This is a genomic window from Vogesella sp. AC12, from assembly GCF_024437575.1.
GTDB lineage: Bacteria > Pseudomonadota > Gammaproteobacteria > Burkholderiales > Chromobacteriaceae > Vogesella > Vogesella indigofera.
The window spans coordinates 1-107,678 of the sequence record NZ_JANFNU010000001.1 but is presented as its reverse complement, the minus strand read 5'-3'; the positions used below and the strand labels follow the sequence as shown (position 1 = coordinate 107,678).

At 63.3% G+C, this 107,678-nt stretch carries 129 protein-coding genes and 1 other RNA gene (1 of these 130 running past the window's edge); 30 read left to right on the top strand and 100 right to left on the bottom strand.

Going from position 1 to position 107,678, the window contains the following annotated elements:
- Positions 1-168 carry the start of a TRAP transporter small permease gene (locus tag NOM55_RS00655; protein ID WP_047966449.1) on the bottom strand. The gene continues 351 nt to the left of window position 1, outside the view, so only the first 168 of its 519 coding nucleotides appear in the window; the start codon lies at positions 166-168; the stop codon falls past the left edge of the window.
- 9 nt (positions 169-177) lie between these two features.
- Positions 178-690 carry a gluconokinase gene (locus NOM55_RS00650; protein ID WP_255906989.1) on the bottom strand — a complete coding sequence of 171 codons (513 nt, stop codon included), beginning with the start codon at positions 688-690 and terminating at the stop codon, positions 178-180.
- Positions 691-888: 198 nt separating this feature from the next.
- Here NOM55_RS00650 and NOM55_RS00645 point away from each other — a divergent pair, with 198 nt between their 5' ends.
- On the top strand, positions 889-1,911 hold the full coding sequence (locus NOM55_RS00645; RefSeq protein ID WP_255906988.1) for a LacI family DNA-binding transcriptional regulator: 1,023 nt from the start codon (positions 889-891) through the stop codon (positions 1,909-1,911).
- Positions 1,912-2,105: 194 nt separating this feature from the next.
- Here the strand turns inward: NOM55_RS00645 and NOM55_RS00640 are convergent, their stop codons facing one another.
- The 3 genes from NOM55_RS00640 to NOM55_RS00630 form a co-directional block, all read right to left on the bottom strand.
- Positions 2,106-2,456 (bottom strand): VanZ family protein, encoded by a 351-nt coding sequence (locus NOM55_RS00640; protein WP_255906987.1) that lies wholly within the window; start codon positions 2,454-2,456, stop codon positions 2,106-2,108.
- A gap of 245 nt (positions 2,457-2,701) precedes the next feature.
- Entirely contained in the window at positions 2,702-3,652 is a 951-nt protein-coding gene (locus NOM55_RS00635) for a GMP reductase (protein WP_255906986.1), read from the bottom strand.
- A 206-nt stretch (positions 3,653-3,858) separates the two neighbouring features.
- On the bottom strand, positions 3,859-4,482 hold the full coding sequence (locus tag NOM55_RS00630; RefSeq protein ID WP_120809572.1) for a ParA family protein: 624 nt from the start codon (positions 4,480-4,482) through the stop codon (positions 3,859-3,861).
- Positions 4,483-4,606: 124 nt separating this feature from the next.
- Here NOM55_RS00630 and NOM55_RS00625 point away from each other — a divergent pair, with 124 nt between their 5' ends.
- A complete protein-coding gene (locus tag NOM55_RS00625; RefSeq protein WP_255906983.1) occupies positions 4,607-5,269 on the top strand; it encodes an HAD family phosphatase in 663 nt (220 codons plus the stop codon).
- Positions 5,270-5,409: 140 nt separating this feature from the next.
- Here the strand turns inward: NOM55_RS00625 and NOM55_RS00620 are convergent, their stop codons facing one another.
- Entirely contained in the window at positions 5,410-6,345 is a 936-nt protein-coding gene (locus tag NOM55_RS00620; RefSeq protein WP_255906982.1) for an exopolyphosphatase, read from the bottom strand.
- 324 nt (positions 6,346-6,669) lie between these two features.
- Here NOM55_RS00620 and NOM55_RS00615 point away from each other — a divergent pair, with 324 nt between their 5' ends.
- The 4 genes from NOM55_RS00615 to NOM55_RS00600 are packed head-to-tail and all read left to right on the top strand — an operon-like array spanning position 6,670 to position 8,826.
- Positions 6,670-6,972, top strand: coding sequence for a YciI family protein (locus tag NOM55_RS00615; RefSeq protein ID WP_120809569.1), 303 nt, complete (start codon positions 6,670-6,672; stop codon positions 6,970-6,972).
- Positions 6,969-7,232: a BolA family transcriptional regulator gene (locus tag NOM55_RS00610; RefSeq protein ID WP_189352417.1), complete on the top strand. Its 264-nt coding sequence runs from the start codon at positions 6,969-6,971 to the stop codon at positions 7,230-7,232. Before NOM55_RS00615 ends, NOM55_RS00610 begins: the two co-directional genes overlap by 4 nt.
- A gap of 10 nt (positions 7,233-7,242) precedes the next feature.
- The gene (locus NOM55_RS00605; protein ID WP_255906981.1) at positions 7,243-8,034 is read left to right on the top strand and encodes a peptidyl-prolyl cis-trans isomerase; all 792 of its coding nucleotides are present in this window, start codon (positions 7,243-7,245) and stop codon (positions 8,032-8,034) included.
- Between the two features lie 15 nt (positions 8,035-8,049).
- Positions 8,050-8,826, top strand: coding sequence for a peptidylprolyl isomerase (locus NOM55_RS00600; protein WP_238377268.1), 777 nt, complete (start codon positions 8,050-8,052; stop codon positions 8,824-8,826).
- Positions 8,827-8,911: 85 nt separating this feature from the next.
- Here NOM55_RS00600 and NOM55_RS00595 read toward each other — a convergent pair whose 3' ends face one another.
- Positions 8,912-9,697, bottom strand: a complete 786-nt coding sequence (locus NOM55_RS00595; protein ID WP_047966460.1) for an enoyl-CoA hydratase — start codon at positions 9,695-9,697, stop codon at positions 8,912-8,914.
- A gap of 299 nt (positions 9,698-9,996) precedes the next feature.
- On the opposite strand from NOM55_RS00595, the gene NOM55_RS00590 reads away from it, so the two are divergent.
- Entirely contained in the window at positions 9,997-10,668 is a 672-nt protein-coding gene (locus NOM55_RS00590) for a sulfite exporter TauE/SafE family protein (RefSeq protein ID WP_047966461.1), read from the top strand.
- Here NOM55_RS00590 and NOM55_RS00585 read toward each other — a convergent pair.
- The 6 genes from NOM55_RS00585 to NOM55_RS00560 are packed head-to-tail and all read right to left on the bottom strand — an operon-like array spanning position 10,652 to position 14,764.
- Positions 10,652-11,524 (bottom strand): metal ABC transporter solute-binding protein, Zn/Mn family, encoded by an 873-nt coding sequence (locus tag NOM55_RS00585; protein ID WP_255906980.1) that lies wholly within the window; start codon positions 11,522-11,524, stop codon positions 10,652-10,654. The genes NOM55_RS00590 and NOM55_RS00585 overlap by 17 nt on opposite strands.
- A 25-nt stretch (positions 11,525-11,549) precedes the next feature.
- Positions 11,550-12,374 carry a metal ABC transporter permease gene (locus NOM55_RS00580; protein WP_255907565.1) on the bottom strand — a complete coding sequence of 275 codons (825 nt, stop codon included), beginning with the start codon at positions 12,372-12,374 and terminating at the stop codon, positions 11,550-11,552.
- Between the two features lie 50 nt (positions 12,375-12,424).
- Entirely contained in the window at positions 12,425-13,165 is a 741-nt protein-coding gene (locus NOM55_RS00575; protein WP_255906979.1) for a metal ABC transporter ATP-binding protein, read from the bottom strand.
- Positions 13,162-13,386: a hypothetical protein gene (locus NOM55_RS00570; RefSeq protein ID WP_255906977.1), complete on the bottom strand. Its 225-nt coding sequence runs from the start codon at positions 13,384-13,386 to the stop codon at positions 13,162-13,164. Before NOM55_RS00570 ends, NOM55_RS00575 begins: the two co-directional genes overlap by 4 nt.
- A gap of 5 nt (positions 13,387-13,391) precedes the next feature.
- Positions 13,392-14,342 carry a GTP-binding protein gene (locus tag NOM55_RS00565; protein WP_255906976.1) on the bottom strand — a complete coding sequence of 317 codons (951 nt, stop codon included), beginning with the start codon at positions 14,340-14,342 and terminating at the stop codon, positions 13,392-13,394.
- Positions 14,330-14,764 (bottom strand): Fur family transcriptional regulator, encoded by a 435-nt coding sequence (locus NOM55_RS00560; protein ID WP_047966466.1) that lies wholly within the window; start codon positions 14,762-14,764, stop codon positions 14,330-14,332. The genes NOM55_RS00565 and NOM55_RS00560 overlap by 13 nt, the downstream gene beginning before the upstream one ends.
- A 171-nt stretch (positions 14,765-14,935) precedes the next feature.
- Between NOM55_RS00560 and NOM55_RS00555 the strand changes: the two genes are divergently transcribed.
- Positions 14,936-15,367 (top strand): cytochrome c, encoded by a 432-nt coding sequence (locus NOM55_RS00555; protein ID WP_047966467.1) that lies wholly within the window; start codon positions 14,936-14,938, stop codon positions 15,365-15,367.
- A gap of 95 nt (positions 15,368-15,462) precedes the next feature.
- Positions 15,463-15,891, top strand: coding sequence for a cytochrome c (locus NOM55_RS00550; RefSeq protein ID WP_047966539.1), 429 nt, complete (start codon positions 15,463-15,465; stop codon positions 15,889-15,891).
- A gap of 82 nt (positions 15,892-15,973) precedes the next feature.
- Here the strand turns inward: NOM55_RS00550 and NOM55_RS00545 are convergent, their stop codons facing one another.
- Positions 15,974-16,651 carry a cytochrome b/b6 domain-containing protein gene (locus tag NOM55_RS00545; RefSeq protein ID WP_255906974.1) on the bottom strand — a complete coding sequence of 226 codons (678 nt, stop codon included), beginning with the start codon at positions 16,649-16,651 and terminating at the stop codon, positions 15,974-15,976.
- A gap of 197 nt (positions 16,652-16,848) precedes the next feature.
- Here NOM55_RS00545 and tyrS point away from each other — a divergent pair, with 197 nt between their 5' ends.
- The 3 genes from tyrS to NOM55_RS00530 all read left to right on the top strand — a co-directional run bounded on the left by tyrS (position 16,849) and on the right by NOM55_RS00530 (position 21,677).
- Entirely contained in the window at positions 16,849-18,123 is a 1,275-nt protein-coding gene (tyrS, locus tag NOM55_RS00540; RefSeq protein WP_255906972.1) for a tyrosine--tRNA ligase, read from the top strand.
- A gap of 279 nt (positions 18,124-18,402) precedes the next feature.
- Positions 18,403-20,928, top strand: a complete 2,526-nt coding sequence (locus NOM55_RS00535) for an EAL domain-containing protein (RefSeq protein ID WP_255906971.1) — start codon at positions 18,403-18,405, stop codon at positions 20,926-20,928.
- Positions 20,925-21,677, top strand: coding sequence for an iron-containing redox enzyme family protein (locus NOM55_RS00530; protein ID WP_255906967.1), 753 nt, complete (start codon positions 20,925-20,927; stop codon positions 21,675-21,677). Before NOM55_RS00535 ends, NOM55_RS00530 begins: the two co-directional genes overlap by 4 nt.
- A 28-nt stretch (positions 21,678-21,705) precedes the next feature.
- On the opposite strand, the gene NOM55_RS00525 is transcribed toward NOM55_RS00530, so the two are convergent.
- The 5 genes from NOM55_RS00525 to NOM55_RS00505 all read right to left on the bottom strand — a co-directional run bounded on the left by NOM55_RS00525 (position 21,706) and on the right by NOM55_RS00505 (position 25,487).
- A complete protein-coding gene (locus NOM55_RS00525) occupies positions 21,706-22,353 on the bottom strand; it encodes a hypothetical protein (protein WP_255906966.1) in 648 nt (215 codons plus the stop codon).
- 79 nt (positions 22,354-22,432) lie between these two features.
- Positions 22,433-23,380: a lipoyl synthase gene (lipA, locus tag NOM55_RS00520; RefSeq protein WP_047966472.1), complete on the bottom strand. Its 948-nt coding sequence runs from the start codon at positions 23,378-23,380 to the stop codon at positions 22,433-22,435.
- Positions 23,377-24,000 carry a lipoyl(octanoyl) transferase LipB gene (gene lipB / locus NOM55_RS00515; RefSeq protein WP_047966473.1) on the bottom strand — a complete coding sequence of 208 codons (624 nt, stop codon included), beginning with the start codon at positions 23,998-24,000 and terminating at the stop codon, positions 23,377-23,379. The genes lipA and lipB overlap by 4 nt, the downstream gene beginning before the upstream one ends.
- Before the next feature lie 3 nt (positions 24,001-24,003).
- Positions 24,004-24,273 (bottom strand): YbeD family protein, encoded by a 270-nt coding sequence (locus NOM55_RS00510; protein ID WP_047966474.1) that lies wholly within the window; start codon positions 24,271-24,273, stop codon positions 24,004-24,006.
- Positions 24,274-24,344: 71 nt separating this feature from the next.
- Positions 24,345-25,487 carry a D-alanyl-D-alanine carboxypeptidase family protein gene (locus NOM55_RS00505; protein ID WP_255906965.1) on the bottom strand — a complete coding sequence of 381 codons (1,143 nt, stop codon included), beginning with the start codon at positions 25,485-25,487 and terminating at the stop codon, positions 24,345-24,347.
- 234 nt (positions 25,488-25,721) lie between these two features.
- Here NOM55_RS00505 and ilvA point away from each other — a divergent pair, with 234 nt between their 5' ends.
- Positions 25,722-27,251: a threonine ammonia-lyase, biosynthetic gene (gene ilvA, locus NOM55_RS00500; RefSeq protein WP_120809555.1), complete on the top strand. Its 1,530-nt coding sequence runs from the start codon at positions 25,722-25,724 to the stop codon at positions 27,249-27,251.
- 72 nt (positions 27,252-27,323) lie between these two features.
- Complete coding sequence (locus tag NOM55_RS00495; RefSeq protein ID WP_255906964.1) at positions 27,324-27,974, top strand: HAD family hydrolase; 651 nt, start codon at positions 27,324-27,326, stop codon at positions 27,972-27,974.
- A gap of 64 nt (positions 27,975-28,038) precedes the next feature.
- On the opposite strand, the gene NOM55_RS00490 is transcribed toward NOM55_RS00495, so the two are convergent.
- Positions 28,039-28,209, bottom strand: a complete 171-nt coding sequence (locus NOM55_RS00490) for a DUF3330 domain-containing protein (protein WP_255906963.1) — start codon at positions 28,207-28,209, stop codon at positions 28,039-28,041.
- Between the two features lie 235 nt (positions 28,210-28,444).
- On the opposite strand from NOM55_RS00490, the gene NOM55_RS00485 reads away from it, so the two are divergent.
- The 3 genes from NOM55_RS00485 (at position 28,445) to ssrA (ending at position 32,005) form a co-directional block, all read left to right on the top strand.
- Positions 28,445-29,989 carry a FecR domain-containing protein gene (locus tag NOM55_RS00485; protein ID WP_255906962.1) on the top strand — a complete coding sequence of 515 codons (1,545 nt, stop codon included), beginning with the start codon at positions 28,445-28,447 and terminating at the stop codon, positions 29,987-29,989.
- 5 nt (positions 29,990-29,994) lie between these two features.
- Entirely contained in the window at positions 29,995-31,581 is a 1,587-nt protein-coding gene (locus tag NOM55_RS00480; RefSeq protein WP_255906961.1) for a CHASE2 domain-containing protein, read from the top strand.
- A 59-nt stretch (positions 31,582-31,640) separates the two neighbouring features.
- Positions 31,641-32,005: a transfer-messenger RNA gene (ssrA, locus tag NOM55_RS00475) on the top strand.
- Positions 32,006-32,320: 315 nt separating this feature from the next.
- Here the strand turns inward: ssrA and NOM55_RS00470 are convergent.
- From NOM55_RS00470 to NOM55_RS00435, 8 genes are all read right to left on the bottom strand, one after another.
- Positions 32,321-33,115, bottom strand: a complete 795-nt coding sequence (locus NOM55_RS00470; protein WP_255907564.1) for a DNA adenine methylase — start codon at positions 33,113-33,115, stop codon at positions 32,321-32,323.
- Positions 33,105-33,275 (bottom strand): Com family DNA-binding transcriptional regulator, encoded by a 171-nt coding sequence (locus NOM55_RS00465; RefSeq protein WP_255906960.1) that lies wholly within the window; start codon positions 33,273-33,275, stop codon positions 33,105-33,107. Before NOM55_RS00465 ends, NOM55_RS00470 begins: the two co-directional genes overlap by 11 nt.
- Positions 33,276-33,421: 146 nt before the next feature.
- The gene (locus NOM55_RS00460; RefSeq protein WP_255906959.1) at positions 33,422-33,730 is read right to left on the bottom strand and encodes a hypothetical protein; all 309 of its coding nucleotides are present in this window, start codon (positions 33,728-33,730) and stop codon (positions 33,422-33,424) included.
- Positions 33,715-34,272: a hypothetical protein gene (locus NOM55_RS00455; RefSeq protein WP_255906958.1), complete on the bottom strand. Its 558-nt coding sequence runs from the start codon at positions 34,270-34,272 to the stop codon at positions 33,715-33,717. Before NOM55_RS00455 ends, NOM55_RS00460 begins: the two co-directional genes overlap by 16 nt.
- Positions 34,273-34,280: 8 nt before the next feature.
- On the bottom strand, positions 34,281-35,366 hold the full coding sequence (locus tag NOM55_RS00450) for a hypothetical protein (protein ID WP_255906957.1): 1,086 nt from the start codon (positions 35,364-35,366) through the stop codon (positions 34,281-34,283).
- A gap of 10 nt (positions 35,367-35,376) precedes the next feature.
- Positions 35,377-35,949, bottom strand: coding sequence for a YmfQ family protein (locus tag NOM55_RS00445; protein ID WP_255906956.1), 573 nt, complete (start codon positions 35,947-35,949; stop codon positions 35,377-35,379).
- Positions 35,946-37,019 carry a baseplate J/gp47 family protein gene (locus NOM55_RS00440; protein WP_255906952.1) on the bottom strand — a complete coding sequence of 358 codons (1,074 nt, stop codon included), beginning with the start codon at positions 37,017-37,019 and terminating at the stop codon, positions 35,946-35,948. The genes NOM55_RS00445 and NOM55_RS00440 overlap by 4 nt, the downstream gene beginning before the upstream one ends.
- Positions 37,016-37,366, bottom strand: a complete 351-nt coding sequence (locus NOM55_RS00435; RefSeq protein ID WP_255906950.1) for a phage GP46 family protein — start codon at positions 37,364-37,366, stop codon at positions 37,016-37,018. Before NOM55_RS00435 ends, NOM55_RS00440 begins: the two co-directional genes overlap by 4 nt.
- Positions 37,367-37,607: 241 nt before the next feature.
- On the opposite strand from NOM55_RS00435, the gene NOM55_RS00430 reads away from it, so the two are divergent.
- On the top strand, positions 37,608-38,468 hold the full coding sequence (locus tag NOM55_RS00430) for a hypothetical protein (protein WP_255906948.1): 861 nt from the start codon (positions 37,608-37,610) through the stop codon (positions 38,466-38,468).
- A gap of 32 nt (positions 38,469-38,500) precedes the next feature.
- Here NOM55_RS00430 and NOM55_RS00425 read toward each other — a convergent pair whose 3' ends face one another.
- The 42 genes from NOM55_RS00425 to NOM55_RS00220 all read right to left on the bottom strand — a co-directional run bounded on the left by NOM55_RS00425 (position 38,501) and on the right by NOM55_RS00220 (position 67,902).
- Positions 38,501-39,148 carry a phage baseplate assembly protein V gene (locus NOM55_RS00425; RefSeq protein ID WP_255906947.1) on the bottom strand — a complete coding sequence of 216 codons (648 nt, stop codon included), beginning with the start codon at positions 39,146-39,148 and terminating at the stop codon, positions 38,501-38,503.
- Positions 39,132-40,256, bottom strand: a complete 1,125-nt coding sequence (locus tag NOM55_RS00420; protein ID WP_255906941.1) for a phage baseplate assembly protein — start codon at positions 40,254-40,256, stop codon at positions 39,132-39,134. The genes NOM55_RS00425 and NOM55_RS00420 overlap by 17 nt, the downstream gene beginning before the upstream one ends.
- Positions 40,240-41,469: a DNA circularization protein gene (locus NOM55_RS00415; RefSeq protein ID WP_255906940.1), complete on the bottom strand. Its 1,230-nt coding sequence runs from the start codon at positions 41,467-41,469 to the stop codon at positions 40,240-40,242. Before NOM55_RS00415 ends, NOM55_RS00420 begins: the two co-directional genes overlap by 17 nt.
- Positions 41,469-43,439 (bottom strand): phage tail tape measure protein, encoded by a 1,971-nt coding sequence (locus NOM55_RS00410; RefSeq protein ID WP_255906939.1) that lies wholly within the window; start codon positions 43,437-43,439, stop codon positions 41,469-41,471. The genes NOM55_RS00415 and NOM55_RS00410 overlap by 1 nt, the downstream gene beginning before the upstream one ends.
- Positions 43,436-43,564 carry a hypothetical protein gene (locus NOM55_RS00405; RefSeq protein WP_255906937.1) on the bottom strand — a complete coding sequence of 43 codons (129 nt, stop codon included), beginning with the start codon at positions 43,562-43,564 and terminating at the stop codon, positions 43,436-43,438. The genes NOM55_RS00410 and NOM55_RS00405 overlap by 4 nt, the downstream gene beginning before the upstream one ends.
- Positions 43,565-43,605: 41 nt before the next feature.
- Positions 43,606-43,920: a hypothetical protein gene (locus NOM55_RS00400; RefSeq protein WP_255906935.1), complete on the bottom strand. Its 315-nt coding sequence runs from the start codon at positions 43,918-43,920 to the stop codon at positions 43,606-43,608.
- The gene (locus NOM55_RS00395; protein WP_255906933.1) at positions 43,920-44,288 is read right to left on the bottom strand and encodes a phage tail protein; all 369 of its coding nucleotides are present in this window, start codon (positions 44,286-44,288) and stop codon (positions 43,920-43,922) included. Before NOM55_RS00395 ends, NOM55_RS00400 begins: the two co-directional genes overlap by 1 nt.
- A gap of 11 nt (positions 44,289-44,299) precedes the next feature.
- Positions 44,300-45,718 (bottom strand): phage tail sheath subtilisin-like domain-containing protein, encoded by a 1,419-nt coding sequence (locus NOM55_RS00390; RefSeq protein ID WP_255906932.1) that lies wholly within the window; start codon positions 45,716-45,718, stop codon positions 44,300-44,302.
- Positions 45,715-45,918 carry a DUF2635 domain-containing protein gene (locus tag NOM55_RS00385; RefSeq protein ID WP_255906931.1) on the bottom strand — a complete coding sequence of 68 codons (204 nt, stop codon included), beginning with the start codon at positions 45,916-45,918 and terminating at the stop codon, positions 45,715-45,717. Before NOM55_RS00385 ends, NOM55_RS00390 begins: the two co-directional genes overlap by 4 nt.
- Before the next feature lie 11 nt (positions 45,919-45,929).
- Entirely contained in the window at positions 45,930-46,580 is a 651-nt protein-coding gene (locus NOM55_RS00380; RefSeq protein WP_255906930.1) for a phage protein Gp37, read from the bottom strand.
- The gene (locus NOM55_RS00375) at positions 46,574-46,996 is read right to left on the bottom strand and encodes a phage protein Gp36 family protein (protein ID WP_255906929.1); all 423 of its coding nucleotides are present in this window, start codon (positions 46,994-46,996) and stop codon (positions 46,574-46,576) included. Before NOM55_RS00375 ends, NOM55_RS00380 begins: the two co-directional genes overlap by 7 nt.
- A 3-nt stretch (positions 46,997-46,999) precedes the next feature.
- Positions 47,000-47,320, bottom strand: a complete 321-nt coding sequence (locus tag NOM55_RS00370) for an HI1506-related protein (protein ID WP_255906928.1) — start codon at positions 47,318-47,320, stop codon at positions 47,000-47,002.
- Positions 47,321-47,332: 12 nt separating this feature from the next.
- A complete protein-coding gene (locus NOM55_RS00365) occupies positions 47,333-48,244 on the bottom strand; it encodes a Mu-like prophage major head subunit gpT family protein (protein WP_255906925.1) in 912 nt (303 codons plus the stop codon).
- A 57-nt stretch (positions 48,245-48,301) separates the two neighbouring features.
- Positions 48,302-49,336 (bottom strand): phage protease, encoded by a 1,035-nt coding sequence (locus tag NOM55_RS00360; RefSeq protein ID WP_255906924.1) that lies wholly within the window; start codon positions 49,334-49,336, stop codon positions 48,302-48,304.
- 598 nt (positions 49,337-49,934) lie between these two features.
- Positions 49,935-50,753 (bottom strand): hypothetical protein, encoded by an 819-nt coding sequence (locus NOM55_RS00355; RefSeq protein ID WP_255906921.1) that lies wholly within the window; start codon positions 50,751-50,753, stop codon positions 49,935-49,937.
- A gap of 127 nt (positions 50,754-50,880) precedes the next feature.
- Complete coding sequence (locus tag NOM55_RS00350; RefSeq protein ID WP_255906917.1) at positions 50,881-51,420, bottom strand: phage virion morphogenesis protein; 540 nt, start codon at positions 51,418-51,420, stop codon at positions 50,881-50,883.
- A 103-nt stretch (positions 51,421-51,523) separates the two neighbouring features.
- A complete protein-coding gene (locus tag NOM55_RS00345) occupies positions 51,524-52,789 on the bottom strand; it encodes a phage minor head protein (RefSeq protein WP_255906916.1) in 1,266 nt (421 codons plus the stop codon).
- Positions 52,782-54,332: a DUF935 domain-containing protein gene (locus tag NOM55_RS00340; RefSeq protein ID WP_255906914.1), complete on the bottom strand. Its 1,551-nt coding sequence runs from the start codon at positions 54,330-54,332 to the stop codon at positions 52,782-52,784. Before NOM55_RS00340 ends, NOM55_RS00345 begins: the two co-directional genes overlap by 8 nt.
- Positions 54,333-54,342: 10 nt before the next feature.
- A complete protein-coding gene (locus NOM55_RS00335) occupies positions 54,343-55,893 on the bottom strand; it encodes a terminase large subunit domain-containing protein (RefSeq protein WP_255906913.1) in 1,551 nt (516 codons plus the stop codon).
- Positions 55,890-56,402 carry a DUF3486 family protein gene (locus NOM55_RS00330; protein ID WP_255906912.1) on the bottom strand — a complete coding sequence of 171 codons (513 nt, stop codon included), beginning with the start codon at positions 56,400-56,402 and terminating at the stop codon, positions 55,890-55,892. The genes NOM55_RS00335 and NOM55_RS00330 overlap by 4 nt, the downstream gene beginning before the upstream one ends.
- A gap of 7 nt (positions 56,403-56,409) precedes the next feature.
- Positions 56,410-56,724 (bottom strand): hypothetical protein, encoded by a 315-nt coding sequence (locus tag NOM55_RS00325; RefSeq protein ID WP_255906910.1) that lies wholly within the window; start codon positions 56,722-56,724, stop codon positions 56,410-56,412.
- On the bottom strand, positions 56,721-57,053 hold the full coding sequence (locus NOM55_RS00320) for a hypothetical protein (RefSeq protein ID WP_255906906.1): 333 nt from the start codon (positions 57,051-57,053) through the stop codon (positions 56,721-56,723). Before NOM55_RS00320 ends, NOM55_RS00325 begins: the two co-directional genes overlap by 4 nt.
- 2 nt (positions 57,054-57,055) lie before the next feature.
- The gene (locus NOM55_RS00315; RefSeq protein ID WP_255906904.1) at positions 57,056-57,268 is read right to left on the bottom strand and encodes a TraR/DksA C4-type zinc finger protein; all 213 of its coding nucleotides are present in this window, start codon (positions 57,266-57,268) and stop codon (positions 57,056-57,058) included.
- The gene (locus tag NOM55_RS00310; protein ID WP_255906899.1) at positions 57,265-57,459 is read right to left on the bottom strand and encodes a hypothetical protein; all 195 of its coding nucleotides are present in this window, start codon (positions 57,457-57,459) and stop codon (positions 57,265-57,267) included. The genes NOM55_RS00315 and NOM55_RS00310 overlap by 4 nt, the downstream gene beginning before the upstream one ends.
- Before the next feature lie 10 nt (positions 57,460-57,469).
- Entirely contained in the window at positions 57,470-58,039 is a 570-nt protein-coding gene (locus tag NOM55_RS00305) for a hypothetical protein (RefSeq protein WP_255906893.1), read from the bottom strand.
- Entirely contained in the window at positions 58,032-58,262 is a 231-nt protein-coding gene (locus tag NOM55_RS00300; protein WP_255906891.1) for a hypothetical protein, read from the bottom strand. The genes NOM55_RS00305 and NOM55_RS00300 overlap by 8 nt, the downstream gene beginning before the upstream one ends.
- The gene (locus tag NOM55_RS00295) at positions 58,262-58,672 is read right to left on the bottom strand and encodes a M15 family metallopeptidase (RefSeq protein ID WP_255906890.1); all 411 of its coding nucleotides are present in this window, start codon (positions 58,670-58,672) and stop codon (positions 58,262-58,264) included. The genes NOM55_RS00300 and NOM55_RS00295 overlap by 1 nt, the downstream gene beginning before the upstream one ends.
- A 108-nt stretch (positions 58,673-58,780) precedes the next feature.
- Complete coding sequence (locus NOM55_RS00290) at positions 58,781-59,914, bottom strand: hypothetical protein (RefSeq protein WP_255906889.1); 1,134 nt, start codon at positions 59,912-59,914, stop codon at positions 58,781-58,783.
- On the bottom strand, positions 59,911-60,411 hold the full coding sequence (locus NOM55_RS00285; RefSeq protein ID WP_255906888.1) for a DUF4365 domain-containing protein: 501 nt from the start codon (positions 60,409-60,411) through the stop codon (positions 59,911-59,913). Before NOM55_RS00285 ends, NOM55_RS00290 begins: the two co-directional genes overlap by 4 nt.
- A gap of 64 nt (positions 60,412-60,475) precedes the next feature.
- Complete coding sequence (locus NOM55_RS00280) at positions 60,476-60,907, bottom strand: Mor transcription activator family protein (protein WP_255906887.1); 432 nt, start codon at positions 60,905-60,907, stop codon at positions 60,476-60,478.
- Positions 60,904-61,308 carry a gp16 family protein gene (locus tag NOM55_RS00275; RefSeq protein WP_255906882.1) on the bottom strand — a complete coding sequence of 135 codons (405 nt, stop codon included), beginning with the start codon at positions 61,306-61,308 and terminating at the stop codon, positions 60,904-60,906. Before NOM55_RS00275 ends, NOM55_RS00280 begins: the two co-directional genes overlap by 4 nt.
- Before the next feature lie 69 nt (positions 61,309-61,377).
- Positions 61,378-61,650: an HU family DNA-binding protein gene (locus tag NOM55_RS00270; protein WP_255906881.1), complete on the bottom strand. Its 273-nt coding sequence runs from the start codon at positions 61,648-61,650 to the stop codon at positions 61,378-61,380.
- 62 nt (positions 61,651-61,712) lie between these two features.
- Positions 61,713-62,333: a DUF3164 family protein gene (locus NOM55_RS00265; protein WP_255906879.1), complete on the bottom strand. Its 621-nt coding sequence runs from the start codon at positions 62,331-62,333 to the stop codon at positions 61,713-61,715.
- On the bottom strand, positions 62,333-62,662 hold the full coding sequence (locus NOM55_RS00260) for a hypothetical protein (RefSeq protein WP_255906871.1): 330 nt from the start codon (positions 62,660-62,662) through the stop codon (positions 62,333-62,335). Before NOM55_RS00260 ends, NOM55_RS00265 begins: the two co-directional genes overlap by 1 nt.
- Complete coding sequence (locus NOM55_RS00255) at positions 62,646-62,915, bottom strand: DNA-binding transcriptional regulator (RefSeq protein ID WP_255906870.1); 270 nt, start codon at positions 62,913-62,915, stop codon at positions 62,646-62,648. Before NOM55_RS00255 ends, NOM55_RS00260 begins: the two co-directional genes overlap by 17 nt.
- Before the next feature lie 25 nt (positions 62,916-62,940).
- Positions 62,941-63,228, bottom strand: coding sequence for a hypothetical protein (locus NOM55_RS00250; protein ID WP_255906869.1), 288 nt, complete (start codon positions 63,226-63,228; stop codon positions 62,941-62,943).
- A 2-nt stretch (positions 63,229-63,230) separates the two neighbouring features.
- A complete protein-coding gene (locus tag NOM55_RS00245) occupies positions 63,231-63,551 on the bottom strand; it encodes an XRE family transcriptional regulator (RefSeq protein ID WP_255906868.1) in 321 nt (106 codons plus the stop codon).
- Entirely contained in the window at positions 63,538-64,185 is a 648-nt protein-coding gene (locus NOM55_RS00240; protein ID WP_255906867.1) for a hypothetical protein, read from the bottom strand. Before NOM55_RS00240 ends, NOM55_RS00245 begins: the two co-directional genes overlap by 14 nt.
- 10 nt (positions 64,186-64,195) lie before the next feature.
- On the bottom strand, positions 64,196-64,918 hold the full coding sequence (locus NOM55_RS00235; RefSeq protein ID WP_255906865.1) for an AAA family ATPase: 723 nt from the start codon (positions 64,916-64,918) through the stop codon (positions 64,196-64,198).
- An 11-nt stretch (positions 64,919-64,929) separates the two neighbouring features.
- Positions 64,930-67,068 carry a Mu transposase C-terminal domain-containing protein gene (locus NOM55_RS00230; protein WP_255906860.1) on the bottom strand — a complete coding sequence of 713 codons (2,139 nt, stop codon included), beginning with the start codon at positions 67,066-67,068 and terminating at the stop codon, positions 64,930-64,932.
- Positions 67,065-67,544, bottom strand: a complete 480-nt coding sequence (locus NOM55_RS00225; RefSeq protein ID WP_255906858.1) for a hypothetical protein — start codon at positions 67,542-67,544, stop codon at positions 67,065-67,067. Before NOM55_RS00225 ends, NOM55_RS00230 begins: the two co-directional genes overlap by 4 nt.
- A 58-nt stretch (positions 67,545-67,602) precedes the next feature.
- Complete coding sequence (locus NOM55_RS00220; protein ID WP_255906856.1) at positions 67,603-67,902, bottom strand: helix-turn-helix domain-containing protein; 300 nt, start codon at positions 67,900-67,902, stop codon at positions 67,603-67,605.
- A gap of 197 nt (positions 67,903-68,099) precedes the next feature.
- On the opposite strand from NOM55_RS00220, the gene NOM55_RS00215 reads away from it, so the two are divergent.
- Both NOM55_RS00215 and ybaL read left to right on the top strand, forming a co-directional pair.
- The gene (locus tag NOM55_RS00215) at positions 68,100-68,819 is read left to right on the top strand and encodes a S24 family peptidase (RefSeq protein ID WP_370687855.1); all 720 of its coding nucleotides are present in this window, start codon (positions 68,100-68,102) and stop codon (positions 68,817-68,819) included.
- A 531-nt stretch (positions 68,820-69,350) separates the two neighbouring features.
- Entirely contained in the window at positions 69,351-71,048 is a 1,698-nt protein-coding gene (gene ybaL / locus NOM55_RS00210) for a YbaL family putative K(+) efflux transporter (protein WP_255906850.1), read from the top strand.
- A 152-nt stretch (positions 71,049-71,200) separates the two neighbouring features.
- Here the strand turns inward: ybaL and NOM55_RS00205 are convergent, their stop codons facing one another.
- The 22 genes from NOM55_RS00205 to NOM55_RS00100 form a co-directional block, all read right to left on the bottom strand.
- Positions 71,201-71,800: a PolC-type DNA polymerase III gene (locus NOM55_RS00205; RefSeq protein ID WP_370687854.1), complete on the bottom strand. Its 600-nt coding sequence runs from the start codon at positions 71,798-71,800 to the stop codon at positions 71,201-71,203.
- Positions 71,800-72,003 carry a hypothetical protein gene (locus NOM55_RS00200; protein WP_255906848.1) on the bottom strand — a complete coding sequence of 68 codons (204 nt, stop codon included), beginning with the start codon at positions 72,001-72,003 and terminating at the stop codon, positions 71,800-71,802. The genes NOM55_RS00205 and NOM55_RS00200 overlap by 1 nt, the downstream gene beginning before the upstream one ends.
- Before the next feature lie 69 nt (positions 72,004-72,072).
- Positions 72,073-72,417 carry a 2Fe-2S iron-sulfur cluster binding domain-containing protein gene (locus tag NOM55_RS00195; RefSeq protein WP_255906847.1) on the bottom strand — a complete coding sequence of 115 codons (345 nt, stop codon included), beginning with the start codon at positions 72,415-72,417 and terminating at the stop codon, positions 72,073-72,075.
- Positions 72,414-73,601 carry a gephyrin-like molybdotransferase Glp gene (gene glp / locus NOM55_RS00190; protein WP_255906845.1) on the bottom strand — a complete coding sequence of 396 codons (1,188 nt, stop codon included), beginning with the start codon at positions 73,599-73,601 and terminating at the stop codon, positions 72,414-72,416. The genes NOM55_RS00195 and glp overlap by 4 nt, the downstream gene beginning before the upstream one ends.
- A 74-nt stretch (positions 73,602-73,675) precedes the next feature.
- Positions 73,676-73,888, bottom strand: a complete 213-nt coding sequence (locus NOM55_RS00185; protein ID WP_047966496.1) for a hypothetical protein — start codon at positions 73,886-73,888, stop codon at positions 73,676-73,678.
- A gap of 41 nt (positions 73,889-73,929) precedes the next feature.
- Positions 73,930-74,415, bottom strand: coding sequence for a DNA-deoxyinosine glycosylase (locus tag NOM55_RS00180; protein WP_255906844.1), 486 nt, complete (start codon positions 74,413-74,415; stop codon positions 73,930-73,932).
- Positions 74,416-74,425: 10 nt separating this feature from the next.
- Entirely contained in the window at positions 74,426-75,010 is a 585-nt protein-coding gene (gene rnhB, locus NOM55_RS00175; RefSeq protein WP_255906843.1) for a ribonuclease HII, read from the bottom strand.
- Positions 75,004-76,173 (bottom strand): lipid-A-disaccharide synthase, encoded by a 1,170-nt coding sequence (lpxB, locus tag NOM55_RS00170; protein ID WP_255906842.1) that lies wholly within the window; start codon positions 76,171-76,173, stop codon positions 75,004-75,006. The genes rnhB and lpxB overlap by 7 nt, the downstream gene beginning before the upstream one ends.
- Positions 76,174-76,175: 2 nt before the next feature.
- Positions 76,176-76,952 (bottom strand): acyl-ACP--UDP-N-acetylglucosamine O-acyltransferase, encoded by a 777-nt coding sequence (lpxA, locus tag NOM55_RS00165; RefSeq protein ID WP_047966499.1) that lies wholly within the window; start codon positions 76,950-76,952, stop codon positions 76,176-76,178.
- Positions 76,953-76,954: 2 nt separating this feature from the next.
- Positions 76,955-77,425 carry a 3-hydroxyacyl-ACP dehydratase FabZ gene (gene fabZ / locus NOM55_RS00160; RefSeq protein WP_047966500.1) on the bottom strand — a complete coding sequence of 157 codons (471 nt, stop codon included), beginning with the start codon at positions 77,423-77,425 and terminating at the stop codon, positions 76,955-76,957.
- A gap of 5 nt (positions 77,426-77,430) precedes the next feature.
- The gene (lpxD, locus tag NOM55_RS00155; RefSeq protein WP_370687849.1) at positions 77,431-78,474 is read right to left on the bottom strand and encodes a UDP-3-O-(3-hydroxymyristoyl)glucosamine N-acyltransferase; all 1,044 of its coding nucleotides are present in this window, start codon (positions 78,472-78,474) and stop codon (positions 77,431-77,433) included.
- Between the two features lie 54 nt (positions 78,475-78,528).
- A complete protein-coding gene (locus NOM55_RS00150; RefSeq protein WP_255906838.1) occupies positions 78,529-79,014 on the bottom strand; it encodes an OmpH family outer membrane protein in 486 nt (161 codons plus the stop codon).
- Between the two features lie 18 nt (positions 79,015-79,032).
- Entirely contained in the window at positions 79,033-81,318 is a 2,286-nt protein-coding gene (gene bamA / locus NOM55_RS00145) for an outer membrane protein assembly factor BamA (protein ID WP_255906836.1), read from the bottom strand.
- Between the two features lie 13 nt (positions 81,319-81,331).
- Positions 81,332-82,669, bottom strand: coding sequence for an RIP metalloprotease RseP (gene rseP, locus NOM55_RS00140; protein ID WP_255906834.1), 1,338 nt, complete (start codon positions 82,667-82,669; stop codon positions 81,332-81,334).
- The gene (gene ispC, locus NOM55_RS00135; protein ID WP_255906833.1) at positions 82,669-83,850 is read right to left on the bottom strand and encodes a 1-deoxy-D-xylulose-5-phosphate reductoisomerase; all 1,182 of its coding nucleotides are present in this window, start codon (positions 83,848-83,850) and stop codon (positions 82,669-82,671) included. The genes rseP and ispC overlap by 1 nt, the downstream gene beginning before the upstream one ends.
- 3 nt (positions 83,851-83,853) lie before the next feature.
- Positions 83,854-84,657, bottom strand: coding sequence for a phosphatidate cytidylyltransferase (locus tag NOM55_RS00130; protein WP_255906829.1), 804 nt, complete (start codon positions 84,655-84,657; stop codon positions 83,854-83,856).
- Between the two features lie 3 nt (positions 84,658-84,660).
- On the bottom strand, positions 84,661-85,410 hold the full coding sequence (uppS, locus tag NOM55_RS00125; protein ID WP_255906826.1) for a polyprenyl diphosphate synthase: 750 nt from the start codon (positions 85,408-85,410) through the stop codon (positions 84,661-84,663).
- Positions 85,411-85,420: 10 nt separating this feature from the next.
- Entirely contained in the window at positions 85,421-85,978 is a 558-nt protein-coding gene (gene frr / locus NOM55_RS00120; protein WP_047966508.1) for a ribosome recycling factor, read from the bottom strand.
- A 78-nt stretch (positions 85,979-86,056) separates the two neighbouring features.
- Complete coding sequence (gene pyrH, locus NOM55_RS00115; protein WP_120809503.1) at positions 86,057-86,776, bottom strand: UMP kinase; 720 nt, start codon at positions 86,774-86,776, stop codon at positions 86,057-86,059.
- Between the two features lie 86 nt (positions 86,777-86,862).
- On the bottom strand, positions 86,863-87,729 hold the full coding sequence (gene tsf, locus NOM55_RS00110; protein ID WP_047966510.1) for a translation elongation factor Ts: 867 nt from the start codon (positions 87,727-87,729) through the stop codon (positions 86,863-86,865).
- A gap of 86 nt (positions 87,730-87,815) precedes the next feature.
- A complete protein-coding gene (gene rpsB, locus NOM55_RS00105; RefSeq protein ID WP_047966511.1) occupies positions 87,816-88,544 on the bottom strand; it encodes a 30S ribosomal protein S2 in 729 nt (242 codons plus the stop codon).
- A gap of 150 nt (positions 88,545-88,694) precedes the next feature.
- Positions 88,695-88,910, bottom strand: a complete 216-nt coding sequence (locus NOM55_RS00100; RefSeq protein ID WP_255906823.1) for a hypothetical protein — start codon at positions 88,908-88,910, stop codon at positions 88,695-88,697.
- Positions 88,911-88,946: 36 nt separating this feature from the next.
- Here NOM55_RS00100 and NOM55_RS00095 point away from each other — a divergent pair, with 36 nt between their 5' ends.
- The 6 genes from NOM55_RS00095 (at position 88,947) to NOM55_RS00070 (ending at position 96,406) form a co-directional block, all read left to right on the top strand.
- Positions 88,947-89,975, top strand: coding sequence for a nitronate monooxygenase family protein (locus NOM55_RS00095; RefSeq protein WP_255906822.1), 1,029 nt, complete (start codon positions 88,947-88,949; stop codon positions 89,973-89,975).
- Between the two features lie 311 nt (positions 89,976-90,286).
- Entirely contained in the window at positions 90,287-91,057 is a 771-nt protein-coding gene (locus NOM55_RS00090; RefSeq protein WP_255906821.1) for an ABC transporter ATP-binding protein, read from the top strand.
- A 71-nt stretch (positions 91,058-91,128) separates the two neighbouring features.
- On the top strand, positions 91,129-91,917 hold the full coding sequence (gene nudC, locus NOM55_RS00085; RefSeq protein ID WP_255906819.1) for an NAD(+) diphosphatase: 789 nt from the start codon (positions 91,129-91,131) through the stop codon (positions 91,915-91,917).
- A gap of 237 nt (positions 91,918-92,154) precedes the next feature.
- On the top strand, positions 92,155-93,783 hold the full coding sequence (locus NOM55_RS00080) for a methyl-accepting chemotaxis protein (protein ID WP_255906817.1): 1,629 nt from the start codon (positions 92,155-92,157) through the stop codon (positions 93,781-93,783).
- 229 nt (positions 93,784-94,012) lie between these two features.
- Entirely contained in the window at positions 94,013-94,486 is a 474-nt protein-coding gene (locus tag NOM55_RS00075) for a molybdopterin-dependent oxidoreductase (protein ID WP_120809498.1), read from the top strand.
- A gap of 3 nt (positions 94,487-94,489) precedes the next feature.
- Positions 94,490-96,406: a bifunctional diguanylate cyclase/phosphodiesterase gene (locus tag NOM55_RS00070; RefSeq protein ID WP_255906815.1), complete on the top strand. Its 1,917-nt coding sequence runs from the start codon at positions 94,490-94,492 to the stop codon at positions 96,404-96,406.
- 65 nt (positions 96,407-96,471) lie between these two features.
- Here NOM55_RS00070 and NOM55_RS00065 read toward each other — a convergent pair whose 3' ends face one another.
- Complete coding sequence (locus tag NOM55_RS00065) at positions 96,472-97,926, bottom strand: aminoacyl-histidine dipeptidase (RefSeq protein WP_255906814.1); 1,455 nt, start codon at positions 97,924-97,926, stop codon at positions 96,472-96,474.
- Between the two features lie 418 nt (positions 97,927-98,344).
- Between NOM55_RS00065 and pyk the strand changes: the two genes are divergently transcribed.
- From pyk to NOM55_RS00050, 3 genes are all read left to right on the top strand, one after another.
- Positions 98,345-99,769 carry a pyruvate kinase gene (gene pyk, locus NOM55_RS00060; protein WP_255906812.1) on the top strand — a complete coding sequence of 475 codons (1,425 nt, stop codon included), beginning with the start codon at positions 98,345-98,347 and terminating at the stop codon, positions 99,767-99,769.
- Positions 99,770-100,177: 408 nt separating this feature from the next.
- Positions 100,178-100,759, top strand: a complete 582-nt coding sequence (locus tag NOM55_RS00055) for a LexA family transcriptional regulator (RefSeq protein ID WP_047966519.1) — start codon at positions 100,178-100,180, stop codon at positions 100,757-100,759.
- 16 nt (positions 100,760-100,775) lie between these two features.
- Positions 100,776-100,925, top strand: a complete 150-nt coding sequence (locus NOM55_RS00050) for a hypothetical protein (RefSeq protein WP_170152080.1) — start codon at positions 100,776-100,778, stop codon at positions 100,923-100,925.
- 112 nt (positions 100,926-101,037) lie between these two features.
- Here the strand turns inward: NOM55_RS00050 and NOM55_RS00045 are convergent, their stop codons facing one another.
- Both NOM55_RS00045 and NOM55_RS00040 read right to left on the bottom strand, forming a co-directional pair.
- Complete coding sequence (locus NOM55_RS00045; RefSeq protein WP_255906810.1) at positions 101,038-102,291, bottom strand: Hsp70 family protein; 1,254 nt, start codon at positions 102,289-102,291, stop codon at positions 101,038-101,040.
- Positions 102,292-102,483: 192 nt separating this feature from the next.
- Complete coding sequence (locus tag NOM55_RS00040; protein ID WP_255906809.1) at positions 102,484-103,398, bottom strand: LysR family transcriptional regulator; 915 nt, start codon at positions 103,396-103,398, stop codon at positions 102,484-102,486.
- Positions 103,399-103,536: 138 nt separating this feature from the next.
- Between NOM55_RS00040 and NOM55_RS00035 the strand changes: the two genes are divergently transcribed.
- Positions 103,537-104,145 carry an FMN-dependent NADH-azoreductase gene (locus NOM55_RS00035; protein ID WP_047966522.1) on the top strand — a complete coding sequence of 203 codons (609 nt, stop codon included), beginning with the start codon at positions 103,537-103,539 and terminating at the stop codon, positions 104,143-104,145.
- A gap of 149 nt (positions 104,146-104,294) precedes the next feature.
- On the opposite strand, the gene NOM55_RS00030 is transcribed toward NOM55_RS00035, so the two are convergent.
- The 5 genes from NOM55_RS00030 to NOM55_RS00005 form a co-directional block, all read right to left on the bottom strand.
- A complete protein-coding gene (locus NOM55_RS00030) occupies positions 104,295-104,708 on the bottom strand; it encodes a YchJ family protein (protein ID WP_370687848.1) in 414 nt (137 codons plus the stop codon).
- 4 nt (positions 104,709-104,712) lie between these two features.
- Complete coding sequence (locus NOM55_RS00020) at positions 104,713-105,144, bottom strand: hypothetical protein (RefSeq protein ID WP_255906808.1); 432 nt, start codon at positions 105,142-105,144, stop codon at positions 104,713-104,715.
- 46 nt (positions 105,145-105,190) lie between these two features.
- Positions 105,191-106,123 carry a cysteine synthase A gene (cysK, locus tag NOM55_RS00015; RefSeq protein ID WP_255906807.1) on the bottom strand — a complete coding sequence of 311 codons (933 nt, stop codon included), beginning with the start codon at positions 106,121-106,123 and terminating at the stop codon, positions 105,191-105,193.
- A 162-nt stretch (positions 106,124-106,285) separates the two neighbouring features.
- The gene (locus NOM55_RS00010; protein ID WP_255907562.1) at positions 106,286-106,819 is read right to left on the bottom strand and encodes a macro domain-containing protein; all 534 of its coding nucleotides are present in this window, start codon (positions 106,817-106,819) and stop codon (positions 106,286-106,288) included.
- Between the two features lie 67 nt (positions 106,820-106,886).
- Entirely contained in the window at positions 106,887-107,327 is a 441-nt protein-coding gene (locus tag NOM55_RS00005) for a ProQ/FINO family protein (protein WP_370687847.1), read from the bottom strand.
- Between the last annotated feature and the right edge of the window lie 351 nt (positions 107,328-107,678).

Here is a 107,678-nt window from a genome sequence, read left to right as displayed (position 1 = left end):
CACCAGCCACACGAACATCAGCCGCGACACTTCCTCGGCGGCGGCGATGCCGGAATCGAACACGTAGCGCAGCACCACGTTGCCGAACACCAGCGCCACCATCACCACCAGTGCCAAGGCCATCAGCCATTCAACAAGCCGTTCGAGACGGGATAGGCAGTTATGCATGATTGCTCCTCACGACAGTGCAGCCAGCTGCTGCAGGATGTGCCGGACCAGCTCGTCCGGCGGCAAGGTGATGTCGCCGGCAATGGCGCGTTCGTCCGCCGCCGGCGGCTGCAGATCGGCAAACTGGCTGTCGACCAGGCCCAGCGGCATGAAATGGCCCTGCCGCGCCTGCATCCGCTGCCCGATCAGCGCGCGGCTGCCGTGCAGGTGCACGAACACGGTGGCGGCAGCGCCCTCGCGCAGCAGGTCGCGGTAGCGCCGTTTCAGCGCCGAACAGGACAACACCAGCCCGCGGCCATCCGCCGCGGCGGCGGCAAGCTTGTCGCGCAGCGTCTCCAGCCACAGCTGGCGGTCGGTATCGGTCAGCGGCGTGCCCGCCTCCATCCGCGCCACATTGTGGGGAGGATGGAAGTCATCGCCTTCGACAAAGCCGGTGTCCAGCGCCGCGGCCAGGCGGCGACCGATCTCGCTCTTGCCGCAACCGCATACGCCCATCACCACAATCATCGGTGCTTTATTCATGTTAGCGTTAACATATTCAGGTTAATGAAAAGCCGCATCGCGCGGCTACTGGTGTCCGGTACTTGAGCAAAGCGGCACCGGGTGCTAAGGTTGCCCAAAGGTTAGCGCTAACATACAGCAAGGTAAAGCAGTTTTGATCGTGCAGCGCAACATCGAATCCGGCGATGCAAGCCGCCCTCCCCCTTACAATGGCAGTCCATGAGCGAACGCAAACCCCGCGCCGGCCAGAGCCGGACCACCTTGAGCGATGTTGCCAACCATATCGGTGTCAGCGCCATCACCATTTCCCGCGCGCTGAACAAGCCGGAGCTGGTCTCGGAGGCGCTGCGCCAGCGCATCGACGACGCCGTGCAGCTGCTGGGCTATGTCCCCAACCGCGCCGCGCGCGCGCTGGCGTCGGCCAAGTCGCACAGCGTGGTGGTGCTGGTGCCGTCGCTGTCCAACACCGTGTTTGTCGACACCCTCGCCGCCATCCACGACACGCTGCACCCGGCCGGCTACCAGATGCTGATCGGCGACACCCGCTACTCGCCGCAGGCCGAGGAAAAGCTGCTGCGCACCTATCTGGAGTACAACCCGGACGGCATCCTGATCACCGGCTTCGACCACACCCCGGCAGCGCAGACGCTGCTGCAGACCGCCGCCATTCCTACCGTGCACATGATGGAACTGGCGGAACAGGGCGACAGCCCCTGCGTCGGCTTCTCGCAATACGACAGCGGCTACGCCCTCACCCGCTTCCTGCTGGACAAGGGCTATCGCCGCATCGCCTTTCTGGCAGCACAGCTGGACCCGCGCACCCTCAAGCGCGGCGAAGGCTACCGTGCCGCGCTGCGCGAAGCCGGCCTGTATCAGCCGCATCGTGAGCTGGCCGAGGCCAGCCCGTCCTCGGTCGGGCTTGGCTCGCGGCTGCTGGATCGCCTGCTGCTGCAGGCGCCGGACTGCGACGCCGTGTTCTGCAACAACGACGACCTGGCGCTGGGGGTGTTGTTCCAGTGCCAGCGCCGCCACATCGCCATCCCGCAGCAGCTGGCGATTGCCGGCTTCAACGGCCTGGACGCCTCGGCGTGGAGCAATCCGTCGCTGACCACGGTCGACACCCCGCGTTACGACATCGGCAAGGCCGCGGCCGGCATGCTGCTGCAGCTGATGGCGGGCAAGACACCGGTGGCGACCCGGGTCGACCTCGGCTACCAGCTGCTGGCGCGCAACAGCACCTGAGAACCTGTTCAATGTCTGCTGTGATTGTTTTCAATGGGCCGACACCGCGTTAAAAACGCCTTCGGCATGCTTGTTTATTTCCAGTTAAACGCCGCTTCCTCAGCCGTTTTCGCCTTGTCTCGCGTAAGCGCGTGAGACTTTGAACAGGTTCTGAGCGGCACGCCTTGCCTTGCGGCCAACCTTGGCCGCAAGCGTCACCGGCCCTTGCCCCGCCGCCACAGGTAAACGCCGATCAGCGCGCCGGCCATGTCGGCCACCACGTCGCCCGCCTCGGCGCTGCGGGTCAGCGTCAGGCTGCCCTGCGCTAGCTCGGACAGCAGCGCCCAGCCCAGGCACAGCCACAAGGTTGGCCGCAACGGCGGACGCTGGCGGGCGGCGAAGCTGCGCGCCAGCAGCCACGCCCACACCGCGAACAGCAGCGCGTGACCCAGCTTGTCGAAATGGGGAATCGCCGACGGCGTGCCGGCCGGCTTCAGCAACAACAGGTAAACGGAGAACAGCCACCAACTAGCGGCAGCCAGACTGCGGCGTAACGGAAGCGACAACACGACTTCACCTTAACTCGATTGCCGCCCGTCGCCGCGCGGCCCTAAGAACGTGTTCACGATCTCGCGCACCCCCGCGAGACAAGGCGAAAACGGCTGAGGAAGCGGCGTTTACCTGGATGTAAACCCGCATGCCGAAGCGGTTCTCAACGCGGTATCGCCCCACTGATATCGGCCGCAGCCGATCGTGAACAGGTTCTAACCCGGCCAGCCTGCCAACGGGCAGACCGGCCCCCTAATCAATCCTAGTGTGCGACGGCGATCATCTGCACCGCGCGCAGCGCCGACAGCTCGCGGCCGCCGGCGTAGCTGACCGACGACTGCAGGTCTTCCTGCAGCTCGTGCAGCAGGCGGGCGATGCTGCCCTTGTACTCGACCAGGATCTTCTTGCCTTCCACGTTCTTGTACTCGCCCTTGTTGAACTGCGAGGCACTGCCGAAGTATTCCTTGTAGTGCTTGCCGTCGATCTCGACGATCTCGCCCGCCGATTCGTCGTAGCCGGCAAACAGCGAGCCGGCCATCACCATGCTCGCGCCGCAGGCCAGCGCCTTGGCCACGTCGCCGTGCTCGACGATACCGCCGTCGGCAATCAGCGGCACCGATACCACAGCGGCGCAGTCGCGCACGGTGGCCACCATCGGGCGGTGGAAGCCGGTCTTGTTCTTGGTGATGCACACCCGGCCGCCGGCGATGCCGGCCTTGATCGCGTCACAGCCCCACTCCTGCAGTTCGCGCGCCGCCTCGGCGGTGGCGATGTTGCCGCCGATCAGGAAGCTGTCCGGGAATTCGCGCTTGATGAAGCGGATCATCTGCTCCGCCTTCACGCACCAGCCGTTGGCCACGTCGAGGGTGATGTATTCCGGGCACAGGCCGGCAGCCTTGAGCGCCGCCAGCTGCTGCAGGGTGTCGCCGTTGACGCCGACGCTGATCGAGGCGAACAGGCCCTTGGCCTGCATGTCGCGCACGAAGGCCACGGCGTCGACATCGAAGCGGTGCATGGTGTAGAACCAGTTGCGGCGCGCAAAGTATTCGCAGGTCTCGGCATCGACCACGCTCTTCATGTTGGCCGCATAGAGCGGCATCGCGAAACGGCGCGGGCCGAACTGCACGGAGGTATCGCACTCCTTGCGGCTGTCGACGATGGTTTTTTTCGGAACGAGATACACATCGCCGTAATTGAGTTCGGTGTTGATCATCAGCAGTCACTCCATGTGCATTCGGGAAACCATTCGCGGAATGGTGCTGCGCCGCCGTTCCGGATAGCGGTGCAGATTTCGGGCGTCCCCAAATAAAAAAGCGAAAGCCGGGCGGCTTTCGCTTGCAATTTTCCCGCCCTGCGGCGCTGTCGGGCGCAGGGCAAACGGTACTGACTATACGCAGCGCAAAATCCGGGCGTCAAGCGTTAATTGTCGAGCCAGGACAGGATCGGACGCCACGCCTCGATGTCGCGCCGCACCCGTGCCGGCGGCAGATCGAACAGCGTCAGCCCGGCGCCGGCGGCCTGCACGTAGAACTGGGTATCGCGGATCCAGCCCAGCACCGGCACCTGGTAGCGCGACAGGAAGTTTTCCAGTTCACGTGCGGAGCGGGTGCGCGGATCGACGCGCATGCCGACCACACCGACAAAGGTCTTTTCCTTGCGCACCGCCTTTTCCGCCAGCAAGGCGTCAAAAAATTCGCTGCTGGCCCACATGTCGAACGGCGACGGCTGGATCGGCACGATGACGCGGTCGACCTTCTTCACCAGCGCGCGCAGCCGTTTGCCGTCCAGCCCGGCCGGGCTATCGAGAATCACCACCTGGGTGTCCTTCGGCGGCTTGGCCAGGCCCTCGATCATCTGCCAGCCCTGGATAGCCGGCGCCGCTGGTGGCCGCTGCGCCAGCCAGCTCAGCGACGACTGTTGCTTGTCGATATCGCCCAGCATCACCTTGGTCGACTGCGACGCGTAAAAACCGGCGATATTGGTCGACAGCGTCGACTTGCCGCTGCCGCCCTTGGGGTTTGCCACCAGTATCGAATACGCCATAACACCTTTCGCTGTACTTGCTTGCCGGTCGCGGCGACGCCACTACCCGCCGGGCATTTTATGATAAAAGACAGCAGGCCACGCGGCTTCGCTACCCCCACCCGCAACAAAGGATAACCACACCATGCCGTACGACGCCATTTTGCTGGACATGGACGGACTGATGATCGACACCGAGCAGCTCTGTGCCCAGGCCTGGCGCGATGCCGCCAGCGAGCTGGGCACCCGCATCGGCGAGGACACCCTGCACCAGCTGGTCGGTCTCAGCCACCAGCACTGCCTGCGCTATCTGCAACAGCACCCCGAGCTGTCCACACACATGCCGGCGCTGGCGCTGCTGAACCGGCAGTACTACCACCGGCAGCTGCAGCACGGCGACATTCCGCTCAAGCCCGGCATCATCGCGCTGCTGGACTGGCTGCGGCAGCAGGCGATCCCCTGCGCCGTCGGTACCGCCACCGAAGGGCCGCTGGCGCAGCTGAAGCTGCAACGCAGCCAGCTGGCGCCCTATTTCCAGCACGTGGTCAGCGCCAGCGACGTCGCCAACAGCAAGCCGGCACCGGACATCTACCTGGCGGCGGCGGCACGGCTGCAAGTGGAACCGGCGCGCTGCATCGTGCTGGAAGACTCGGTACACGGCGCCAGCGCCGCGCTGGCGGCCAACATGCGGGTGATCATCGTGCCGGACATCGTGCAGCCGCCCGCCTCCATGGCAAAACAGGCCCTGGCGGTATGCAAGGACCTGTTTGCCGCGCGGGCGTTGCTGCAACAGCTGCGGGACGTGTAGAACCCGTTCAATGTCTACTGCGCTTCGGCGATACCGCGTTAAAAATGCCTTCGGCATGCGTGTTTACATCCAGGTAAACGCCGCTTCCTCAGGCATTTTTGCCTTGTCTCACACTAGCTCACGAGACCTTGAACAGATTCTTAGCCCTCGTTGGCGTTGATCTGCGCCACCAGTTCGCCCAGCACGCGTTCGGCCTGGTCGTTGTCGACCTGGCAAGTGCCGGCGGCTTCGTGGCCGCCGCCGCCGTACTTCAGCATCAGCTCGCCAACGCTGGTGCGGTTGCTGCGGTCGAGGATCGATTTGCCGGTAGCAAACACGGTGTTCTGCTGGTTCAGCCCCCACAGCACGTGGATGGAGATGTTGGCCTGCGGGTACAGCGCGTAGATCATGAAGCGGTTGATCGGGTGGATCAGCGTCTCGTTGCGCAGGTCCAGCACCACCACCTTGCCCTCGACGCAGGCGCAGCGCTGGATCTGCGCCTTGGCCTGTGCCTCATGCTCGAAGTACAGCTCGACCCGCTCACGCACGTCCGGCAGCTGCAGGATCTCGTCGATGGAGTGGTCGCGGCAGTACTTGATCAGGTCCATCATCAATGTGTAGTTGCTGATGCGGAACTCGCGGAAACGGCCAAGACCGGTACGGGCATCCATCAGGAAGTTGAGCAACACCCAGCCGCTCGGATCGAGAATCTCCTCGCGCGAAAACTGCGCGGCGTCGGCCTTGTCCACCGCCGCCATCATGTCGTCGGCGATCATCGGGAAGCGCTGTTTGCCGCCGTAGTAGTTGTACACCACGCGCGCGGCGGACGGCGCCGCAGCGTCGATGATGTGGTTCTGCTTGCCGGAGGCGTTGCGCAGGGTTTCGGACAGGTGGTGGTCAAAGGCCAGATGCGCGGCTTCGACGTATGGCAGGTTGGTGGTGATGTCGCGGTCGGTGATGTCGACCTTGCCGTCCTGCATGTCTTTCGGGTGCACGAACTTGATGTCGTTGATCAGCCCGAGCTCGTTGAGCAACACCGCGCAGACCAGACCATCGAAATCACTGCGCGTCACCAGACGAAACTGTCCTGTTGTCATTTCTGTTTCCCTGCCCTGTTTCCATGAATGATGATTCGATCGGGCCGCCTGCCGCCACGATCAATGCTGTCGGCAACTGTACCGCAGTCGGCAAGGGCGTGATAGCCCTGCCAGCTTGTCAGCCACTACCCGGCACCGCATAATCCTGACATATTGTTCCGCCACTTGGCCTTGCCGCTTGAAATCGCGGCCGTGGCCGCCATTTCAGCAGACACAGCGCAGTGATTCCGGTGCCGGCCAGTGCAGAAGTGCGGCCCGCCTTCACCGCCCCCGCAGCAGGTCTGCCATCGGCCAGACCGCTTTTGAGAGACAAAGAAAGGCACCATGCTGTACGCAATCACAGGCACCGACGCCCCCAATTCCCTCGACAACCGCCTGGCGGCACGGCCGGAACACCTGGCCCGCCTGCAGGCTCTGCAGAACGACGGCCGGCTGCTGCTGGCAGGGCCGTTTCCGGCCATCGACAGCAACGACCCCGGCCCGGCCGGCTTCACCGGCAGCCTGATCGTCGCCGAATTCGACTCGCTGGCCGCGGCCGAGCAATGGGCGAAGGCCGACCCCTATGTTGCCGCCGGCGTCTACGCCAGCGTCAGCGTCAAGCCGTTCCGCAAAGTGCTGCCGGCATGAGCGCGATCATCGAAACCATGCGCCAGCGTCTGGCGGCACTGGCGCCGGAACACCTCGACATCGAGGACGACAGCGCCTCCCATGCCGGCCACGCCGGCGCCAAGAGCGGCGGCCACTACAATGTGCTGATCGTCAGCGCCTGTTTCAGCGGCAAGTCGCGCATCGAGCGGCAACGGATGGTGTACGATGCGCTCGGCGACTTGATGCAGCAGGGCATTCACGCCCTGGCACTCAAAACCCTTACTCCGGACGATCTCTGAAATCCACTCCATGAAGAAATCACTCACTATCGCGGCCCTGCTGCTGGCTGCCGTCGGCAGCACCCCGAGCCTGGCCGCGCCGGTAGCCACCGTCAACGGCAGCGCCATCGACAGCAGCACCCTGGACCAGGCGGTGAAGCAGGTCATCGGCAGCAGCAACGGCCAGCTGAAAGACAGCCCGGCGCTGCGCGAAGAAGTGCGCCAGCGCCTGATCAACCGCGAGCTGATCGTGCAGGCGGCCACCAAGGCCGGCCTCGACAAGAAGCCGGAATTCCAGCAACAGCTGACCGAAGCACGCACCGAATTGCTGCAGCAGGCATTCTTCAAGCAGAGCATCAGCACCAGCCCGGTGTCGGACAGCGCGCTGAAGGCGGCCTACCAGCAGTACAGCGAACGCTTTAACGGCGTGAAGGAAGTGAAAGTCCGCCAGATCATCGTCAACAGCGAAGCCGACGCCAACAGCGTACTGGCCGAGCTGAAAAAAGGCGCCAAGTTCGAAACCCTGGCCGCCAGCAAATCCACCCACCAGCCAAGCCGTGAACGCGGTGGCGATCTGGGCTGGGGAAATCTGGCCTCGATGGAACCGCCACTGGCCGCCGCGCTCCAAGCCATTCCCAAAGGCAAATTCAGCGCCCAGCCGCTGCGCTCCGGCCTTGGCTGGCACCTGTTCAAGGTAGAGGACATCCGCGACGCGAAGCCGCTGCCTTTTGAAACCGTCAAGCCGCAGATCGCCCGCGACCTGCAGGACAAAGCGATTAGTGACGCGATCGGCGAATTGCGTCAGAAAGCCAACATTCAATAACCACTGGAAACCCCGATGAACTTCCCTTTGAAAAAAACCCTGATTGCCGTCAGCCTGCTGACCGCCACTGCCGCCGCGTTCGCCACTTCGGTCAATGGCGTTGCCATCAGCCAGCAGCGTATTGATGCCATCACCCGCATGATGGAAGCGCAAGGCCAGAAATCGACGCCGGAAATGGCGCAAATGGTCAAGGACCAGCTGATCACCGCTGAAATCCTGCGTCAGGAAGCGGTGAAGAAGGGGCTGGACAAGTCCGCCGACTACCTCGCCGAGATCGAGAACGCCAAGGCGATGGCACTGGCCAACCGCCTGATCAAGGAACACCTGCGCACCAACCCGGTGACCGATGCCCAGGCCCGTGCCGAGTACGACAAGGTGAAAGCCGAGTTCCCGGAGCGCAAGAGCTTTGACGCCAGCCACATCCTGGTGAAGACCGAAGCCGAAGCCAAGGCCGTGATCGACGCGCTGAAAAAAGGCAAGCCGTTCGCGCAGCTGGCCAAGGAAAAATCGCTGGATCCGGGCTCCAAGGACAACGGTGGCAACCTGGGCTGGAACGAGCCGGGCACCTTCGTGGCCCCGTTCTCCGAGGCGATGGTGAAGCTGGCCAAGGGCCAGGTGACTGCCACCCCGGTGAAGACCGATTTCGGCTTCCACGTCATCAAGCTGAACGACGTGAAAGTGGAAGCGGCGCCACCGCTGGAAACCCTGCGTCCACAGCTGGAGCAGCGCATCCAGTCGCAGCGCATCGAAGCACTGATCAAGTCGCTGAAGGCCAGCGCCAAGGTGCAGTAAGAAGGCTCAGTAAGCCCGCGTGCTTCCGCCATGAAAAAACCGGCCGCTGGCCGGTTTTTTCATGGCTAAGCGAGCCGCACGACGTTCAGTCGTCGTCCTGCTCCGCCCAGCCCGGCTCGCGCTTCTCGTTGAAGGCACGCACGCCTTCCAGCTGTTCCGCACTGCCGATCAGCGCCAGGAAGGCCGCCTTTTCCGCCGCCAGCTGTGCGGCCAACGTTTGCGCAGGACTGGCTTCGATCAGCCGCCGTGCGGCGTGGATCGCCTGTGGCGACTGCTCGCGCACCCGCGCCGCCAGGCTCAGCGCCACGATCTTGGCCAGCCCGCTTTCCACCACCTCTTCCACCAGCCCGATGGCCAGCGCCTTGTCGGCGGTCACAAACTCGCCACCGAGGATGAGCCGCTTCGCCCACGGCACGCCGACGCGGTCGGTCAGCGCCTTGGTGCCGCCGGCACAGGGTATCAGCCCGACACGCGCCTCCGGCAGCCCGAGGCTGGCACCGCGCTCGGCCACGATGTAGTCGCAGGCCAGCGCGCACTCCAGCCCGCCACCCAGCGCGAAGCCGTTCACCGCCGCCACCGTCACGCCGGGATAGTGGCGCACCGCGTCAAACGCCAGCGCAAAGGCATCCGCCACCTTGCCGGCCTGCGCGGCCGCGCCGTCGCCAAACAGCGCGAGATCGGCACCGGCCGAGAAGTAGCGCTCGCCGGCGCCGGTCAGCACCACCGCGCGGATGGCGGTGTCGGCCGCCAGCGCGTCCATCGCCCGGGCCAGCTCCTGCAACGACTCTATCGTCCACACATTGGCCGGCGGGTTATTGATCGTGACAATTGCTGATTGCCCAAGACGTTCGACAATGATTTTTTGTGTCATGTGGCACTCCTCCAGCCTCGACAAAGCCCAGCTGAAGCGCAATATTCAACAGCGTTATTCACCGTGGATTCACCGAAAAAAATGGCTACCTTGTGAGCATTGACGCGGGTTTGCTAGCTTTAACCATGGACTATGTTGCTGATTTTGCAAGTTTCGCCCCTCCGGGCAAATGGCGGCGCAATTTGCTGCCAGCCATTCAATAGACAGCGTTTACAAATGGCCGACCGCGACAAGTTCCGCGCCGCGGCCGGGCCCGGCTGCTACACTAGCGGCCATCTTTTTTGCCTGCGTTGTCACCCATGCTGGAAATCAGTCTGCTGTCCCTGTTTCTTGCCGGCCTGCTCGGCGGCGTGCACTGCCTCGGCATGTGCGGCGGCATCGTCACCGCCATTTCGCTGGGCAAGTCGCAAACGGCGCCGCTGTGGCACCTGCTGTGCTACAACGTTGGCCGCATCGGCAGCTACGTCTGTGCCGGCGCGCTGCTCGGCGGCCTGGCGCAGTGGGGGCTGAGCCAGGCGGCGTACCAGCCGCTGCAAACCGCGCTGTTCATTGCGGCCAACCTGCTGCTGATCCTGCTCGGCCTGTACCTGGCCGGTCTGTCCGCCGCCATCACCCGCATCGAACACCTCGGCCGGCCGCTGTGGCGGCGACTGCAGCCGCTGACCCGCCGCTACCTGCCGGTGCGCACCGCCCGCCAGGCGCTGCTGGCCGGCGCAATCTGGGGCTGGCTGCCGTGCGGGCTGGTCTACACCGCCAGCATCGCCGCGCTGGCCTCCGGCGGTGCCGGCCAGGGTGCGCTGGTGATGCTGGCCTTCGGCCTTGGCACCCTGCCCAACCTGCTGCTGATGGGGCTGTTTGCCAGCAAGCTGCAGCAGCTGAAACAGCAACGGCCAGTCCGCCTGGTGGCGGGACTGGCCGTGATGGCACTCGGTGGCTGGCACCTGTGGCTGCTGCTTACATCGACTGGCTAAGCGCGGTCACGTTGCTGCGGAACATCTCCAGATAGCTGCGCGCACCGGGCTGGCTGGACAGCGCATCAGAGTACAGCTTGCCGCCGACCTTGACGCCGGCTTCTTTCGCCAGCTGGTCGATCAGGCGCCGGTCGGACATGTTCTCGATGAACACCGCCTTCACCTGTTCCTTTTTCACCTGGCGGATCAGCTGCGCCACCGACTTGGCCGAGGCCTCGGCGTCGGTGCTCACCCCTTGCGGCGCCATGAAGCGGATCGCGTAGCGCTGGCCGAGGTAGGCGAAGGCATCGTGCGAGGTCAGCACCTTGCGCCGCGCCGCCGGCACCGCGGCAAACTGCTTGCCGGCCCAGCTGTCCAGCTCCTGCAGTCGCGCCTTGTAGGCGGCGGCGCGCTCGCGGTAGTACGCGGCGCCGGCGGCATCGGCGCGACTGAGGCCGGCGGCGATGTTGTCGACATAGCGCAGCACGTGCTGCGGGTTGTGCCAGGCGTGCGGATCGGCACGGCCGTGGTCATGGCCATGCTCGTCGTGGCCGTGCTCGTCTTCCGCCACCTCTAGCGGCTTGATGCCGTTGCCGGCGGTCACGGTCACGCCCTTGAAGTTGGCCGACTTGTTGAGGCGATTGATCCAGCCTTCGAAGCCGAGGCCGTTGACCACGAATACCTTGGCCTCGGCCAGTTTCTTGACATCGGCCGGCTTGGGCTGGAACACATGGGCGTCCTGGTCGGCACCAACCAGCGACACCACGCTGACGCGCTCGCCACCGACTTCGCGGGTGATGTCAGCCATGATGCTGAAGCTGGCGACCACCGGCAGGTTGGCCCACGCCGCCAGCGGCGACAACAGCAGGCTGCTCACAATAATTTTCCGTACGTTCACGCGCTCAACTCTCCAAATGACGTTGCCGCAGCAGGCGGGGCAACACGCCGCCCTGCGGGGCAACAAACAGGGACACGATATAGAACAGGCCGGCCAGCAGGATGATGCACGGCCCGGACGGCAGCTCGACGTGATAGGACAGCAGCAGCCCGCCCATGCCCGCCAGCGCGGCGATCAGGAAGGCCGCCAGCAGCATGCCGCCGACGGTGGCCGCCCACAGCCGCGAGCAGATCGCCGGCAGCATCATCAGCCCCACCGACATCAGCGTGCCCAGCGCCTGGAAGCCGGACACCAGATTCAGCACCACCAGCAGCAGGAACAGCAGGTGCCACACGCTGCCGTGGCCGCCGACCGCACGCAGGAACACCGGATCGAGGCTTTCCAGCAGCAGCGGGCGATAGATCACCGCCAGCGTCAGTAGCGTCACGCTGGCGACGCTGGCCACCAGCAGCAGCGCGGCGTCGTCCACCGCCAGCACCGAGCCGAACAGCAGGTGCATCAGGTCGACATTGCTGCCGCTGCTGGACACCAGCAGCACGCCGATGGCCAGCGACAGCAGGTAAAAGGCCGCAAAGCTCGCGTCTTCCTTGATCTCGGTAAAGCGCGTCGCCAGCCCGGCAAAACCGGCCACCAGCACGCCGGCGACAAAGCCGCCGAGGCTCATCGCCGGCAGGCTCAGGCCGGCAACGAGGAAGCCGACCGCGGCACCGGGCAGCACCGCGTGGCTCATCGCGTCGCCAACAAGGCTCATGCGCCGCATCACCAGGAACAGGCCGACCGGCGCGCTACCCAGCGCCAGCGCGAGGCAAGCCACCAGCGCACGGCGCATGAAGGCGAATTCGACAAAGGGCGCCAGCACCCATTGGTACAGGAAATCGATCACGGCGTTACTCCATCCACGCGACACACCGGGGCATTGGCCGACCAGTGCGCGGCGGTATCGCTGGCGCGGCGCAGCTTGCCCGCGGTCAGCACCTCGGCGGTATCGCCCCAGGCAATCACCTCGCGCGCCATCAGCAGCGTCTGCGGAAAGTGCTCGCGCACCTGCTGCTCGTCGTGCAGCACCGCGATCACGGTGCGCCCTTCCGTCTTCCAGCGTTCTACCAGCGCCAGCAGGTCGGCGGTGGTGGTGGCGTCGACGGCGTTGAACGGTTCGTCGAGCAGAATCAGCGGCGCGTCCTGCACCAGGATGCGGGCGAACAGCACGCGCTGGAACTGGCCGCTGGACAGCGCCGCGATCGGACGGGTGGCGAAGTCCTCCAGACCGACGGTCACCAGCGCGTTCCACGACGCGTCGTCATCGTTGCGGCCAACCTTGCCGAACAGGCCGCTGCGCTGCCAGTGACCGCTGGACACCAGATCGATCACCGACACCGGCAGCGAACGGTCGATTTCCGACTGCTGCGGCAGATAGGCCATGTCGCGACGTGCCACGCCGCGCATCAGCACGCGGCCGGCATCCGGCTTCAGCGCGCCCATGATGGCTTTCAGCAAGGTGCTCTTGCCGGCGCCGTTGGGGCCGAAGATCGCCGTGGCCTGGCCGTCGGCAAAGCTGCCGCTGACGTGGTGCACGGCGGGGTGGCGACGGTAGGATACCGTCAGGTTTTCCAGCCGGATCATGCCACCTCCTGCAATGCCCAGTGCACCAGCAGCCACAGCACGGCCAGCGGCAGCGCGGCCAGCAGCAGACGCTGGCCGGCGGACAGCGACAGCAGGCGCCAGCTCGGCAGGTGCGAGGTTTCACCGGCGGCATGCGGGTGCGGGTGGGAGTGCGCATGCGCGGCGCCGTGTGCGTGCGCATGATCGTGTGAATGTTGCTCGTGCTGATGGGAGTGTGTCATGCCGCTCACGCCCCGTTCCCGCTGCCGGCCGGCAGCACGCACGCCTGGATGGCGGCTTCCAGCGCGTCGGCGTCGATACGGCTGCCGATCACCTCGAAGCGGCTGTCGCGGCGCCACGCCACTTGGTTGGCTGCCCACTGCCCTTCGGTCCAGTTCAGCCACAGCCAGGTATCCAGCACGCGGAACACGCCCTTGGCGCGCACCAGGCCGTCGACCAGCTGCGGCAGGCGATCGAACAAGTCGGTCAGCGCCTCGCCGGAGAACTCCGCCTCCGGCGCGAAGGTCCAGCCCTGCGACTGCCAGCCGGAGGCATCACCCGGCCGTACCGCCGGCCGGTAGCGCGACTTGTTCTGCACCGCGGCATCCAGCCACGCCGGATCGGCGGCACCGTCGCTGATCTCGGCGATCAGCGACTTGGGCGGAAACAGCGCGGCGGCCTTGTCGCGATATGCGGCCAACGTTGGCGCGTCGGCGAGGTCGCACTTGGTGGCCAGCAGCACGTCGGCAATCATCACCTGGTCGCGGTACAGCGGCTGGCGGAAGTAGTCGTTGTTGGCGAACTGGCGCGGATCGACCAGCGTCATCACCGCGCCCACTTCCAGCGCGTTGCCCAGCGGCTCGGCACGCAGCTCGTCGATCAGCCCGGCGGCGTGAGCGAGGCCGCTGGCCTCGATGATCAGCCGGTCCGGCCGCTCACGGCGCAGCAGGTTGGCGACGGTGACCGTCATCTGCGGCCCGGCGACGCAGCACAGGCAGCCGCCGGCGATCTCGGCAATCGGCAGCTCGCCGTTGTCCAGCACCGCGCCGTCGATGCCGATCTCGCCGAACTCGTTGACGATGATGGCCCATTTTTCATGTTGCGGCCGCTGCGCGATCAGGTGGCGCAGCGCCGTGGTCTTGCCCACCCCGAGAAAGCCGGTGAGCACGTTGACGGTGGTTTTTTTCATACTCGACATGCCTGGCACAGTCCGGTCAGTAAAAGGTTTTGTTGCGCGATGGCAAAGCCTTGCGCTGCCGCCTGCTGTCGCAGCGTGTCCAGCGCCGGCGCCGCCTCCAGCTCGTTGACGCTGCCACAGGCGGTGCACACCAGGATCAGCCCTTCGTGGCAGCAACCAACGTGACTGCACACGATATAACCATTGAGAGCATCGACCTTGTGCAGCAGGCCGGCTTCCACCAGAAAATCCAGCGCCCGGTACACCGTCGGCGGTGCGGCAATACCGCGCTCGCGCTGCAGATCGGCCAGCACCTGATAGGCCTTGACCACGCCTTCGTGCGCCAGCACCAGCTCCAGCACCTGACGGCGCAGCGCGGTCAGCTTCACGCCTTGTTGCTGGCACTGGTGGTCGGCCGCGGCCATAAAGCCAGCTTTATCCATGACAAGTCACCGGGAGTTAAAAGAATGAGGGAGGCAATTAGCAGCAATTCTTAAATGTTACTATATAACAACACCGTTAACAACTGTTAACCGCCCGCCGCTTCGATGGTGCAGTGCGGTGTGCTAAGCTGTCGGCATTGATTGCCTACCCCATCCGTAAGGAGCCTGCAGATGAAACAGCTACTGCTCACCGTGTTGTCCTGTACCGTGCTGCTGAGCCCGGCATTTGCCGCCGACCCGGTCGCCCAGCGCCAGGAAATCTTCAAGCAGTACAAGCAAACCGTCGGCACCATGGCCAAGACCGTGAAGGGCGAAACGCCCTACAGCAAGGATGAGTTCGCCAAGCTGGCCGCGCACCTGGATGCGCTGGCGCAGCAGCCGTGGCAGCACTTCCCGGCCGGCAGCGACAAGGGCAAGACCGACGCCCGCGCCGAGATCTGGAGCAAGCCGCAAGACTGGAAAGCCGCCATCGACAAGCACAAGACCGAGACCGCCAAGCTGAAGCAGACCGCCGCCGGCGGTGACCTCGCCGCAATCAAGGCACAGTTCGGCGCCACCCAGAAAACCTGCAAGGCATGTCACGACAGCTTCCGCAACGACTGAGTCCGGCGTCCGCCACCGCGTTCAGCCCCGAGCGGGGCTGAACTTTTTTGGGCGCCCGACGCCCAATGGCCACCCTCCCCACCCGCATCAAGATCATGAAAAAAATTCTCCTGCTAGCCACCCTCGCCCTCCTTGCCACCACCAGCCAGGCCGGCCCCGGCGAAGACCGCCAGAAAGCCTTCAAACAGGTACTGCGCAGCTTCGAACCGATGGGGGTGATGCTGCGCGGCAGCGGCTATCGCAAGGATGTGTTCATCAAGCACGCCGATGCACTGAAAGCGGTCGCCGCGGCCCCGTTCAGCCAGTTCAAGCCGGGCACCATCGACGACGTCAGCCGCGCCAAGCCGGCGATCTGGAGCGAGCCGGCAAAATGGAAAGCGGAACAGGACAAGTTCCTGCTCGCGGTTGACCAGTTGCAGAAAACCGCGCGCGGCGACGACCTCGCCGCCATCCGCCGCGACTACGGCGCCGTAGCCGCCAGCTGCAAGGCCTGTCACGACAGCTTCCGCGGACCGATGCGCTAAGCGCCGCCAAGCACAATCACGCTGCCAGAAACAAAAACCGCCAGTCGATAAGGACTGGCGGTTTTTCATTTCCGTTGGCGGTTCAGGCCGCCATGCTGGCCGCCAGCCACGGCACGCCACCAAACACCAGCAGCGCCACCAGCAGCAGCAGCACCAGCGCCAGCCACGGCGGCGCAAAGCGCAACGGCGCGGCATCGGCCGGCAATGCCTTCATCCCGCTCAGCATCGGGCGCACCAGGTCGGTGTTGCGGCCAACCTTGTAGAACAGCACCGCCAGCACATGCACCGCCGCCAGTAGCAGCAATACGTCAAACGACGACTTGTGCCAGCCGGTAACCTGCTCGGCCAGCTCGCCGTCGATCAGCACCTTCAGCGGGCCGTCGTAGAGGTAGCTGTTGACATCGGCGGCAAACAACCCCAGCCCGGCCTGCAGCAATAGCGCCAGCAGCAGCGCCAGCACCATCCAGCCGCCCAGCGGGTTATGTCCCGGCTGCGCCGTCACCGACAGCTGCCCGGCCAGATAGGCGCGAATGCGCGCCGGCCCGGCGAGAAAACTGCTGAAGCGCGCCGTCTGGCTGCCACACAGCCCCCACAGCACGCGAAACAGCAGCAGCACCAGCATCAGCATGCCAAGGCGCAGATGCCATTCCATCCAGTCACCGCCCTGCTCACCGGTGAACCACAGCCCGGCAAAAACCGGCAACATCGTCCAGTGAAACAGCCGCGTCGGCACATCCCACACCTTGATCATCCTGCTCATGTTTGTTGCATCCTTTCCTGTTTGCGCAGCTGGCGGCCAAGCCCGGCATTGTTCACCCAAAGCCGGGCAGCCGCCAGAGCGCACGTTACGAAGCGTCATTTTCGGTTAAAATCGCCATCTTTTGTTGCAACGCCAACAGGCGCAATCGTTACCGCGCGGCCCACAGCCCGCGTCCTGCTCATGTGGAGAAGAAATACATGCACCAATCCAGCCTTATCCAGGAACTGCAAGCTCGCGGCCTGATCGCCCAGCAAACCGACGCGGCGGCACTCGACGAACTGCTGGCTAAGGAAAGTGTGACCTTGTATTGCGGCTTCGACCCGACCGCCGACAGCCTCCACCTCGGCCACCTGGTACCGGTGCTGGTACTGCGCCGCTTCCAGCAGGCCGGCCACCGCCCGATCGCCCTCGTCGGCGGCGCCACCGGCATGATCGGCGACCCGAGCTTCAAGGCCACCGAGCGCAAGCTGAACACCCCGGACGTGATCGCCGGCTGGGTCGACAAGATCCGCGGCCAGGTATCGCCGTTCCTGAGCTTCGAAGGCGACAACGCCGCGATCATGGCCAACAACTACGACTGGTTTGGCGGCATGGGTGCGCTGGAGTTCCTGCGCGACATCGGCAAGCACTTCTCGGTCAACCAGATGATCAAGAAGGAATCGGTACAGCAGCGCATCAGCCGCGAAGACCAGGGCATCAGCTACACCGAATTCAGCTACAGCCTGCTGCAGGGCTACGATTTCACCGAGCTGAACCGCCGCCACGGCTGCAGGCTGCAGATCGGCGGCTCCGACCAGTGGGGCAACATCACCGCCGGCACCGACCTCACCCGCCGCATCAACCAGCAACACGTATTCGGCCTGACCCTGCCGCTGGTGACCAAGGCCGACGGCACCAAGTTCGGCAAGACCGAAGGCGGCGCCATCTGGCTGGACGCGAGCAAGACCAGCCCGTACGCGTTCTACCAGTTCTGGCTGAATACCGCCGACGCCGACGTGTACAAGTTCCTGCGCTACTTCAGCTTCCTGTCCGTGGCCGAGATCGCCGCCATCGAAGAGCAGGACAAGGCCAGCGGCAGCAAGCCGCAAGCGCAGCGCATCCTGGCGGAACAGGTCACCGCCTTGGTGCACGGCCAGGATGCCGTGGCCGCCGCGCAGCGCATCAGCGCCAGCCTGTTCTCCGGCAGCCTGCACGAGCTGACCGCGTCTGACTTCGCGCAGCTGGCACAGGACGGCATGCCCAGCCTGCAACTGCCACGCGACAGCAGCGGCCTGATCGACGCGCTGGTGGCCGGCGGCCTGGCCAAGTCGAAATCGGAAGCGCGCACCTTCATCCAGAGCGGTGCCGTCAGCGTCAACGGCAACAAGATCGACAGCCTCGAGCACCAGATCAGCGACGGCGAGCGCCTGTTCGGCCACTACAGCCTGCTCAAGCGCGGCAAGAAGCACCACACCCTGCTCTGCTGGCAATAAACACTGCGGCCAACGTTGGCCGCAGCTTGCCGCCGACAGCCATGCCTTTGCATGGCTGTTTTCATTTCTGCCACCGAATCGGGAAAATTAACTATTCAGCGTAGGCAAGGCTATCTATTATCCGTAATGACATCAGCAAAACAATAATTGCCGCGCCGGCGCCGGCGCCGCCGCCACTGGCCACCGCAGCACCCGGGACAACACCGCACGACAAGGCCTGACCTGAACCACCGCGGGCAGCGACAACGCCGTCCGCCATTTGCCGGGGTGAGCAAGGGCATGACACAACACCGCAATCGCAATACCACGCAACTGCCCGGCCTGGTCTGGCCCTTCATTGCCGTTGCCCTGCTGCTGGCGGCACTGGGCGGCGTCAGCCTGGAGATCCAGTCCGCAGTCCGTTCCTACGTCAGCGGCGAGAGCCTGTGGTCCAAAGGGCAAAAAGATGCCATCTACTATCTCACCCTGTACGCCGACAGCCACGACGAACGCCACTTCCACCAGTACCAGACCGCCATCGCCATCCCGCTCGGCGACCACGCCGCGCGCATGGCGCTGGAACAGCCGGTGCCGGATCTGGCGCTGGCCCGCGCCGGCTTCCTGCAGGGCGGCAACCACCCGCAGGACATTGCCGGCCTGATCTGGCTGTACCAGAACTTCCGCCAGTTCAGCTACCTGCAACAGGCGATTGCGCACTGGGAATTCGGCGACCGCAACCTGCAGGCGCTGACCGGGCTGGCCGAGCAGATGCACTTCCAGATCAGCGGCGGGCTGGCCAGCCCGCGCGACATTGTCGAGTGGAAGGCGGAAATCTACGCCATCAACGACCGCCTCACCCCGATGGAGAAAGCCTTTTCCGACACCCTCGGCCAAGGCTCGCGCGTCATCCAGCGGCTATTGCTGGCCGCCAACCTGGCCAGCGCCGCACTACTGATCCTGCTGGCGCTGTTCCGCACCCGCAAGCTGCTGGGCCAGCGCCAGTCCTTCGAAAGCGCGCTGCAGGCGGAAAAGGAACGCGCGCAGGTCACCCTCGCCTCCATCGGCGACGCGGTGATCACCACCGACGCCGACGGCCTGACCGCCTACATGAATCCGGCGGCGGAACAGCTGACGGCGTGGACGGTGGCGCAGGCGCAGGGGCTGCCGCTGGGCTCGCTGTTCCGCATCGTCGACGAGGACTCCCAGCAGGAAGCGCTGGCGCTGATCGAGCAAATCCTGGCCGGCGGCCACAGCCACGGCAGCAGCAGCCACTCCCAGCTGATGGTGCGCCTGGACGGCAGCGCGGTGTCGGTGGCACTGGTGGCGGCGCCGATCCACAGTGATGGCCAGATCAGCGGGGCGGTGCTGGTACTGCACGACATGACGCGGGAGCGGCAGTACATCGCCAGCCTGTCGTGGCAGGCCTCGCACGATGCGCTGACCGGGCTGGCCAACCGCCGCGAGTTCGAATACCGGCTGGAGCAGGCGCTGGCCAATCTCGACCGCCAGCACGAAGGCCACCAGCAGCACGCGCTGATGTTCCTCGACCTTGACCAGTTCAAGGTGGTCAACGACACCTGCGGCCACGCCGCCGGCGACGAGCTGCTGCGCCAGATCTGCCTGCTGCTGCAGCAGCGGCTGCGCGACAGCGACACCCTCGCCCGCCTCGGCGGCGACGAGTTCGGCATCCTGCTGGAGCAATGCCCGGTCGATGCCGCGCTGCAGATTGCCGAAAGCCTGCGCCAGACGGTACAGGACCTGCACTTCGTGTGGGGCGGCCGCCCGTTCAACGTCAGTGTCAGCATCGGCCTGGTACACATCACCGGCGCACTGACCACGCTGGCCGAGGCGCTGCGCGCCGCCGACGTTGCCTGCTACATGGCCAAGGAAAAGGGGCGCAACCGGGTACAGCTCTACCATCCGGACGATTCGGAACTGTCGCTGCGCTTTGGCGAGATGGCCTGGGTGCAGCGCATCCACCTGGCGCTGGAGGAGCAGCGGCTGTGCCTGTACGCGCAGGAAATCGCACCGCTGGGCCGCGACAGCGACAGTGGCAGCCATGTCGAGCTGCTGCTGCGCCTGCACGACGAGGTCGGCCGCCTGGTGCCGCCGATCAGCTTCATCCCGGCGGCGGAGCGCTACGGGCTGATGCCGCTGATCGACCGCTGGGTGGTGCAGAACGCGTTCACCATCCTCGCCGCGCGGCTGCGCTGCCACAAGGCAACGCCGATCGGCACCTGCGCCATCAACCTGTCCGGCACCACCATCGGCGACCAGGCATTTCTGGACTTCCTGCGCGAACAGTTCCGCCTGCATGCGATCCCGCCGCGCATGATCTGCTTCGAGATCACCGAGACCAGCGCCATCGCCAATCTCGCCAGCGCCATCCACTTCATCACCGAGCTGCAGACCCTCGGCTGCCGCTTCTCGCTGGACGACTTCGGCGCCGGCATGTCCTCGTTCTCCTACCTGAAGCACCTGCCGGTGGACTATCTGAAGATCGACGGCGGCTTCGTCAAGGACATGCTCGACGACCCGATCGACCGCGCCATGGTCGAGGTCATCAACCACATCGGCCACGTGATGGGCAAACGCACCATTGCCGAATTCGTGGAAACACCGGCGATGCTGCAGGCGCTGGCCGACATCGGCGTCGACTACGCGCAGGGTTACGCCGTGGCCAAGCCGCAACCGTTCAACTGCGACTGCGAGCTACAGCACGACTTCCGCCGCGTCTGCGCGGCACCGGCGGGAGTTGCGGCCACCAGCGCGCAGTCTGCCGTACCGCCGCAGCCGGCCAACAGCAGCCAGGGCGCGACGCCGTGAACCGCGAGTTCGTGCGCAGCGGCGCGTTACGCAGCCCGCACAGCTATCCGGAATGGGCGCAGCAGCTGCTTGCCGACTGCGCCGCCGCCAGGCAGCGCGTGGTACGGCACGAGTTCTACCAGCGGCTGCGCGATGCCGAGCTCGGCGATGACGCACTGCGGCTGTTCCTGATCGGGGTGTGGCCGGTAGTCGAGCAGTTTCCGCTGTACATGGCGCAAAACTTGCTCAAGACCCGCTACGGTCGCCAGCGCGGCGAAGACATGGCGCGACGTTTTCTGGTGCGCAATATCCGCGTCGAACAGAACCACGCCGGCTACTGGCTGGCGTGGGCCGCCGCCTGCGGCATCGCGGCAACCGAGCTGCAGGCGCAGCGGGTGCCGGAGCCATTGCAGCAACTCGGCCACTGGTGCCGGCACAACAGCCGCCACCACTCGCTGCTGCTGGCGCTGGCCGCCACCAATTACGCCATCGAGGGTGCCACCGGCGAGTGGACGCAACGGGTCTGCGCGCCGGGCATCTATGAAGTCTCGCTGCCCGCGACACAGCGCCAGAGCGCGATGCGCTGGCTGAAGGTGCATGCCCGCTACGACGACGATCACCCGTGGGAAGCGCTGGACTGCACCCTGGCCGGGCGCGACGCCGACGCCGGCACGCGGCGGGCGCTGCAAACCGCCATCGGCAACAGCTACCACCACATGCAGCTGGCCCTGGACTGCTGCCTGCAGCAGGAACAGGCCGTGCCGGGCTAGCCGGTTCGCCAGCCCAGGGTTGGCCGCATCAGCCGGCGCTGACGCGCAGGTCGCAACCGCCCTCCACCGCCACGTCGTGATAGCGCAGCAGCCCCGGCACATCGGCCGGCAGCGCCTCGTCCACCGGTTTGCCCTGCAGCAGCGCCAGTGCCGGCCGCACCACCGCCGCCAGCAACGCCTCGTTGCTATCCAGCGCCGCCAGCTGCAGCGTATAGGTCCACTCCGCACCGAAGTGGGACTCGCTCTCCTCCCACCACAGCAGGCGGTTGCCGCGGTTTTCCCACGGCTGCCACGCGCTGGCCGGGAAGCCGACAAAGGCGTCGTACTCAAAGGCAAACTCGCAGGCCCAGTGCGCCACGTGCAGCACCGCGCCCACCGGCGTGCCATCCTGTTGCAGCGGCACGCCGTCACCGGCAAGGCTGATCTGGTAATTGAGCCAGCCGCCGATGAATTCCTTCCTTTTCTTGTTGCGCACGATCAGCGGCAGGCTGCTGGCCAGTGCCACCCGCCCCAGTGCCGGCACTTGCTGCACGCTTTCCTCGACACTGCCAAGCTTGTGGCACAGCTTGGCCGCGCCGAGCACCTCGCCCAGCAGCGCATCCAGCTGCTGCTGCAGGGCCTTGGCGTGACGCCATTGTTCGTTACTGATGGCCGCGGGCTGGGCGTCATGGTTCATGCGATGGTGTCCTTGTGTTGCGGAATCAAAAACAACAACGGCGCCCACTGGCGCCGTTGTCGGAGTGTTGCGGCCAACCTTACACGCCGGCCTCGTGGGCCTGTACGTCAGCGTGATAGCTGGAACGCACCATGGCACCGACGGCGGCGTGCTTGAAACCCATTTCGTAGGCACGGGTTTCGTACTGCTTGAACACGTCCGGATGCACGTAGCGCAACACCGGCAGGTGACCGTCGGTCGGCTGCAGGTACTGGCCGATGGTAATCATGTCGATATCGTGGGCGCGCATGTCGGCCATCACTTCGTACACTTCTTCATCGGTTTCGCCGAGGCCGACCATGATGCCGGACTTGGTGCGCACTTCCGGATTGCGCGCCTTGTACTCTTTCAGCAGCGTCAGCGAGTGCTGGTAGTCGGAGCCGGGACGAGCCTGCTTGTACAGACGCGGTGCGGTTTCCAGGTTGTGGTTCATCACGTCCGGCGGCGTGGCACTGAGGATGTCCAGCGCGATGTCGAGACGGCCGCGGAAGTCCGGCACCAGCACCTCGATCTGGGTGCCAGGCGACTGCTTGCGCACTTCGCTGATGCAATCGGCAAAGTGCTGGGCACCGCCGTCGCGCAGGTCGTCGCGGTCAACCGAGGTCACCACCACGTAACGCAGCTTGAGCGCGGCCACGGTTTCGGCGAGGTGGATCGGTTCCTGCGCGTCCAGCGGGTTCGGACGGCCGTGACCGACGTCACAGAACGGGCAGCGGCGGGTACAGATGTCGCCCATGATCATGAAGGTGGCGGTACCCTTGCTGAAGCATTCGCCGATGTTCGGGCAGGTCGCCTCTTCACAGACGGTGTGCAGCTTCTGCTCGCGCAGGATCTGCTTGATCTCGTTGAAACGCTGGCCATTGGGCAGCTTGGCGCGAATCCACTCCGGCTTTTTGAGCTTTTCGTCGAGCGGCACGATCTTGATCGGAATGCGTGCCGTCTTGTCAGCGCCTTTGTGTTTTACGCCAACCTGGTTTTCCAGTTTCATGCTGTCTCCTTCATCACCGTCAGGTGTCGCTCCAGCTGCGGCAGCAGCCGTTCGGCGGCTTGCGCAACGGTCAGCGCAACGCCTTGTTCTTTGATTTGCGTGACCTTGAGGCCGGCATAGCCGCAAGGGTTGATCCACAGGAACGGCGTCAGGTCCATGTCCACGTTCAGGCTCAGCCCGTGGTAGACGGCACCGTTCTTGATGCGCAGGCCCAGCGACGCGATCTTCTCGCCACCGACATAGACCCCGGGGGCGTTGACATCGCCGTAGGCGGCAATGCCCAGCTCACCCAGCATGTCGATGATCGCCTGCTCGATGCGGCGCACCAGCTCGCGCACGCCGATGCCCATGCGCTTGAAATCGATCAGCAGGTAGACCACCAGCTGGCCGGGGCCGTGGTAGGTAACCTGGCCGCCACGATCGCACTTCACCACCTCGATGCTGCTGGGCATGATCAGGTGCTCCGGCTTGCCGGCCAGGCCCAGGGTGTACACCGGCGGGTGCTCGACACACCACAGCTCGTCCGGCGTTGCTTGCGTGCGGCTGTCGGTGAAGGCCTGCATGGCCTGCCAGGTCGGCGTGTAGTCGACCAGACCCAGCTGTTTGACGAGGCGGCTCATCACTTACAGCGCAAACTTGACGAGGGAATGGCTGGACAGCGCGCGGTAGATGTCGTCCAGCTGCTCGCGCGACATCGCGGTCACGGTAATGGTCAGCGACACGTAACGGCCGCTGGAGCTGTCACGCGCCACGATGTCGGTGATATCCAGATCCGGCGCGTGCAGGCGCACCACTTCGAAAATGGTGGGGTGGAAGTCCGGATGCTGCTCGCCCATCACCTTGATCGGGAAGCGGCACGGAAACTCCATCAACTCTTTCTGCTCTTCACTCATGGCTCTGTACTCGAATATTCCTGATGTTCAAGGTTGGCCGCAGTCAGGTGCGGCCAACCTTGCGTGGCCGCTTACCAGCCCAGCCACAACTTGAGGCTGTCCCACAGGCGGCTGAAGAAGCCACCCTCTTCCACCGCCTTCAAGGCCTGTACCGGGCGCTCCAGCAGTACCTTGCCGTCCAGCGACACGGTCAGCTTGCCGACTTCCTGGCCCTGCTTGATCGGCGCGATCACCGGCTGCAGCGTTTTCATTTCCGCCTTCAGGCGGCTGGTTGCGCCCTTGCTGACGGTGATGTGCACGTCGCGGTCAAAGCCGATGGCCAGCGTCGAGGCGGCGCCCTTGTATACCGGCAGCGTCGAGACGGTTTGTCCGGCAGTATACAATTTGGGCGTTTCGAAAAACTGCAAGCCGTAGTTGAGCAATTTCGAGCTTTCCACCGCGCGCGCTTCCGGGCTGGCGGTGCCGACCACGACCGACAGCACGCGGCGGCCGTCGCGGCGGCTGGAGGCGATCAGGTTGTAACCGGCGCCCTCGGTGTGACCGGTCTTCATGCCGTCCACGTTCGGGTCGCGATACAGCAGCAGGTTGCGGTTCGGCTGGGTGATGTTGTTATAGGTAAACGACTTGATCGAATAGGTCGGGTAGTACTGCGGGAAATCATGGATGATCGCCGCCGACAGCGTCGCCAGGTCGCGCACCGAGGTAAAGTGCTCGGGGTCCGGCAGGCCGGTGGAATTCTTGAAGTTGCTGGCCTTCATGCCCAGGCGCTTGGCCTCGGCCGTCATCATCTGCGCGAATACTTCTTCGCTGCCGGCAATGGCTTCGGCCAGCGTCACGCAGGCGTCGTTGCCGGACTGCACGATCATGCCCTTGATCAGGTTGTCGACCGTGACCGGCACTTTCGGGTCAAGGAACATGCGCGAGCCTTCCTGCTTCCAGCCCACCTGCGACACGGTCAGCGTCTGGTCCAGCGTCAGGCGTTTTTCCTTCAGCGCCTTGAAGGTGAGATAGGCCGTCATCAGCTTGGTCAGCGAGGCGGGTTCGACACGCATGTCCGGATCGCGGGCCGCGATGATCTGGCCACTCTGATAGTCCATCAGAAAATACGCTTTCCCCGCGATTTCCGGAACCGGCGGCACGAAAGCGGTACTGGCCTGGGCCAGCGTGGAGAGAGACAAGGCGGCTACAAGCAGTGCAGAGGTAATCTTTTTCATCAGAGGCAAAACACGATTAGGGTGGGTTCAAGGCAAAGCAGGCGGGGATTATACACCCAAGCCCGCGCTTCATTCGCGCCGCGACGCAGGTTTTTCTTTACAAAACAAGCCCGCGCGCCGCGCCGACCGCCGCCGCAATGCAGCAATCTTTGCCTTACGGCGCTTTTCGCTGGCACTTGGTTCCTGTTAATCTGGTGATTCACAAAAAAAGACATCATCCGGACACCGATCACCATGCCGCATCCCAAGGACTATCTAGAACGCATTCTTACCTCCAACGTCTACGACGTGGCCATCGAGAGCCCGCTGGACGTGGCGGCCAACCTCAGCCGCCGCACCGGCAACACCATTCTGCTCAAGCGCGAAGACTTGCAGCCGGTGTTCTCGTTCAAGCTGCGCGGCGCCTACAACAAGATGTCCAAGCTGACGCCGGAACAACTGGCCCGCGGCGTGATTACCGCCAGCGCCGGCAACCACGCGCAGGGCGTGGCGCTGTCGGCGCAGCGCATCGGCTGTGAAGCCACCATCGTGATGCCGGTCACCACCCCGCAGGTGAAGATCGACGGCGTCACCCGTCGCGGCGGCAAGGTGGTGCTGGCCGGCGAATCGTTCAGCGACGCCTACCAGCACACCATGAAACTGGTGGCCGAAAACGGCATGACCTACATCCCGCCGTTTGACGACCCGGACGTGATCGCCGGTCAGGGCACCATCGGCATGGAAATCCTGCGCCAGCACCCCGGCCCGATCGACGCGGTGTTCGTCGCCATCGGCGGCGGCGGCCTCGCCGCCGGCGTCGCCAGCTACATCAAGCGGCTGAAGCCGGAAATCAAGATCATCGGCGTACAGCCGGTCGATTCCGATGCCATGAAGCAGTCGATCGAGGCCGGCCACCGCGTCGAGCTGAAGGATGTCGGTCTGTTCGCCGATGGCGTGGCGGTGAAGCTGGTGGGTGAGGAAACCTTCCGCATCTGCCGCGAGCTGCTGGACGAGATCATGCTGGTCGATACCGACGCCATCTGCGCCGCGATCAAGGACATCTTCGAGGACACCCGCTCCATCACCGAACCGGCCGGCGCGCTGGCGGTGGCGGCGGTCAAGACCTACATCGAGCGCGAAGGCTGCAGCGGCAAGACCTTTGTCGCCATCAACTGCGGCGCCAACATGAACTTCGACCGCCTGCGCCACGTGTCGGAGCGCTCCGAGCTGGGCGAGCGCCGCGAGGCGGTGATCGCGGTCACCATCCCGGAGAAGCCGGGCAGCTTCAAGAAGTTCTGCAGCGTGGTCGGCAACCGCAACATCACCGAATTCAACTACCGCTTTGCCGATCCGAGCATCGCCCACGTGTTTGTCGGGGTGCAGATCAGCGGCAAGGAAGACGTTGCCCGCATCGTGGCCGACCTGCAAGCCAACGAGCTGGACGGGCTGGACCTGACCGACAACGAACTGGCCAAGCTGCACATCCGCCACCTGGTCGGCGGCCACGCGCCGCAGCTGAAGGACGAGCGCGTGTTCCGCTTCGAGTTCCCGGAGCGTCCGGGCGCGCTGATGCGCTTCCTGGAGGCGATGCACACCAACTGGAACATCAGCCTGTTCCACTACCGCAACCACGGCGCCGACTACGCCCGCGTGCTGGTCGGCATCCAGGTGCCAAGCGAGGACAATGCCGCGTTCCAGCAATTCCTCGACAGCCTCGGCTACCCGTGCGTGGAAGAAACCAACAACCCGGCGTACAAGCTGTTCCTCGGCAAGACCGTCCGCTGAACCGCCCCGCCCGCTTGCGGCCAACCTTGGGACAAGGTTGGCCGCAAGCCATTACCGGAGACTGCAGCAATCATGATCAAGGCCGTACTGTTTGACCTTGACGGCACCCTCGCCGACACCGCCCGCGACCTGGGCGCCGCCCTCAACCGCCTGCTGGCCGAAGAAGGCCTGCCGCCGCAGCCGTACGCGGCGGTGCGCCCGATCGCCAGCCACGGCGCACGCGGCCTGGTCAGCCTCGGCTTCGGCATCGACAAGACCCACCCGCGCTTCGAGGAATACCGGCTGCGCTTCCTTGACCTGTACGAACACAGCTTTGCCGACGAAACGGTGCTGTTTGACGACATCAACGCGCTGCTGCGCGAGATCGACGCCCGCGGCCTGAAGTGGGGCATCGTCACCAACAAGCCCATGCGCTTTACCGACCGGCTGGTGCCGGCGCTGCCGTTTGCAGTGCCACCGGCGGTGGTGGTCAGCGGCGACACCGTCGGCGTCGCCAAGCCGGATCCGGCACCGATGCTGCACGCGGCCCAGCAAATCGACATCGCACCGGAGCACTGCCTGTATGTCGGCGATGCCGAGCGCGATATCCAGGCCGGCCGTGCGGTCGGCATGAAAACGGTGCTGGTCAACTGGGGCTATATCGCCGACAGCGACGACACCGACAGCTGGCAGGCCGACATCACCATCGACCGGCCACTGGCACTGCTGCCTCACCTGGCCTGACATAACAAGGTTGGCCGCAACGCCCTTCGACATTGCGGCCAACCTTTTGCCACCTCCAAATACCTCAGCCGGGCAATTCCACCACCGGAGGCGACTCGCCCGGCACTTCATGCTGGTGCCAGCGCACATAGCAGTTCAGGCCACAGTAATGCGCCACATAGTCGGTTACCTCGCACTCGCCACTATCGGGCGGCAGGCTGTCGAGACAGACGCTGCACTCCAACACGGTATCCATGACACACTCCCTGCAATCAACAACCCTGTTTTAACGCTAGGCCAACCGGCGCACCAAGGGAAATCAATTATCACAATGCCGTCAATAGGTTAGCAGTACATCACCAAGCAGCAATACCGCACGGCAGCTTTCCCCCCTTGGCCAGCAAGCAGCGCGGCACGCCGCGATATCCACCACGGCACGCTTCAAGCTCTTATAATGCCAAGTTGATAAAAACAGCCTGCCGACCACACCCATGCGTTCTCTACCGATCCTGCTGCCACTCTTGCTGTGCCTCCCCCATCTGGCCCAGGCTGCCGACACCGATGAATGGCGCTATACCGTGCAGCGTGGCGACACGCTGTGGAGCATCGCCCGTCAGCACCTGCGCTCGATTGCCCACGTCCCGGCGCTGCAGCAGAAAAACGCCATCCGCGATCCTTATGTCCTGACGCCCGGCAGCGTGGTGCGCATCCCGACGCAGTGGATGCGGCAACACACCGGCAAGGCCACGGTGACCGACCTGATCGGCAGCGCCAGCCTCGGCAACGGCAAGCAGCAAACGGCACTGGTCAACGGCAACAGCTATCCGCTGCAGGCCGGCCACATCATCAGCACCGGCCCCAACAGCCTGCTGAAGCTGCTGCTGGAAGATGGCAGTCTGGTCAGCATCGGCGCCAATGCCCGCTTCACCATCCAGCAGGCGGTGCACTACCCGAGCACCGGCGCCAACGCCACGTGGCTGAATATCGAACGCGGCAGCGTCGACAACCATGTCAGCAAGAACCCGCTGATGCCCAATCGCCACACCATCCAGACACCGAGCGCGATTACCGCAGTGCGCGGCACCGTCTTCCGCGTCAATGTCGACGACGACAGCCGCTCCGCCACCGAGGTGAGCGAGGGCCAGGTGGAGGTCAGCGCCGCCGGCTACAGCGAACAGATCGGCGGCGGCTTCGGCAGCGTCACCCGTCGCGGCGAGGTACCGGGCAAGAGCACGGCGCTACCGCCTCCACCAGAGCTGGGCCAGCTGGGCGGCACACAGGCGTTTTCACCCGCCATCCTGCAGTGGCCGCCGGTAGCCGGCATCAGCCGCTACCCCGTGCAATTGCTGCTCACCGCCCCGGAACGCCGCATCGTCGGTGACACGACGGCCGCCAGCAATCACAGCTATCCGGCGCTGGACAACGGCGAGTACCGGCTGCTGGCGCGCAGCGAGCTGGACAACGGTCTGCAAGGCCGCGTTGCCAGCCAGAGTTTCAGTGTGCACGCCTTCCCGACCCCGCCGCTGGTCGTCAGCCCTGCCCCCGACGCCCGCCTGCGCGGCCTTGACGTGCGTTTTGTGGTCAGCGGCGATGCCGGCAGCCGCTACCGGCTACGGCTGGCGCGGGACGCGGCGTTCAGCCAGCCACAGCTGCATGACTTCTCGCGGCAGGACAATCGCCTCACCTTGCCGGACGGCGGCCACTGGTTCTGGCAGATCGCCCGCCTGGACGCCAGCCAGCAGCCCGGCCCCTACAGCCAGACCTACCAGCTGCAGGCCGGCACCGGCTGGTGGCGGGCCAGCCACTATCGCGGCACCACGCTCAGCGCCCGCCCCTACCCGCTGGCCAACGCCCGTTACCAGCTGCGACTGACCCAGCTTGATCAATCGCAGCCAGCGCTACAACTGGATGGCGACACCCCGCGCTGGCAGCTGGCGGAGCGCCTGTTCCCCGGCCGCTACCGGGTCAGCTATCGCGTCACCACCCCCGATGGCTATCTGGCACAAGAGCCGGATGACATCTTGCTGCTAGACTGAACAGCATGCGCCCCCACACTCCCAAGCGCCTGCCCGCCTTCATCCTGCCGGCACTGGTGCTGCTGGTCAGCCTGCTGCCCAACCGCCTCGACCTCTGGTTTCAGGACCGGCTCGGGCAGCTGCTGGCGCAAGCGGCCAGCGACGACATCGTCATCGTGGCCATCGACGAGAAAAGCCTGGCCGAGCTGGGGCGCTGGCCGTGGCCGCGCGAACTGCTGGCCGGCGCCATCGACAAACTGGGCAATGCCCGGGCCGTCGGCCTCGATCTGGTGCTGGCCGAACCGTCGGCCAACCCCGAATCCGATCAGGCGCTGGCCGACGCCCTGCGCCGCAACGGCAAGGTGTTCCTGCCCGCCGTCCCCGAGGTCAGCAACAATCAGCTGGTGGAAACCCTGCCGCTGCGGATGTTTGCCGATGCCGCCAAGGGCATCGGCATGATGGATTACCCGCTGGACCAGGACGGTCTGATCCGCCGCACCTATCTCGCCAGCGGCCTGGGCCAGCCACGCTGGCCGGCGTTTACCGCCCTGCTGGCCGGCCTGCCGCCCCCGGTCATGGCGCTGGACACACCGGTTCTCAACAATCGCTGGCAGCGCCGCGACGAGCGCCTGCTGCCGCATCTGGACGGCGAGCTCGGTTTTCCTAGCCTCTCCTTTGTCGACATCCTCAACCACAACGGCAACATCGAGGCGCTGGCCGGCAAGACCGTACTCATCGGTGCCACCGCCTCCGGCCTCGGCGACAGCCACCTGACACCGATGCAGGCCGACTGGCCGGCAACCAGCGGCGTCGTCATCAACGCCGCCACCACCCAAGCGCTGCAAAGCCAGAGCCTGGTCCGCCCGCTGGACGCCGCCTACCTGCCGCCGCTGCTGCTCGGGCTGACACTGCTGTGGCAATGCCTGCTGCGACGGCGCTACCGCGAAAAAAGCATCCATGCGGTCGCCATCTACAGTGCCGCCCTGCTGGCAGGCGCCGTATTGCTGCTGCAACTGCAGCAGCTGTATCTGCCGCTGGCCTCGCTGATCACGCTGCTCATGCTGGCCACGGTGACCGACTACTTCCTGCAGCAGAGCCACTTCAAGCGCCTCGCCCTCACCGACAAGCTGACCGGCCTCGCCAACCGCCACCACTTTGACGATCGCTTCATCTTCACCCTGCAACAGGCACAACTGACACGCAAACCGCTGGCCCTGCTCATCATCGATGTCGACTACTTCAAGCGCTACAACGACCACTACGGCCACGCCGCCGGTGACGACGTGCTGAAAAAGATCGCCACCGTCGTCGAAAAAGCCGTCCGCAACAGCCATGACCTCGCCGCGCGCATCGGTGGCGAGGAGTTCGCCATCCTGCTGCCCGGCGCCACTCCCGAGCAGGCACTGGACATTGCCGCCACCCTGCGCCAGCAACTGCTGCTGCTGCAGATCCCTCACCAGCAAAGCCCGGTTGGCCGCGCCTCGTGCAGCATCGGCGTGCTGTCGCAAGTACCGCAGGCCGACGACACCATGCGCAGCCTGTTCGAAAAGGCCGACAAGGCACTGTACGCCGCCAAGCACAACGGCCGCGACCGCGCCGAAATCGCGAATTGAATCAAGCCACTGCTAGCGCGTGGCTATACCTTCAGGTATACTGAAATTCTTCAGACTGTGGGGGCGACCTGGTTTCGACGGGGGTTGCGAAGCAGAAGAGGGCATACCGGGATCTCAGACTTCCCGTAAAACACTGAATTTATTTAGTCGCAAACGACGAAAACTACGCTCTAGCAGCCTAACGGCCGGCTAGACACTACAACGGTTCGCAGATGGGCCGGGGGCGTCAAAACCCTGTAGTGTCACTTTACATCTGCTAGTGTTGTGTCGGGTTACTTGGCACAATGCGAACCAAAAGGTAACTCGCCAAAGCTCAGCCTGTCCGTCGGCGTAGTGGAGGTTAAATCCAAATGACACGACTAAGTATGTAGAACTCTCTGTGTAGGATTTCCGGACGCGGGTTCGATTCCCGCCGCCTCCACCACCAACACCAAGTCAAATCAATGACTTAGCAAAAATAGCCCACCTCGTGTGGGCTATTTTTTTGGGCTTTTTAAGGCCGTTTGGTCAGCTTTTTGGTCAGCTTTTTTTAGCAACCATCTATAACTTCGCGTTATTTTTGGCAAAGGCAACCACCCTGCTCCACCACATAATTTGCGCTTGTTTTGACTGTAACTTCGCGATATTTTTGGCACAGTTTTGCGCGATTTTTGTCACAGACAACCACCCTGCCCCACTGCATAATTTGCGCTTGTTTTGGCACAAACCCGGCACCATCGCCGGGCTTTGCCATTGACCGTTAGAACAGCCCGCCCATTACCGCCGGCTCCCAGTTCGTGATCACCAGCTCCCTGCTGGTTTGCGGTGTGCCCTGGGCATTGCCGGTGCTGTACTTGATGTCCAGTCCTTCCATCCAGAAGTTTTTGAACGCCTCGCGAATGTCAGGGTGGTCGTTGATGCTGACCATCATCTTACCCTTGCACGTCCGCATCGCCTCGGCCAGCTGCAGATACTGGTCGAACTCGAACGGCACGCCGTAGCCTTCGGTCTGCCAGTACGGGGGATCGGCGTAGAAGAAGGTGTGCGCGCGGTCGTAGCGCTTCAGGCAGTCCTGCCACGACAGCCGCTCGATGTTGGTACCCGACAGCCGCAGGTGCGCGGCGCTTAGGTTTTCTTCGATCCGGCACAAGTTGAACATCGGCGCAGTGGTGGCGGTGCCGTAGTGCTGGCCGTCGACCTTGCCGCCGAAGGCATGGTGCTGCAGATAGAAAAACCGCGCCGCGCGCTGGATGTCGGTCAGCGTCTCCGGGCGGGTCATCTGCTGCCACTTGAACACCTCGCGGCTGCTCAGTGCCCATTTGAACTGGCGCACGAACTCTTCCAGGTGGTGCTGCACCACACGGTAGAGGTTGACCAGCTCGCCGTTGACGTCGTTGAGCACCTCCACCGGCGCCGGCACCTGACGCAGGAAATACAGCGCGGCGCCGCCGGAAAACAGCTCCACGTAGCACTCGTGCGGCGGGAACAGCGGGAATAACTTGTCAGCCAGGCGGCGCTTGCCGCCGAGCCAAGGAATGATCGGACTACTGCCCATCATGGTCTCCTGGTCGTGGCACTCGGCGGTGCTCGGAGGGGAGGCTCTCGGCCTTCAGGTGGTTCATCGTGCCGCAACGCGGGCACTTGATGGTGAGGGTGATGTACTGGCCTTCAGCCAGTTTGCGGCGGCACTCGCCGCAGCGGATGTCATTTTTCATCTGCAAGTGTCAAAAAAACCGCTAAACTTGCCGCGCTTTCAGCGCTGAAGGCGGCAGCCTTGGGTTGACTTGCAGGCCTGAACTGCGGGTCAGCTGTTCGGGAGGGTGCTCCAACACCCTCCCGTTCGCTGTCTCTCTCTAATTCATCAGGATGCGGGCTTGCCCTCGTCCTGTTCGATACTGTCCCGGCAATGGCCAGGGTCCACCACGTCCAGCAGCTTGCACAGCAGGCAGTAACGCCACACGCCACGTTGCGCGCCTTTTCCTGCCCGTGAGCTGATGGTTTCGTCCTCGCTACCGCCGATGGCAGCATTCAGTGTCTGGTCGGCACCGACGAATACGCGCACGGCACGGCGGCTACCTACTAACAGCTGCAGCAGGGACATCACAAGCGCCAGCAGCATCGCCACCAGCGCAGCCAGCCACAAGCCAGCCAGGATCAGGCGGCGGGCCATTGAATGGCCTCCATTTGCTCGACTGCATCCTGTGCCAGCAGGTCGACCGCCATCAACGCATCCTCCAGAGCTTGCCGCTGGCCAATAATCTGGCCACTGGCTACTGCATACGCCAGCACCTTGGCACGCACCCGTGCGGCCAGTTCAAGAACAGGCAAACCACGCACTGCGGCGATTTCTGACAATAGTGGTGTAGAGGCAAATTGATCCACTTCCAACGCCTCCGCTTCGCGTGTCTGCTGTGGCCAGCTGGCCACTTCACCATCTGGGTAAGCAGTCGACAAGGTGGAGAGCGCCACCGATGCCATCGCATTGATCTCAACCAGCCGCAATGCGCGTAGCGCCTCTGGCAGGGGTGGTGGTAATGCCGACAGCTGTGGTTGTCCTTGGCTGTCCTGCGTGATCAGCTGACCGGATGGTATCGGTGTCAATGCCAGCTGGGCATAGAGCGGCTCAGCGATCTCGACCGCTCCTTCTGGGATCTGATGAAAATCGTCACGATAAAATCCCTGTGGGACTGCAGTGAAAAAATAACGTGGCATGTGCTCTCCTATTTGCCAAATGCCCACCACTTGGCTGCAATGGTTTGGGAGGTTGAGGTGGCCAGGTTTCGGCGTTCAAGGCTAAAGCCTGTTACTGTCGGCTCAGCCGTTCCAATCCCTGTAACGGCTTGAATAGAGCTCAGCTGCGGTGTCGTCCCCACATGCAGGCATAAACTGGGGAACGCAATAGGAAAGGTGACGGCCGTGGATATGGCTGAAGAGACAGCAACGACTTGCCCGACTACCGTCCCCCATTGCAGCACCCATCCACCCAGCCAGATCGGTACAGCGATGTAACCGTTAACAGTAAATGAAGCCGCAAAGCCGAGCCGGAGCTTTTTCGGCGTAACTGGTACCGTATCATCATCCCCGGCATCCATCTGTGCTTGGGTTGCCGGGGTGATGCCATAAGCCGTCAATGAGCTGGGATTATTGGAAAAAGTACGTTCAACCGACGTATAGCCAGCAGGTACTTCCCCTGCCGTTCCGACAGGCAGGAGCGACCAGCCAAGTAGATCAATTCCCACCACATCCAATGCCACATTGGCAACGGTAGTTGCGAACATCACTTCCAGAAATGCCTGATTTCCGGCATAGGTGGTGTGATACACGATACGGGCTGCAGTAATTCCAGATGCATTGAAGCGACCATACTCTTGCTGCCGGAGCGATACAGAACCGTCTGCACCATAGTGGCAGCCCGCAGTCAGACGTACCGCCCCGTGACAGCTTGCAGCAGTCCAGCGGATAGCAAACTCTCCCGAGTTGCGCTCAATACCCACCACGGACTGCGCGATCCGATACCACGCGCCAGTAGCGACCGATACAGAGCCGCTACTGCTGATACGCTTGAGCGCATCACCAATCCCCCAACCTGACAGGGTTGTTGGCCGGGCATCATCGTTTCCCCAAATCAGCTTCTTAATCGCCTTTGCAAGCTGATCGAACTTAGAGGGGTCAGCGACATGACCGGCCGCTGTCAGTACCCCCATCAGTTCCTTATTCCAGGATTCAAAATCCGCTGCATCCAGCTGGGTGCCGTCCTGGTAGTTGTTCTCAGGCGTCCCGTTCGTCCATTCTTTTAGCGGCCTCATACCCATCCCTTCATTCGTAGTAAAACAGGCAGCGGGTATCTGCCGGCTTCAGGTCGTTAAACAGTGCTTCGATGATCGGATCGGAGACCATGGTCAGGCGCTCGCCACAGCGCGAGCTGCCACAACGGGCATGCCAGATCCGCACCGGCTGGCCGCTGACGTGTACCGTCCACAGCCATTGCGTATCTGGGTGGCGCAGGCGCATGCCGCACCAGGTGTTACCCAGCACGCGGGCGCCTTGCTCCTCGATGTCGATCCGGTAGCCGAGGCCGGCGGCGATACGGGTGAAGTACGGGATGGACAGCCCGCCTGTTTCGCGCAGGCGGGACAGGATGCGCGCCACGCGCGAGGCATAAGGCGCACCGAACTCTGGCTCGATTGCGAGGTTGCGCTCCCACAGCGTCAGTTGGTCGCCGGCCGAGATCGGCGACAGCGCGCCGACCAATGCCGCAAAGCTGCCCGCCAGATCGTCCAGCACCTTGCCTGCCGCCTGGGCACGCAGGCCCACACGCTGCCCGTTCGGGTCGTAGGCGACCGGCGGCAGCAGGCGCAGCAGCAGCTGGGCGTGGCGGCTGCTGGTCATGGCATCAACTCCACGGTGACCACGCCCAGGGTCAGCCACTCCACCACGTTGGCGTCGACGGTGGCCGCGACGTTGCCGGCCGGCGTAATCACCTCGCGGTCGGACACGCCGGCCAGCGTGGAAATGATGGTTTCAATGCTGGACTTGATCGCGGTTTCGCCAGGGATCAGCCGTCCGAAGTAGACCTGCAGCGCGGAGGCAATAGCGGCGGCCACCTGCTCGCGGGTGTAGCCGGCCAACAGCTTGAGGCGGACGTGGATGGCCACCGGATGCAGGGTCGGCGCCAGCACCAGGTAGTTCTTGCCGGTGACGTTGCGCTGCTCGGCGAGGTACAGCCGCACCGCCTCGATCAGCTCGGCCGACGGCAAGGCGCCGTCGGCGGCGAGGATCACCACGTCCACCGAGCCCAGGCCGCGCCGGGTCGGAAAACACCAGGCTTGCTCCACGCCCGGCACCTGCTTGGCCCAGCGTGGCCAGTCGTACTTGTTGCCGCCAGCCGGCGGGCGGCGGATCAGCTCCAGATAGCGCGCACGCAGCGAGGCGATGGTCTCCTGCGGCTGGCCACCGTCCATGCCCTCCAGCGTGGCTTTCAGCTGGAAGCCCTCCGGCGCCACCTGCAGGGTGATCGCCGTGCCATCGGCGGCATTGCCCTCGCTACCCGCCATCAGTGCAACCGCAGCCGGCCGCGCCACGCCATCCACGTCGGCGACGGCCTCGGCCGTGGTGCGATAACTGCTGCCGTCGCCACGCAGGCCGATGATGCCAACCGGTACCGTGGCGCCGGCCAGCCCCTGCAGCACCATGTAGCCCTGCGCCGAGGTCGCCGGTTTCAGGGTCAAGCCACGATCCCGCGCATACAGCAGCAGGATGTCGTCGTCGCAGTCCTCGGCGGACAGCTGGCGACGCAGCCACGCCTGGTACGAATAGGCACCTTCCACCACGCTGCCAACGGCACTGGCGTGCTGGTAGTTATCGGAGTCGGGCGTGATGTGCTGGCTGCTGTCGTTGCTGCTCAGCTCACGCAGGTAGTCTTCACGGATGACGGGCAAAGTCTTGAGGGTAAACGTCATGACACGGGCACCCAGGTGTTGAGCGGCACCGCGTTACCGTTGGCATCGGTCAGCTCACCCTCGACGACGATAAAGCCACGGTCCCGGCGGACGGCAGCGACCTGCAGCACCAATGCGCGGCGATCATCCAGAATCGGCTGCAGCGCCTCGCGCACGTAGGCCTCGCCCAGCTGCCGCACCCGCGCCACATCCTTCTCGCGGGACAACAGGTGCAGGCGTGAGCCGAAGGTCTTGTCGTGCCACAGGCTGCCAAGCGGCGTGGTCAGGCGCAGGTAGACGGCGTTTTCCAGGCTGGTGACCTGAGTGCCGTCGTAGTCGCGGGTTTGGGGAGAGATGAAAGCGTCCATGCCCGGAATTGTCCGGGCATGGTGGGGGGAGAGATCAGCTGATGGGTGTCAGTGGAGCAAGTGTGAAGGGGTTGACCTAACTTGAATCGTTCGGAATAATGTTTGAACGCTCTGGGCAGGAGCGTCCCGTCCGGCGATAGCAAAGCTGCAACAGCACTGCCTTCTAAACTTAATTCTCATGTTTTTCTTTTTGCCAGTTACATTGGCTGCCGGGCGACTATGTGTATGGCAGGAGATAGGCATGACGAATCAAAATGAATCCCCTCTTGCGCGCCACTTACAGTGCGAAGCACGTAAAATTAACAAAGAACGCCCCCATCTTAGCCACACAGAAGCCCTGAATCATGCCGCAAAAGAAGCCGGCTATGAAAACTGGCGTCACTTTAAAAATGTGGATGATGCATCTATCTCGCTGCAAAACACATTACCAGCTTTCAAAACAACAATTTCTTGTCCATGGAGAGATTCTGTAAACAGATCATTCTGCCATGAGTCTATTAACCTTGTTTTGCCATGTCGTTTAGCTGAAACACTCCCTAAGCCAGAACTTTTCCGACGCCTTTTCGGAGATGCAAGCGTTGATTTGCAAAATAATGCGATGAAGCTACCTGGACTTTACAGCTATGGAGACGACACTCCTGTAACTCAGCAACGGCTTACCAGAGAGCGAGTATCACAAGCAGCACGCTACCTGATGTTTATGGCTACAACAGGGCTAACTCTTTCAAAAGCCTGGGAAGCACCGATGGCTGGCTACTTCAAAACAAGGAGTCGTCGCGATCGAAATCCATGTTTTGACCATACAAAAGTTTGGCGTGATAGTGATGGCCGCTATCTGATCACCACCGAACCATATGGACCAAGACTATCCAAGGAGTGGGATGATTTGATCCAACTGTCAACTGAGTGCGGTTACACAGTTGTCCGTACCAGTTGGTCGGGCATGCACAACCCACACGAAAACGAACGAGAAGGCACTCGGCTGATAATAATTTCGAATATCAAGAATGGTGTAAAAATTGATGCTTTGCTTCAAATAATAAACCAGTTACCTAATCAGCACTTACCAGACAACTGGCAAGGGACGTCGACAAAGTTCTAAGAAAAACCGGCTCAATCTCTGAGCCGGTTTTTTTATATAGGTCCGCTCGTCACCCCGCCTGAATCCCCGTTGTGCCGGTGGCCATGCAGGCTCGTCCCGCTGGCCACCACATCCCCGTTAGTCGTGTAGTTGCCATTCGTCTGGCTAACGTCACCCGTAAACGATGCTCCATCCCCGCCGCTGATGGCCATGCCGCCGTTACCGGTCAGCTTGCCCTGGGCGGTGACCTGCTCGCTGGCCTGCAGCAACGGCGTGTCAAAGCTAGCCCCTTCGCTGGCTTGCACGCTGTAACTCTTGCAGCTCACCTCGTAACGATCACAGTCCACAGCCACCACACGCCCCTGCTTGATGTGGACGTGGGCACCTTCGGCCGAATAGATGGCAGTTTCACCCGACTTCAGACTCTTCATGCGCAGGCTGCCGTGCTCGGTCGCGATCACGATGGAGTGCGAGGTCTTGCCGCCGACCGGCACGGCCACCGCCATGGTGCCGGGTGGCGGGCAGCTGGTGAGGCCAAAGTGCTGGAACAGCTCGATGCCGTCCTGGCCTTCGCTGGGCAGTCCCCTCAGTTGCACCAGCATCACTGGGCCGTCGGTGCTGGCCAGCGTGATCACGCCCCGGTACACCTGGCGCACCCGTGCCGCCGCAGCGGCAATGCGGCGATCAATATCTTTCCACATCGACAATCTCTCCTGGCCCGGTGGCCTTCTTCTTGCGGCCCTTGCGCTTGCCGCCGCGCTTGTCCTGCGGAATGGCGAACACCTGCCACACGCCGTCCTCCTTCAGCGTCAGCTGCGTGTGTCGTGCCTGGCCACGGCCGCCGAGCAGCTTGCGCTGCACCAGGAAGAACACGCCATGGACGCCCTTGGTTTCCCACTGCAGCACCACCCGCTGGCCGGGCTTCCACAGCTGGCCGCCCTCGGTGCGGTGCCCCGGCACCTCGACCTGCAGTGTCAACCCGTTCAGCCGGCTGTCGGCCTGCAGCTTGCGGGCGTAGTTGTTGGCCATCTCGGCATTGTCGGCATCGCCACAGGTCACGATACGGGGCCGGTACAGGCTGACGCCCCGGTCGCGCACCTTGGCCTTGATGGCGTGCTGGCCCTCGGCCTGGCCGGTGCCGTGCCCCTGCGCCAGCACGGTGATCTCGCTGGCGCGGTCGGCCATGCTGCGGGTACGGCTGATGCTGATTACGTTGTTCTTGTCCGGCTGGCTGCGCGACAGGATCAGCGTCGCCACCGGCGGCCGAGTGTAGTCCGGGCCACCGACCACCAGCGTGCCGTCCGGCTCCAGCCACGGCCACAGCCCGGCCACCTCGGCAGCTTCACGCACCGCGTCCCAGGCGCTGACGCCGGGGTCGATGGCGACGCGGTCGTGGCGCTGCATGTGCTCGGCCTCGATGCGGTAGCGCTTGATGCCCAGCGGCAGCGCCGCCTGCTTGATGATGTTTTCCAGGGTGACCTGGTTGGCGGCAAAGATCGGCGCCGAGCAGTCCAGCAGCTGGCCAACCAGGTCGCGCCCGGTGAGGCTGACCGACAGGTTCTCGCGGCTGTCGGTCTCCACGATGTCGTCGATGAAGCCGACCATCACCCGTTCGCGGCCAACGTGCACCTCCATCGGCGCGCCCTCCTGCACCGAGTCGGGCAGCGCCTCGCCGCCGGTGAACAGCTCGAACGTCCAGCCGTCGGCGGCCTTCATCAGATCGGAGTCGATGTCGTAGCGGCTCCAGTTGCTGTGGAGCTTGCCGCCGACCACCAGCGACACCGCCTCGTTATCAGCGCGCGTAGGCATGCAGTACCTCGCCGGCGGTAATGAAGTTGGGGTTGCGCACCTGCGGATTGAGGCGTGCCAATTCCGCCGCACGGCTGCTGTCGCCATACCACCAGTGCGCGACCAGGTGCAGGTTGCCGCTGGCTTCCACCTCGCGGCGGATCAGCGGCGGCCGGCTGTTGATTACCGCCACGGCGGCCACCAGCAGGTTGTGGGCGGTGGCCTTGAGCGCCTCCACGGCCGGCACCGACTCTTCCAGCGGATACAGCTCGCGATAGGCGTCGATGGTGGCCTGCAGCTCTTCGCGGGCGCTGTTGACCAGGCTTTCGATCTGCAGCGGCGACAGGCTGGCGGTTTCCGCCTCGTCCTGCAGCACGCCGGCCGTCACCGTGGCCAGCTCGGTGGCCACCAGTGCCTGCACCACGGCGGTGGTTTTGGCCACGTCCGCCGGGTACGGGCGGTTGATCAGATCCGCCGCCACACCGCTGTCGGCGCTCTTGGCCGGCAGTTTGACGATTTCGCCGAAGCTGCTGCGCAAGGCGCTGAATTCGCCGCTGCTGCCGGACACCCAGCGCAGGTCGACCAGTCCGCTCAGCACGCTGGCCAGATCGGCGGCAAAGTCCTGCGGCACGCTGATCAGCTGGCTGACGGTATTAGTGACCATGCCGGCCAGGCCGCGCGCGTCATTCATCACCGACAGCAGCGAATTCTTCCAGGCATTGATGCGGGCGAAGCTACCCTGCAGGCCAGCGACGTAGGCGAATGCGGCGGCAAAGTTGCTGATGGCCAGTCCACGCGCGGCATCGGCAAGGTTGGCCGCACCGGCGGCCTTGGCGGCCGGCAGCTCGCGTTCGAACAGAGACTGCCGCGCGCCACCCACCACTACCGTCAGCCGCATGCTGCAGCCGTCTACCAGCTCGGTGCTGTGCTCTTCGCTCCACTCGTTGATGTGGCACTCGGCCAGCGGCCCGTACACCGGGTGCACGAACTCGCCGGCGCCACCCTCGTCGACCGCCTGCAGGAACGCCTTCAGACGGGTCTCGTAGTCGTCGCCCCAGAAGATGGCATTGACGCTGAAGCTCTTGCCGCGCCCTCCGGTGTCGGTGATCTGCTCGCCGTTCTGGTAGGGAATGCCGGTGCGTGCCAGATCGCGGCCGCCGCTCGCGGACACCGACTGGATGTCGAAGCGGACGCCCTTGTAGCTGGCGTCCAGCAGGTTGTCTTGCCATGCCATCAGTTACGCCTCCCGGCAGTGGTGTTCTGGGTGTTCACGGTCTCGGTCAGCACGCGACCATCCAGCTGGACGACGGTGCGCGACTCCAGCTTGATCGGCTGCTGCGCCAGCTGAGTGAGTGCTGTGGTCTGCTTATTCAGGCCGTCGAGCAAGCCCTTCTCCTTGTCGCCGTTCAGCTTCTCGTACAGCCAGCTGCCGAGCGACATCTCGCGGCCACCGTTGGCCTTGGTCAGCCCCTGGCTGATCTTGCCGTTCAGCCAGCTGCCGAACTCCCAGCCGGCCACGCCAGCCCCCGCCACCAGACCGGCCGGGGCGGCACGCATCAGCAAGGAACCAGCACCACGCAGCAACGGGCCGGCCTTGCTGGCCGCACCCGCCAGCTTGCCGCCACCACCGGTCAGCAGGTTGCCGGCACCGGCGGCGACGGTCGCGGCGGCCAGCACGTTCATGGCGGTGGTGGTGGTAACGATGGCCTGGGTCAGGCCGGGATAGGTCTGCGCGTATTCGGCCAGCTTGGCGGCGACATCGCCGACCGCCTCGGACGCCTTGGCAAAGCTGTCGACCTCGGCGAAGTCCTTCTCGTTGAGCGCGCTCTGCACCTTGGCGCCGGCACCTTCGGCGATGAAGGCATAGTCGTCCTCACCGGTACCCTTGGCGTTCTGCAGCTGGCCATGCACGTTCTTCACGTAGTCGCGGTTGTTCATGTAGCCGACCAGCGCCATCAGTGCCTGGCGATCCTGCACCATCTTGCCGACCGAGCTGCCCTGCAGCAGGTCACCGATGGATTCCAGCATCACCTTGCGCTCATCACCCTTGGCCTTCTCCAGCTGCTTCTGCAGCTTCTGGTAGTCGGCGTTCTTGCCCACCACCTTGTCGACGATACCGACAAAGGCATCCAGCCCGTTGATGCCTTTTTCCCTGGCCTTGACCAGCGAGCCGGTCAGGTTGATACCCAGCTTCCTGGCATCCGTGGCCGTGTCCTGGCTGCTGATTTTGGCCAGCAGGTTGACCAGGTTGTTGCCGGCCTCGTCCTTGCTGCCGGCGGTGACGGCCGATGCCTGGTTGGCCGCCAGCAAGGTATCCAGCCCGGCCATGCCGGACAGGCCCGCCGACTTGGCCGCCGCCATCTGCTGCGGTAGCCACTTGGCCATGTCCTTCAGTTCGAAACCGCCGGCCTTGCCAGCCTTGATCGCCTTGTCCAGCGCCAGCGGGATCTGCTCGTCGGACAGGCCGAAGGTCTGCTTGGCGCGGATGGCGATGGCGGCCAAGTCCGGGGCGCCGGCACCACTGGCGGTGGAGTACTTCTGCAGCGTGGGCAGCAGCTTGACCGCGCTGGCGGGCTTCATCGCGCCAGAGGCCAGCAAGCTATCCAGCGTCTCGGCGGCTCCTTCCTTGTTGCCACCGCCTTCGCGCACCGCCTTGCGGATGGCCGCGTCCAGATCGCGCATACCCGCCCGACGGCCGGCGCGGCTCTGGTCACCGTAAGCGGTGTTGGCCATGTAACGCAGGCGGGTGTCGTAGTCCATCACCCGGCTGACCGGCTGCGCCGCCACGTAGCCGGCACCGACCATGGCACCACCGGCGGTGGCCCAGCCATTGACCACGCGGCCGCCCATCTGCATCGCACGCTGGGCGCGGGAGGCGCCTTCCATCTCGCGGCGCAGCGCGGTGACCTTGCCGCGCATGGCATCCAGCGCGCGGCCCTGCTCGCTGGAGGACGCAAAGCCGGCACGCGCCAGCCGGTTGTAGGCGGCCTCGGTCTGCTTGATCTCGCGCTGGATGGCGGCGTTGGAGCGTACCTCCAGCACCTCGCGGGCACGGGCCGATGCCCCCATCCGCCGCGAGGCATCCTCTACCGCCCGCGCGCCGGTACGCGACTCCTGCTCCACGGTGCGGAAGGCACTGCGTACCACCTGGCTGATCTGGTTGGTGGCGCGGAGGGTAAGGGACAGGTCTAGGTTGCGGCTCATGCGGGTGCCCTGGGCTGGCGACGGGAGACAAAGGTTTCGCTGACGACGTGTTCGCCGGGTCTGGCTTTAGCGCTGGTTTTGACACCGAGGGCGGCCAGCCAGCCGGCGATCTCCGGCTCGGTCATGGCCGACACCTGGGCGGCGGTCAGACCGAGCGGCGCCAGTGCTACGCAGAGGGCGCGGAAGCCACGCTGCTGGTGCGCAGCGCCTTGCGCTTTTTTTTGAGCCGGTCCTGCGCCTCGGCGATCCGGGTGTAATCGTCCGGCTCGACCTCGGCCGCCAGAAACCCGCCGCTCAGCACTTCCTTGGGGATGTCGCCCAGCCGCACGATGGCGCAGGCCATCAGGTCGACCTTGCGGAAGCCTTCGCCCTGGTCCAGATCGATCTCGTCCTGCAGGTTGTTCAGGCGGACCTCGCCCTGGTAGTGCAGCACGCCCTGGTGCAACACGCCGTATTCCAGTTCAAACGGTTCGGTTTTCATCACTCTTTCACCTTGCGCAGTGCGCCCATGCTGATGTCGCGTCGCAGTTCGTTGTCGACGCTGTAGGACTCACCCACCTCGATGCTGAAGCAGCCCAGATAGGTGGTGCGCTGCTTGCCCGGCATGTCCGGGGTGATGGTGATACGGCTGTCGGTGATGTTGTCCCAGTCCGGCTCTTCGCCATCCGGCACCGCCACGGTGACCTTGAGGTCGTACTCGGCTATGCCCTTGCTGTGGCCCTTGGCCCGGCCACTGCGGTTCATGGTCTTCACCAGCTTGCGCCCGGTACGGGTGGTGGCGTTGATCGACACCACCTCGACTTCCTGACCGTCCAGGTCAAGGAATACGTTACTGACGTAGGTAGTCATGCGTTAAGCCCTTATTCCAGGATCAGGTCCATGCGCACCGCGAAGATGTGCGCACCCGGCACCACCGAGGACGGGATGCGGATGTTGAAGCGGGTCACGTCCTGGCCATCGCCTTGCACCTGCAGCTCGGCCTTGTGCTGCTCCACGTTCTGGAAGATCTCCAGTTCTTCCAGGCGCAGCGCCACGTCGTAGCAGGCCGACCACACCTTGTCGCGGGTGCGCTCGCTCTTCTTCTCGCGCGGGAATTCGCGCACCAGCTTCTGCAACACCGCCTTGGCGGCGTAGAACAGCGAGCGCGGCGTGGTGATGTCCAGCATGGTCGGGTCGGCGGTGCCGTCCACGGTCTTGGTGTAGGTGGTGATGGCGCGGCTGATCAGCACGCGGTTGCCTTCGCCCACCTCCAGCGGGGTGATGCCGTTCCACAGCGCGTTTTCCACCTCGGTCTTGGAGGCTTGGGCGGTGACATCCACCACGTCCATGCCCGCCAGCTGCAGCGTGTTCAGCGGCCGGGCCGGGTCTTCCTCACTGGCGATCACGGCGGCGTAGGCGGCAGCGATCTCGGCCGGCAGGCGTTTGGCGCCGCGATACCAGGCCAGCGAGATCCACTCGCTGTTCACCGCGTCGGCTAGTGCCATGGCATTGGCCAAGGTGCCGGTATGGGCCACGGTACCCAGCGCCCAGCGCTTCTCGCGCGGGCCGCCGACGAACTCCAGGTGTTCCCGCAGTTCCAGCGCAGCAGTGCTGGTGGCAAACGGACACACCACCAGGTCGTGGCCGGCGGCCTGGATGGTGTCCAGCGCCGGCTGCAGACTGGCGTCGTTGGCGCCACCGGCCATGGCCGCCACGGCGGCGGTCATGCCGTCGGCGCTCAGGCTGGCTGACAGCTTGATGTCGTTGCCGATGGCCGCCTTGTGCTTGGCGGTAAAGGTCACCAAGCCTGCGACCGCCGCCGCCGTCACCGGCAGTGCCGGCTGATTGAGCACGGCCGCGACCACCTTGGCGGCAGCCGCTTCCGGCGTGGTGCCGGCGTCCACCGCCAGGCGCAGGGTGTCGGCGCCGATGTTAACGGTCAGCGTGCCGCTGGTGGTGGCATTGTTGGCCAACGTGAGCGTGCCTTTAGCCGCCAGCCCCGCCCCATCATCCGGCAGCAGCACCAGCGACAGCGCACCGTATGGGTTGGCACGCATGAAGGCACGCGCCATCAGGTGGCCCACCGAGCCGTAACCGCAGTAGGCGGCGGCCTCATCGTCGCTGTACACGTCGATGACCTGGCTGGCGTTGCTGGTGACCACGTTGGTCAGCTTCGGCGCCACCAGCACGCTGCGCTGGCGGTTGGCCGGCAGGCTCTTCAGCGCGGCGCGGGTGTAGAACTCGATGTACTTGCCCGGCGTGCGGATCGACGACGGGATCTTGTCGTAGGTGATGTTCATGCCTGCCCCTCCGGCTTCGGCTTACGGGAGACAGCTTTGGCCTCGACTTCCACCAGGCTGCCTTCGCGGATCAGGTTGCGATAATACGGCGTGGACGGTACGTCCACCGTCTCGGCCTCGGTGATGTGATCGCGCGGGTTGAATTCCTTGGGCACCAGACCACCCGGTGCCGCCTTTACGGTTAGCGTTTTGTTTGTCACGACGGGTTCTCCTAGTTGACGTCGGTTTCGAAGGTGATGGACGGGGCATCCTTGCCGGGCTGCACCAGGCCAACGTTGAAGCCGGACAGCCATGGCAGCGGCGTTTCGGTCTTGCCGCCGAAGATCGGAAACAGTGCGTCGGGATGTTCCGGGCCTTCCGGGGCGGGCCAGCTGCCATCCGGCAGCGCCTCCTCGTTCCAGCCGGTCTTGAACTCCACCGACATCACGCACCAGTGCTCGGCGGCAAACTTGCCGCTGGCCAGCGTCTTGACCTTGCCCGGCAGCAGGCGGCCAATCGGCAGGTCCAGCGTCTGGCCGCCCAGCAGCCGGCGTACCGCCCACACCAGGCGATTGACGCCGACATCGCCGGTGACCTTGCCGGCACCGACCCGCAGCCCCTGCGAGCGGCGCACCAGGCGATCCCCGACGACCACCACAAAGCTGCCGTTCTCTTTCCAGTCCGGCTTGCCCAGGCGGCGGGTATCGCTGTCGGCCATGCCGCCAAAGGCGACATAGGCGGCAGGGAATGCCTTCACGGCGTTGTCCAGGTCGTCGATCTCCCCGGCGTAGTAGTCGCAGTTGCGCACAGCCTTGCCGAGGCCGGTTTCCAGCCGTGCCACCATCGCGGCCTGGATACGGGTCAATAGCGGTTCGGTCACCATCCGTTGCTCCTGCCAAAAACGCGGCCACCGGACTCCATCACCACGGTGTCCTCGGTAGCCACTTCCTCGCCCTGGGCATCGCGGCCCAGCGACACCTTGCCGCTGGCCACTTTTTCCAGATAACGCTCGGCATCGCGGTAGCGCTCGCGCATTTCCTCCGACACCACCACATCGCCATCGCGTGCCAGGTGGTAGCGGGCGATGTCGCAGGTGTAGGCAGTCAGCACCAGCGGCGGGTTGGCAAACGGCAGCGGGTAGCGGCCCGCCAGATAGGTGTCCACCTCCGCCTCGGCTGTGGCCAGGGCGATGGCCAGCACGGCATCGTTGATGGCGCCGGTTTGCTCGCGGTCGGTCAGCTCGATCAGCTCGCGCTCACCGATGGCGTTCACCATGTCCTGGCGGGTCGCATAGCTCACGGTTTACGCCCCTGCACCAGCAGCCTTGCGGCCGCCGTTGCCTTTGGTGGTCGGAGTGGTCGTGGCGGCTTTGTCGTCCGTCTCGCCCTGGGCGCTGTCGCTCGTTTCCTCGGTGGAGGTAGCCGGCGGCACGGTATCGCTGCCGGCGTTCTCCGCCACCGGTTCTTCCGGCGCTTGCTCTACCTTGAGGTTCGGCTCCTTCATCAGGCGCTCCCATTGCTCGTCGGTGAACTCGGCGTGGTCTACCACCTTGCCCTCGGTGGGCCACTTCACGCCCAGGCGGCAGAAGCCGCCTTCACGCAGGGATTTCACTTGCAGCTTCATGTGTCGCTCTCCTTACAGCCACGGCGAGACCATCAGGCCCACCTTCTTGTAGTTGGTGTTGGTCGCACCGCCATCCTTGATCTGGGCTTCGATCAAGGTCTCGGCAGCGGCACGCAGATCGGTCGGTACCACCAGCAGGTCCGGCGTGATGCCCAGCTTGCGGCCACCGTCGGCGGTGAACTTCTCCATCGCCGCAAACGCCTTGCGGAAGTTCTCTTCGTTCAGCGGCTGGTTGGAGCAATAGGCGAACTGCCAGAAGCCGTAGCCGGCATTGCAGCGGTAGCGCACACCGAACTCGAACTGGTCGCTGCGGAATACCACTTCGTCGCTGGTGCCGGTCATTGCGGTCAGCTCCGGCTGGGTGCGTTCCTGGAAGATCAGCGGCTTCAGCGCACGGGAGGTGCACAGCAGGTACCACTTCGGGCCGGCACCGACGCCGGCATCGTCGAAGTTGGAAACGGTGGTCGGTACACCGGTGCCGTCCACGTTCGGGTACACCGGGTGGTCGGTGTCGAAGAAGTACTGCCCGTCAAAGCACAGCGTGCTGGTGCCGGCCGCCAGCAGCGGAAACACCAGTTCGTCCGGGTGAGACTGCGTTGCGCGGCCCATCTCGTCGAACATCGGTTTGAAGATGCCTTCCTGGTCATCTTCAATTTGCGTGCGGCCAACCCCCACGGTGCCTTCAAAGGTTTTATTGGTGATGGTGTAACCATCGGCCGCCATTTGTTTAACCTGGCGATCACCAATCCATTCGCGCAGCTTGGGGAATTGGCCCAGCCAAGGATAAAGGTTGGCACCGGTAACCGACGGCACCTTGGTGGCAATTCGCGCATACTGGCTTTCCACCGCACCCAAGCCTTTTTTGAATTCGGCGCGGTAGCCAATAAACAGCGCATCCAGCACTGCCTTGGTAATGATCTTCATTGCGTCATTCCTGTATTACGCCGCCTTCGCAGGGTTTAACCTCCAGCGGCGCGGGGTTTATTGGCTCGCCTTTTTTTCCTGGGCGAAGGCTTCCGGGGTCATACCCAGCTGTTTGCACACCGCCAGTTCCTCGGCATTCAAACCATGGGCACCATTGGCTGGCTCCTTGCCATCGGTCTGGCTGTCCTTGAGGCTGGCCAGCGACGGAGCGGTATCCAGATACGAACGCAGCGCGGCGATATCGCGTTTGCCCAGGTCACGCGCCCAGCCCTCCAGTGCCGGGGTGATCTTGCAGGCCGCCTTGCCGCCTTCAATCAGGCTGTTCACCTGCGCTTCAGTCTGGTTGCTCTGCAGCGTGGCCAGCTGTTCCTGTACTTCACGCAGCGCCGCCACCGGCACGTAGTTGGCTGGGTCGGGGTTGGTGGTGGCCTTCAATGCCGCCACTTGCTGAGTCAGGCCATCCACTTGGCTGGCTTTGGCGGTCAGCGCAGTCAGTGCCGCCTGGGCTTCCGCCTCGGTGGCGGTATCTGGCAAGCCCAGCAGCTTGCAAAGTTCTTTCAGTTCCACGGTTTCCTCCTGGGCGTGGTTGGGGATCAGGGAAAAACGGTTCACCGCCAGGCGTGACAAATCGTCCAGGCCATCCAGGCCGGGTTTATTGGTCAGCGCCGCCATCAAAATGCGCAGCACTTCGCCGGTTTGCGGGTCGTAGGTAAAAACGGGAGACAGGTAGCGATATTCTTCGGCGTCGATATGCGCCTGGGCGGTTTTGGTCCAGCGGACATTCACGGCATAAATGCCGAGGCCGTCGCGCCATTCCAATTCCTTGAACCAGCCGGCAGCCGGCGCCGGTTGGCCATTGATTTCGCAATGCAGGGTCTGGTGCTCATAATCGATGACCAGGTCGTCTTTCTCTTCCTGGACGCGGCGAATTATCTGGGCGGCGATATTGGCGTCGGTGTACCAGTGCGGCGCATCAAACGGCCGGCCATCGCGGGCACGGAAGCTGCCAGCTGGCAACAGGCGCATCGCTTTGCCATCGACCGCGATCTCGAAAGACAGCGCGGCGACTTGGGGGAGAGGTTTCTTTTTCATGCCGCTATGATCGGCGGCACAGGGGGGTGAAAAGCAGTTGTCGCACGTCAGTAGGCGCTAGCTGAGCGTGCGACAACGGAATGGAGGGTTGGGATGGACAATGGGGGGCGTTAGAGCAGCGTTAGATTTTCTCCACTTGGCGAAATGCAGTCGATACCTGTGCTTATGGGAATAAAGCAGTGACGAGCGGTTTATGCCCGTTATCTGAAAAACGTGGTTTGAAGCGAATGCCTCCCTCATTGACTATTTGTCTGGGGGACAGCAAAAAGCCTGAACCGAGACTTGAAGTCTTGGTCCAGGCTGGGCTAAGCTGAAACTTAGCGGCGCGGCAGGCTGCGATAGTGGCGACGTACATCTTCCCACTTACCGAAGCGATACCGGTGGTACGAAACAACAGGAACCACTTTTGGACCCATATTGTTTGCTCCTCATAACAATGAGGACTTCTTGACACCGCCCAACCAGCCAGCCAGAATGCAAGTTCCACCAAGCATTATGGTCGCAGCTAGTTATTGCGGCCCCCCTGAGGACAGTCCGTTTATCCGGGGAGATTAGGCCTAGCACACTGGAATGTGCTAGGCTTTTTCTTTATGAAAAATCATGACGCACCCGAGTCTTCATCGTCAGTTATTAGCAGGTCAATCTGCTTCTTTAACCTTTCTCTGTCTGCTTCATAGAAGGGCGTAGGAACCTCAATCCAAGCTCTTCTTCCACCCGACAGACGTACCGGAATCCTGTCTACTCCCTCCTGTTCTACCGCCACAGGTGGTGTTCGTACATCTATCGCAACAGTTTGTGCATATCCACGAGCAATATGAGGAGCAGCTGTCGGCACCATAACCGTGGATGGCCTGTGCAAAATTGCCTGCGGTTCCGCGCTTACTTCATCTACTTCTGCTGCAAACTCAACTATTGGCTCGGCACCATCGCTTGCCGTTTCTTCTACGCCATCGAAATAGCCGGCAAAACCCACAGACTTTCGAAAAACCTGAAGACATACATCTGCGGCTGCTGGTGCAAATCCTTTTTGAATTAGATCAAACTTCAAGGTCGCATCCGAAGGCAGGTCAGATGTGTATTTTTCTAAAAGATCCGAAAATACAGGAGGCGACTTAAGCCAACCAGAGATCAACTCACGCTTGATTGACTCTTGCGGGGCAAACCGATACTCCTCATAGCGCTTAGAGACAGCGACCATCCCCTCTTTGGGGCGATCTAGTAGTCCATAATATTTCAGGGACGCCATCGTCGATAGGACGGCACCATTCGTTGCACTTTTGTAGCCGAGATGCTGAGCCACCCCTTGAATTGGCGCGGCATGGCAGCGTTCCTTGTCATAGATCTTGCCAACTTTTTCAATAGCATCATCTAGAGAGATCGAAGGTGCTCGCGGACTTTTCTTTCGTACAATAGTCATTGTTTGGTACCCCCTGTCATATGCGGCATATTAAACGCTTATGCGCACAACAACAAGCGCATCATGCGCTTTTTTTGAAAGCATAAGCGCATGTTGTTTTTTTGCCTAGCACTACGATGCTGGCACCTTATATCCACAGCCCACCAAAGTAGCGGGTCGTCTGTTCTTCCATCTCCTGAATCCCCGCCTCAGTCAGTACCAGGTACGGCCGCGCCGGTATCTTCTGAGTGTGTTCGCCGATAGTGGCCCACTGGCTGAAGTTGGACTGGCTCTTCTTCACGAAGCGAGTGCCCACCTCGCCAGCCTTGCTCTGCTTGAAGTACACCCGCTGCGAGCGGGCGGCGCGTTTGATCTCGCCGCCGAAGTGGTGGATGGCCGCATACACCACGTTGGTGCCGACCTGGGCGCTGTCGTTGTCGCTGGATGGAGTGATGCTGCTGGCCAGGCGGCCGCTGTCCTGCAGCAGCTTGCCGCCTTTGCGCCGTTTCAAGGTGGACGGCGCGAAGCCTGCCCAGGCCGGGCGCCCCTGGGCTGTGAAGTTCTGTTCCACCTCGTCCAGCATGGTGCCGGCCAGCGCCTGCATCAGTGGTGCCTTCTGTTCGCCGCGCCGGTCCAACTCGGCCAGCGCCGCCAGTACGTGCGCCACTTCCTGTTTCAGTTCTATCATGGATGCCCTTATACTGGAAATAGCCTCGGAAACACGGTGAAGCTCCCGGCCGTAGGACGTCGCAAGACGGATCGCGTGAGGGGACAGGGAGTCCCTCCCGAGGCTACTTCTCCCAGATCACCTTGCCGCCACGTTTCAGCCGCTGCAGCTCCCGCTCATTGATCGGGTGAAACGTCTGCAGCCAGTTTTCGCTGCCATCCCGCGTTACCTTCACCACCGCCACCCACCAGCGTCCCTGCAGCTGCACGAACTTCATGTGCTGGTCACGCTCGGCTAGGATCAACACCGGCTGCTCCAGTACCTGCTGCACGCGCCAGTAGTCGGCCAGCGCCACGTCCTGTCCTTGGCGGTGAGCAAACTGCTTGGCCAGGGTGTCGTCGGAGAGCCAGACGGTCTGGCTGTGGCTGCCGAGGCGGGTCATATCGTCCTGCTGCAGAATGGCCACCGGGTAACGCTGGCCCACGGCCAGCTGCTCGCGGATGCTGGCCACGCTGTCGCCGGCTGCCAGACGTTCTGCCACACCACGCTCCAGCTGCTGGAACCAGCGGCCGAACTCCGGGCCGGTGAGCACGCCTTTCACGTACTGCCGCGCCACCGGGGCGGCATAGTTGTCCAGCTCTGGCTGGTAGGCCGCCTGGCCGGGGTTGAAGCCAAAGCCAGGATCGGTGACAAAGCGCGCGCCAGATGGCGTCTGGAATGCCATTGCCTTGCGCTTCACGCCATCCGGGGCGGATGCCTGTTCCACCGCCATCAGCCGGCCCTCGCTGCTGATCACCTCCAGCCCCTGCGCCTTGACCTGTGCCTGGGTCAACCCTCGTACCCGGCAGCGGCACTTCCAGCCATTGGGCGGAAAGTAGTAGCGCCAGAACGGATCGGTCGCCGCCAGCGTGATGCCGTGCAGCACCTTGTGCTTGGGGCGCACGCGGTTGTCGCCCACAGTGGAGTAAGTCCAGACCGGGCGGGCCTCGCGGTCGGCCCACAGTGCTTGCCAGCGACCGGCCATGTAGGCCGACTGCAGGTTGGTACGAAAAATGGTTTCCAGCCGGCGTGCGTTCAGCCGCTTGCCGTGGATTTCGCCGCTGTCCTGGTCTACCAGGTAGCCTTTGCCCAGCCAGCCCTTGGCCTCCAGCAGCGGCATCAGCCTGGCGTTAAAGTCGCGCAGGGTGCTGCCGTCTTTTAACGCCTTGTCCAGGGCGCCACGGATGTCCTGCAGCACGTCCAGCTTCATCACCCCGGCCACGGTAAAGGCGCGGGCGTGCGCCTGCTCCCACACATCCTGCCACTTGAAGCCCAGCGCATAGCCCTTGGATTCGAACCAGGCCACGGCCTGCTCCGGTGGCAGGCCGAAGGCGTAAGCCAGATCAGGCATTGATGCGCCCCCACAGGTCGGCCACGAAGATGGCGCGCGCCAGCAGCTCGGCCATGTCCTGCTCCGGCATGGTGTCGAACAGCTCGGCCAGCATGTCCTGCGCCTGCTCCGGGCTGGCGCCTTGCTTCAGCGCTTCGATCACCGGTGCCAGCATGCGGGCGGCGGCATCCTCCACCGCTTGGCCATCCAGCTTGCCGCTGGCCTCGTCGACGGCAAGCTGGTCGGCCGGCAGCACGTCGCCGTTCTCCGCCTTCAGCGCCACCCGGTAGCGCAGCGCTTCGACCGGTGCAGTCGGCGGCGGCTTGGCCACCTGCAGGATGGGTTCGTCCTTGCCGGCCATCGGGATCTGCAGCCGCTCATGCGCCCAGCTGACCGGGATGCACATGCCGCTCTCGGCCAGTTTGGGCAGGCTTTTGGCAAACTGTTCCAGGCTCTCCGCCTCGGTCAGGTTGAAGCTGAAGCGTGGGCAGCGATCCGGCGTCATGCCCGGCTTGTTCAACAGCACCATGGGCCAGACCACCTGGGCGGTCACGGTACGGGCCAGCTGCTTGGCATCGGCGTTGCGCAGGTCTTTGCGCACCTCGTCGTGGACCTTGCCCAAGGCATGGGTGGAACTCTTGCCATCGGCCTGGGTGGTCAGCGTGCCGCCGAGGATGATTTTCGACTCGGTGCGCTCGCACCAGTCCACCATCCAGGCGAACGGCTCGTGCGTGCCGCTGGCTGCATTCTGGAATTCGATCTCCATGCCTTCCGGGATGATGCCGGCGGCGCTGTGGCCAATGCTGGCCACCGCCCGCAACAGGGTGGCCTTCTCCTTGTCGGTGGCACCGGGCGGGTATTTCCCCAGCCGCATCGGCAGGCCGTAAATCTCCAGGAATTCCGCGAGGTCGCGCACGCTGTAGTTCTTGAATACGAACGGCCACACCAGTGCCCGGTGCAGGCCGACCCGCTGGGTAATACCGGAGCGGCTCTTGTGCTTGTGGATGATCCAGTTGAACGGGCGCAAGGCTTCGCCGTCGGCCTGGCTTTCCGAGCGCAGCCGCAGCTCGCTGGCCTTGAACTGGAACCAGCGTTGCGGGCGGTGTTCCAGCTTCTTCGGCAGCCACACCTTGCCGGTGGTGTCCCACGGCATCTCGATGGCGGAGAAGCCATGGCCCAGCGCATCGGCCATGTCGAACAGCAGGTCTTCCATGTCCAGGTTGTTCAGCCAGTCCGCCACTTCCTCGGCCAGTTTCTTCTCGGCGGCGGTGGCATTGGGCGGTGGCAGCAGCTGCCATTCCAGCCCCAGCACCGCCAGCTTGCGCTTGCCCAGCTCGGTTGCGATGTGGCCATCCTTCTCTTCCATGTCGGCGAACAGCTCATGCTGGGCCGCGATGTCGCCGCGCTCGGCCGCATCGGTAATCTCGACCAGGCGTTGCGGTGTCAGCCCCCGGCTGGGGTGTTCCGGCCAGCGCGAGGCAATGCCGCCCAGGGCGGCGGTCTGTTCGTCCTGCAGCTCGCTGCTCTTGCTGGCGAAGGGTTGTCCGTTGTGATCCACAAGCATGGGAATACCTCTAGTAGCAGCCTGCGCCCCAGGTGGAGGTGGGCAGGTCGTCATTGTTTTTTTGCGGGCGCTTTGGCACCTCGGTGAACTCAATCGGCGCTGCTTCGTTGCGGCTGGCGTAGTCGGCCATCAGCAGTGCGATGGCGCTGTCGCCGTGGCGCTTGCCGCTGCCGCTGTCCTCGCCTTTTTCCTGGGTACGGGTTTCCGGCACGCGCGGGATGCCACGGATCAGCTGCACCTGACGGTAGTCGGTCAGTACGTCCTCGTCGGCCGGCAGGTCCAGCAGCGTGCCGTCCTCGAGCGCGGTCTTCAGCTTGGGGAAGTTGTCCAGGTAGAACGCCTCGGTGGCCTGGATGCAGTGGATGCGGGTGGCGCCGTACTTCTGCATCGCTTTCTCGGCCAGGTAGGAGCCGTTGCCACGTGCATCCAGCGCCGCGCCCAGGAAGTTCGGCAGGTGGTCCAGGATGTAAAACAGGATCTGGCGCTGCTGGTCGAACGGCATGTTGCGTATTTCGACCTGGAACGGCACCCGCCGGCGCAGGCCCAGCCGCACCACGGGTGTCATCACGGTCAGGTCGCCCTTGCGTGCGAAGTCTTCGCCCAGATAGCTCTTGGCATTGCGGGGCAGCTTTTCCAGCAGCGGCTTCAGCTCGGTCTCGCACCACTCCTTGATATCGGCCTCGCGCACTGCGTCCGGCAGCAGAGTGAAGGCATCGTCGCGGGCGATACGCAGTACTGGCGTGGCCTCGCTGGCGCGGCTCTCCAGCAACGCGCGGCTGAAGTAGGTACCGGCCGAGTTGCTCGGCACGCAATCCAGCTCCTGCCCGGCACCGCTGCCATAGAACGAGTACACCCCGGCGACCCAGGCATCCTCTTCCGCCTGGCGATACGGTTTGCCCAGACGCAGGCAGACGCGGTGGTACAGGCCATCGGCCACCGCTTCCTTGAAGGTGAGCCGGTGCACGGTGCCGGCGCGCTTGCCGCCGCGAATGTCCTTGATCAGCTGGTTGAACGGGTTGTCGGTGCCGTAGTGGGTGGAGATCACCCGCACCTTGCCGCCCCAGATCAGCATGGCCATCGCCGCATCCAGCAGCTCCTGCAGCTGTTCGTGGAACGCGGCTTCGTCGATCACGATCACACCCTGGCGACCGCGCAGGTTGGATGGCCGCGACGACAGCGCCACGATGCGGTGGCCGGACGGGAAACGGATGGTGTAGGTCTTGATGTTCTTGTCGCGGTCGGCCTCGTCGTCCCAGATGCCTTCCTCGACCTGGCCGGCGGCATAGTCGAACGCCTTGCACCACATGGCGCAGGCTTCGATGTACTCCACGGTCATGTCCTGGTTGTAGGCGATGTAGTAGACGTTCTGGCCGCCGGCCGGCTTCTCGGCGGCTGCGGTCAGCACATCGTCGGCGGCCTCGCCCCAGGTCAGACCGGTACGGCGCGACTTCTCGATGACCTTGAGCGGCGACGGGTCGGCCACCCAGCGCTGCTGGTACGGCAGCAGCACCGCCGGGATGTCGGCGCCGGCAGTGCTGGGCAGCTGGACTGGCAGTGTCATTCGGCAATCCCCAGGATCATCTTGCGGATCTGCTGTACCGTGGCACCGGTCAGGCCGCCCTTGCTGGCCAGCGACTCGGCGGCATCGGCAACCGCCCGCGCCTTGTCGCGCACCTCGGCCTGCCATTTCTTCTGCACCACGCTGGCCTTGCCCAGCTCGGCCACGGCCTTGGCCACCTTGGGCAGGTCGATCCGGCCGTCCTGCGCCATCAGCAGCTGGAACAGTTTTTCCTGCACCAGGCGCATCAACGCTTCGTTGACCGCACCTTCGTTGTCCGGCGCCGCCTCGACCACGGCACGCGCCTGCTGGCTGGCCATCTTCAGCGCCGCCAGCTTGTCTTCAAACTCCTGACCGTAGCGATGGATGGCGCTCTTGCTGATGTCGAAGCCCTTGGCGCGCAGCGCGTCGGCCAGCGCCTCGTAACCGGAGAAATCGCCTTCGACCAGGGCGCCATCCAGCCAGGCTTTGACCTCGGCGGGCAGCGTGGTGATTTTGGAACGTGGTGGCATGGCGGCCTCAGAAATACTTGGCCGGACGGGCGATGCCCGGCTGGCAGTCCACGGTGTACTCCACGATGTCCACCCCCAGCCGCGTCAGGTCGGCAGACCACGGGCCGGACGGGTCGATCTTGAGCGAGAGCAGCGAACGGTCGCGCAGGTAGTCCAGCTCGCAGCGCAGCTCGCGCTGGGTGGCATCCGGGTAAATGCTCTGGATGGTGGACAGGATCAGCGCCTCGTGTGCGCCGATGGGCCGCGCATTGTTCAAGGTCAGTAGGATGGCCCAGCGCATGGATTCGCGGCGGGCTTTAGCGGTATCAATGGCACCGATCATGGTTTCCCCTTTAACGCCATCTGCTGCAGGCTATGCGCCACGCCATCCAGCTTGGCTTCGATAGTGGTCTGGTTACGGATGAAGTCTTCGCGGCGCACATACTCCAGTGGCAGCGTGCCCATCAGCTTTAGCAAGTCTTTTTCAAGGTCGACCAGCTTGGCGCGCTGCTCTTCCAGCGTGTTGACGGTGGTCTTTTGCGACTCGGACACCGCCTTGAACTTCTCGTCGATGTTGCGGCCAACCTGTCCGGCCAGAATCTTGGCCAGCGCCCAGAAGCCGCCAAGGATGGTGAGTAGCAGGGTGATCACCTGCCAAAGCTGTAAGGTCACGTTCACGGGTGTTCCTTCTCATGCCGGCTCTGGCATCGCGCGCAGCGGGTGCAGCCGATGACGGCGAGGCGGCGTTCCAGCGGGATCTCACCGCCACAGCCGATGCAGTGCGTGAGGCTTTCCCCTTGTGGCTTTCTGGCGGCAGCGTGCGCGGCCAAGGCCGCTTCACGCTGGGCCAGCTCCAGCTCCTGTGCCCGGTCAAACACGTCGCTCATGGCGTCATCACTCCCTTCACCGCCCACATCAGCGCCTCGTCCAGGCGCACCAGCGCTTCGCGGACGCAACGCGCATCCCCGCCAAACTTGTTGATGTCTTCGATTTGAAAGGCCAGGCGCTGGGCGCTGGCTTTGAGGTCGGCAATCACGGTTTTTTCGGTGGCCGTCGGTTCGCGCTGCGCTTGGTTCATTACGCTCATGTCACACTCCTGGTGCCTGCTGGTGCAGGCTGATGTAGCTATTCAGTTGTTGATCCAGCTGCTGGCACCACGCGCCGTAATCGGCGGCGTGCTTCAGAAGGTCATCGGGTGGTAACCCGGCTGCGGCGCTGGCGGGCGCGGTGGCTTCACCAGCATTTCCGGTGTCGGCCGGGGGCAGATCGGCAGCAAGGTCGGCGGCGCTGTAGCCGAGAAATTGTCGGTAGAGGCGCAGGCTGTCAGGGCCAAGGCCAGTAAAACGGGGGCCATCCGAGTGCGTGACATGAGGAATCCTTTGTTTGAGTTGACGCTGGGTTGTGGCCAGCTCGGCACGGCTCTGCAGCAGCTCGACACCGACCTGGTGCGCCAGTTGGTTAAGACGCTGGTATTCGGCCTGGGCAGTGGCTTGCTCGGCCAAGCGCTGCTCGGTCAGGCGCAGCAGCGCACGACTGTGGGTGGCATCGGCGGTGGCCAGCTTGCCGGCGTAGAGGTTGGCCGCACGCTGGTAGCCGAACTGGTCGACGGCATAGCCCGCCGCACCGATCAGCGCGGCGAGGAGTAGCGGCTTAAGCATTGCCGGCCTCCTTGCTGTCACGACGGGTCGCAATCCAGCTGCGGGAGGCCGAGTAGCCACCGACTACGCCGAGGTAGATCAGCCAGGTCTCCGACGACAGCGTGCCGGTTACGCCCTGGTAGACGAACATGCCGGTGGCGGTGGCGCAGGCGACGTTGGCCCACAACTTGGAGTGGCTCAGGCGGCCGGTGGCCGGGTTGGTGAACAGGTCAGAGAGGCGCATCACAGATAGCCCTTGTTCAGCTCGAAATGCGGCATCTCGCGGAACTTGGCACCCGGCCGGCCATACCAGTTCAGGCCCAGCTCTATGCCGATGCGGCCGGCCTCTTTCCATGCAGGGTGGCCGGCATCCCACACCGGCTTGCCATGCACCAGGGGCACGATGTCGAAAGCACGGGCAGCCGGGCGACCCTGGATGGTGAAGTTGTGCGCCGACTGGCCGCCCTTGGCGTTAGTCACCCGTGCACCGGGTACACCATTGCGGCCCTGGGCGTAGAGGCGGTTCTGTTCGTCGTTGCTGCGGTAGGTGCAGGTGACCAGGATGTCCAGCCCCGCAGTCTCGCAGCGGCGCAGAAACTCGCAGCAGATCGGCTGCAGATCGGGGTGGAGGTCTTCGATTTTGCGGGAGGACATGGCGGCTCCTGAACAAGGGATGCCGCCAGAATAAGAAAGCGCCCCGATTGGGGCGCTGTGATGGGTGTCAGTGGGGTGTTAGCGAAATTGATCAACTCTGCAGGAGTACTAGAACATATCCTCCGTCCCTAACACGCCAAAGTTTACTGGGTTAAGGAGTTGGGCTGTTTTGCTTTTGACATGTACGTCACCGTCAACTCTAACAGGCCTTGAATTATCATGAGCAAGTACTGCCATGTGATAGTCATCACCACTCAACTCAACGCGGACTTTCCGCTCAATACCCGCTAGAACTGAGTCGATTATGATCGTTCCAGATATTTCATCTTTCGGCCGGCTCAGCTTCGTAATGTACCCAGTCAGTCTTCGCTGTGGAAGAACATAGTCGTCTTTGTAGTAGCCCGACACTTTCTCCAATAGCTCAACATGACGATTATTAAACGCGAACTTCCGTGACTCACACTCGAACATTGGCCCAGAGGTTCCAGAGACAGTGATCTCAAAGGCTCGATGATGCTTTTCACCACTGAAACCCAACAGGGCATCGCACATATTCGAGCTTGCACCGGCTAATACCGCAGTATCAAACACCTTAAAGTTGCCGACATCCTCGTATGCCTCACTAGCCTTTGTCAGCGCATCAAGACTCGCCACAAGATTCAGTGTAACTGCTTGTGCTAGAGGAACGGCCTCTGCAGGAGAACCAGGCAGATTTGAAACTGGTTGGATCGGTGCGATAACGTTGACAACGTAACTTCCGATCTCTGTTTGCCCCAACATCAGCGTATCTAGGTAACTCTTTGCTTCCTTTGGCGCTGCCCCAGAAAACTGTCTTCTCTTTGCATACAAAGACTGGGCAGCCGCAGAAAGTAGTTCCTTTGCCTTTGCAATCAGCAGCACCCCATCGTTGATGGGAATTGTGCCATCTGATGTGTCATCGTGGATCACCCGAACTGTGATGACATTAGAAAGCAGCCGCACTGCATCTCTAACAATATCAGAAGGATTACGCCCCTCATATTCAGCCACGGCGGACAGTGCCTGTTTCATACGAGGCAAGTAGTCCTTGGCAGATGGCCAAGGAATCAAAACTTCTGCGTCTAGATCGTCATGGCGGTGCCAAATGGTAGCGACGCTTCTGATTTTGCCGTCTTGATACCATTGTTTTGACTGCAGGTATGAATGCAATTGATCAACAGAAAGCTGAGGGTCTCGCCGATCATGGCGGAAAATGTCGGTCACAGCCATTCTCCTTGGCTCGCGCGATTTATCATCTCACGTAAGGTGACGCTCGTAAGGCGTTGGGCCAGCGGAATTGCCACGGTAATGCTATCGCCATTTTCTGTCGGCTCTGCATCTCGCAAAGACAGCCAGTAACAGTTGTTGAAGAGCGCTATGTGCTCATCATTATGGGAAATCCACGCACCCACATCAGCAGGTACCAGAAGTACAGCTAGATAGCGGGGGAATGCAAAATCAGAACCTCGAAGATCGTCGTAGTTTTTTCTGGAAAGTGGATACTTAATTACACCCCCATCTACAAGATCTCGCGAGGTGCATTTTAGCTGAAACTCAATCTGGGGACTGCGGATGGGTTGCCCCTGAAACCCTCGACTTTTAAAGGATATGTCAATACTGTCGTCGTCGACATCTCCATTGACGCGATTCAACCCCGCCTGTGCCGCAAGCGCGCATACATATGCAAGGTTGAACTGCTCCTTTTGCTTTTGCGGGTCCATACGTTGCCAACCTCTCCCCATCAAGCACTTGATGCCATATGAAAGTCACTTAAGGGGAAGAATACTAAAACAACTCATCCTGTTTTGTCTCCATCGTCATATCTGCCTGCTTCAGCACCCGCCACACATGCCGCTCGGTCATCTGGTACCTGCGAGCCAGTTGCCCGGCCGCGTAGATCGCAGAGTGGTCACGGGTCAGCTCATCGAATTCGCTGCGGATCGCCCGGTTGCGCAGCTCCAGCATCGCCGCCTGGCAGAGCGGAATAGACAGCACCTCACCACCAAAATGCTTGGTCAGTACCTTCGCCGCCTCCATGCCGACCACCTCGGCCAGTCCTTCGTGGCGGATCTGCCCCAGGCGTGTCTGGTTCTTGCTGACCGGAAAAGTTGTACCGCCCCACGTCTGGATCAGCATCACGGCCTTGGGCAGGCCGATCAGCTGAACAAATAGCCTGGCCGACTCCGGCAGCAGGTGTTGCACTTCATCCAGCTTCATCCCAAGTCCCTCCCCTGCCGTTTTGCATCAATGATCAGCGCCTTCATCAGGCTGGCCAGCTGCTCGTATTCCAGCCAGTCCACCTTCTCGACCTTGAACATGTGCGCTGCCATGGTGTGGGCGTAGTCCCACGGGCGGCCGGCTTCGGCCAGCAGCGCTTCGACTTTGCTCATCAGCCGTACCTTGTCCTTGGCCGGTACCGGTTTGCGGCCAACCTTCTTGGCGGTCTTCGGCTTCCAGCCGATACGCGTGAGATGGGCGATCACCTTGTTGGCCCCGGCCACATTCAAGTCTTTGGCCGAGCGCACCCCGGCCACGTTCTGCAACATGGCCCGGTAGGTGCCATCGTCCAGGCCAAGCTCTTTCTTGGCGATGTGGATTTTGGCCAGGGTATTTTTCATGAGGGGTTGCTCCGTTAAAACACGTTGCGGAGCCGGCTGATCTAACACCAGCCGGCTCGACACCGGGCTTTAGATCAGGACGTCTTTCAATGCTTTGGTAGGCAGAAACACCACCTTGCGCTTGGCCGGAATCAGCACGCTCTCGCCGGTTTTCGGGTTGCGCCCGGTACGCGCCTTGGTTTCCTTGATCTTGAATTTACCGGTGCTCGCCAGCGGCACCTCCTCTCCCTTGATCAGGGTTTCACGGATGGTTTCTTCCAGTGCCCCGACAAAACGCAGGGTGTCGGCTTTGTTGGTACCGGTCTTGGCGGCGATGGCGTTAATCAGTTCTTGCTTGGTCATGGTCTTGCTCCCTTTGGGTAGTGAAATAATCAGTTCAACGTAATGCCGGATACGGTCAGACATCAGACGCCGGCGATATCCAGTGCAATCGGCTGGTACTGGTCGGTGTCGCCGATGCGCTCGTACACGCGGATATAGGAGCGGCTGCCCACCACTTGCACCGCCTCGCCAATCGCGGTCATGGCGCGCTGCCAACGCTCGTCAGCGATCTCCAGGCGGCGCAGCGCCAGTACGCGGCCGGTATTGATCTGCCCTTCCTTGTCGGTGGCGAAGGCCTGGTTCACGATGGCCTGGATCTCCGGCCGGGCACCTTCCGTCCAGTCGACCAGGCACTCATCAATCAGCACGCGGGCAGACTGCAGGCGCTCGTCAAACGCGATGCGATCCTGAATCGCCCGTTGCACCTTGAATTTGCCGTCGAAGCTGAACAGCGTCAGGTTGCCTTTTTTGCCGCCCAGCTGAGCGCCGTACTGCTCGGCCGACAAGTCCAAGAAGGCGGCGATGTCGCCAAATGCCTCGCCCTTGAACTTGGCCAGCACATCGCTGACGCCACGCGCCTTGCCCACCAGCTCATGCACCAGGCGGTCACGCTCCTTGTCGATGGGCTTCACCATGGCATCCGGTACCAGGCAGCCTTTGGCATCCTTCCAGTAACCCGTCACGTCCTGCGGTGTTGTTTGCATCACTTGCTCCCACTTCCTATCAATCGTTTCACTTGCGCCAGCCTTGCCTTGTTTGCGGCCACCCACTCCGGGGTAAAAGCAATTTCGTTGCGGGCATCCCAAAATTCCCTGACCGGGTGCGCCGATGTGGCGACCACCGGTTGAGGCGGCGCCGGCATGCTGTCCGGGATGGCGGCTGGTGGTGGCGTGGCGGCCAGCTCGTCCAGGTAATCCGCCCACACAATCCGCCTCGCCTCCTGCAGGCTGATGCCCTGCTCTGCGGCCAACCTTTCCGCCTCCCAGCGCAGCCGGGCGCGGGTCTCGTCGTCCAGCTCAGTCGGCGCGCTCATTGCCGCTGCCCTTCTTGGCACCTTCCAGCACCGCCTTGATCAGGGCCGCGTTGTCGGCGGTGATCAGGGAGGTGTCGATACCGAGTTCGTGGCGCAGCCGTACCTGCTCGGCCACCTGTCTGGGCGCAGCCCGCCCGGATTCGTAGCGACTGCCACCGGACTGCGTTACCCAGACCTGGCTCCAGAACTCCTGCTGATTCAGACCCATGCTTTTGCGCATGTCGCGGTAGTTGATGCGGGGCGTCTTGCTCATGTTGTTCTCCTGTTTCACGGTTGAATTAGTTGCCAAACTCGGTCCACACCACCCGGCAGCCGCCGAGGGTGAATTGCCCTTCGCGGTACGGCCCGAAGTGCGGTTCGCGGCCAAAGCTGTAGTACGCGGCCTTGCCGCTCTGGATCAGTCCCTGGCAGCGGGCGCTGGTCTGGATTTCGATGGTCGGTCGCTTGCCGTTGAGGTTGGCGCTACGAGCGACCAGCCCCATCCGTCCCAGCTCTTTGATGGCGTCGGCCACCTTCAGCGTGCTGGCCAGCAGCACGGCGTTACTGATTTGCAGGTTGTTTGTCATGGTCAGTCTCCTTGCGGGCGCTTCGGGCAACGCTGGCAGGCACGCCAGTGGCCGAGTTTCAAAGGGTGGTGCGTCGGTGCCGTTGCCAGCGCAATCTCGCGGCAGCTGGCGGTACTGATCTGTTCGCCCAGATGCGGGCAGGATTGCTTGTCCAGCCTGGCCAGCACGCGGCTGGCGATGCGGCCGGTGGCACCGGGATACTTGCCGGCCAGCACCAGGCTGATGCTGGTACGGCTGTAGCCCAGCAGCGCAGCGGCAGCAGCAATGCTGGTGCGCTCGGCTTCGGCTCGCAGCAGGGCCAGCCAGCGTTCAGAGGTCGTCATCGTTGATCTCCTGCTGCCAGACGACCCGGCCCAGATTGGGGTCGTAGATGGACTTGGTGCGCTGAACCATCGGCGGGCGCGGGCCGGTGTAACGACCAGTCACCAGGCGATAGCGCGCCATCGTTTTGCCCTTGCCGATGCCCCTGGTTTTCGCTGCGGTCAGCACTTCCACATATCCGGCCAGCTTGAGTGCCCGGATATAGCTGTTGGCGGTGTCCTCGCTCACACTGATTCCGGCTGCATGGGCGTGGGCGACCAGCTCACGACAAGTGAAGTCGCCGGCAATCCGCATGGAGCGCCACATCGCCTCGGTACCCATTCCCTGCTGTACCGGCTTGCCATCCTTGGTCAGCCTTGGTGCCTCGACACCGTTATCCCGCTGCAGGCTGTAACGCTTTGTCGAGCCGATGGCCGCGTCCTTGGGGGTATCGCAGGTCAGGAACTCGCCATACTCAAGGGAGCGCACATAGGTCAGTGCCGTTTCGTCATCAACACCGGAGAGACGGGCCACCTGGTACACGGTGAACTGGTCACGCAACTTGCGGATGGCCTCCCACACACGCTGCCGGCGGCTTTTGCCACCCTTTTGCTCGAGCTGGGCTGGCTTACGCTTTGGGGTATTACGGTCAATCATGTCGCCCCCCTCAAGCCAAGCCACGACGCTTCGGTGCTTCACCGGTGTACAGATCGCGTGCACCCCACAGCTGGCGGTCGATGCTGCCCCAGCCTTCGATCAGCGCGGTGTCCTGGATGTTGACCAGGTTGACCGACACGCGGCGCACGCTGCCGTGGCTGAGCGTCACCAGGTGGCCCAGCAGGTCGTCGGCCAGCTGCACGTCCGGGCAGTAGATCGCGGCCAGCTTGCGGGCATCGTCCAGCGACACCGGTGCCGCTGGCAGCCAGTTCAGCACCCGGCCGTGGAAGCGCTCGTGCTTCTTCAGCTTGTTCGGCAGCAGCTCTTCGCCAACCAGCAGCAGGCTGGACTGGCTGCCCTCGTAGATGTCCCGCACCAGTTCGATCATGCCGTCCTTGCTGGCGGCGTAATCAAACTCGTCCAGGATCAGCGGGCGGCGGCTGGCGGCCAGCTGTTCGCTGATCTGATCCAGCAGCTGGGTGGTGCGGCCGACCGGCTTGATGCCCATTTCAAACAGGATTTTTTCCAGCAGGTCTTTGCGGCTCCAGCTGGAACGCATCTGCACGTAGTAGGCACGCGACCGGTTGGCAACGGCGACGGTGGCGGTGGTTTTGCCGAAGCCGGACGGGCCGTAGTACACGGCAAGACCCGGCAGACCGTCCTGGCGGTTGACCAGCTTTTCCATCACGACAGCCACCAGATCAAGGTTGGCGATAGGTGCAATACGGTTCATCAGTTCCCCTTTCATGCAGAAGCAGAAGCGGTCTGCTTCTGGCTCATTACTTTGAATTCATGGCTTTTGGCGTAACTGGCCAGCCATTTGGTTTCGGCTTCGGTCAGCAGCACGCCGCGTTCGGCGTGGCCGGCCAGTTCGCGCCATTGCTGGATACGCAGCTCTGCGGTGCGTGGTACGACAAAACCGCTTGGCGACTCTTCGATCACCTCGGCGTTAATCACGCGCAGCGGCTGGCTGGCGTTTAACGGCTCACGCTCGACGGTGATGCGGTCAAATGCACCGGCAATGTCGCTGCTGCGAATGCCGGGGATGGTCATCGGGCTGTCGATCACCGTCAGTGCCGGACGACCGTCTCGTTCCTGCTCAATCGCGTCACGCTTGCTGTCCAGGTTGCGCAGCTGGGCGCTGGCGCGGCGGTCACGGGCATGCTGCACCTGGCTGGTCGGGAAGTAGTGGGCACGGTTGGCGCCCCATTCGGCGCTGCAGACAAAACGGCCGTCCGGCAGGTACACCCACACCTGATTCGGGTTGTGAATGTCGTAGGCGACATGGACGGTTTCGCCGTGCAGCTCAGTCAAGGCCTGGCTGAAGTACTGGTTATTGAACAGGCGCACTTCGCCACGCTGTACCGAACGTGCCATGCGCGGGCGGAACAGCAGGGTCAGCACGGCTGGCGGCAACATTTCCGGCGCCCAACCCTTGGCGATAAAGCCTTGCAAGGCTTGATCCGGACTCTGCCCCTTCAGGCTGGCGTGCGGCCGAGCGTTGTAGTCAGCGACGCGCTCGGCGCAGAAACGCAGGAAGTCGTCCCAGGCCATCATCGGCATGCGCTTGCTGGTGCCGGTTTTGACCAGCGCGGCGCGGGTGAGCTTGAACTGGCGCTGGCGTGCTTCGCCGTCCATGTCGGCGCCCATATAGCTGGGCAGCAGCTTGGCGGCGTTGACCCACAGCGTCTGATGCAGGCGCTCGATCACGCCACGGGCCTGCGAGTTGTAGGCGATGGAGTGCAGCATGGTCATGCCGATGCGCCCCATCAGGCCGACGCCTTCATCCTTCATCAGCTCGTTGACGTAGCCGGAGCCGTTGTCGACATAGAAGATCGCGGCCATGCCGGCCTGTTCGCAGCCCATGCGCAGGGCGTCGAGCACGGCGGTGCCGGACTCGGCCATATCAATCGACCAGCCCACCACGCGGCGGGTGGCGATATCGACGATGCTGGTCACCTCCGGGCGGAATGGACGGCCGGTGATCGGGTGCTGTACCTCGGCATCAAAGCAGTGGCCATCGGCACTCCACACATCGTTCGGCAGCAGCTCGTCAAAGTCGCGGCGCACGAAGGGCAGCAGGGTCTTGATCTCGCGGCCACCGAGGCGGCCACGTTCGCGGCTGACGGTGCCCAGCTTGTTCAGGAAGCGGCGCACGGCATGAACGCTGGGCAGAATGCGCGACAGCTCCGGCACGTCCAGCTGGCGGCTGGCCATGTCCTGGCAAAACAGTTTGTAAGCCAGATCAACAGAGGGCTTTTGCGGCTGCTGCCAGTAGCCGAGGAAATCGCGCGCCCACCAAGGAATGGCGAACTCGGTCTGTTTCACCTTTGGTGCCAGCTGCCCATCACCACGCTGGGCAAACCAGCGCTTGATGGTGCGCACGCTGGGCAAGTCACTCCCCTTGCGGCCGCGCTTGTCCTCGGCCTTGCGCAGCATGGCGCAGACCAGCGGATCAGCCGTGCCGGCCGCAACGCTGGCCAGCAGGTGATGCATGGCGCGCTCTTTGCCCAGGCCGCAGCCGGCCATCAGGTTTTCAATGTGAGCCAGCACGCCGAGGCGGGCGGCTTCGACGGTCTGCTGCTCGGTGGTCAGGGCAAGCGGCAGCTGCTCTTCGCGCAGTACCGGTACTTTTGCTTTGGTCGCGGCAGCGGGCGCTGGCAGCTTGGCCAGCAGCTCACGGGCGGCAGCGGTACGGATGTGCGCTTGAGCCGCGTCTGGCAGGCTGGTAAGAGCGAATTCGTTGCCCTTGCCTTTCGCCTTCGGGCGAGATGCCCAGCTTTCACGCTCGGCAGCCATGCGGATACCACGCTCCGTTTCTGGTAAGCCGGGTAACTTCATCGTGGCCAGTTCGGCGGCGCTGTAATGAGATTTAACGCTCATGACTGGCTCCCGAAGTCCAGTTCCGGTGCACCAGCCTTTGCCACGTTATGACGGTGAAAAGCGAACTCCGACAGAGTGCAGGTCATCGCAGCCAAAGTGGCTTCAGCGTCCTGACCGTTCACGTAAAACTTTGCCAACAATGCGATGGCGGCGGCGGCATTGGCTTGCACTTCGGACACCTCGCCCACATCGGCTTTCTTGCCAGTCGGAATCTCAATCACGACACGACTGCCTTGTGCCAGGCACAGGTATTCGCTAATCAAAGCGATGCCGCAAAACTCTTCAAACTGGCGGATACGGTTCAGTGGCATGGAGGTTTCCGCCAGCCAGCGATACAGGGTTTTGTTTTCGATGCCCATCAGGTCAGCCAGCACCTTGATCGGGCGTCGACGCTCAGCGGCGAATTCGACGCACAGTTCCATCGCTTCCGATAGGCTGGATGGGTGTGCGGACTTCCAGTTTCGTTTTCTCATCATGTGTTTCCTCTTCGCGGGAAACGCAGGGCTGGTGCGCAGTAGCACACCGCACTACGCTTTAGCCCATGGCAACAATGCAATTTGCAGAGGCAGGAGGCACCGATGGGAAAACCGGCTTAAAATGGCGTTTTTCGTAGCGACTCGGCCAGATGGCTTCGGGTGCTTCACCAATAGCAGCAGCGATAATCCGCTCTGCTTTAGGCCACGAACGATCCAGCGCGTTATTCAGTGCCCCCGCACTCAAACCCGCTTCTATCGACAGCCTGCGAAGTGACCAGCCCGCCTTGTGCAAAGCCGCCACGATGTCCGCCCGGTGCCAATCCACGGCGGTATTTTTTTGGGCGTCGGATGTGTTCATTACTTAATCCCGATAATTGATTAGGTGTTCATATCTTATGCTCACATGCGATGCATCGTCAATCGGAAATCATCACTTCCGATTCATTTCTGATTCGTTGCCCTCGAAAAAACGAATCGAATACGGTGCTTTTACATAAAAAACAATGACATAAGAGCAAATCGGAAATGAAGCATAGCAATGAAGCGTCGCTTCCGATTCCTGAGAGCGGAATCGGAAGTCGCATAGGACTGGTTGCGGATCAATACGCAACTCGCACGGCCGCCGCTGCCACTGCAGGCGTTAGCGTAATTTCCTTACGTCGGTACATAACCGGGGAGCAGGCACCGTCTTTTGAAGTGCTAGCCAGGCTAGCTATGGAGAAAGGCGTTTCATTGGAATGGCTTGCCACTGGAGAAGGCACCATGCACAGGGGCGAAACAACAGCAGCACCCCAGCGCCACTCCGACCCCACGACATGCCCTTGCGTCGACACGCTTGGCAATCCCGTCGATCTTGAAGAATTCGTGTTCGTACCGCGCTACAACCTGCAGGCAGCAGCAGGCCATGGTGCAAGTAGTGACGACGAAAAGCCCTTGTTCAGCATGGCTTTCCGCAAGTACTGGATTGAAAATTACCTACGCGCCAACCCTGCAGATCTGTCGGTGATCTCGGTCAAAGGGGATTCGATGGAGGGGGTGCTGAACAATCGCGATGTGATCCTGCTAAACCTGTCTGATACACAGGCCAGCAGCGGCCTCTACGTGTTGCGCGTAGATGGCGACCTGGTGGTGAAGCGCGTGCAGCGGCTGCCAGGCTCAAAACTTCGCGTCACCAGCGCCAACGAGGCATACGAGCCATTCGAGGTTGACCTGAACAACGTGCCTGGTGACTTTGCTGTGATTGGACGGGTGGTTTGGTACGGACGCCAGATTTAATTGGCCCAAAATAATCAGTCAGAACTGACTGATCGTTGTGACAAAAAGGCCGCGAAAGATCGCGGCCTTGCTGTTTCTGGAGCGCTAAACGGGTTTTGAGCGTTAAACGACGACACGCCCCGCAAAGCCGCGCCATGTCTGCTTTCTTCCCACATCATCCCGCTTCATCCCACCGCCTCCCGCTGTGCCAATACTCCCACCACACCACATTGACACAACCCGGCACCATCGCAAGGTGCCAGCCACTGGCCACGCCCCCACCACCTTACTTAATCTGCGCTCCATCTGCATAAACTGTTAAAACCAGCCATATCACGATATTAATCGTCTAAAAATCCTATTTTTCATGATTAGCACGATAATTTCACGATATTTCAGGAACTTGTCAGACTGAGATAGTCAATCAATAGCCAACCCAGGTAAACCGGGCCAGCCTATATGGCCGCATCCGCGCTGGCCAACATCCTGTTTCCGAACTACACCGGGTTAACGATCCTTGTCATTGACTGTTCGATTCATAAAAGGAAAGCGATGCCGCACGATATTTCCCTGATCTCCACCATCGCCGCCGGGCTGGGCCTGGCCATGCTGTTCGGCTATTCCGCCACCCGCCTGGCCATGCCGCCGCTGGTCGGCTATCTGCTGGCCGGGGTGCTGATCGGCCCTTCCACGCCCGGTTTTGTGGCCGATGTGGCGCTGGCCGGTCAATTGGCCGAGATCGGCGTGATGTTGCTGATGTTCGGCGTCGGCCTGCACTTCTCGCTGTCGGACCTGATGGCGGTGAAACGCATTTCAGTGCCAGGGGCCATCGTGCAGATCGCGGTGGCCACCGCGCTGGGAGCGGCGACAGCCCTGTACTGGGGCTGGCCGGCGGGTGAGGCTCTGGTGTTCGGCTTGTGCCTGTCGGTGGCCAGCACCGTGGTGCTGCTGCGGGCACTGGAGGACCGGGGGGTGCTGGACAGCGTCAACGGTCGCATCGCCGTCGGCTGGCTGATCGTCGAAGATCTCGCCATGGTGCTGGTGCTGGTGCTGCTGCCACCACTGAGCGGCCTGCTCGGCGGCGAGGCCGCAAGCGGCGCCAGCAACGGCATGGGCATGACGCTGCTGATCACCCTGGCCAAGGTCGCGGCCTTCATCGCGCTGATGCTGATCGTCGGCCGCCGCCTGTTTCCGCGGCTGCTGTGGCTGGTGGCGCGCACCGGCTCGCGCGAGCTGTTCACGCTGTGCGTGATCGCCGCGGCGCTATGCGTGGCGCTGGGCTCGGCCAAGCTGTTCGACGTGTCGTTCGCACTGGGCGCCTTCTTTGCCGGCATGATGATGCGCGAGTCGGAGTTCAGCCACCGCGCTGCCGACGAGTCGCTGCCGCTGCGCGATGCCTTCTCGGTGCTGTTCTTCGTATCGGTGGGCATGCTGTTCGACCCGGCGATCCTGCTGCAGGAGCCGCTGAAGGTGCTGGCGGTGGTCGCCATCATCATGCTGGGCAAGACGGTCGCTGCCATCGCGCTGGTGCTGCTGTTCCGCTACCCGCTGAATACCGCGCTGACCGTCGGCGTCAGCCTGGCGCAGATCGGCGAGTTTTCCTTCATCCTGGCCGGCCTCGGCATGAGCCTGGGCCTGCTGTCGGCGGCCGGACAAAGCCTGATCCTGGCCGGCGCACTGATCTCGATCGCGCTGAACGCCGCGCTGTTTGGCTGCATTGCCCCGCTGCAGAACTGGCTGCGCCGGCACTCGCCGCTGGCGCAGAAGCTGGAACGGCGCGACGACCCGCTGGCCGAGCTACCAATGTCGGTCGACCAGGCGCTGCTCAGCGGCCAGGTGGTGCTGGTGGGCTACGGTCAGGTGGGACAGCGCATCGCCAGCCAGCTCGACCGGCTGGCGATCCCGTACGTAGTGGCCGACGAGAACCGTGAGCTGATCGAAGCGCTGCGCGCCAGCCACATTCCGGCGGTATGCGGCGATGCCGCCGAGGCGGCGGTGCTGATCCAGGCGCATGTCGCTCGCGCCAGCATGCTGGTGGTGACCGCGCCGGACATCTTCAAGACCCGGCAGATGATCCAGATTGCCCGCACCCTGAATCCGGCGATTGAAGTCATCCTGCGCACCGGCAACGAGGAGGAAGGCATGCTGCTGGAGAGCGAGCACCGCGGCCATGTATTCCTGGAAAAACAGGTGCTGGCCGACGGCATGGCGCAGCACATTGCCGGGCGCTTCCGGCCGGTGCTGCATTGAGGACTCAGAGCGTGTTCACGATCTCGCACGCTCACGCAAGACAAGGCGAAAACGGCTGAGGAAGCGGCTTTATCCAGATATAAAGCAAGCATTTCGAAGCCATCTTCAACGCCCCCATTGAGATCAAGTCGCAGCAGATCGTGAACAGGCTCTCAGTGCTGCTGCAGGAACTGCGGCACCTTGGCGGCGGCAACGCCCTGCAGCTTGCACAGCAAGGCATGATTCACCGGCTGGCGACAGCTGCGTGCCATGGTCTGGCCGAGGTGCAGCAGCAGGTTGGCCGCCATTTCGGCATCGGCCAGCGCGCGGTGGGCGCGGCCGGTGGCCGGCAGCCCGGCCCAGCGTGTCAGCGTGCCCAGCTTGTGGTCTGGCGCCTGCGGCAGCAGCCGGCGCGACAGCAACAGGGTGCAGGCAAAGTCCTGCGTCCGCGCCAGGCCGCACTGCGCCAGCTCGAAATCCCAGAACTTGCGGTCGAAGCTGGCATTGTGCGCCACCAGCGGGGTACGGCCGACGAAGTTGGCCGCATTGCGCATCACGCTTGCCGCCGGCGGTGCCGTGCGCAGCATCGCATTGCTGATGCCGGTCAGCTGCTCGATCATCGGCGGCACGCGCACGCCGGCGTTCATCAGGCTCTGGAAACGGTCGACGATGACGCCGCCCTCCAGCATCACGATACCGATTTCCGTGGCCCGCCCTTCCCGCCCCGGCGTGATGCCGGTGGTTTCGAAGTCGATCACGGCCACACGTTCGATCATGCCAGTGCCGCCTTGGCGGCTTCTTCCGGGCTCAGGCCGTCGTAGAACTGGTCGGTAAACCACTCGGCCTGCTCTTCAATGTGTTCCTGCGCCTGCGCCTGGGTGGCACCACCGGCGATCAGGAAGCCTTCGACTTCTTCGCACCAGGCCAGCAGTGCCAGGGTTTCGTCGTCCAGATCGTGCTCTTTTTTCTTGGCCATCGCCGTATCCTCTTGAATCGTCAACATAAAAAACAGCCGCGCATTGTACGCGGCTTTGGTGGCAGCAGCTTAATTATCTTGCGGCAGCGTGACCTGCCACGGCGCATCGGTGACCAGTAGATGACAGGCCAGCCGCACCGTCTGCGGCGTGTCCGGCCAGGTGTCGGCCGCCGCCTGCGCGGCGTCGATCAAGCCGGCCCGCAGCAGCACATTGCGCTCCTTGCGGCCAACCTTGACCGTGGCCGGCTGGCCGGCGTGTGCGATGTGCACCGCGCAGGTGCCACAGGTGCCCTGCCCACAGCGCCAGTGCAGCGGCACCTCGTGAAAACGCGCCACGTCGATCAGCAGGTCGCCGGCGCTGGCGTCGACCTCGGCCAGCGGCTGTCCGTCGCGCAGGAATTGCAGCGTGGTCACAGCGGATACACCGACAACAGGTCACCCGGCTGCACGCTCTGCCCCGGCTGCAGGCGCACCAGGCCATCGGCCCAGGCGCAGGAAGTCAGTACTCCGGAACCCTGGTTGGCAAAACGCTGTAGCAGCTGCTGGCCGTCCTGTTCCACGATGCGCACGCGCAGGAATTCCTCACGTTTCTGGTCCGGCTTGAGCCAGTCGAAAGCGGCCGGCAGCAGGCGCGGCTGCGGCCAACCTTGCACCGTCTCGCCCATGCGCGCGCGCAGGAAATCGCGCACCAGCACCGCAAAGGTGACGTAACCGGACACCGGGTTGCCGGGCAGACCGATGAAGTCGGCGTCGCCGATGCGGCCACTGGCCAACGGCTTGCCCGGCTTGATCGCGATTTTCCACAGCTGCAGCTCGCCCTCAGCCTCCACCGCCGCCTTGACGTGATCCTCCTCCCCCACCGATACCCCGCCGCAGGTCATCACCACGTCGGCACGCGCGGCGGCATCGCGCAGCGCGGCGCGGGTGGCGTCCAGCTGGTCGGCGATGATGCCCAGATCGATCACCTCGCAGCCGAGCTGGCGCAGCGCCGGCACCAGCCAGTAGCGGTTGGAGTTGTAGATCTTGCCGGCCGGCGCCGCCTCGCCCGGCTCCACCAGCTCGTCGCCGGTGAAGAACACCGCCACCTTCAGGCGGCGAAACACCGCCAGCTGCGGCTGGCCGATGGCGGCGGCGATGCCGAGGTCGGCATCGCGCAAACGTTGGCCGCAGGCCAGCACCACCTGGCCGACGGCGATGTCCTCGCCGCGGCGGCGGATGTTCTGCCCGGCGCGAACCGGCGCGGTGAAACGCACGCCGCCGTCAGCCTGCAGCTCGGCCTGCTCCTGCATCACCACCGCGTCGGCCTGCGGCGGGATCACCGCGCCGGTAAAGATGCGCGCCGCGCTGCCGGCGGCCAGTGCCTGCGGCAGCGCACCGGCGGGAATGCGCTGGCTGACCGGCAAAACGTTGGCCGCATCGGCGGCGCGCACGGCGTAGCCGTCCATCGCGCTGTTGTCATGGGGGGGCACGTCCAGCGGCGAGACCAGCTCGCGCGCCAGCACGCGGCCGGCGGCGTCCAGCAGCGGCACCTGCTCGATGGCATCGACGACACGGGCACGCGAAAGCAGCCAGTCACGGGTTTGGTCAACTGTTTGCATGATGGGAAACCGGAACAAGAGAAAGCCGCATCTTCTCACAGACGCGGCGGGGCGGACATCCGCCGCTTGGCGGATCAGGCGGCGCGCTCCAGCGGCAGCGTCGCCGGCGGTTCCTCGAAGCGCTGCCAGTGGGTGATCAGGATGGTGCTGAGGCCGCAATCGCGCGCGATGCGCGCCTCGATCTCCTCCAGCACACGATGGCTGTGGATGGTGCCGTCCAGCGTCACCTCGGCACGGCGGGTGGCGGCATCATCGGGACTGACAAACCAGATGCAGTAGTGGTTCATGACCTTCCTCCCGGCCCGCCGCGCGTACGGCAACGGGTTGATTATTGAAGGATATATCGGCCAAGCACTTGCCACTGGGCAAGTTTTTTCTCGAACGGCGTGGTCAGCGCCGGGCTGGACGACGGCAGCAGCAGGATGTCGAGACCGCTGGCGGCCAGGGTCGGCGCCGCCTTGGCCGCGGTCTTGCCGTTGAAGGCCACCGCCTGCAGCGCCGGCAATGTTGCCAGCAGCTCGGTCAGCGGGTTGAATGCCACATCGCGGATGTCGCTGTCGAGGCTGCCACGGCGCTGCGCCGAGGCCACCACGTCCCACAAGCCGACGCCCAGCGCCTGCAGTGCCGCCAGCCGCTGCGGGTAGGCCAGCGCGCTCAGCTCCACCGCGCCGAGCGCCGACAGCAACCGCCAGAACTGGTTGCGCGGGTGGGCGTAGTACTGCGCCGCCGCCAGCGAGGCATCGCCCGGCAGCGAGCCGAGAATCAGCAGCCGGGTGTCGGCATCAACGACGGGCGGAAAACTGCTCTTGCGCATGCGGCCAACCTTAAAACAGGCTGCCCTGTGCCAGTCCCAGCGCCTCGCGCACCGGGGCAAAGCTGCGGCGGTGCTCGGCCAGCACCCCAGCCTGCTGCAGCGCGGCCAGGTGCTCGGTGGTGGGATAGCCCTTGTGGCGGGCGAAGCCGTACTGCGGATGCAGTCGGTCGAGCGCGATCATTTCCGCATCGCGTGCGGTCTTGGCCAGGATCGAGGCGGCGGAGATTTCCTGCACCTTGGCGTCGCCCTTGACGATGGCTTCCGCCGGCAGCGTCAGCGTCTTCGGGATCTTGTTGCCGTCGATCAGCACCTTGCCCGGCGTGATCGCCAGGCCGTCGACGGCGCGCACCATCGCCAGCATGGTGGCCTGGAAGATGTTCAGCTGGTCGATCTCGGCGGCGGAGGCAAAGGCAATGTGCCAGGCCAGCGCCTTGTCGCGGATTTCCAGCGCCAGCGCCTCGCGCCGGGCTTCGCTCAGCTTCTTGGAGTCGGCGAGGCCGGCGATCGGCCGCGCCGGATCGAGGATCACCGCGGCGGTGAACACCGAGCCGATCAGCGGCCCGCGCCCGGCCTCGTCCACGCCGCAGATCAGCATGCGGCCAACTTGAGGATGGCCTGTGCCGCCAGGCGCGCCGAGTCCTGCTGCAGCGAGCGGTGCAGCTCGGTGAAGGTGCTGATCACCTCGTCGCGCGCTTCGGTGTTCTGGTACAGGTTGGCCACCGCCGCGGCCAGCTTGGCCGGCGTCGCCTCGTGCTGCAGCAACTCCGGCACCACGAAGCGCTTGGCGAGGATATTGGGCAGCCCGACGTAGGGCAGCTTCAGCTTGCGCTTGACCAGCTGGTAGGTCAGCCACGACAGCTTGTAGCTGATCACCATCGGCCGCTTGGTCAGCGCCACTTCCAGCGTCGCGGTACCGCTGGTGACCAGCACCACGTCGGCGGCGATCATCGCCATCTGCGCGTGCCCGATCAGCTTGCGGATCGGCAGGTCCCACGCCTTGTGTTCGGACAGCAGGCGATCGAACTGGTCCAGGGTTGGCCGCGTCGCCAGCGGCACCAGGAATTGCGCATCGGGGAACTGCTGCAACAGCAGGCGCGCGGTCTCGATGTACAGCCCGCCCATGTAGTCCAGCTCGCTCTTGCGGCTACCCGGCAGCAAGGCAAACACCGGCACGTCGCGCGGCAGGCCGAGCTGGTCGCGCATCGCCTCACGGTCCGGCTGCATCGCGATCTCGCCGGCCAGCGGATGGCCGACAAAGGTGGCGTTGACGCCGGCGGCGTCGTACAGCGGCTTTTCCATCGGGAACAGGCACAGCACCTGATCCGCCGATTCGCCGATCTTCACCACCCGCTCCGGCCGCCACGCCCACACCGACGGGCTGACGTAGTGCACGGTGGGAATGCCGGCCTGCTTCAGCCATTTTTCCAGCTGCAGGTTGAAGTCCGGCGCGTCGATGCCGATGAACACGTCCGGCTTTTCCGCCAGCAGGGTGTCGCGCAGGCGACGACGGATGCGCAGCAGCTCGGGCAGGCGCGACAGCACCTCGACATAACCGCGCACCGCCAACCGCTCCTGTGGCACCTGGCTGACAAAGCCGCGCGCCAGCATGCGCGGCCCGCCGATACCGGCGAAGGCGATGTCGGGATGCGCCGCTTTCAGCGCATCCATCAGGTGGGCGCCGAGCAGGTCGCCGGAGGCCTCGCCAGCCACCATGGCGACCTTGAGCTTGGCCGGACGGGCAAACAGCTTGTCAGTCATGGTTAACGGATGATGCCCCGGCCTGCGGTGTCGAAGAATTGCACGAACAGCGCCAGCTCGTCCCGGCCTTCCGCCGCCTGCGCCGTGATCTCGGCCTTGGCCTCGTCAAACGACAGGCCCTTGCGATACAGCGACTTGTAGGCGTTGCGGATGTTGCGGATCTGCTCGGCAGTAAAGCCGCGGCGCTTGAGACCCTCGGCATTGATGCCGGACGGTACCGCACGGTTGCCGTGTGCCATCACATACGGCGGCACGTCCTGTGCCACCGCGCTGGAGAACGCGGTCATGGCATGGGCGCCGATATGGCAGAACTGGTGCACGCTGGTGAAGCCGCCCAGAATCACCCAGTCACCGATGTGCACGTGGCCGGCCAGCGTCGCGTTGTTGGCGAAGATGGTGTGGTTACCGACCTGGCAGTCGTGCGCCAGATGGACATAGGCCATGATCCAGTTGTCGTTTCCGATGCGGGTCACACCGCCATCCTGCGCGGTGCCAATGTTGAAGGTGCAGAATTCGCGGATGGTGTTGTTGTCGCCGATTTCCAGCCGTGTCGGCTCACCGGCGTACTTCTTGTCCTGCGGCATCGCACCCAGCGAGCAGAACTGGAAAATGCGGTTGTTCTTGCCGATGCGGGTATGACCTTCGATCACCACGTGCGGGCCGACCCAGGTGCCGCTGTCGATGCTGACATTGGCGCCGATGATGCTGTATGCGCCAATTTCGACGTCGGGGGCGATCTGCGCCCCGTCAGCGATGATGGCAGTCGGATGAATGGCCATGCTTACACCTCGCGTTTTGCGCACATGATCTGCGCCTCGCACGCCACCTGGCCGTCGACCAGGGCACGGGCGTTGTATTTGGCAATGCCGCGCTTCATCGACAGCTGTTCCACTTCCAGCACCAGCTGGTCGCCCGGCACCACCTGGCGCTTGAAGCGCGCGCTGTCGATGCCAACGAAGAAGTACAGTTCGTTCTCCGGACGCTCGCCGACGCTGCGGATCGACAGGATGCCGGCGGCCTGCGCCAGTGCCTCGATGATCAGCACACCCGGCATCACCGGATACTGCTCGAAGTGCCCCATGAAGAATGGCTCGTTGATGGTGACGTTCTTCAGCGCCTTGATGCGCTTGTTGGCCTCGAACTCGGTGACGCGGTCTACCAGCAGGAACGGGTAACGGTGCGGCAGGTAACGCATGATCTCGCGGACATCGATCGATACGGCGCAGTTTTCGGCAGATACGGCTTCAGTCATTCTGTTCAGTCCTTGTTCTGTTGCGCTGTACTCAGCGCTTTTTCAAGTTGTTTGACACGGGTCACCAGGTCGTCCAGATGGCGGACATGGGCGGCATTGGCCAGCCACTCCTTGTGCGTCGCCATCGGGTAGACCGCGGTGTAGGCATCCGCCTTGCGGATGGATTTGGAAATCAGGGTACCGGCGCCGACATGGGTGCCGTCGGCGATCTCCAGATGGCCGATGATGCGCGCGGCGCCGCCGATGGTGCAGCGCGCACCGATGCGGGTGCTGCCGGCCACCGCGGCGCAACCGGCCATCGCGGTGTGGGCGCCGACCGTCACGTTGTGGGCAATCTGGATCTGGTTGTCGAGCTTGGCGCCCTCGCCGATCACGGTATCGGACAGCGCGCCACGGTCGATGGTGGTATTGGCGCCGATTTCGACATCGTCGGCGATCACCACCACGCCGGTTTGCGGAATCTTGAACCAGCGGTCACTGTTCCAGGCGAGGCCGAAGCCGTCGGCACCGATCACCGCGCCGGCGTGCACCATCACCCGCGAGCCGAGGCGGCAGCCGTGATAGACGACCACATTGGGATAGAGCACCACGTCGTCGCCCAGGCAGACATCGTCACCGAGCACCACGCCGGGATGCAGGATGCAGCGCTCGCCGATGGTCACGTTGCGACCGATGCTGACCAGCTCGCGAACCTCACTGCTGGCGGTGATGCGGCAGCCGTCGGCCACCACCGCGCGCGGGTGCACGCCGCCACGCGCCACCGGCAGCGGGCTAAACAGCCGCGCCACCCTGGCAAAATACAGGTACGGATCCGCCGCCAGGATCAGGCTGCGGCCAACCTTGGCCGCCTCTTCCGCCAGCGCCGGCTTCACGATCACCGCCGCAGCTGCGCTGGACGCCAGCTGGCTGCGATACTTGGGATTGGCCAGGAAGGTGATGTCACTCGCCCCGGCCTCATCCATCGGCGCCAGGCGCTGGATCTCACGATCGTCGCCACGCAGCTCGCCGCCCAGGGCGGCCACAATTGCAGATAGTTTCATGGTGTGCATCAAAAATGAAGCCGACACGAGTCGGCTTCAGGTAACAAGGCGGACAGTGCCGGCTTACTTTTCCAGCTCTTTCAGGACCTTGCCGGTAATGTCGTGCTTGGGGCTGACGTACACCACATCCTGCAGGATTACGTCGTACTGCTCGCGATCGGCGATGGTCTTGATGATGCGGTTGGCCCGCTCCTGCACCGACGCGAACTCCTCGTTTCGGCGCTGGTTCAGGTCGTCGCGGAAGTCGCGCATCTTGGCGGCATACTCGCGCTCGGTGGCGGCCAGATCACGCTCCATCGCCTTGCGCTCGGCTTCCGGCACCTTGTTGCGGGCGATGCCTGCTTCCAGCTCCTTGCCCTTGGCCGCCAAGCGCTTCAGATCCGCCTCGCGTACCGCGAACTCCTTTTCCAGCTTTTTCTGGGCATTGACCGCCGGTGCCGCCTCGCGATAAACGCGCTCGGTATTGACGTAACCCATCTTGAAGTCGGCCGCCGACGCCGGCACCGCCAGCATCAGCCCAACACTGCAAAGCACTGCTTTCAGCATCATTCTTGCCACCCTGAATCCTTAGAAAACCTGCCCCAATGTAAACTGGAAGCGCTGCAACTTGTCGGTTTCTTTGCTGCCAATCGGGAACGCGTAGCTGAACTTCATCGGCCCCACCGGCGACAACCACGACAGCGCCAGACCGGTCGAGTAGCGCGCGCCGCTGGATGCCGTTACCGATGTGTCCTTGTCATCCCACAGCGTGCCACCATCGAAGAACACACTGCTGCGCAGGCTGCGATTATCCTTCATGCCGGGGAACGGGAACAGCAGTTCTGCCGAGAAGGACAGCTTGCGAGTACCGCCCAGGGCATCGCCATTGCTGTCCAGCGGGCCGAGGCTGCCGTTGTCGTAGCCGCGCACCGAGCCGATACCGCCGATGTAGTAGTTCTGGAAGAACGGCAAGCGGCTGGTCCGGCCATAGCCATTGGCCATGCCGATTTCGCCACCCAGCGCCAGCGTGTAGTTCTTCGACAGCGGCCAGAACCAGGTCTGGTTGTGCGACAGGCGGTAATACTGGATGTCGCCGCCCGGCAGGCCGGCATCGGCGTACACGCTCATGCTGGCACCGCGCGTCGGCCACAAGGCGCTATCACGGGTATCACGCGACCAGCCGGCAGAGGCCAATAGGGTCATGTTGCTGGCACCATACTGCGCGACAAAGTCCTCGTAGCGCTGCGGACTGTCTTCGTACAGCTTGATCGTGGTGTTTTCAGCGCCGAAGCTGAAGCTGATACGATCGTACTCGGTGATCGGCACGCCGAAGCGGGCGGCCAGACCGGTGGTCTTGGTACTGTACTGTGCGCGGTCCGCTTTTTGCGGATTGTAGCTGCGGCTGTACAGGTCGTAGCCAAGGCTGACGCCATCGACGGTGTAGTACGGATCGGTAAACGAGATCGACGCGTTCTTGTTGGTCTTGCCGTTGGCAAAGCTGACCGACAGCGACTTGCCGGAACCCAGCACGTTGGCCTGCGACACCGAGGCGCTCAACTGCAGGCCGTCACCCTGGGCAAAGCCGACACCGGCCTGGATGGAACCGGTCGGGCGTTCCTTCACCGTCACGTTCATGTCTACCTGGTCCGGGGTATCGACCACCGGCGGGGTTTCGATGTTGACGCTTTCGAAGTAGCCTAGCAGCTCCAGACGTTCCTTGCTGCGCTTGACGCCCTCGCCGTTGTATTGCGCGCTTTCCAGCTGGCGCAACTCGCGACGAATGACCTCGTCACGGGTACGGGTGTTGCCGGCGATGCTGACCCGACGTACCGAGGTGAGACGGCCCGGGTCGACGAAGAAGGTCAGCGTCACCTGCTTGGTCTTGGCGTCCACTTCCGGCGCGACATTGACGTTGGCAAAGGCATAGCCTTCCGCACCCAGCCGGTCGGACAGCGCGGTCACGGTTTCGTTGACCTGCTCACGGTTGAACAGGTCGCCCTGCTTCACCAGCAGCAGCTTGCGCAGCTCGGCTTCCGGCAGTTTCAGGTCGCCGCCGAGACGGACATCGGCAATGCGGAACTGCTCGCCCTCGCGGATGTTGACGGTGACGAACATGTCCTTCTTGTCTGCGCTGATCGCCACCTGTGTCGATTCGATGTTGAACTCGACGTAACCCTGGTTCTGGTAGAAGGCACGCAGCTTCTCCAGGTCGGCAGACAGCTGCTGGCGCGAATACTGGTCGGAACGCGACAGCCACGACAGCCAGCCCGACGGGGTCAGCGCCATTTCTTCCAGCAGCTCGTCCTGCTCGAACGCCTTGGCACCGACGATGCGGATATCGCGGATCTTAGCGGTAATGCCTTCCACGATGTCCAGCGTTACCGCCACACGGTTACGCTCCAGTCGCGTCAGCTGCGGCTGGATCTCTACCGAGTACTTGCCCTTGCTGAAATACTGGCGTTTCAGTTCCTGTACCGCCTGGTCGAGCAAGCCCTGATCAAAGATGCGCGACTCGGCGAGGCCGTTGTCCTTCAGTGCCTTGACCAGCTGGTCCTTACTGAACTCCTTGGCGCCGTTGATCTGCAGTTGTGCGATCACCGGGCGCTCGCTGACCGCCAGGATCAGCACGTCACCCTCGGTCTCAATGCGCACGTCGTTGAAGAAGCCGGTGGCGAACAGTGCCTTGATGGCATCGGCGGCTTGCTGCTGGGTGAAGGTATCCCCCACCTTGAGCGGAAGGTAGCTGAATACGGTACCGGGCTCGGTACGCTGCAGACCTTCAACGCGAATATCCTTGATCACAAAACTGTCGGCAGCCCAGGCCGGCGACAGGAAAGTGGCGGCAAGTGCCGCCACAAGAAAGCGTTTGTTCATGGTTTTTATAATCCTAGCCGGCAAAAAGCCGGCCGAAGTCATTGAACAGGGCCAGCAACATGACTGTCATGATGAAAGCCATCCCCAAACGCTGACCGATTTCATATACTCGATCGGGCAACGGTCGCCCGCGTATCCACTCCGCGACATGATACAGCAAGTGCCCGCCATCCAGCACCGGCACAGGTAACAGGTTGAATACCCCCAGACTGACGCTGATCAGCGCCATGAACTCCAGCAGCGGCACCAGCCCCAGGTCGGCGCTCTTGCCGGCGTAATCGGCGATGGTCAGCGGCCCGCTCAGCGCTTCCAGCGCCACCGTACCGGTAAACATCGCACCAATCATACGCAAACTGGATGCCATGAGGCTAGCCGTGCGTGCCAGCGCCTGCTGCAACGCCTCGCCTGCCCCTACCGTCACCCGCTGTTCGATTTTCTGCTGCCACGCCACATCGGGCAGCGCGCCGGCACCGATGCGGCCAACCTTTTGCCCGTTGTACTCGCTGCTGTCCGGCGTCAGCACCACCTCGCGCAACTGGCTGTCGCGCTGGATGCGCAAGCGGATGGCCTGCCCGGGACGGGCCTGCACATAGCTGACCCACGCCGGCCACGACGCCAGCGGCTGACCATCCGCGCCCAGCAAACGGTCGCCCTGGCGCAGGCCGGCCCGTGCCGCCGCGCCGTCCGGCGCCAACTCGCCCAGCGCCAGATGGTAACGCAGCGGCGACAAACCGAGCCGGGCGAGGCTCTGCTCGTTGAGCTGCTGCAGGCCGAATGCCGGCAAGTTCACCGCCAGCGTCATGTCCACGCCGTCACGGGCGATGTACAGCACCATGCGGCCATCGAGGGCAATGGCGTCACTGAGCCCGCCACGCAGCGCGTGCCAGTCGGCGACCTCGGTATCGTTGACCGCCCGGATGTGATCACCGGGCAGCACGCCGGCCGCCGCCGCCGCCGACTGTGGCGCGACGCTGCCGACATAGGGCAGCAGACGGGTCTGCTCACCCTGCATCACCACAAAGAACAGCAACACCGCTAGCAGCAAGTTGGCCAGCGGCCCGGCGATCGAAATCAGGATTTTCTGCCACGGCGGACGCTGGTTGAAGGCACGCGGCAAGTCAGCAGCCGACACCGCTGCCTCGCGGCTGTCGAGCATGCGTACGAAGCCGCCCAGCGGAATCCAGCCGATTTTCCAGCTGGTTTCGCCGCGCTGCCAGGTCAACAGCGGCCGGCCGAAACCGATGGAGAACTCCAGCACCTTGACCCCGCAATAGCGAGCGGCGACATAGTGGCCAAACTCGTGAAAGGTGACCAGCACCCCGATCACCAGCAGGAAGGCCAGCAAGGCCATTATGCGGCCACCCAGGCCAGCACCTGGCGACGGGTATCCGCATCACGCTGCAAGAGGGCTTCCAGCTCGTGGCAGGCGGACAGGTCCTGCGTTTGCAGCGCACGCTCCACCAGATTGGGAATATCGAGAAAGGCAATGCGCTGCTGCAGGAAGGCCTCGACGGCGATCTCGTTGGCAGCATTGAGCACCGCCGAGGCAGCACCACCGGCGCGCAAGGCATCGAACGCCAGCCGCAGACAGGGGAAGCGTTGCAGGTCCGGCGCCTCGAACGTCAGCCCGGACAGGGCCAGGAAGTCCAGCGCCTTCACCGGTGCGGCAATGCGCTCCGGCCAGCCCATCGCGTAGGCAATCGGCGTGCGCATGTCGGGCGAGCCCAGCTGCGCCAGCACCGAGCCGTCCTTGTAGCGCACCATGGAGTGGATCACGCTTTGCGGATGCACCACCACGTCGATACGGTCGGCCGGGGCATTGAACAGCCAGTGCGCCTCGATTACTTCCAGCCCCTTGTTCATCAGGGTGGCGGAGTCGACGGAAATCTTGCGCCCCATCACCCAGTTCGGATGATTGCAGGCGTCGTCGGGCGTGACGTGGCGCAGGCTGGCCGCATCGCGCTGGCGGAACGGGCCGCCGGACGCGGTCAGGATCAGCTGCTCGATGCCATTGCGGTCGAGGTTGCCGTCATAGGCCGCCGGCAAGGCCTGGAACAGCGCATTGTGCTCGCTATCCACCGGTAGCAGTTCGGCACCACTGTCACGCACCGTGCGCATGAACAGCTCGCCGGCAACCACCAGCGACTCCTTGTTCGCCAGCAGGATGCGCTTGCCCAGCCGCGCTGCGGCCAACGTTGGCCGCAGGCCGGCGGCACCGACGATGGCCGCCATCACCATGTCCGCCTCCGGCAGGGTCGCCGCCACTTCCAGCGCCGCCTCGCCGTAAGCCACTTCGGTCGAGCACCCCGCGTCACGCAGCCGCTGCTGCAACTGGCTGGCGGCCGATGCATCGGCCACCACCGCCAGCAAGGGACGGAACTGCAAGCATTGCGCAAACAGCTTGTCGACCTGGCGATGCGCGGTCAGCGCCACCACGTGATAACGCCCGGGGTGGCAAGCCACCACGTCGAGAGTGTTGACGCCGATGCTGCCGGTGGCGCCAAGTACGGTAATACCTTGAGAACGGTTCATGATTCAGACCAGCAAAAGACGGAGCGCATGGGACACCGCCAGCACGGCAATCAGGCTATCAATACGGTCGTACACCCCGCCATGACCCGGCAGCAGCTGGCTGCTGTCCTTGATGCCGGCGCTGCGCTTGAACCAGGACTCCAGCAGGTCGCCGACCACGCTGACCGCGGTCAGGCCGATCGCCAGCGGCAGCAGCCATAACGGCGACAGCGGCACGTTGAGCCAGCCCCATTGTGTCACCAGCCAGCTGTACAGCGAGACGCCGACCACCGCGCCGGCGACTCCTTCCCAGCTCTTGCCGGGACTGATCGTCGGTGCCAGTTTGTGCTTGCCAAAGGCCTTGCCGGCAAAATAGGCGGCGATGTCGGCCACCCACACCAGTCCCATCACAGCCAGCAGCTGCAGGCCATCGGCGACGGTAGGTTGCGGCCGCCACGCGAGGAAGGCGAACCATGCCGGAAACAGCAACAGCCAGCCCAGCAACATCGCCGGCAAGCCAGTGGGCAGCGGCCAACGTTTGGCCAGCCAGCACGGTGCCAGCAGCAGCCACACCAGCAGCGACAGCGCCATCAGCGCCGCCGGCGCGACAAAGCCCTGCAGCCACAGGCCGGCGGCAACCACGGTCGACACCGCCAGATAAACGTAGCGTACGGCACCATCAAGGCGGGCCATGCGGGCGAACTCCCACAGCGCCAGCACGATGATCAGCCAGGAAAAACCGGCCCAGGCCACGCCATTGAACAGGAACAGCGCCGCCAGCATCAGCGGAAGCAGCACCAGCGCCGTCAGAATACGCGTCTTGAGCATGACTCAGCCTCGGCGTTGGGTTTCGGGCAGTTGCTCGCTGGTACGGCCGAAACGGCGCTCACGAGACCGGAACGATGCCACCGCCGAGGTCAATGCCTGCGCATCGAAATCCGGCCACAGCAAATCGGTAAAGAACAACTCGGTATAGGCCAGCTGCCACAGCAGAAAATTGCTGATGCGCTGCTCGCCACCGGTACGGATGAACAGGTCCGGTTCCGGGGCGTAGGCCATCGACAGGTTGGCCGCAAGGGCAGCCTCGTCCAGCCGGGTTGCGCCTTGTGCCAGCAGCCGGTTGGCGGCCTGCATCACGTCCCAGCGGCCGCCGTAGTCAGCGGCGACGGTCAGCACCAGCCCGGCATTGCCGGCGGTGCGCGCCTCGGCGCGCTCGATGCGTTCGACGATTTCGGCGGAGAAGCGTTCGCGCGAACCGACCACGTACAGGCGGATGTTGTTGCGGTGCAGCTTGTCCACCTCGCGCTCCAGCGCGGTCATGAACAACCCCATCAGGAAGCTGACCTCATCCGGCGGACGGCGCCAGTTTTCGGTGGAAAACGCGAACAGGGTCAGGTATTCGACACCCTGGTCGGCACAGGCCTTGATGGTGTCGCGCACCGACTCCAGCCCGCGCTTGTGGCCGGCAACGCGCGGCAGAAAGCGCTTCTTGGCCCAGCGGCCGTTGCCATCCATGATGATGGCGATATGCCGGGGTACGGGTCGTACCTCGGGCACATCCTGCGTGGAACTCGCGAACAAGCGATACCCCTTATACGGCCAGCAGTTCGGCTTCTTTGGTCGCCAATGCCTTGTCGATCTCGGCGGTATACTTGTCGGTCAGCTTCTGGATTTCGTCCTGGCCGCGGCGCTCTTCGTCCTCGGTGATGGCCTTGTCCTTGAGCAGGTTCTTGAAGTCGTTGTTGGAGTCGCGACGCACATTGCGCACCGACACGCGCGCGCCTTCGGCTTCGCTGCGTACTACCTTGATCAGGTCGCGGCGGCGCTCTTCGGTCAGCATCGGCATCGGCACGCGAATCAGGTCGCCCATGCTGGCCGGGTTCAGACCCAGATCACAGTCACGGATCGCTTTTTCGATCTTGCCGGCCATGTTCTTTTCCCACGGCTGCACGCCGATGGTACGGGCGTCGATCAGCGTCACATTGGCCACCTGGTTGACCGGCACGTCACTGCCATAGTATTCCACCATGACGTGATCGAGCAGACCGGTATGGGCACGACCGGTACGCACCTTGGCAAGGTCTGCCTTGAAGGTTTCGAGGGTCTTTTGCATCTTGTGCTCGGCCGATTTTTTCACGTCATTAATCATGATTACTCCCGTTGTATCTCTAAAAAACAAAGCGGAAAACGGCTGACGCCGCTTCCGCCCTATCCATATTCATTAGGCTCAGCAGTGTACCAGCGTGCCTTCGTCTTCGCCAAGCACCACGCGCTTGAGCGCGCCGTCCTTGAAGATGCTGAACACCTTGATATTCAGCTGCTGGTCGCGGCACAGTGCAAACGCGGTCGCGTCCATCACCTTGAGGTTGCGCGAGATGGCCTCGTCGAAGGTCAGCGTCTGGTAACGCACCGCATCCGGGTTTTTCTTCGGGTCATCGGTGTACACGCCGTCCACCTTGGTCGCCTTCAGCATGATGTCCACGTTCATTTCCATGCCGCGCAGTGCAGCCGCGGTATCGGTGGTGAAGAACGGGTTGCCGGTACCGGCGGCGAAGATGACGACCTTGCCCTCTTCCAGGTACTGCATCGCCTTGCCGCGCACGTAAGGCTCGGCGATCTGCTGCATGGTCAGTGCCGACTGCACGCGGGCGATGAGGCCAACCTTGGTCATCGCATCCTTCAGCGCCAGCGCGTTCATCACCGTCGCCATCATGCCCATGTAGTCGGCGGTGGCGCGATCCATGCCGGCAGCGGCAGGCGCCACGCCACGGAAGATGTTGCCGCCACCAATGACGATACCCACCTCGATCCCCATCGCCACCACTTCTTTGATCTGACCGACAATTTGTTCGATGGTGGCACGGTTGATACCGTAACTGTCATCACCCATCAGGGCCTCACCGGACAATTTCAGCAAGATTCGTTTATAGGCAGGAGCTTGGCTCATGATCACCTCGGGCGTGGGGTTAGAATTCAATTTGCAAAACGGCACCCTGCAAGCAGGGTGCCGTTGGACCGTTCAGTTAACGGGGATTACAGCTTGGCAGCAGCGGCCACTTCAGCAGCGTAGTCAACTACGGCTTTTTCGATGCCTTCGCCAACAACCAGCATCGCGAATGCATTCACTTTAGCCGATTTCTCGGCCAGCAGTTTTTCTACAGTCACGTCCGGGTTCTTAACGAAAGGCTGACCCACCAGGGTCACTTCGGCCAGGAACTTGTTCACGCGGCCTTCAACCATCTTGGCAACGATGTCGGCTGGCTTGCCGGATTCGGCTGCCTGTGCGGTGTAGATCTTGCGCTCTTGTTCCAGCGTCTCGGCCGGAACCTGGTCTTTCGACACGCAGATCGGCTTGGAAGCGGCGATGTGCATGGCGACATCACGACCCAGGGCTTCGTCGCCGTTCAGGTCAACGATGACACCGATCTTGGCGCCGTGCAGGTAAGTCGCGATGGTGCCTTCGGTGCTGTAGCGAACAAAACGACGGATGGTCATGTTCTCGCCCAGCTTGGCGATGGCGGCCTTGCGGATTTCTTCTACCGATACACCGTCAATTTCAACGGCGGACAGCGCTTCGACATCGGCAGGGTTGGCCACAACCACAGCCTTGGCAGCAGCAGCAGCCAGTGCCAGGAAGGTCGGATCCTTGGCAACGAAGTCGGTTTCGCAGTTCACTTCCACCAGCGCGCCAACACCACCTTCGATGCAGGAACCGATGATGCCTTCGGCAGCAACACGGCCGGCCATCTTGGAAGCCTTGTTACCGGACTTGATGCGCAGGATTTCTTCGGCCTTGGCCAGATCACCCTCGGCTTCAACCAGTGCCTTCTTGCATTCCATCATGCCCAGACCAGTCGCTGCGCGCAGGTCGCCAACCATCTTTGCGGTAATTTCCGCCATGACTTACTCCTTCAAAAGTATACGGTTACGTCTCATCAGGGTTCGAAAAAAGGGGCTTGCGCCCCTTTTTCGCGTTGCCCTTTAGCTTATTCAGCGGCAGCTGGTTCAGCAGCAACGATTTCCTGCAGCGACTGGGCGCGGCCTTCCAGTACGGCGTCGGCGATGCCGCGAGCGTACAGACGGATGGCACGGCTGGAGTCATCGTTACCTGGGATTACGTAGTCGATGCCTTCTGGCGAGTTGTTGGTATCAACAACACCGATAACCGGGATGCCCAGCTTCTTGGCTTCAACAACGGCACCTTTCTGGTAGCCGGTGTCGATTACGAAGATCGCGTCTGGCAGGCCCTTCATGTCCTTGATACCACCCAGCGAACGCTCCAGCTTTTCAACTTCGCGCTGCATGTCCAGCAGCTCTTTCTTGTTGAAGCCGGAATCGCCAGCCAGTTCCAAGGCAGCGCGCTTGTCTTCCAGGCGCTTGATGGACTGCTTAACGGTCTTGTAGTTGGTCAGCATACCGCCCAACCAGCGGTGATCCACGAATGGCGCGCCTGCACGGGACGCTTCTTCACGGACGATCTCACGCGCCTGACGCTTGGTACCCACAAACAGCACGTTGCCTTTGTTAGCAGTCAAACGACGCACATAGTCCTGGGCGCCAACGAACAGTGGCAGAGTCTTTTCCAGGTTGATGATGTGAATCTTGTTACGGCTGCCGAAAATGTACTGAGCCATTTTCGGGTTCCAGAAACGGGTTTGGTGGCCGAAGTGAACGCCGGCCTCAAGCATTTGACGCATGGTCACATTGTTGGACATTTAAATCTCCTAAAGGGTTATGCCTCCATCCGTACAGACAACCTTGCGTACAAGGCACCCTTTGGTACGGATGTGCGTGATATCCCCCAGACATTGAGGGAACTCGCAATTGTAGCATTGCCGCGACGGCGGGTTCAAGCCGTCAGCCGCTCAAAATTCGCCGTCCGGGTTTTTCAGGCGCCGGATGCGGCGGCGGCGCAAACGCAACATGATCAGCGTCGGCAGGAAACCGAGGAAAAACAGCAGAATGCCTGCGCGAATCAGGCTGTCCTGCACCACCGCCAGCATCAGCACCACATACAGCCACGCAATCACAATCAGATACATATCAAACGACCGTTTGAAAAAAAACCAATAGTGTGTCAAGAATAGCGCATTCCCGCCCTCAGGAGCCGCCCGATCATGCACACCCGTTTCACCGAGACCTTTGGCGTCCAGCTACCCCTGCTCTGCCCCGGCATGAGCTATATCGCCACCCCGGAACTGGTCGCCGCCACCAGCAACGCCGGCGGCCTCGGCATCCTTGCCACCGGCCCGCTCACCGCGGAGCAGACACGCAGCGCCATCCGCCACATCCGCAGCCTGACCGACAAACCGTTCGGCATCGGCTGCACCCTGATGATGCCCAGTGCCAGGGAAAACGCCGAAGTGGCACTGCAGGAGCAGGTGCCGGTGATCAATTTCTCGCTCGGCAAGGGCGACTGGATCGTCAAGCGCGCCAGCAGCTATGGCGGCAAGGTCATCGCCACCGTGGTCACCGAGAAGCATGCCATTGCTGCAGAGAAGATCGGCGTCGACGCCCTGCTGGTCACCGGCCATGAGGCAGCCGCCCACGGCGGTGAAGTCACCTCGCTGGTACTGATTCCGGCCATCCGCAAGGTCAGCTCGCTGCCCATCATCGCCGCCGGCGGCTTTGGCACCGGCCAGGGGCTGATCGCGGCACTGGCACTGGGCGCCGACGCCATTGCCATGGGTAGCCGCCTCGCCATGACCCAGGAAAGCCCGGTACACCACACCACCAAGAACATGATTCGCCAGCGCAGCGTCGGCGACACCATCTACTCGCGCAACTTCGACGGCCTGTGGTGCCGGGTGATGGACACCCCGACTGCACGCAAGCTGACCCGCAAGCCGCTGGGCCTGCTGGTGGCCGGCTGGCGCGCACTGGGCATGGCGCACCGCATGAAGCTGCCAATCGGCAAGACGGTACTGGGGGGCATGCTGACGCAGCCGCAGAACCTGCGCCAGCTGGCGCAATTCGGCGCCGCCACCGAGTCGATCCGGCTGGCGATCGAGGACGGCGATCATCAGCGCGGAGTACAGCTGATCGGCCAGGTACAGGGCCTGCTTGACGACGTCCCCACTGTCAACGAGCTGTTCCAGCGCCTGGTGAATGAAGCACGCGCCACGCGCGACAAGCTGCCCAGCTGAAATACCACCCGCGGGCGCAGCCGCCGCTGCGCCCCCCCCCCCCCCCCCCTCCGCCAAACAACCCCCACTTGCCGACAAGGCGCAGAGTCGCTATCGTCTGATAATGATTCTTGTTTAGTAAAAATTGGATGTGGACCACGTGCCGGCAGGCGCCCTAGCACAGCACCGCACGCACGTTGGCCGCAACGCCGCAAGCATCCGCCCGCACAACGACAAGGCAAGCCCGGCGACCACGCCCCGGCACCGAGCCTGCCATGCGGCCAGCGCAAGTCCGGATCGCCGCAACCCGGCAATCAACTTAGGAGCAGCCAATGCCAGATCTCGCCTACCAGATTGAGCGACTACAGGTTCGCCGCGGCAACGACAGCCTGCTCGATTGCCAGCAACTGCAAATCCCGGCCCACCGCGTCACCGCCGTCATTGCCGCCCACACCCCGGAACACAGCCTGCTACTGCAGGCATTGGCCGGCGCACACGGCCCGCAGCAGGGCCGCCTGTTTGGCCAGCCGCTACCAGCAGGCCGCCACGATGCCCGCATTGCCGGGCTGGCGCCCGCCGCCACCAATCCGCGGCAACGGCTATTTGATTACGTGCTGCAAGGCCGCCTGCCGGCCTCGCGCTGGCTGCTGCGACCGTCGCCACTGGATCGTGACTCCGCCACCCTGGCCTTGCGACTGGTCGCACTGGAGGCACAAGCCGGACAAAGGCTGGCCAACCTGACTCCCAGCGAACAGCAACTGGCGCGCATCGCCCGCAGTCTGGCCCAGCCCGCGCCACTATTGTTGCTGGATCAATGGACCGCGCATCTCTCTGCACAGCAACAACTGCTGCTGATGCAGCGGCTGGTGCGGCTGGCGCCGACCGGGCGCACCATCGTCTGCACCCTGCCCGAGCACAGCCCTGTCGCCAGTCACGCGCAGTGGCTGGTATTGCTGGCCGGCGGCCGCCTGCTGGCGCAAGGCAGTCCGGCACAGCTGCGGCCAGCCGCAAGCGGACACCCGCCGCACCATGCAGCGCCATTCGCCAGCCCGTCTGGCAGCCAGCTTCCCGCCGCGGCCTGGCCATCCCGCCTCGCCGCCTGAAATGCGCGACCCGGTTTCACCAAACGCACCGAGGGCATAGAATCGGCACATCCGTTTCCAGCCCAGCCGCCATGACACTCCATTTACCCGCCGTTGCCGACCCTAGCCTGCCCACCCGCTGGTGCCTGTTTGATGGCCAGCAAGTCTGGCTCGATGCCGGGGCCTTTCCCGCGCAACGCCCGGCGCACAGCAGCAATCCGCACTTCATCGGCCACAACGGCCAATTCAACCTGTTCAGCGCCGAGTTGATCGGCGCGGCCCCGCCACAGTGGCAGGCCCACACCCTGCGCCAGGCGTTGCAAGGCCTCCCGGCCGATGCGGTACCGCTACTGGCCCGTGCCGCACAGTTGCGGCGCTTCGAGCACAGCCACCGCTTTTGCGGCGCCTGCGCCCAGCCGCTGCAAGCGCACCGGCACGATCACGGCCGCGGCTGTCCGTCCTGTGGCGAGCTGTACTACCCGCGTCTGTCGCCGGCGATGATGGTGGCGGTCACCCGTGGCCGCGAAATCCTGCTCGCCCGCGGCCCGCACTTCAGTCCCGGCCTGTACAGCGCCCTCGCCGGCTTCGTCGAGCCGGGCGAAACGCTGGAAGCCTGCGTCGAGCGCGAAACGGCGGAAGAGGTCGGCATCCGGATCCGGCAGCTACAGTATGTCGGTTCGCAATCTTGGCCGTTCCCGCACTCGCTGATGCTGGCCTTCACCGCCGAATACACCGCCGGCGAGATCACGCCGCAGCCGGGCGAGATCGAAGCCGCCGACTGGTTCGACATCGACCACCTGCCGCCAACCCCGGCCGGACACTCCATCGCACACTGGCTGATCAAGCACACCGTCGAGCAGCTGCGCCGCCGCGAACACTGAGCCGTGCTGCGGCAAGACCACCACATCTTGCGGCCAACCTTGGCCGCAACAACAAGACGGAACGTGACAAAAATGCCGGCCAGCCCGTAAAGTCCTTGCACAAAGTGGCGGTGATTACGATAAAGATTCTAAAGAATCACAATTGCATTTAATATCGACCACACCAAAACGCGGCACACACCGTATGCGCCGCACACCCGACATCACCTACAAAAAATACTCTGCAAGGACAAAATCATGGGGAAACTAAAACTGGCACAGCGCCTGGCGCTGGGCTTCGGTGCCGTCATCACCCTGCTGGTGCTCGGTTCGGCCTTTACCCTGTTCCGCCTCGGCGGCATTCAGGAACGGGTATCGGAACTGGTGGAATACCGCATCCCGGTGATCCAGAACTCCCGCTCGCTGAGCGCCGCCCTGCTGTCGGTCACCAACGCGGCACGCACCATCCTGCTGGAAAGCGATGACAAGCTGGTCGAGGAAAAACTCGACATCCTGAAGAAATCGGCAGCCAAGGCGCAGCTGGAATTCAAGGAAATGCAGACGCTGGCCAAGGACCCGAAAGAGGTGGAACTGGTCGGCAAGATCGACAAGTCGATGAAGGAATTCAACGTCCTGGTCGACAAGCTGCTGCCGATGATCGTGCGCCAGAAATGGGACGCCTCGATCATCGTCTCGGAAAAACTGGAACCGCAGGAGCGCCTGCTCAGCATGCAGCTGGACAAACTGATCGCCTACCACACCCAGGTGATGGAAGAGCAGAAAGCGTCCACCACCAGCACGCTGAAGGAAACCATGCTGGCGGCGATCATCGCCATCATTGCCAGCGTCGGCGCCAGCATCATGGTGGCACTGCTGATTGCCCGCTCGCTGACGCGCCAGATTGGCGGCGAACCGGATTACGCCGCGGAAGTGATGAAGGAGATCGCGCACGGCAACCTCGGCATCAGCGTCAAGATCGGCAAGGGCGACAACAGCTCGCTGCTGTACAACCTGTCGCGGATGACCAGCGAACTGAACGGCGCCCTGCGCACCGTCGAGCGTAGCGTGCAGGAAAGCAGCGCCGCCTCGGATGAACTGCGCAACACCATGCAGCGTCTGGTCAGCCGCTCCGAAGAACAGAACCGTGCCGCCGACGAGATGGCCAGCGTGATCCAGCAGATGGCCGTCGGCGTACAGGAACTGCACCACAGCGCCGGCAGCGCCGAAAGCGCGGCCCGCACCGCCAGCGGCGATGCCCGCCAGGGCGTGGAAGTGATCCAGGGCGCGGTACGCGAAATGGATGCCATCAGCACCCTGATCAAGTCCACCGCCGGCAGCATCCACGAGCTGGGCCGCCAGTCGCAGACCATCGACAACATCGTGTCGGTCATCCGCGACGTCGCCGACCAGACCAACCTGCTGGCGCTGAACGCCGCCATTGAGGCCGCCCGCGCCGGCGAACAGGGCCGCGGCTTTGCCGTGGTCGCCGACGAGGTGCGCAAGCTGGCCGAGCGCACCACCAAGGCCACCGGTGAAATCGCCGAGATGATCGGCGCCATCCGCGTCAGCTCGCAACAGGCGGTGGAAGCGATGAACCAGTCGGTGGAACGCGCCCACACCAGCGCGGCACAGGGCCAGCGCGCCGGCGAATCGATTGTCGCGATCCAGAGCGGCACCGAGACCGTCGGCCAGAGCGTGCTGTCGATCGCCAGCTCGCTATCCGACCAGGCCCGCTCCGGCGAGCAGGTGTCGCGAGAAGTGCAGCGCATCACCGCCATCGCCCAGCGCAACCGCGAGGCCGCCGACGAGGCTGTCTCCGCCGCCGCGCGCATGAGCGAACTGACCGAGGAGATCCGTCAGAGCTTCAGCCGCTTCCACACCGCCTGAGGTTGGCCGCAAGGCAAGCTCCGACCCCAAGGAAAGCCGCTGCCAAGCGGCTTTCCTGTCTACGGTAGCGACCAGCACGGCAGCTGCGCCGGCAAGCATTGGAGAACAGGCAACAGCCCGCCGCGGAGACCGGCCAAGCGGCGAAGAACAAGACCCACGACAGCAAGATGGCAAGCGGCCGCCACCGCGCGACACCCCGTTCAGAGCACACAGCGGAAAGGACACAGCAATGAACACATGGCGCAACAGTCTTGTGACCCTGGCCCTGCTGGGCAGCGCCGCGCATGCCATGGCGGCCGACGACGTGATCCTGACCGTGACCCGCAGCGCCGGGCAAGCACACCACTTCACCCTGCAACAGCTTGCCGCACTGCCACAAGCCAGCATCATCACCGCCACGCCGTGGACCACCGGCAAGCACCACTATCGCGGCGTCGCGATCAGCACCCTGCTCCAGCAGTTGCAGATCACACCGCAAGCGCTCAAGGTTCACGCGCTGAATGACTTCTGGGCCAGGATACCCACCGCCGTGGCGCTGCAATACCAGGCAATCCTGGCCACCCACGTCGATGGCCAGCCGATGAGCCGCCGCAACAAGGGCCCGCTGTGGATCATCCTGCCGTTGAGCGAGCACCCCGAGCTCAATCAAGAGAAATACCACAACTACATGGTGTGGCAAGCCAGAACCATAGAAGCCGAATGAATCATGGGCAAAGTCAGGTTCCTCTTCTTCGCCGCCGTCATGTGCACCTTCCTCGCGGTGACCGCTTGGTCGACGTGGAACTATGAGCGCACCTTCCGCACCGTCACCACCAATACCCAGACCTCGGCCTGGGCACTGGCACAGCTGGAAATCGACGTCTACCGGCTGCAGGAAACGCTGAAGCTGTACCAGACCGGCCACGCCGACAGCAAGCAGCTCAGCCTCAGCTACGACATCGCCTGGAACCGCATGGACGTGTTCCTGACCGGCGAGGCCACCAGGGCGATCCGCCAGCGCTTTGCCGCCGAGGAGCTGGTACGCCGCATTCTCGACGTGCTGCAACGCCACGAGCGCGCCATTGCCGTGCCCTCCCCGAGCGACCCGACGCTGGCGCAGATGAGCCGGGAGCTGGACGCGCTGACTCCGCGGCTGCGCGACATCATGGTGCAGAATTTCACCGGCCCCAATGCGCTGCAGGAAACCCACCTGCTGGACGAAGCCAAGATCCGCAACTTTGCCGCCATCGGCATCCTGCTGCTGTTCAGTCTCATCATGCTGGCGCTGCTGTTCCGCGAGTCGAAAAAACAGCACTTCCTGGCCTGGAACGACGTGCTGACGCAGCTGCCCAACCGCGCCGCGTTCATGCACCAGCTGGCGCAGCTGACTGCGGCGCCGGAGGCGCAGGTGGTGCTGTGTCTGGTCGACCTCAGCCGCTTCAAGGAGGTCAACGACAGCTTCGGCCACGCCGCCGGCGACCAGCTGCTGGCGCAGATCGCCGAGCTGCTGCAGCAGCACCGGAACGAGGAGGTCTACCTGGCGCGCATCGGCAGTGACGAATTTGCGCTGGTGATGTTCGGCAACATGTCTGGCTACAGCTGGTTCGCCTACTCCCGCAAGATCTACAACCAGCTCGAACGGCTGCTGCACAGCGAAGACCCGGCCCACCGCGTGAAACTGAACATGGGCATCAGCCAGTACCCGCAGCACGCCAGCTCGGTGGAAGAGATGGTGCTGTTTGCCGACCTGGCACTGCTGAGCGCCAAGCAGGACAAGCAGTTGCACTACCAGGTATTCAACCGCTTCATGCTCGACCAGTACCAGCGCAAGCGGCTGTTGGCCGGCCACCTGCAGGAGCTGCTGGCCGAGCCGCAGAATACCGAGCTGTACCTGTGCTACCAGCCGATCATCAACATCAGCCAGCCGCAACAGCTGGGGGTGGAGCTGCTGATCCGCTGGAACCACCCCAAGCTGAATTTCATCAACCCACCGGACATCATCCAGATCGCCGAGGAAAACGGGCTGGGCGAAAAGCTGGGCGAGTGGCTGTTCCGCCGCATGCGCCATGATGTCACCCGCTTCCCAGCCGACACCCTGCGTCACATTCACTTCTCGATCAACCTCAGCAGCTCGATCTTCAACCCGAACCTGGTCAACCGCGTCAGCGACTGGCTGCAGGGCGGCCCGCTGCCCGCCAGCCAGCTGATCCTGGAACTGACGGAAAACATCGCGCTGGAAGACGTGCAGCTCAGCCGCAAGATCTTTACCCAGCTGAAGGAAAAGCAGATCCGCATCGCGCTGGACGATTTCGGCACCGGCTGGTCGTCGTTTTCCTACCTGAAGGATCTCAATTTCGACAAGCTCAAGATCGACAAGTCGTTCATCAAGCATCTGGACCGGGACAAGCGCCTGCCGCTATTCGTGCAGGCGATTACCGACCTGTCGCACCAGCTGGGCATTTCCGTGGTCGCCGAAGGCGTGGAGACCGAAAGCGAGCTGCGCAAGATCCTCGAAATCGGCGCCAACGAGATCCAGGGCTACTATTACTCGCGGCCGCTCAGCGCCGACGCCTTCCTCGATTACGCCCGGCACTACCTCGCCAGCAACGTGCGCGAAACCCGGACCAGGACCGACCTCGCCTGACGTGCGGTCTCGGTCATGAAAAAACCCGCCGGTTGGCGGGTTTTTTCATGATGCACGATCCAGGCTCAGGCGCGGGCCGGCACCGCGGCCAGCACCGCCTGCAGCAACTGCCACGCCTTGCCGACCGAGGCCACCTCCACCCGCTCACCCGGCGCATGCGCGCCACGGATATTGGGGCCGAACGACACCATGTCCATCTGCGGGTACTTGGCGCCGATGATGCCGCACTCCAGCCCGGCATGGATCACCTGCACCCCGGAATCGGCGCCGAACTGCTGGCGATACACCTGCTGGAACAGCGCCAGCAGCGGCGAGGCCGGATTCGGTGCCCAGCCCGGGTAGCCGCCCTCGGTTTCCACCTCGAAACCGGCCAGCTGGAACAGGCCGACGATCTCGCTGGCCAGATTCTGGAAGCCGCTGTCCAGCAGCGAGCGCACCATCAGGTTGGTGAATACCTTGCCGTCGGCAATGCTGATCACCCCCAGGTTATTGGACGTTTCCACCACGCCGCTGACGCGCTGGCTCATGCGCTTCACCCCGTGCGGTGCCGCATGCAGCGCGCGGAAGATCGCCTGCTGGTCGGTCGGTGCCAGCACCTCGCTGGCGCTGGCAAGGTTGGCCGCAATGCTCACCCCTTCATCGACACCGGCCAGTTCAAAGCGCATCAGCGCCTGGAACGCATCCAGCCGCGCCGCCAGCTTGTCGCCGTCGGCGGCCGGATAGGCCACCACGGCAAAGGCCTCGCGTGCCAGCGCATTGCGCGCGGTGCCGCCATTGAACGACGCCACGCGCAGGTCGGTGACCGTTTCCAGCTCGCGCAGCAGGCGGATCAGCACCTTGTTGGCATTGCCGCGGCCAAGGTGGATATCGGCACCGGAGTGACCGCCGACCAGCCCGGCCACCGTCAGCTGGCGTACCTCGAAGCCCGCCGGCAACGGCTGCGACTGATAGCTGCGCCGCGCGTTGACATCGATGCCGCCGGCACAGCCCATGTAGAACTCGCCCCACTCCTCGGTATCGATATTGATCAGCATCCGGCCCTGCAACAGCCCCGGTTCCAACCCCAGCGCGCCGCCCATGCCGGCCTCTTCGTCCAGCGTCATCAGCACTTCCACCGGGCCGTGCGCGATGTCGTCGCTGGTCAGTACCGCCAGCCCCAGCGCCACGCCGATGCCGTTGTCGGCCCCCAGCGTGGTATTTTCCGCGATCAGCCAGCCATCCTTCAGCAACGGACGGATCGGGTCATTGAAGAAGTCGTGCACGGTGCCGGTATTGGCCTGGCACACCATGTCGAGGTGGCCCTGCAGCACCACGCCGACACGGTCTTCCATACCCGGCGTCGCCGCCTTGCGCACGATCAGGTTGCCGGCCTGGTCGACCACCGTCTCCAGACCGCGCAACTCCGCCCAGCCTTTCAGATAGTCGCGCAGCGCCGCTTCATGTTTGGAAGGACGAGGAATGTCACACAGGGTCTGAAAGTGTTCCCACACGATGGTAGGTTCGAGGGCTGCAATATTCACCACAACAAGGCGCTCCTTTATTCCGCCGGCGGAGACATTTCATGCCAATAATTCCGCCAAAATAATCACAGGGTGACTCGTGATCACCCTTTTTGTAGACAATCAACTTTACCACGCCCCCGGCAGGGCGTCTTGAATGCAAGCATTTCGCGTTAGCGGCGACAGCAGCCAATCCGCCGTCAAAACGCGAGTGATTGATTACAATCACGAATCTGCTTGGCACAAAAACAACGCCTCACACCGGTATCGCCACAGCTTATGCCCGAGCGCTGCCACGCGGAATGCCGTCGCAGGTGCCGGCGGGATGACGGCTTGCGGCCAACCTTGTCGCAGCGTAATTTTATTACCGCTGTAGCCACTTAATTACAACGCCATTCCGTACCATAATTACAGACACTCAATAACGGAGAGCAACACCATGACCCGCCGCACCAAGATTGTCGCCACCCTCGGCCCCGCCTCCAGCGATCCGGCAACCCTGGAACGCCTGCTGCAGGCCGGCGTCAACGTCGTCCGCCTCAACTTCTCGCACGGCAGCGCCCAGGACCACATCGACCGTGCCGCACTGGTGCGCAGCACCGCGGAACGACTGGGCGTGCCGGTGGCGATCATGGTCGACCTGCAGGGCCCGAAAATCCGCGTCGGCAAGTTCGCCAACGGCAAGACCACGCTCACCAACGGCCAGCCCTTCATCCTCGACGCCGACTGCGAGCTGGGCGACGACCAGCGCGTCGGCCTCGACTACAAGGAGCTGCCCAACGACGTCGCCAGCGGCGTGGTGCTGCTGCTCGACGATGGCCGCATCGTGCTGACCGTGGAAAAGGTGCTCGGCAACCAGATCCACACCCGCGTCAAGGTCGGCGGCGTGCTGTCCAACAACAAGGGCATCAACCGCCAGGGCGGCGGCCTGACCGCACCGGCGCTGACCGGCAAGGACATCGACGACATCAAGACCGCGGCACAGCTGGAAGCCGACTACGTGGCGGTGTCGTTCCCGAAAAGTAGCGCCGACCTATACATGGCGCGCACGCTGGTGCACGCAGCCGGCAGCCAGGCACGCATCATCGCCAAGATCGAGCGCTGCGAGGCGATCGCCAACCTCGACGACCTGATCGATTCCGCCGACGGCATCATGGTGGCGCGCGGCGACCTGGCGGTGGAAGTCGGCGACGCCGCGGTGCCGGCGCTGCAGAAACGCATGATCCGCCTCGCACGCGAGCGCAACAAGCTGACCATCACCGCCACCCAGATGATGGAATCGATGATCAGCAGCCCGGTGCCGACCCGCGCCGAGGTCTCCGACGTCGCCAACGCGGTGCTGGACGGCACCGACGCGGTGATGCTGTCGGCGGAAACCGCCGCCGGCCAGTATCCGGTGGAGACGGTGGAGTCGATGTCGCGCGTCTGCCTGGAGGCAGAAACCTCGTCCGACTACCAGCTGGAGCGCGCCTTCCTCAACCGCGAATTCAGCCGCGTCGACCAGTCCATCGCCATGGCAGCGCTGTTCACCGCCAACCACCTGCCGGTGCGCGCGCTGGTGGCGCTGACGCAGACCGGCTCCACCGCACTGTGGATGAGCCGCGTCAATTGCGGCGTGCCGATCTACGCGCTGACGCCGGAGGTGGGCACCTATCGCCGCCTGGCGCTGTACCGCGACGTGTTCCCGATGCTGCTGCCCACCGCCGCCGACTCGAAAAAGCTGCTCGCCGCCGCCGAGCGCAAGCTGATCGACCAGGGCCGCGTCGAACTGGGCGACATCCTGGTGGTCACCGTCGGCGACAGCGTCGGCCTGATGGGCAGCACCAACACCCTGAAAATCATCAAGGCCGGTGAAGGCCGCTAAGAACCTGTTCAAAGTCTCGCGAGCTAGAGCGAGACAAGGCGAAAATGCCTGAGGAAGCGGAGTTGACATGGGGTCAATGAGCATCCGAAGGCATTTTCAACGCGGTATCGCCGAAGCGCAGCAGGCATTGAACAGGTTCTAAGCCGTCATGGGCCGGCGCGACACCGGCCCGTTTCACCCCTACGGCTTGCGGCCAACGTTAGCCGCAAGCCGCCGCCGGGCCGGTCTGCCGCGGCAAGCGCCACGGCATCCCCGGCCTCACCCCCGCAGCCAGCTGGCCGACCACCCCGCCAAGCCATTGATCTGAAAACGATCACGCCAAAAAACCACAATCCCGCAACCCGCGCCACAATTAAGCTTGCCTTCATTTTTGAATTCGTACACAATCAAAAATAAGGAGGAAGCAACATGTCATCGCAAGGAGGAAAGCGCGAAGGCGCCGGTCGCAAATCCCGCTTCGGCGGTGACAAGACCGTCGCCATGCGCGTACCGGAACCGCTGAAACCGGTACTGGAAAACTGGCTGGACGAATACCGCAGCCTACGCAGCATCAACCACAGCAGCATCGGCGACATCGCCCTGCTCGGCGAGGCACTGAAAAACCTGTCGCTGCCGCTGTTTGCCAGCCGCGTGCCGGCCGGCTCGCCGGTCGCCGCCGACGACCTGAAAGAGGCCGACATCGACCTCAACCAGCACCTGGTGCGCAAGCCGGCGTCGACCTTTCTCGTCACCGTCAAGGGCGACTCGATGATCAATGCCGGCATCCACGATGGCGACATGCTGGTGGTCGACCGCTCGCTGGAGCCGCGCAACGGCAAGGTGGTGGTGGCGGTGATCAATGACGAACTGACGGTGAAACGGCTGGAGCGCTCCGCCGGACGGGTGCGCCTGCTACCGGAAAACCCGGCCTTCAAGCCGATCGAAGTACCCGAGGATGCCAGTTTCTTTATCTGGGGCGTCGTGACCAACGTCATTCACGCCGTGGACTGACCGCAAGGAGCAAGCCATGAACAGCTACAACGACCCGATCAAGATGATGTTCCGTGACTGGAAACGCCTGCCGCGCGCCTTCCGTGCCGTGGTCGCCGGCCAGCCGCAGGTGCTGCTGACCCGCATCGGCCACAGCTATTTCGTGCCGGTGGAATTCGTCGGCTGAGACCCCTCTGCCGGCGCGTCCGGCCTAGCAGACAATGCGGCCAACCTTGCCCCAAGGTTGGCCGCAATTCCCTTCGCCAGCGCCCGCCACACCGGCGCCAGCCAAGCCCCGCTCAGCCGAAGCGGCGCATCGCGTCCAGCGCCAGGCCGCTGCCGATGCTGCCATAACGGTCGCCCTCGACCTTGGCCGCCTGCGGCAGCAGTGCCGCCACCCGCTCGCGCAGCAAGGGCACTGCACTGGCACCGCCGGTAAAGAACACGGTATCGATCTGCGCGGCGGTGATGCCGGCGTCCTGCAGCAGGCGGTCGATGGTCTGCGTCACGCTGTCGATCTGGCGCTCGATCGCCTCGTCGAACTGGCTGCGCGTCAGCTGGTGCGTGAGGCCGGCGGCAATCTCGTCCAGCGCCAGCTGGTGCGTCTCGCTGTCGGACAGCGCGATCTTCGCCGCCTCCACCTGGATCGCCAGCCAGTGCCCGGCGCGCTTGTTGATCACCGAAAACAGCCGGTCCAGCTTGTCGCGCTCCAGCGCGTCGACGTACACCCCCTGCAGGTCGGCCAGTGTCTTGCGGGTGTAGGCAAAGTTGATGGTGTGCCAGGTGGCGAGATTGAAGTAGTAGCCGGACGGCACCTCGGCATTGTTCTTCAGCCGCGTGCGGTAGCCCAGCAGTGGCATCACGCTGTGCAGGCTCAGCTGCTTGTCGAAGTCGGTACCGCCGATGTGCACGCCGCCGTTGGCGAGGATGTCGTCACGGCGATCGAGCAGGTGGCGGCGCTGCGGCGACAGCCGCACCAAGGAAAAGTCGGAAGTACCGCCACCGATATCGACGATCAGCACCAGCTCTTCGCGCTCGATGCGGCTTTCGTAGTCGAAGGCCGCCGCAATCGGCTCGAACTGGAAGGCGACCTCCTGAAAGCCGGCACGGCGCGCGACATCGGCCAGCGTGTCCTGCGCCAGCTGGTCGGCGACCGGATCGTCATCGATGAAAAACACCGGCCGGCCGAACACGGCGCGGCTGAACGCCTGCCCCGCCTGCTGTTCGGCGCGCTGCTTGAGGGTGCCGATGAACGAGGACAGCAAGTCGATGAAACGCAGCGCACGACCGTTGACCTCGGTCTGGCCGTTCATCAGGCCGGTGCCGAGCAGGCTCTTCAGCGAGCGCATCAGCCGCCCCTCGTAACCGTCCAGGTATTCGCCGATCGCGGCCCGGCCAAAGGCGGTGCTCTCTTCCTCGGCATTGAAGAACACCACCGATGGCAGGGTCGCCTTGTCGTCTTCCAGCATCAGCAACTGGCTCTGCCCGGCGCGGAAACAGGCGACCGTGGAGTTGGAGGTGCCAAAATCGACACCGCATGCCGGAATAACCATCGTGCAACCCGTTCATTCAATAAGGAGGGGGCAGGATTGTAGCAGAAGCGTCGCCCGCGCCCGAGACAAATACGGCGCCGCGGCGCGCGCCGAATGTGTCGTTGCGGCCAACCTTGACGCCTTTTTACCCCACTGCCGGCAGCAAGCGGTGGCGAACCGCGTCATACGGCGCGCAGCAGGCCGCAACAGCCGTCATTCGAAGCGCGCATGCCATTGCGGCGTACGCGCCACCAAGAAGTCGACAAACACCCGCACCGCCGGCACCAGATGGCGGCGGCCGGTAAAAGCCAGGTGCAGGATGCCGCCCGGCATGGAGAAATTCGGCAACAGCCGTCGCAGCCGGCCATCGGCCAGCGCCTGCTGGCAGACCAGCACCGGCAACGCCGCCACGCCGCAGCCATCGATCGCCGCCTGTGCCAGCACCACCAGGTTGTCGGTCATCAGCCGTGGCGACGCCAGTTGCACGGTGTACAGCTGGCCGACCTCGTCATGCATCGTCCACTCACCGCGACCGTCAGGCCGCGACATCACCAGCGCCGGCCATGACGCCAGATCGGACGGGCGCTGCGGCAGGCCACGCTCGGCCAGCAGCGCCGGGCTGGCCACCAGAAACGAGGACGACTGCCCCAGCGGACGCGCCACGATGCTGGCACTGTCTTCCAGCCGCAAGCGCACCCGCAGCGCGACATCGATGCCGTCATTGATCAGGTCGACACGGCGCCCGGTCACCTCCAGCAGGATGCGCACCTCCGGATACTGCGCCATGAACTCCGGCAGCAAGGGGGCCAGCAGCGACTGTGCCAGCAGATCCGGGCAGCTCACCCGCACCAGGCCGCGCGGCACGTCGGTGGCGCGCGCGATCGCCTCCTGCGCCGCCTCCGCCTCGGCCAGCATCGCCTGACAGTGACGGAAGTAGGCCTGCCCCACCTCGGTCAGTGCCAGCCGCCGCGTCGTCCGCTGCAGCAACTGCACCCCCAGCCGAGCCTCCAGCTCGGCAACCCGACGCGACAACCGCGACTTGGGCACCCCGATCTGCCGCGCCGCCGCCATGAAACCACCGTGCTCAACAACCTTGGCAAAGAAATACAGGTCGTTCAGGTCATGCATCGTGCGCGCTCCGCTGGCATTGGTATCAATTTCAGGACAATCATTCCCGGTTTCGCAGTCTAGTCCGATATTGTCGCAAAAACTATCATACGTTCCATTGCTACAGCCAACCGGCACTTACCCGAAACGGAGCTCACCATGAAAATCCTGCACCTTGATTCCAGCGTCCTCAACGACAACTCGGTTACCCGCCAGCTGACCCGCGCGCTGGTTGACAGCCTGCAAGCACAACACGGCAGCACCGGCGTGATCTACCACGACCTGGCCAGCAACGAGATCCCACACCTGTCGGGCGAGATCCTCGGCGCCGCCTTTACCGCGGAGAGCGACTGGAGTGAGCTGCAGCGCACCGAGCGCGCCCGCAGCGAACAGCTGATCGGCGAATTCCTCGGCAGCGAGATCCTGGTCATCGGCGCACCGATGTACAACTTCTCCATCCCGTCGCAACTGAAAGCCTGGATCGACCGCGTTGCGGTCGCCGGCCGCACCTTCAAGTACACCGAGACCGGCCCGGTGGGCCTGGCTGGCGGCAAGACCGTCTACGTGGTCTCCGCTCGCGGCGGAGTCTACAGCAACGAACAAGGCCAGGCCATGGACTTCCAGGAAGACTACCTGAAGACCGTACTCGGCTTCCTCGGCATCAGCGACGTGCGTTTCATCCGCGCCGAAGCCGTCTCCATGGGCGACGACGCCCGCAGCAATGCCCTGAACGCAGCCAAAGAAGCCATCGCTCAAGCTACGCGCTAAGCGCCCAAGCCATCCCTTGGCTGCAAAAGCAAAAAGGCAAGCCGGACCGGCTTGCCTTTTTACATGCTTGCAACACAAACCTCTCGCCACTCACCACGCCAGCAAGCGCAGCGGCAAGCCCCGACAAGCGGACTCCTGGAGTATTTCGCCTAGCTGGCGGCGGTATCACCCACATCGCCATCAAGATAACGCCACAAACCTTGCTCGCGCACAAAGCGGCTACGCTCCTGCATCCGCCCGGCACGGCCGTTGACCTTGTAGCGGGCAACAAAGGTGACCACGCCGGTCTGGTCCTGCTCGCCACCGGCCTCCGTCGACAGGATGGTCAGCCCCAGCCACTTGACCGCGGCATCCAGCAATGACTCGTCCGGCAAGCTTTCTGCCGCCCAGCTCTGACGCAGATAACCTTCGTCACCCAGCACAAAGGCGCTATAGCGCGAACGCATCAAGGCCTCGGCGTTCGGCACCGGCTGCCCACCATGATACTGGCCACAACAGGCGGCATAGAGCTGGCCACTCCCACACGGACACACTGCGGCACTGCCTGCTGTTTTGCGTTTCATCTTGTCACTGCCCCAGTGCCGGCATGCTGTACAGCTTGAGCATGAAGCTGGTGAAGGCCGGCTGTGCAGGCTTGCTGGCAAGGCGCGGCCAACGTTCCAGCCACATCTGCAAGCGCTGTTGCATCAGCTGCTGCGCCCTGGCACCGTCAATCTGCCCGGCGTCGCGACGCACCGCAATCTGGCGATAGAGCGCAAACACGTCATCATCGACCGCATTGCGGCCAACCAGCTGCACGCGCAGCGCCCCCAGCTGATCGGCAACCGCCACCCGGCTCAGTTCGCCCTTGGCCACCCGCGCCGACAGCGCCTGCGCTTCCTCATACAGCCGCTGCGATGGCGACACGACGGCCGGCCGCACCGCGACACCGCCACTGGTGCCCGGCAAAGGCGGCAGCACCGCGCACGCCGACAGCGCGCCCAAAATAAAAACGACCATGAATATCTGTTTCATGGTCGTTATTGTAACGCTGCGCTCACTCACTTCAAGCAAGGTGCTCAAATAATGGTGTCGACAGGTAACGTTCGCCAAAGGACGGGATCACCACCACGATCAGCTTGCCGGCATTTTCCGGGCGCTTGGCCAGCTGCAAGGCGGCCCACACGGCGGCGCCGGAAGAAATCCCCACCAGCACACCTTCCTTGGTCGCCACGGCGCGCGCCGTCTCGAAGGCATCATCATTCTTGACCCGGATCACTTCATCGTAGATCGCGGTATTCAGGATTGCCGGCACAAAACCGGCGCCAATGCCCTGGATCGGATGCGGTCCCTTGACACCACCGGACAATACCGGCGACGCGTCCGGCTCGACCGCCACAATCTGCACTCCGGGCTTGCGCGCCTTGAGCACCTCGCCCACCCCGGTAATGGTACCGCCGGTACCGACACCGGCCACGAAGATATCGATCTGGCCATCAGTATCGCGCCAGACCTCTTCGGCGGTAGTCTGACGGTGGATCTCAGGGTTGGCCGGATTCTCGAACTGCTGCGGCAGGAAGTAGGTTTCAGGGTTGGCCGCAACCAGTTCCTTGGCCTTGGCGATGGCACCGCCCATGCCTTCCGGGCCTGGGGTCAGAATCAGTTCCGCACCATAGGCGCGCAGCAATTGACGACGCTCGCGGCTCATCGTCTCCGGCATGGTGATCACCAGCTTGTAACCACGCGCCGCACACACCATGGCCAGCCCGATACCGGTATTACCCGATGTTGGCTCGACAATAACCGTCTCCGGCCCGATCTTGCCGGCCTGCTCCGCCGCATCGATCATTGACACGGCGATACGGTCCTTGACGCTGTGCCCTGGATTGAAGAACTCCAGCTTGGCAACCACCGTCGCCCCTACGCCCTCGGTTACCCGATTGAGGCGCACCAGCGGAGTATTGCCGATCAGCTCCGTTACAGAATTCGCGATGTGCATTTTATTCCTCCAGTCCATATTCTATGGCGATAGATATTGCCATTTATTCTAATCAGCGCCACTGCTGATGGCTAATACCAATTCTTGCTAAGCATTGATCCGATCGCATGGATTCCCGGCTGGCATGCACGACAGGTTGCCAGTCCTCTCAGCCAGTCGGTATCAGCTGATGCCGACCAGCACCTTCTGCCAAGCACGATGGACTTCCTCATCAAAGGCGACAAAGACAATCTTGCGCAGCGCCGGCGGCGGTGCTGCCAGATAGGTTTCCACCACATGCCAGGCAATGTTTGCCGCAGCCAGCGGCGGAAAGTGATTGGCGCCACAGCTGATGGCGGCGAAGGCAATCGAGGCCACCTGCTTCTCTGCCGCCAGTTGCAGGCTCTTGTGATAGCACGAGGCCAGCAATTGCGCTTCGTTGTCTTCGCCACCTTTCCACCGCGGCCCGACCGCGTGGAAAATCCAGCGCGCAGGCAAGGCAAAGCCCGGCGTGACACAGATCTCACCTGCGGCACAACCCTTCAGCTGCAAGCAGGCCGACAGCAGCTCACCGCCGGCTGCTCGGTGCACCGCCGCGTCCACTCCACCGCTGCCACGCAGCGAAACGTTGGCCGCATTCACGATTGCCGAGACATCCAGCTGCGTGATATCGCCGCGCCAGACCTCAACCCGCACGCCGTTACGAACGGTCAGCATCGCCACACCTCAAACATGCACCACACAAGAAAAACCCCTCGCGAGAGGGGCTGGCAACATCCGGTCGTTACGCTTCAGAAGCATCGGAAGCCACTGGGTCAGCGACAGGCTGCGGCACCTCGGCGGCGACTACAGCGGGTTTCTCCGCTTTCGGCAGACACATTTTCTCGGCGGCCGCTTTTTCCTCGGCCGAGACCACACCCACCGGTTTCAACGCGAGATCGAAGCGTTTGCCACCACGCGCCAGTGACTTCACGTAGCGCTGCTTGCGGCAATGGTTGGCCAGCATGCGCGAAACCAGTTGCGGATCAAACTGCGGCAGTTCTGCAATCAAGGCCTCATGAATCCCCAGCGCCAAGGGACGGAATAGTTTGAACACGTCGTACTTGGCATAAACATGTGCCGCAATCATTTCTGTCTGGCTTTTCTTGCTAAGACTCTGGACAGCAGATTTAAGCGCCGCACCAAGCGCGGTTTCATTGTTGGACTTCATCTGAGGATTCTTCATGGTTAATCTCATGGGACAACACGGAGAGGCGACAAGTAGTGAACGACCCACTCTGACACGACCCGAAAAAAGACGCCTATCTTAATGCAGAGCCGGTCTTGTTGCTACGACAACCGTCATCGACTCGTACTATAGGACACAAGCCATCGCTTGGCGCGCGCATGCCATGCCTTTGCCAAGTAGCCAAGGTTGGCCACAGTGTAGCGAGGGGCAGAGTAAGCTCGCACGCAAAGCACAAAGCCCAGCTTGATGTCTCAAGCTGGGCTTTGTTTAAGGGGCGTCTGGCGGTGTCCTACTTTCACACAGGTATCTGCACTATCATCGGCGCTAAGGCGTTTCACGGTCCTGTTC

Excerpts from the sequence above, each read along its gene's own strand:
- NOM55_RS00465 (WP_255906960.1), bottom strand. The coding sequence starts at position 33,275 with ATGAAAAATGACATCCGCTGCGGCGAGTGCCGCCGCAAACTGGCTGAA.
- NOM55_RS00650 (WP_255906989.1), bottom strand. The coding sequence starts at position 690 with ATGAATAAAGCACCGATGATTGTGGTGATGGGCGTATGCGGTTGCGGC.
- NOM55_RS00580 (WP_255907565.1), bottom strand. The coding sequence starts at position 12,374 with ATGCGCCGTGCGCTGGTGGCTTGCCTCGCGCTGGCGCTGGGTAGCGCG.
- NOM55_RS00460 (WP_255906959.1), bottom strand. The coding sequence starts at position 33,730 with ATGGCCCGCCGCCTGATCCTGGCTGGCTTGTGGCTGGCTGCGCTGGTG.
- NOM55_RS00075 (WP_120809498.1), top strand. The coding sequence starts at position 94,013 with ATGAACACATGGCGCAACAGTCTTGTGACCCTGGCCCTGCTGGGCAGC.
- tsf (WP_047966510.1), bottom strand. The coding sequence starts at position 87,729 with ATGGCGGAAATTACCGCAAAGATGGTTGGCGACCTGCGCGCAGCGACT.
- NOM55_RS00510 (WP_047966474.1), bottom strand. The coding sequence starts at position 24,273 with ATGAGTGAAGAGCAGAAAGAGTTGATGGAGTTTCCGTGCCGCTTCCCG.
- rseP (WP_255906834.1), bottom strand. The coding sequence starts at position 82,669 with ATGGCCTTGCTGGCCTTCCTGCTGGTGATCGGGGTGCTGGTCACCTTT.
- NOM55_RS00635 (WP_255906986.1), bottom strand. The coding sequence starts at position 3,652 with ATGATCAACACCGAACTCAATTACGGCGATGTGTATCTCGTTCCGAAA.
- tyrS (WP_255906972.1), top strand. The coding sequence starts at position 16,849 with ATGCACCAATCCAGCCTTATCCAGGAACTGCAAGCTCGCGGCCTGATC.
- NOM55_RS00570 (WP_255906977.1), bottom strand. The coding sequence starts at position 13,386 with ATGACACACTCCCATCAGCACGAGCAACATTCACACGATCATGCGCAC.
- NOM55_RS00150 (WP_255906838.1), bottom strand. The coding sequence starts at position 79,014 with ATGATGCTGAAAGCAGTGCTTTGCAGTGTTGGGCTGATGCTGGCGGTG.
- NOM55_RS00495 (WP_255906964.1), top strand. The coding sequence starts at position 27,324 with ATGATCAAGGCCGTACTGTTTGACCTTGACGGCACCCTCGCCGACACC.
- NOM55_RS00250 (WP_255906869.1), bottom strand. The coding sequence starts at position 63,228 with ATGACAAACAACCTGCAAATCAGTAACGCCGTGCTGCTGGCCAGCACG.
- NOM55_RS00435 (WP_255906950.1), bottom strand. The coding sequence starts at position 37,366 with ATGGACGCTTTCATCTCTCCCCAAACCCGCGACTACGACGGCACTCAG.
- NOM55_RS00020 (WP_255906808.1), bottom strand. The coding sequence starts at position 105,144 with ATGGTCGTTTTTATTTTGGGCGCGCTGTCGGCGTGCGCGGTGCTGCCG.
- NOM55_RS00220 (WP_255906856.1), bottom strand. The coding sequence starts at position 67,902 with ATGAACACATCCGACGCCCAAAAAAATACCGCCGTGGATTGGCACCGG.
- fabZ (WP_047966500.1), bottom strand. The coding sequence starts at position 77,425 with ATGACTGAAGCCGTATCTGCCGAAAACTGCGCCGTATCGATCGATGTC.
- NOM55_RS00380 (WP_255906930.1), bottom strand. The coding sequence starts at position 46,580 with ATGGTGACCGAACCGCTATTGACCCGTATCCAGGCCGCGATGGTGGCA.
- NOM55_RS00610 (WP_189352417.1), top strand. The coding sequence starts at position 6,969 with ATGAGCGCGATCATCGAAACCATGCGCCAGCGTCTGGCGGCACTGGCG.
- NOM55_RS00600 (WP_238377268.1), top strand. The coding sequence starts at position 8,050 with ATGAACTTCCCTTTGAAAAAAACCCTGATTGCCGTCAGCCTGCTGACC.
- rnhB (WP_255906843.1), bottom strand. The coding sequence starts at position 75,010 with ATGCTGATCTGCGGCGTGGACGAGGCCGGGCGCGGGCCGCTGATCGGC.
- NOM55_RS00405 (WP_255906937.1), bottom strand. The coding sequence starts at position 43,564 with ATGACCGAGCCGGAGATCGCCGGCTGGCTGGCCGCCCTCGGTGTCAAA.
- NOM55_RS00230 (WP_255906860.1), bottom strand. The coding sequence starts at position 67,068 with ATGAGCGTTAAATCTCATTACAGCGCCGCCGAACTGGCCACGATGAAG.
- NOM55_RS00605 (WP_255906981.1), top strand. The coding sequence starts at position 7,243 with ATGAAGAAATCACTCACTATCGCGGCCCTGCTGCTGGCTGCCGTCGGC.
- NOM55_RS00090 (WP_255906821.1), top strand. The coding sequence starts at position 90,287 with ATGCCAGATCTCGCCTACCAGATTGAGCGACTACAGGTTCGCCGCGGC.
- NOM55_RS00255 (WP_255906870.1), bottom strand. The coding sequence starts at position 62,915 with ATGAGCAAGACGCCCCGCATCAACTACCGCGACATGCGCAAAAGCATG.
- NOM55_RS00645 (WP_255906988.1), top strand. The coding sequence starts at position 889 with ATGAGCGAACGCAAACCCCGCGCCGGCCAGAGCCGGACCACCTTGAGC.
- NOM55_RS00010 (WP_255907562.1), bottom strand. The coding sequence starts at position 106,819 with ATGCTGACCGTTCGTAACGGCGTGCGGGTTGAGGTCTGGCGCGGCGAT.
- NOM55_RS00235 (WP_255906865.1), bottom strand. The coding sequence starts at position 64,918 with ATGAACCGTATTGCACCTATCGCCAACCTTGATCTGGTGGCTGTCGTG.
- NOM55_RS00400 (WP_255906935.1), bottom strand. The coding sequence starts at position 43,920 with ATGAAAACCGAACCGTTTGAACTGGAATACGGCGTGTTGCACCAGGGC.
- NOM55_RS00360 (WP_255906924.1), bottom strand. The coding sequence starts at position 49,336 with ATGAAAAAGAAACCTCTCCCCCAAGTCGCCGCGCTGTCTTTCGAGATC.
- NOM55_RS00040 (WP_255906809.1), bottom strand. The coding sequence starts at position 103,398 with ATGCATGACCTGAACGACCTGTATTTCTTTGCCAAGGTTGTTGAGCAC.
- NOM55_RS00245 (WP_255906868.1), bottom strand. The coding sequence starts at position 63,551 with ATGACGACCTCTGAACGCTGGCTGGCCCTGCTGCGAGCCGAAGCCGAG.
- NOM55_RS00200 (WP_255906848.1), bottom strand. The coding sequence starts at position 72,003 with ATGGCCAAGAAAAAAGAGCACGATCTGGACGACGAAACCCTGGCACTG.
- NOM55_RS00130 (WP_255906829.1), bottom strand. The coding sequence starts at position 84,657 with ATGCTCAAGACGCGTATTCTGACGGCGCTGGTGCTGCTTCCGCTGATG.
- NOM55_RS00030 (WP_370687848.1), bottom strand. The coding sequence starts at position 104,708 with ATGAAACGCAAAACAGCAGGCAGTGCCGCAGTGTGTCCGTGTGGGAGT.
- lpxD (WP_370687849.1), bottom strand. The coding sequence starts at position 78,474 with ATGCACACCATGAAACTATCTGCAATTGTGGCCGCCCTGGGCGGCGAG.
- NOM55_RS00355 (WP_255906921.1), bottom strand. The coding sequence starts at position 50,753 with ATGACTATTGTACGAAAGAAAAGTCCGCGAGCACCTTCGATCTCTCTA.
- NOM55_RS00225 (WP_255906858.1), bottom strand. The coding sequence starts at position 67,544 with ATGATGAGAAAACGAAACTGGAAGTCCGCACACCCATCCAGCCTATCG.
- NOM55_RS00565 (WP_255906976.1), bottom strand. The coding sequence starts at position 14,342 with ATGTCGAGTATGAAAAAAACCACCGTCAACGTGCTCACCGGCTTTCTC.
- NOM55_RS00470 (WP_255907564.1), bottom strand. The coding sequence starts at position 33,115 with ATGGGCAGTAGTCCGATCATTCCTTGGCTCGGCGGCAAGCGCCGCCTG.
- rpsB (WP_047966511.1), bottom strand. The coding sequence starts at position 88,544 with ATGTCCAACAATGTGACCATGCGTCAAATGCTTGAGGCCGGCGTTCAC.
- ilvA (WP_120809555.1), top strand. The coding sequence starts at position 25,722 with ATGCCGCATCCCAAGGACTATCTAGAACGCATTCTTACCTCCAACGTC.
- nudC (WP_255906819.1), top strand. The coding sequence starts at position 91,129 with ATGACACTCCATTTACCCGCCGTTGCCGACCCTAGCCTGCCCACCCGC.
- NOM55_RS00535 (WP_255906971.1), top strand. The coding sequence starts at position 18,403 with ATGACACAACACCGCAATCGCAATACCACGCAACTGCCCGGCCTGGTC.
- bamA (WP_255906836.1), bottom strand. The coding sequence starts at position 81,318 with ATGAACAAACGCTTTCTTGTGGCGGCACTTGCCGCCACTTTCCTGTCG.
- NOM55_RS00285 (WP_255906888.1), bottom strand. The coding sequence starts at position 60,411 with ATGGACCCGCAAAAGCAAAAGGAGCAGTTCAACCTTGCATATGTATGC.
- NOM55_RS00440 (WP_255906952.1), bottom strand. The coding sequence starts at position 37,019 with ATGACGTTTACCCTCAAGACTTTGCCCGTCATCCGTGAAGACTACCTG.
- NOM55_RS00345 (WP_255906916.1), bottom strand. The coding sequence starts at position 52,789 with ATGCCTGATCTGGCTTACGCCTTCGGCCTGCCACCGGAGCAGGCCGTG.
- NOM55_RS00410 (WP_255906939.1), bottom strand. The coding sequence starts at position 43,439 with ATGAGCCGCAACCTAGACCTGTCCCTTACCCTCCGCGCCACCAACCAG.
- NOM55_RS00430 (WP_255906948.1), top strand. The coding sequence starts at position 37,608 with ATGACGAATCAAAATGAATCCCCTCTTGCGCGCCACTTACAGTGCGAA.
- lpxB (WP_255906842.1), bottom strand. The coding sequence starts at position 76,173 with ATGACTGACAAGCTGTTTGCCCGTCCGGCCAAGCTCAAGGTCGCCATG.
- lpxA (WP_047966499.1), bottom strand. The coding sequence starts at position 76,952 with ATGGCCATTCATCCGACTGCCATCATCGCTGACGGGGCGCAGATCGCC.
- NOM55_RS00485 (WP_255906962.1), top strand. The coding sequence starts at position 28,445 with ATGCGTTCTCTACCGATCCTGCTGCCACTCTTGCTGTGCCTCCCCCAT.
- NOM55_RS00325 (WP_255906910.1), bottom strand. The coding sequence starts at position 56,724 with ATGATCGGTGCCATTGATACCGCTAAAGCCCGCCGCGAATCCATGCGC.
- NOM55_RS00450 (WP_255906957.1), bottom strand. The coding sequence starts at position 35,366 with ATGAGGCCGCTAAAAGAATGGACGAACGGGACGCCTGAGAACAACTAC.
- NOM55_RS00070 (WP_255906815.1), top strand. The coding sequence starts at position 94,490 with ATGGGCAAAGTCAGGTTCCTCTTCTTCGCCGCCGTCATGTGCACCTTC.
- NOM55_RS00550 (WP_047966539.1), top strand. The coding sequence starts at position 15,463 with ATGAAAAAAATTCTCCTGCTAGCCACCCTCGCCCTCCTTGCCACCACC.
- NOM55_RS00390 (WP_255906932.1), bottom strand. The coding sequence starts at position 45,718 with ATGAACATCACCTACGACAAGATCCCGTCGTCGATCCGCACGCCGGGC.
- NOM55_RS00370 (WP_255906928.1), bottom strand. The coding sequence starts at position 47,320 with ATGAAGCTGCAAGTGAAATCCCTGCGTGAAGGCGGCTTCTGCCGCCTG.
- lipB (WP_047966473.1), bottom strand. The coding sequence starts at position 24,000 with ATGAGCCGCCTCGTCAAACAGCTGGGTCTGGTCGACTACACGCCGACC.
- ispC (WP_255906833.1), bottom strand. The coding sequence starts at position 83,850 with ATGAACCGTTCTCAAGGTATTACCGTACTTGGCGCCACCGGCAGCATC.
- NOM55_RS00350 (WP_255906917.1), bottom strand. The coding sequence starts at position 51,420 with ATGATAGAACTGAAACAGGAAGTGGCGCACGTACTGGCGGCGCTGGCC.
- NOM55_RS00365 (WP_255906925.1), bottom strand. The coding sequence starts at position 48,244 with ATGAAGATCATTACCAAGGCAGTGCTGGATGCGCTGTTTATTGGCTAC.
- NOM55_RS00055 (WP_047966519.1), top strand. The coding sequence starts at position 100,178 with ATGTCATCGCAAGGAGGAAAGCGCGAAGGCGCCGGTCGCAAATCCCGC.
- glp (WP_255906845.1), bottom strand. The coding sequence starts at position 73,601 with ATGCAAACAGTTGACCAAACCCGTGACTGGCTGCTTTCGCGTGCCCGT.
- NOM55_RS00445 (WP_255906956.1), bottom strand. The coding sequence starts at position 35,949 with ATGACCAGCAGCCGCCACGCCCAGCTGCTGCTGCGCCTGCTGCCGCCG.
- NOM55_RS00395 (WP_255906933.1), bottom strand. The coding sequence starts at position 44,288 with ATGACTACCTACGTCAGTAACGTATTCCTTGACCTGGACGGTCAGGAA.
- NOM55_RS00080 (WP_255906817.1), top strand. The coding sequence starts at position 92,155 with ATGGGGAAACTAAAACTGGCACAGCGCCTGGCGCTGGGCTTCGGTGCC.
- NOM55_RS00050 (WP_170152080.1), top strand. The coding sequence starts at position 100,776 with ATGAACAGCTACAACGACCCGATCAAGATGATGTTCCGTGACTGGAAA.
- NOM55_RS00590 (WP_047966461.1), top strand. The coding sequence starts at position 9,997 with ATGCTGGAAATCAGTCTGCTGTCCCTGTTTCTTGCCGGCCTGCTCGGC.
- NOM55_RS00265 (WP_255906879.1), bottom strand. The coding sequence starts at position 62,333 with ATGCAAACAACACCGCAGGACGTGACGGGTTACTGGAAGGATGCCAAA.
- pyrH (WP_120809503.1), bottom strand. The coding sequence starts at position 86,776 with ATGAGCCAAGCTCCTGCCTATAAACGAATCTTGCTGAAATTGTCCGGT.
- NOM55_RS00615 (WP_120809569.1), top strand. The coding sequence starts at position 6,670 with ATGCTGTACGCAATCACAGGCACCGACGCCCCCAATTCCCTCGACAAC.
- ybaL (WP_255906850.1), top strand. The coding sequence starts at position 69,351 with ATGCCGCACGATATTTCCCTGATCTCCACCATCGCCGCCGGGCTGGGC.
- NOM55_RS00560 (WP_047966466.1), bottom strand. The coding sequence starts at position 14,764 with ATGGATAAAGCTGGCTTTATGGCCGCGGCCGACCACCAGTGCCAGCAA.
- NOM55_RS00595 (WP_047966460.1), bottom strand. The coding sequence starts at position 9,697 with ATGACACAAAAAATCATTGTCGAACGTCTTGGGCAATCAGCAATTGTC.
- NOM55_RS00240 (WP_255906867.1), bottom strand. The coding sequence starts at position 64,185 with ATGATTGACCGTAATACCCCAAAGCGTAAGCCAGCCCAGCTCGAGCAA.
- NOM55_RS00275 (WP_255906882.1), bottom strand. The coding sequence starts at position 61,308 with ATGAAAAATACCCTGGCCAAAATCCACATCGCCAAGAAAGAGCTTGGC.
- NOM55_RS00480 (WP_255906961.1), top strand. The coding sequence starts at position 29,995 with ATGCGCCCCCACACTCCCAAGCGCCTGCCCGCCTTCATCCTGCCGGCA.
- NOM55_RS00555 (WP_047966467.1), top strand. The coding sequence starts at position 14,936 with ATGAAACAGCTACTGCTCACCGTGTTGTCCTGTACCGTGCTGCTGAGC.
- pyk (WP_255906812.1), top strand. The coding sequence starts at position 98,345 with ATGACCCGCCGCACCAAGATTGTCGCCACCCTCGGCCCCGCCTCCAGC.
- frr (WP_047966508.1), bottom strand. The coding sequence starts at position 85,978 with ATGATTAATGACGTGAAAAAATCGGCCGAGCACAAGATGCAAAAGACC.
- NOM55_RS00305 (WP_255906893.1), bottom strand. The coding sequence starts at position 58,039 with ATGCTTAAGCCGCTACTCCTCGCCGCGCTGATCGGTGCGGCGGGCTAT.
- NOM55_RS00425 (WP_255906947.1), bottom strand. The coding sequence starts at position 39,148 with ATGTGGAAAGATATTGATCGCCGCATTGCCGCTGCGGCGGCACGGGTG.
- NOM55_RS00095 (WP_255906822.1), top strand. The coding sequence starts at position 88,947 with ATGCACACCCGTTTCACCGAGACCTTTGGCGTCCAGCTACCCCTGCTC.
- NOM55_RS00455 (WP_255906958.1), bottom strand. The coding sequence starts at position 34,272 with ATGCCACGTTATTTTTTCACTGCAGTCCCACAGGGATTTTATCGTGAC.
- NOM55_RS00295 (WP_255906890.1), bottom strand. The coding sequence starts at position 58,672 with ATGTCCTCCCGCAAAATCGAAGACCTCCACCCCGATCTGCAGCCGATC.
- NOM55_RS00505 (WP_255906965.1), bottom strand. The coding sequence starts at position 25,487 with ATGAAAAAGATTACCTCTGCACTGCTTGTAGCCGCCTTGTCTCTCTCC.
- NOM55_RS00490 (WP_255906963.1), bottom strand. The coding sequence starts at position 28,209 with ATGGATACCGTGTTGGAGTGCAGCGTCTGTCTCGACAGCCTGCCGCCC.
- NOM55_RS00545 (WP_255906974.1), bottom strand. The coding sequence starts at position 16,651 with ATGAGCAGGATGATCAAGGTGTGGGATGTGCCGACGCGGCTGTTTCAC.
- NOM55_RS00340 (WP_255906914.1), bottom strand. The coding sequence starts at position 54,332 with ATGCTTGTGGATCACAACGGACAACCCTTCGCCAGCAAGAGCAGCGAG.
- NOM55_RS00625 (WP_255906983.1), top strand. The coding sequence starts at position 4,607 with ATGCCGTACGACGCCATTTTGCTGGACATGGACGGACTGATGATCGAC.
- NOM55_RS00330 (WP_255906912.1), bottom strand. The coding sequence starts at position 56,402 with ATGCCACCACGTTCCAAAATCACCACGCTGCCCGCCGAGGTCAAAGCC.
- NOM55_RS00180 (WP_255906844.1), bottom strand. The coding sequence starts at position 74,415 with ATGCGCAAGAGCAGTTTTCCGCCCGTCGTTGATGCCGACACCCGGCTG.
- NOM55_RS00280 (WP_255906887.1), bottom strand. The coding sequence starts at position 60,907 with ATGAAGCTGGATGAAGTGCAACACCTGCTGCCGGAGTCGGCCAGGCTA.
- NOM55_RS00315 (WP_255906904.1), bottom strand. The coding sequence starts at position 57,268 with ATGAGCGACGTGTTTGACCGGGCACAGGAGCTGGAGCTGGCCCAGCGT.
- NOM55_RS00420 (WP_255906941.1), bottom strand. The coding sequence starts at position 40,256 with ATGCCTACGCGCGCTGATAACGAGGCGGTGTCGCTGGTGGTCGGCGGC.
- NOM55_RS00575 (WP_255906979.1), bottom strand. The coding sequence starts at position 13,165 with ATGATCCGGCTGGAAAACCTGACGGTATCCTACCGTCGCCACCCCGCC.
- NOM55_RS00300 (WP_255906891.1), bottom strand. The coding sequence starts at position 58,262 with ATGCGCCTCTCTGACCTGTTCACCAACCCGGCCACCGGCCGCCTGAGC.
- NOM55_RS00260 (WP_255906871.1), bottom strand. The coding sequence starts at position 62,662 with ATGAGCGCGCCGACTGAGCTGGACGACGAGACCCGCGCCCGGCTGCGC.
- NOM55_RS00525 (WP_255906966.1), bottom strand. The coding sequence starts at position 22,353 with ATGAACCATGACGCCCAGCCCGCGGCCATCAGTAACGAACAATGGCGT.
- NOM55_RS00045 (WP_255906810.1), bottom strand. The coding sequence starts at position 102,291 with ATGGTTATTCCGGCATGCGGTGTCGATTTTGGCACCTCCAACTCCACG.
- NOM55_RS00335 (WP_255906913.1), bottom strand. The coding sequence starts at position 55,893 with ATGACACTGCCAGTCCAGCTGCCCAGCACTGCCGGCGCCGACATCCCG.
- NOM55_RS00270 (WP_255906881.1), bottom strand. The coding sequence starts at position 61,650 with ATGACCAAGCAAGAACTGATTAACGCCATCGCCGCCAAGACCGGTACC.
- NOM55_RS00630 (WP_120809572.1), bottom strand. The coding sequence starts at position 4,482 with ATGGCGTATTCGATACTGGTGGCAAACCCCAAGGGCGGCAGCGGCAAG.
- NOM55_RS00035 (WP_047966522.1), top strand. The coding sequence starts at position 103,537 with ATGAAAATCCTGCACCTTGATTCCAGCGTCCTCAACGACAACTCGGTT.
- NOM55_RS00415 (WP_255906940.1), bottom strand. The coding sequence starts at position 41,469 with ATGGCATGGCAAGACAACCTGCTGGACGCCAGCTACAAGGGCGTCCGC.
- NOM55_RS00310 (WP_255906899.1), bottom strand. The coding sequence starts at position 57,459 with ATGAACCAAGCGCAGCGCGAACCGACGGCCACCGAAAAAACCGTGATT.
- NOM55_RS00005 (WP_370687847.1), bottom strand. The coding sequence starts at position 107,327 with ATGAAGAATCCTCAGATGAAGTCCAACAATGAAACCGCGCTTGGTGCG.
- NOM55_RS00185 (WP_047966496.1), bottom strand. The coding sequence starts at position 73,888 with ATGAACCACTACTGCATCTGGTTTGTCAGTCCCGATGATGCCGCCACC.
- cysK (WP_255906807.1), bottom strand. The coding sequence starts at position 106,123 with ATGCACATCGCGAATTCTGTAACGGAGCTGATCGGCAATACTCCGCTG.
- lipA (WP_047966472.1), bottom strand. The coding sequence starts at position 23,380 with ATGAAACTGGAAAACCAGGTTGGCGTAAAACACAAAGGCGCTGACAAG.
- NOM55_RS00620 (WP_255906982.1), bottom strand. The coding sequence starts at position 6,345 with ATGACAACAGGACAGTTTCGTCTGGTGACGCGCAGTGATTTCGATGGT.